Genomic DNA, 114,233 nt, shown 5'->3' on the forward strand with positions numbered 1-114,233 from the left:
GGGGGGGCCCCGGGGGGGGCGGGGGGGGGGGGCCGGGGCGCCGGGGGGGGGGGGGGGGGGGGGGGGCGGGGGGCGGCGCGCCCCCCCCCCCCCCCCCCCCCCCCCCCCCGCGCCCAGCGGGCGCGCCCTTGATCCATAAGAGGTCAACTCGGCAGCACTACGGATGTACTCGATGTCCTCCGTCGACTGATCTGCGACACCCGTCCGCCAGGTGATCTGCGACAGTGCGAGAGCATCGGATCGCGGCATGCATGATCGTTTCGATGACAGGCTGCGGTCGTGTTCGGGTGGCAGGGCTGGACGGCCGTCGTAGCCTCTCCTGGTGCAGAGGACGACGTGGCGGTCCAGGTCGAGGAGGTCTTCGGCACGTGGGCGATTGTGCTTGCTGTCGGGCGGGCTGACCAGACGTCGTGTCCACCGTTTCGCCCGAAACTGAAACGGCCCTACGCCACGCGTTGATATGACGCGTGCGTCACGTCGAGCGTGATGCAGCTCGTGTCTTGATCTGCCGAACTGTCGGCGGCGTCGGCCATCCTTATCGCATGCCGGAGCCTCCCGATCACCTTCGCGTCCCTCGTCTGTTCGCGAGCGCTCGAATCCACTTGAATCGCGCTCTGGAGCAGCGGCGCGAGTGCATCCGACTCTGGGACGAAATCCGGCATCATGGACGGTTTGCTGCCTGGCCTGAGAAGTCGAGCGAGGACACGGTGGAGATCTGGTGCGCGTATCTACCGACTGCGCTGCAGTCGCGCACCATCGATGAGGCGGCCGGCGCACTGCTTGCTGAGGTGAAGAGCGCCATGGACGCAGCCGTCTTAGCCGCGGCCATCGCCAACGTAGGGCTCGGAACTCTCGTGATTGACAAGCACTCAATGCCGCTGTGCTTCGATGCTTCAGAGTTCGATGATCTTCCATATGAGGGCTGGCTGATGGGGCTCCGCCCCGATCAGGTGAATGTGGTTCGCGACGTGCAGCCCTTCGCGAAGGACCGGTATCTCGGCGTCCACATGCGGCAATTCGCTCTAGCGCTGCGCCGCTCGCAATCAGGCGGACGGCTGATCTCGGTCTGGGCTGGCCGAGCCGACCCACGTCCCAACCTGCCGGAGGGCTACACGCTGACTGCGGTCACGCTCGATGAGCCCGGAACGCTGGAAGGTCCCAAGCGACTGGCTACTCTCAAAGTCAGCCCGCGTCTTCCGGAAGTGATGTTCACCGGAAATCCGAACGTCTACTTCGACCCGATCCTGAACGTGGCGCCATGGCCCGTGGACTCTGACGACAACCTGGATCGACGAATGGATGCCCTCCTCACGATCGTCCGGACGTTTATCGAGATCCTCGAGGATTCACTCAACACCGATGAGTCGATCCGAAAGTTGGAGGCACTCGACGCCTTCATGCCCTCGGAGCCGACGGAGGTATGGGTGCCGGTCCGGTTCGATGACCCGGGCCAAGAGCAGGAATCGCGCCAGGCAATCCAAGACTCTGATCGAGGCCAGGCGATCTACAGCACCGACGACGGGCTGCTAACTTACCTGGCGCTCCGGGACGGGCGGATCGTCGGCCGGGAGATCCCGGATGCGGAGGCACTGCCGCCGGGCGAGGAATACGGCACGCAAGTCGAAAGCGCCACCCGCGCCGTAGCAGGTCGGTGGGGGCTGCCGGACTTTGTGCTACGGCCCAAAGTTGTTCCGAAAGGCAGCGGCCGTCGAGAGATCGGCGACGGGACCATCGTCTCCGGATTCCGTGGTATTGCACTCCAGGTCAAAGCGAGATCCTCTGCAACGCCAGACACGCCCGAGCGCGCCCGATCCTGGCTGCTCAAGAATGCGGGTGTCGGGCTAAGGCAAGCACGCGGAACGATCCGGTCGACGTTCAGAGCCGGGGACGTGACGCTGGACAATCTGCGGGGTCGTCCAGTCCGCCTTGATGGCAAGCGGGTGGAATGGGTCCCTGTCGTCGTCCTGGATCATCCGAACCCTCCGAGAGAAGTCGTCCCGCCCAAGGACGCTGACGGTCCGAGCGTCGTCATGCTACGTCGCGACTGGGAGTTCCTCTGGAACCAATTGCGTTCGGCATCCGCAGTCGTGGACTACATCCATCGCGTCTCGGGCGAGGACGACCCCGCTGAGTTGGGCTCAGAAACCAACCGCTACTTCGACCTCGCCAACAAGGATCTCCATGTTCTGCCGAGTCGCTTGCCCGACTGGATGGATGACAGTGGAGCCGATTCGGTAAACGTCCCGCTGTTGCCAACGGATCCGACGTCCGCCAGTGACGAACTCGGTTTCCGTGTCTTCCAGCGGATCCTGGAGGACATCGCAGGAACCGACTTCACTGGCGACGAGACCAATCGAGTGCAGATCCTCACGCACATCGACCGGGTGGCCGTAGCTACCAGAGCTGAGTTGGGACGCCTGCTGCTGCGGCGGCTCATCACCTGTGGCAACGCCCCGCCAGGGACCCTCAGGGTTGAACACCGCCTCCTCTACGTCGACCAAGGCGAACTGCACCTGTCATTCACCTGTATGGGGACGTTGACGGGTTATTACCAAGAGATGTTCCGTTCCTGGCTGCTGCATCGGCGGCAGCGATTCCTTGCGAAGTCGAACGCGCTGGGTCCGATGTGGCCGTGGAGTGTCGGCGTGCTGCTCACCCCGCGACCGAGCACAAACGGGCGACTTTGGGACACCACGATGATCGCTACGAATGGGCCGCCAGAATTCGATGATGCTGAATATCGGCGGCTCGATGCCATCTACGCCTCGGCCGCGCCGGACGGGAACGTCGAGGATTTCCAGGCCGAGTAGCCCTCTCGACGAGCGACCTGTCGCGATCGAGGGTGGCCTGCCGATAGACCGGTCGCAGGCGGACAAATATCCCGCCACCGGCTACTGCCGTTGCCCGACGTCGGTTGGCAGGCTTTTAGACCCGTCGCACATCAGTTGACGGATCACACTCGGGATACGCTCGATTCGTGCAATCGGCATGGGTCGGGACCATCAGCGCGCTCGCCGGTATCGCTCTCGCGGGTGGTATCGCCATGGTCCGAGACGGGATGAGTGAGAAGCGACAGGCGGCCCGCGATGAGGTTCGGCGGCGTCATGAGGTCGAGGAAGCACGTTTCGCTAGTCGCAAAGACGCGTACGTCTCGTTTGCCGCTGCATGTCAGAAGACGATAAATTCCACCGACGAGTATGAAGACGAACACCAGGTCCGCCCTGGTGACATGGGCTACGAAGGCCCTCACCGCAATGTGATCGAAGCAATGAACCTCGTGCTCATCATCGGCCCGAAAGAGGTCTCCGACGCAGCGGTCGAGGCATCGGTACGCCTACATGAGTGGGCTTTCGTCAGCGGCACGCGAGCACAGGCTGTGGCTGCGGTCGACCAGTTTCAAGCGGTCAGTCGGCGCATACTCAAGTTCGATCTGGACTAGCGGTAGTCGTGGTTCAGCGGGACAGGTGTAGATGCAGGGTCAGCACCTGTCCCGCCGGTCAGGGGGTGTTCCGGCGTCCGGCGCTCAGGTTGCGGAACTCCAGCTGGCGGTATCTGCGGGACGACATTCGCGGATCGCCTGAGCCTTGGATGAGGTACGCCTCGACGCACCAGGGAAGGACCAGGCTGACGTGGCGTGGGTCCTCGCCGTCTGGCCCGACGCCGTTGCGTCGATCGACTGCTGTGGTTCGGAATGCCCAGCGGCGCATCTGCCGGCCGCGCATGTTGCGGCGCTTAGTCATCGAGCCACTCGGCACCGAGGCTGTCGCGGTGATAACCCTTGTGGTCGCCGTTGATGCAGGGTCTGCCTGTCATCGGGTTCTCGCCGTCGCATCGCTCGGCGGGGTGCAGTGAAGGCCATCCGGTGCCGTGCGGCTGGTCGCCGTCTGGATGTCCGCCCCACTCCAGTCCGGCGCGTGCCGTGGTCCCTGCTGATGTCATGGCGAAACGCTAGGGAGCTAGACCGTGCGCGGGATAGATAGTTGCAATTAGTTGCTGTCGGCTAATTCGTTTTGCGCCCTGATGACGAGAGCGCGTGCGTCCTTCCCGTACACCGCAGGCTTCCGTAGGTGGTCAAACGTCCGCCCATACATGGCCACCTCCTGTGGTGCGGTGATCTCGATGCTGGCTGTTGGTGTCTCTAGGCTGACCAGCTTGTCGTCGAAGAGCCAGAAGCTCACCTGCCCAACCACGTCTCGCTCGACATTGCGCGGCACGATGCCAAAGGCAACGTTCGGCAGACTCATGACCGACAGCAGCCGGTCGAGCTGGCCGGCGAGCGTGTCAGCGTCGCCGAAACGCGTGTACAGAGCGGCTTCTTCGAGGATTACGGCGAAGGTCTTGCTGCTGTCGTAGAGAACCGATTGGCGGTCGATGCGGGCAGCCACTGCCTCATCGATGTCATTGGCCACGTCCAGGAAGCCGAACCAGAACTTGAGCATCGCCCGCGTGTAGCTGGCCGTTTGGAAAAACCCTGGGATGACGTGATGCTCGTAAATAAGGAAGCGCTCGGTTCGTTCCTCCAACGGCGTCGGCGCCAGCATCATCTGCTTCATGCCCGCGCGGGTCTGCCGCTTGAACTCCAGATACATCGACTCGACCAGTTCCCGAAGACGCAGGCCCAACGCCTCCTGCGCCTTGCGGGTCGCGCTATTGGGGTTTGTATTCACCGTGCGGTATCGCCAACGCCCACACCTGCTCGAACGCTTGCGGCACATCTCAGCCACCGACGCGTCAACTGTTGTCGTGAAGGCCGTGTTCAAGCCGGACCCGGCGTAGTGCAGGAAGACAACCCGCTCGTCGTCGAGCAAGTAGTAGTCATTGCCGGGGATGCGCAACGTTGAACTCCGTCGTCGCGGCAGCCAACGGATATCCTCACCGGCCGCGACGATGGGCGTGAACACGTCGTACACCCAGCGCTGATAGTCGCTGAGCGGTTCCGAGACGATCTTCACCCGGCGTACCGTCCGCCCTGCTGCAACATGCTCGGCTAGCTCCGTACACCACTCCTGCAGCCACTCGAAGTCGTCCGGCTCGCCGCGTTTCCACTTCGCCATGTGAGGCAGTTCAACCTCAGTGCCGTACGCATCGCGCGTCTCCAGATGCACCGAGCTGTGCTTGAACTCCGTCAGCAGCTCGTTGAAAGCATCTTCAGTGATCTCCTCCACGCCGTCGTCCTACGGGTTGGTGAAGAACTGGATCATGCGGTCCGGGATCTCAACGGCCGTTTCACCGTTCGGGAGGTTGAGAGTGGCCAACGCGTCAGGGTCGTCGACGACCCAGCCCTGCACGACCCAGCTTCCACGGTCGGTCTTGTAGAGGGTGGGGCTGTTCTTCGGAGCCGATTCCGGGTCGCCTGCAACGAGTGTCAGTTTCATGATGTTCCCCTGTCTGCATCGGTTGCTCGAGCTTGCGTTGCCAAGTCTGGGGTTCCGCGAAGTTGCGTGTCATCGATGTTGCGGGAAGTTGCGACAACTAGCCTCTCACCTCGCTAGACGTCGGTCAGGTGGTGACGATGTGGAGCACCGGCCAGAGAGCACGTTCGACGGACTCGAACCGGCCTCAGCGGGCGCAGCGGATGTCGAGACCGTGCTGGTAGCCGGCGAGTTCGTCAAGCGCGACGGAGCACTCGTCGGCGCGCACGTGGCAAAGGCCCGGGACCTGATGTATGAAACGCAGGAGCGGCTCCGCAGATCCTGGCACGTCCCAGGTCTTGAGACTTCTGAAGAGAGTAAGTCTAGTGAAATAGTCTTGTTTGTATGAGCCTCGAAACCCTTTGGTACATCCCGAATCAGGTCGAGCCTGGGCATCGGGGTGATGATGCGGTGCGGGATCACAACAGCTTGGATCGGCTGACTGAGCTCGCGTTGCTCACTGAGCGGCATGGGTGGGGTGGGGCCTTGCTGGGGACGGGGTGGGGGCGGCCGGATACGTTGACGGTTGGTACTGCGCTGGCTGCTCGGACGGCTAGGTTTCAGCCGTTGGTGGCGATTCGGCCGGGGTACTGGCAGCCAGCGCATTTCGCGTCGGCGGCGACGACGCTGGATCAGTTGTCGGGTGGGCGGTTGCTGGTCAACATCGTGTCGGGGCAGGACAATCTGGCGGCGTACGGGGACAGCGAGGGCGACCAGGCTCAGCGGTACGGGCGTACCAAGGAGTTTTTGCAGCTCGTCCGGCGGCTGTGGACCGAGGAGGACGTCACCTTCGGCGGCGAGCATTTCTCTGTCACTGGATCGACCGTGGCGACGCGCCCGGTCGTCCGCGAGGGGCGGCCACATCCACGCCTGTACTTCGGTGGCGCCTCCCCCGCCGCCGAGCGCGTCGCGGCGACCGATGCCGACGTACAACTCTTCTGGGGTGAGCCATTGGACGGCATCGCCGAGCGCATCGACCGCTTGAAAGGGCTGACCGCCGAGCTGGGCCGGGAGCACGCGCCGCTCGAATTCGGCCTGCGCATCACCACCCTGGTCCGCGACACCACCGACCAGGCGTGGGCCGACGCCGAGACCAAGGTCGCCAAGATGGCTGAGTCCGCCAACTACCGCGACGAGCGCCGCTTCAAAGCGGTCGGCCAGCAACGCCTACTCGAGCTGGCGGACCGCGGCGACGTGCTCGACGACATCCTCTACACAGCGCCCGGCAAGTACGGCGGCGGAGGCGCCGGTACCACCTGGCTCGTCGGCTCGGCCCAGGACGTCGCCAAGGCTCTGCGGAAGTACCAGGACCTGGGCATCACCCATTTCATCCTCAGCGACACGCCCTACCGCGAGGAGATCATCCGCATCGGCGACCAACTGCTTCCATTGCTGGCGAATTGACCACTCAGCACTTCTCGTCGAGCTCTTTCTCGGACATCGTCGGCGTGGCACTCGCTTCACACGCGTTCTCACCACTCGAGGAGCCGCAGGCCGTCAAGGCAAGCAGTCCGATCACCACGACCGCCAACAGCTGAGCAACACTCGCACGCATCGCGCCGCCTCCTGGTAGTAGACCCCTCGTCGTGATCTGCTGACCGGGTGTCTTTGACAGTACTGCGAACCCTGGGCGGCGGTCCGTACGCCGAAGTCGGCCGGCCGACCGTTTCGGCAAGCAGCGTAGACGGCAAGCGGGTCGCGGTCGCGGGCGAGCTGGGATCGCTGTACTGGCCGGGCGACGCGACCCTCGTCGGCGCTCGCGGCCACCGCTTGGGGGTCTATCGCGACGGCGTCTGCGAGTGGTTGGTACAACCCGACTGGCCGGTCCGATCCCTGGCATTCCATCCCGAACTCCCGCTGCTCGCGATCGGGGCGGGCAGCTACGACGGCGGCTACTTCTTCGAAGGCGACCTGCTGCTGCTCGACCTCGGCACCGGCAAGGTGATCAGCACACTCCGTCGCAACGGCCGCGAGATCCGGCAGGTCGAGTGGGCCGGCGACCACACGCTGCGCGTACTGGTCGCGCCGGTCGACGACGACGAGCTCGACGAGAAGGCGCACACGCACGCCTATCCGATGGAGATCGACGGCGACGACTGGACGGCGTGGCCGGAGATCACTCTGCCACTCACGGCCGACTCGATGGTCGAGTGCCAGGTACCGCCCACCGGCGAGACCCTGCCTGGGTTCGAGTGGAGTGGCCGGACCCGGGTCTGGGCGGTCGAGTGCCTCGACGACGGACGGGTGCTGGCCGCGCTCGACAGCCGCGAGATCGAGTGCTGGGGCGTTGACGGCGAGCTGGCGTGGGAGATCGGCGAGGGGTCCAGCGGACGGCAGATCGCGGTGTCCGCGGACGGGCTGACCGCCTGGGTGAACTCCGAATGGCCCGACGACTTCGGCACCTCAAGGGACCTGGTGCTGCTCGCCACCGGGCAGATCATCGAGGAGGTCGAGTTCGACGGCGCGACGACGATGACGAGTTCGCTCGGCTGGATCGCGCTGCGCGGTACCGGGCCGAAGCCGGGCCGGTTGACTCTGGTCGACGCGTTCGGAGATGTTGCCGAGGGCCCCGAACTGCCGGGTTTCGACTCCGCCAACCATCCGTTCGCGATCCGCCGCGCCACCGAACTCCTTTTCCTGCAAGGCGGTCAGGACAAGTCCTGGCGCGACAAGTGGGTCGTCGCCGTCGACCCGTACGCCTTGACGGTCCGCCGCCTGTTCCCCCTCGACTGGCAGGGATCACGACACCTGTTCGGCGGTCCGGGAGTGATGCTCGACGACGACCTCGTCCACGCGGGCACGGTCTACGACAGCAGCGGACTCCAGCCGGGTGGCGCTTTCGTCGTACGCCGGGCGCTCGCCGACGGTTCGCCGTACTGGGTGTTCACCACCGACTCCCCCGCCACCGCGATCGACGAACTCAACGGCGTCCTCTACGTCGGCTTCACCAACGGCGACCTGATCGCCCTCGACGCGGCCATCGGCACCGTCCGCTGGCGAACCCGCTTCACCCTCGACGGCCAGCCGGCGGTACCACTGAGTCTGGCTACGTCGGCGCCGAACCGGTTGGTCATCGGCACGACCGACGGGCGGATCGCGGACTGCCGGGTCAGGCGCTGACCGATCGGGCAAAGCTGCTCGACTGGGCGGCCGATTGATGGGTAGGTTCCCTGAGGGTTTGAACCCGGAGTACGGTGGATATCACCGAAAGTAGGGGAACCGCCACTCCCTGTCGCCGGAGGGGTGGGACTCGCGCCGCCACATGCTGTAAGGAGTCCCAATGGTCGACTACCTCCCACGCTCCGCGTGGGGTGCCCGAGCGCCCAGACCAGGGCCCGGCAACCTGCTCGCCTCGCGGGTGAAGGGCGTCGCGATCCACTGGCCGGGGACGGGTACCACGACGCCCATCCACAGTCAGGCCGCGGTCGCGTCCGCGTTGCGCGGCTGGCAGGCGTTTCACATGGACGATCGAGGCTGGTCCGACATCGCGTACCAGGTCGCCGTCGATCAGTCCGGCCGCGCGTGGACGTTGCGCGGCCTGCGCGAACAGTCCGGTGCCAACGGCGATGTCGCTGTCAACCAGCAGTACGGGGCGATCCTGCTGGTGCTCGTCACCGGCGAGCAGCCGACGGCCGCGATGAAGGCGACCACCCGTGCCGTCGTCGCCGACTTCCGCCGGCTCTTCCCCCGCGGTACGGCGATCGTGCCGCACTCCGCGATCCGCCCCGACCCGACCGACTGCCCAGGACCGGCCGCACGCGCCGCCATCACCCGCGGGGACTTCAACCCCAGCGGCTCACCGGAGGACGAGATGACTCCCGCCCAGATGCAGGAACTGAAGAACTTCATCGAGGCCCGCACCCAGGCCTACGCGCTCTGGGTCCAGCGGCAACTGTCCCGCCAGGTCGAGGAGGTCGGCAAGAAGTACGCCCTCGACATCAAGAACTACGAGCGGCAGACCGACGGCCCCGACGCCGCCCGCGCCGCCGCCGCCGTCTGGGCCACCCAGCCCAAACCCACCGACAACCCCACAGAACCGACGGACCCCACGGATCCGACGGACCCCACGGATCCGACTGACCCCGGTGACCCGACCGACCCGACCGATCCCACCGACCCGACGGACCCCGGTGACCCGACGGATCCGGGCGACCCGGGCGACCCCAATGACCCGACCGAGCCGGGCGACCCGAAGGACCCCAACGGCGTCCCGCTCGAGCCTTTCCCGCCACTGCCGCCCGAAGCCCCGGACGCCTCGGGCGCCCCGGCCTCGCCGACCGTCTCCACCCCGGAGAACTGACAGCCGGTACCCCCGAACAGCGCGACGCCCCCGGTTCATCGGCCGGGGGCGTCGCGCTGCGTAGTACCGGAAGCGGTTCCGGATCTCGAGGTTACTTAGGCTAACTCTTGAATTAAGTAGGGAAGTTGGCTTTCCTTAGGGAGCGCAGCGATTGAATGCGCATTCCCGCCCCCAAAAAACTGCATCAGGAGAGTCGATGACTCCAGGAGACGCCCCACTCCGCCTTCCCCCGCGAACCCGCCGGTTCGCCGCGATCGCCGCGGCTCTGGTGGCCGCGGTGGTCGCAACGGGCTTGACCGTTGCCAACTCCTCCGACGCCAGCGCCGCAATCTCGCCGACCGGCTGGAACACGGTGGTCAGCAAGAACAGCAGCAAGTGTGTCGACGCCCGGGCAGCCGCCACCGCCAACGGCACGGCCGTGCAGCAGCAGGCGTGCAACAGCAGCAACGCCCAGCAGTGGCAGTTCCAGCCGACGTCCAACGGGTACGTCCGGGTCAACGCGCTCAACAACGCGGCCCAGGCGCTCGACGTCACCAACGTCTCCACCGCCGACAGCGCACCGATCCAGCTGTGGTCGTACAGCAACGGGCTCAACCAGCAGTGGCTGCCGGTCGAGGAAGGGGACGGCGCGTACCACCTCGTCAACCGCAACAGCGGCAAGTGCCTCGACGTGCCGGGGGCTTCGACCGCTGACGGACTCCAGCTGCAGCAGTACACCTGCAACGGGACCGCTGCCCAATCGTTCAGGATCAACCCAGTGGACGGCACTCCCCCGACCGACCCGCCCGCGGGTCAACCCGACTTCGGCCCGAACGTGTCGGTCTTCGACCCGTCGATGTCGCAGAGCAGCATCCAGAACAAGCTCAACTCGGTCTTCAGCCAGCAGGAGAAGAACCAGTTCGGCGAGCAGCGGATCGCGCTGCTGTTCAAGCCCGGCACGTACAACGTGAGCGCGAACGTCGGCTTCTACACCCAGGTCGCCGGTCTCGGCCTGACGCCGGACAGCGTCAACATCAACGGCGCGGTGCACGTCGAGGCCGACTGGTTCCCGCCGCAGAACGCGACCCAGAACTTCTGGCGCGGCGCCGAGGGCCTGACCATCACCCCGCCCGGTGGGCTCGACCGGTGGGCGGTTTCGCAGGCGGCGTCGTACCGGCGCAACCACCTCAAGGGCAACCTCGCGCTGGACGACGGCGGCTGGGCCAGCGGCGGCTTCATGGCCGACACACTGGTCGACGGACAGGTCCGCTCCGGCAGCCAGCAGCAGTGGATCTCCCGGAACACCAACTGGGGCAGCTGGACCGGCCAGAACTGGAACATGGTCTTCGTCGGCGCGCAGAACGCACCAGCCGGTACCTTCCCGGATCCGCCGTACACCAAGGTCGCGCAGACCCCGATCGTCCGCGAGAAGCCATACCTGTACGTCGATGCCGCAGGCAACTATCAGGTCTTCGTCCCGGCCCTCAAGTCGAACTCGGCCGGCCCCGGCTGGGTCGGCGGCAACCCTGCCGGTCAGTCGCTGCCGATCAGCCAGTTCTACATCGCCAAGCAGGGTGACTCCGCGGCAACCATCAACGCGCAGCTCGCGGCCGGCAAGGATCTGCTGTTCACCCCGGGCGTCTACCGGCTCAGTGACACGCTGCGGATCAACCGCGCCAACACCGTCGTCCTCGGTCTCGGCCTGGCGACGCTGATGCCGACCAGCGGGACGCAGTCCATCACCGTCGCCGACGTGGACGGTGTGAAGATCGCCGGTCTGCTGATCGACGCGGCGCCGACCAACTCGCCGCTGCTGATGGAGATCGGCCCGAGCGGGTCGTCGGCGAACCACTCGGCGAACCCGACCTCGCTGCACGACGTGTACTTCCGGATCGGCGGCGCGGCGGTCGGCAAGGCCACCGAGACGCTGCGGATCAACAGCAACAACGTGATCATCGACCACACCTGGCTGTGGCGGGGTGACCACACCTACGGCGTCGGCTGGAACTCGAACACCGCGGCGACCGGTCTGGTTGTCAACGGCAACGACGTGACGGCGTACGGGCTGTTCGTCGAGCACTACCAGAAGTACCAGACGATCTGGAACGGGAACGGGGGCCGGACGTACTTCTACCAGAACGAGATGCCGTACGACCCGCCGAACCAGGCCGCCTGGATGAACGGCTCGACCCGCGGCTACGCGGCGTACAAGGTGGCCGACTCGGTCACCACCCACGAGGCGTGGGGGCTGGGCAGCTACTGCGTCTTCAACGACGATCCGAGCGTGGTGGCCGACCGGGCCTTCGAAGTACCGAACAAACCCGGCGTGAAGTTCCACAGCATGGTGACGGTCTCCCTCGGCGGCAAGGGCACCATCGCCCACGTCATCAACAACACCGGCGGCCCCTCCAACTCCGCCAACAACAAGGCACAAGTAACCAGCTACCCGTAACACCTATCCGATCTAGGGTCCGGCCGCGATCTGCCCCGCGGCCGGCCCCTACCACTCAACGCCCTGCAGCTGTCAGGGGCGGCAGGGCGTTGAGTGTCGGGCCCACCTGCTTGGCTGGTGCCGTGGAGATCACCGAGTTGTCAGACCGCCTGGAGAAGTTGTCAGCCCGCTACGCCGAGCACGTCGGCTTCGACCGAACCGGCGACTGGTTCCTCCTCAAACTCCAGGAAGAAGTCGGCGAGCTGACCCAGTCCTACCTCCAGGTGACCACCCGAGCCCGCACCAAGGGCAACTCCCCCGACGAGCTCCGCGACGCCTTCCACCTGGAGTTCGCCGACGTCCTCTGCCAGCTACTCCTCCTGGCCCGCCACTGCGACGTCGACGTACCGGCTGCGATCGAGCGCAAGTGGCTCTCGCACGAGTGAGCTGACAGGGTTGCGGGCATGGAGATCACTGCCGGTTTTTTCGCCCTCGGCGGCGTCGCTCTGACCGCTCTGCTCGGCGAGCTCCGCGGGTGGCGCGAGACTCGGGTCAAGCAGACGACCGAGCTGACCACCTTGCGGCGCGAGACGTATATCCGTGCTCTGCATGACGTGGAGGCCGTGTCGGCGAGCATTGGGCTGTGGTCGGGGACTGTGCCGGGCCGGAGGAGGTTGAGACGGTCAGCGCGGCGCCGTTCTTCGCCGCACTGACCAAGGCCTACGAGTCGCTCAACGAGGTCCGGCTGCTTGGCGGGGACCAGCGGCCGGCGCTCGCGATGATGGACGTACTGCGGACCTTCCGCAATCAGGTCGAGTCCGGCAAGCGCGAAGTACCCAGCGCCGGCGCCCAGCGCAACGCCATGCTCGTCGCCTTCCGCAACGACCTCGGCCTCAGCTGAGCGATCAGCCGCGGCGGGGGCGGGCGTTTCGGACCAGCATTGAGGTTGTTGCCGTCTGGGTGACGAAGATGAAGGTCCAGCCGATCCAGGCCAGCCAGGAGGGCATGTCGATGGGGATGTAGGCCTTGAGGAGGAAGCCGGTGAAGGCGTAGCCGAAGGGCCAGATGAGGGTGCCCAGCCACTTCTCGTTGCGGGTCCAGCGGTCGGAGGTCCAGAGGAGGACTACTCCGATGACCCAGCCGAAGAGGAAGACGAAGCCGCCGACTGTGAGCAGGAGCAATGCCGCCACGTCGCGGCTGCGGAAGCGCGGCTGGCGGTCGACGAGGACCAGGCCGTCGGTGGCTGCCAGGACGATTTCTTCTGGGGTGCCTAGCCGGGCGAGCATGTCGCGGATCTCGGCCTCGGTGACGGCGCCCTCGGCTCGGGCCTCGGCGATGTGGGCGGTGACCTCGGCGATCAGGTCGGTACGCCGGGCCTCCGGCAGCGGCTCGGCCTCTTTGGTCAACCGGCGCAGGTAGTCGTCCACCAAGCGGTCCGCGTCGTTCTGCACGTTCATCCCTGTCTCCCTCGCCCCAGTACGGTGTCGACCGAGTTCCGGAACCGCTCCCAGTCGGCGACGAACGCAGCCAGCGCCTGCCGCCCTTCACCAGTGCTCTTGTAGTACCGCCGCGGCGGCCCGGACCCCGACTCACGCCAGGTGGTCTCCACCAACCCCTCCCGCCGCAACCGCGCCAGCAGCGGGTAGATGGTCCCTTCCGTGGTCACCAGCCCGTCGACCTCGCCGAGCTCCTTCACCAGCTCGAACCCGTAGCGCTCCTCCCCCTGCAGCAGCGCGAGCACGCAGAACTCGAGCGTCCCGCGGCGCAGCTGGGTGAAGACCTTCCCCGCTACCATGCGATACAAGGTACCTGTGTACGCCAGTAACCGCAAAGCGCGATCTGCGCTCAGCTTTGTTTCGGGGGGATCGCGAAGAGCAGCATCAGGATGATCGCCGGGACGATGACGATCCAGGTGCTGCTCAGGCCGAGCAGCACGGGAGCCAGGCAGATCAGGAGTAGGTCGAAGCCTCGCATGGGGGTGGAGAAGAGGCCGGGTGGGATGGCGCCCATCGGGGAGGCGACCAGGGGGCCGCTGTACGACGGTGGGCGGGCTGAGGCCTGGCGGACGGCGCCGGTGAGCATGCCTGCGGCGACGGCAAAGGCTACCGAGGGGCTGCCTAGGGCCGGCTCAGCGAGAGTCGCCCACAGGACAGCGAAAGCACCCGGTACCACCGACATGATCACGCGCAATTCGCGGAGCTCTAGGCCCAGTGCCCTGACGAGGCCAGTGGACCGGCAGACCGAGCGCAGACCGTCCATCAGCGGCCGCACTGCCCCAAAGCCGGCCAACCCCGCAGCGATTGGCACCAGTACGTCGTACCCGGTACCTGCCACCGCGTACGGGACGACGAGCAACGCAAAGCCGATCACCAGCCGCCGCGGCCACCGGAGCACTCGCAGGAACTCCCGGTGGATCATGGCGACCGCATTGGCTCCACGCCCACGCCGAGACTTCAGTCGCCCCTTCAACCGCCAGTGGCGACCGGCGACCACATCAGCAAGCAAGCTGACATCCAGCGTGATCGCAGCCCCGGCAAGGCCAGCCAGCAGGTCTCCCCCAGCGATCACCGTCTGACGGCTGAGCCGCCCCAGCGTCCGGCCGGCAAGGATCACCAGTACTACGGCGACAACCAGCGCCAACGCACCGATCACCAGAAGCCGCACGTCGGCTCCAGAGGATGAGACCTCCTCGAAGGGCAGCATCTGGTTTTCGAAGGTACCGGTGGGCTGATGGCGCAGTGCTAGCAGTAGTGCGGGGACAGCCGCGACCACCAGCAGCCCGTCCGCAATCCAGATGGCCCAGCGAGAGCGCCTAGCCGTCTGCTGCGCCCAGACCGTGGCACAGGTCGTAAAGAGCAGCAGCACCGTCGTCAACACGGCCGCCTCACCCACAGTCGACCAGGCAGCGCCGAAGAGCGCCCACCCGATCACCGCCGCCCCTGCGCCGACAACGGCCGCCACCACAACCACGAGCCGGTACGACGGCCGCAGCAGCGCTCCACGGTCGACAGGTGTCGCCAGTAGCCAGAACCCGGTCGCCCGCGAAGCCGACACCGGCCCGATGCTCAACAGCACCCGGAGCATGGTCGACACCAGCAGCGGCACCAAGATGTAGGGCACTGTGTCGAGCAGCCAGGAGCACGAGCCCGAAGTACAGGCTGCTGACTTGTCGTTGAGGTTGACCAGGACGTTGCCGCCGGTCGCGCCGAGCATGGCGACGGCGAAAACGATCACGTAGATGTCCTCGAGCTGCTGCCAGACCGTACGGTCCGCCTTGCCCCGGCGGACTTTCCGCATCCATTTGCGCAGCGACCGCGACGACGGGATCGCCCCGAAGTCAGCCGGGTCGAAGACGACCGGGCCGTCCGCCGTGCTCATGCGAGCGGGGTGAGCGTGACGGTCTCGTCGGCGACGGCGTCCACCAGCGCCGCGTCGTGACTGGCGAACAGGATCGACGTACCGCGCTTCTTCTCCGCGAGCAGCATCGCGCCCAGCCAGGCAACGCCCTCGGAGTCCAGCCGCGCCTCGGGCTCGTCGAGCACCAGCAGCTTGCGCGGCCGGACCAGGGCCGTCGCCAGTGCGAGCCGCCGTCGCTGTCCCGACGACAGCGAGCCAGGCAACTGGTCAGCAGCACCGAGCAGGCCCACGTCGTCGAGCACGGTGTCCACCAGATCCTCCGGCGTCCCGTTGCCGTGGGCCCGGGCCAGCAGGTCCAGGTGCTCGGCGGCAGTCAGGTCGGGGAAGAAGTCGAGGTCGTCGAGCAACGAGGCGACGTCGCGGCGTACCACCTCGGCGCGCTCGTCGATCGGCGAACCGTCCAGCAGGATCTCCCCCGCGGCCGGTTCGGCGGAGCCGACGATGCACTTGAGCACGGTCGTCTTGCCCGCGCCGTTGGGGCCGACCAGGGCGATCGCCCGGCCGGCTCGCAGGGTGAAGGTGAGGTCCTCGATCACCGGGCGTTCGGCGTACAGGTGCCGAAGGCCCTTGACGGCCAACCGGGGCGCGGCCTTCGTCACCGCTTCCGGGCCAGGGTCAGGCCGTCGCCGATGCCGAGGATGGTCACGTCGACCCGCTCGTCCGCGGCGAGATGCGCGTTGAACTCCTTGCGGTCGACCGGGTCGTCGTCGCCCGCGTGCTCGCCGACCACGCGGCCACCGGCCAGCGTGTTGTCGAACAGCAGGATCCCGTTGGTCCGGATCCTCGGCACGAGCTGCTCGAAGTAGTCGAGGTAGCCCGGCTTCTCGGCGTCCACGAAGGCCAGGTCGAACTCGCCCTCGAGCTTGCCGGCCGACTCGTGCGCGTCGCCGATCCGCAGGTCGATCCGGTCCGCGACACCCGCCCGCTCCCAGTACCGCCGCCCGATCGAGGTCCACTCGTCGCTCACGTCGAGGCAGATCAGCTCACCGTCGGCGGGCAGCCCGCGGGCGATCGCCAGCGCCGAGAATCCGGTGAAGGTGCCGATCTCGACCGCCCGGCGAGCGCCGATCAGCCGGGTCAGCGTGGTCAGCAGCCCCGCCTGGTCGGGGGTGGTGAGCATCTCCGAGATGCCGCCCAGCGCGTTGGTCTCGGCGACCAGATCGCTCGCCACCTCGTCCAGCGGCATCCCGTGCGCGACCATGTACTCGTGCAGTTCGTCGGTGACCAGAACCTGACTACCCATCGAAACCCGCCATCCTGAATGTCGTCGTGATCTCGGCTGTAGTCTCTATCGGGTTGCCCAGCCGCCCGACACCACCCCTCCGAGGAGACCTCCGTATGCGTATCGCCGTCGCCGGATCGATCGCGACCGACATCCTGATGACGTTCCCCGGACGCTTCAAGGACCAGTTCCTCGAAGAGCAGATGCACAAGGTGTCGCTGTCGTTCCTGGTCGATGAGCTGGTCGTGCACCGCGGCGGTGTCGCCGCCAACATCTGCTACGGGATGGCCCAGCTCGGCCGGCCCTCGCTGCTGGTCGGCTCGGTCGGCGCGGACTTCACCGAGTACGGCGAAGCGCTGGCCCAGGCCGGCGTGGACATCTCGCACGTCCGGATCTGCCAGAACGTGCACACCGCCCGCTTCACCTGTACTACGGACCTGGACGCCAACCAGATCGCGTCCTTCTACACGGGCGCGATGGCCGAGTCCCGGGAGATCGACCTGAGCGCGATCCACGCCGCCACGGGTGGCATCGACCTGGTCCTGGTCGGCGCCGACGACCCCGACGGGATGCTGCGGCACACCAAGCTGGCCAAGGCGAACGGGATCGACGTCGCCGCCGACCCGTCACAGCAGCTGGCCCGGATGGAGGGCGAGCAGATCCGCGAGCTGATCGACGGCGCGACGTACCTGTTCAGCAACGAGTACGAGTCGGGCCTGATGGTCCAGAAGACCGGCTGGAGCCACGACGAGATCCTGTCCCGGGTGGGGGTCCGGGTGACCACGCACGGCGGTGACGGCGTCGTCATCGAGAACTCCGGCGGCATCCTGGCCAAGGTCCCGGCCGTCCCCGCGCCCGGCCTGGTCGACCCGACCGGTGGCGGCGACGCCTTCCGGGCCGGCTACCTGACCGGTCGCACGGCCGGCCTCGACCACGAAGCCGCCGCCCAGATCGGCTGCACGCTGGCCACCACGGTCCTCGAAACGGTCGGCACCCAGGAGTACACCCTGGACCGCCCCGCCTTCCTCGAACGCCTCGCCTCGGCGTACGGAGCAGAAGCCTCCGCCAAAGCGGCCAGCACCCTCAAGCTGAACTAGCCGGTCACCGCGCTGAGCTACTCCCCCGAGTCGGCTCAGCTCGCGAGCCTGGCCAGCCCACCGGTCTGGGCCAGCAGGGCGAACCGATCGGGGCAGCCCCAGTGCTCGACGATGAGGCCGTCCTCGATCCGGGCCACCTCGAAGAGCGGGATGTCGATCGGGGCGTTGCTGGGCGGGCCGAAGAAACCACCGGTGGCGGTGCCGCGCGCCCGCCCGCGCAGCCACACCTTGTCGCCGGCGGTGATCGAGTCCTCGATCGTGTAGACGATGTCCGGCATCAACGCATGCACGTCGCGGATCGCCGCCTTCACGTGCTCCCGCGCCTCCTGCCCCCGGCCCGCCAGGCCGAACTGGTGCTCGATCAGGTCCGGTGAACACACCTCGTCGACGATCTCCGGGTTCCCCGCCGCGAACCCCTCGTGCAGGATCCGCTCCAGCGCCTCAAAACCTGTCATGACTCCCCCTCATTGGTTGCACTCATCATGCACTGGCTGCAGTACTACTGCATTGAACACACTGATAGTGTGCTCACATGGCCGGATCCGTCAAGACCTATCGCCAGGAGCAGGCGGAGCTGACGCGCATCCGGATCGCCGAGGCGGCTCGCAAACTGTTCGCCGGCAACGGGTACGGCGCGACGAGCATCGACGCCATCGCGAAGGAGGCCGGTGTCGCCACCCGGACCGTCTACTCGGCCTTCGGCACCAAGCGGGAGATCCTCTCGCTGATCTGCGATCTGTGGCTGCAACGAGCCGGCGCCCAGGAGCTGGCCGGCGAAGTACTGCAGGAGCCCGACCCCGCCTCCAAACTCGGCAAAGCCGCGCACTGGTTGACGAATCTGTACTCCGCCGGCTTCGACGTCGTGCTGATCTTCGAGGCCGCGACCGACGAGAGCGCCGAGACCCGCGCTCTCCTGCGCTCCAAGCTGGCCGGCCGCAACCAGGTGATGGACGCGATCATCGCGTCCATGGAGAAGGACCTGGCGATCCCACTGAAGCAGGCCCAGGCGATCTATCGCGCACTGGCCGCGCCGGGGGTCTATCAGGAGCTCGTCGACGAGTCCGGCTGGACCGAAGCCGACTTCCAGCAGTGGGTCACCGAGTCTCTCCGGCGCCAGCTTCTTGCGTGAGCCACGCGACGCGCTAATGTGAACTGTACGTTCAGTTCACTTAGGAGATGGATCATGACCGAAGCAGTCGCAGCGAAGTCCGGTGAGTTCACGATCGGTGGCGATCTGACCGTTCGCCGCCTCGGGTACGGCACCATGCAGCTCCCCGGGCCCGGCGTCTGGGGCGAGTCGCGCGATCCCGACGAGGCCGTCCGGGTGCTGCGCCGCGCGGTCGAGCTCGGCGTCAACTTCATCGACACCGCCGACGCGTACGGCCCGTTCACCGCGGACCTGCTGCTCAAGAAGGCCCTCCACCCGTACGCCGATGACCTGGTGATCGCCACCAAGGCCGGCTTCACCCGCCAGGGCCCCGGCGCCTGGTCGCCCGTCGGCCGGCCGGCGTACCTGCGTCAGGCCGTCGAGCTGAGCCTGCGCCATCTCGGGCTCGAGCGGATCGATCTGCTCCAGCTGCACCGGATCGACCCCGAGGTCCCGGTCGCGGACCAGGTCGGCGAGCTGGCGGCTCTGCAGTCCGAGGGCAAGATCCGGCACATCGGCCTGTCGCAGGTCAGTGTCGACGAGCTGGAGGAAGCGGCCAAGACGGCGACCATCGTCTCCGTACAGAACCTGTACAACCTCAGCCAGCGCGACGACGAGCCGGTGCTGGAGTACGCCGAGAAGAACAACCTCGCGTTCATCCCGTGGTTCCCGCTCGCCACCGGTGAGCTCGCCAAGTCGGGCGGCCCGCTCGACGCGATCGCCAAGCAGCACCAGGCCAGCCCGTCACAGCTCGCGCTGGCCTGGCTGCTCAAGCGCTCCCCCGTCGTGTTGCCGATTCCGGGCACTTCTTCGGTCGCACACCTCGAGGACAACGTGGCCGCGGCCAAGCTCGAGCTGACCGACGAGGAGTTCGCCAAGCTGACGGCCGCGGTCTGATGAGCATCTGGTTCATCACCGGCGCGTCGCGCGGATTCGGGGCCGAACTGGTTCGGGAGGCGGTTGCGCGGGGCAATCAAGTGGTTGCCACCGCGCGACGGCCTGACGACATCCCTGACCAGCAAGGGGTTCTGCGGCTCGCGCTCGACGTGACCGACGAGGCACAGGCCCGGGCTGCGGTCGAGGCCGCGGTACAGGAGTTCGGCCGGATCGACGTCGTCGTCAACAACGCCGGCCGTGGGTTGCTGGGTGCGGTCGAGGAGGCGAGTGACGAGGCCGCGCGAGCGGTCTTCGACACCAATGTCTTCGGCGTGCTCAACGTGCAGCGCGCGGTACTGCCGGTACTACGCCGCCAGCGGTCCGGGCACCTGATTCAGCTCAGCTCGGTCGGCGGCTTCACCACCGGGCCGGGCTGGGGCATCTACGGCGCGACCAAGTTCGCCCTCGAAGGCCTGTCCGAAGCCTTGTACGCCGAAGTGAAGCCGCTCGGCATCAAGGTCACGATCGTCGAGCCGGGCCTGTTCCGGACGGACTTCCTGGACGGGTCGAGCCTGCGCCGCGTGGACGACGAGATCGCGGACTATGCCGAGACGGCCGGCGCCATGCGCCGGATCTCGACCGAGGGGAACCACGCCCAGCCGGGCGACCCCGCCAAGGCGGCGGCCGCGATCGCCGACCTGACCGGGGCGGCCGACCCGCCGCTGCGGATCCAGCTCGGCGCCGACTCGGTCGGGCGGGTCGAGGCCAAGCTCGACCAGGTCCGGTCGGAGCTGGAGCAGTGGCGCACGCTCTCGGTCAGTACGGATCACGACGATGCCTGAGCAGTCGTCGCACCCGCGGAGTCTGCGGGCGATGGACTCGGTGCTCGGGGCAACGACCGCGCTGCTCGCCGAGGGCGGCCTGCCGGCCGCGACGGTCGACGCGATCAGCGCCCGCTCCGGGGTGAGCAAGGCGACGATCTACAAGCACTGGCCGTGCCGGACGGCGATTGCGGCCGAGGCCTTCGGCAAGCAGATGGCGGCGGCGATTCCCCTTCCGGACAAGGGAAACACCGCGGCTGATCTGTCCGAGCAGGTACGTCGGGTGAGTGCGTTCTACGCCGGCCCGCAGGGGACGATCTTCGCCCAGTTGCTCGCGGCGTCGGTCGCCGATCCGGCGGCCTCGCCGTACTTCCGGGAGTACTTCCTGGACAAGCGGCGGGAGGCCGTTGCCGAGCTGTGGCAGCGGGCGCTCGACCGGGGCGAGGTCAAGCCCGAGATCAGCGCGGAGACGGCGACCGACGTACTGTTCGGCCCGCTGATCTTCCGGCTGATGGCCGGCCACGCGCCGCTCACCGCCGAGGAAGCCGACAAGATCTCGTCGGCCGCCCTCGGCGGGTTACTCGTCTAGCGCTCTCGGCTCAGCGCTCAGGTGAGGCTAGAGCCGAGGGTCGACCGGCTCCGATTCGAGGGCGAGGACGGCGAAGACACATTCGTGGATGCGCCAGAGCGGCTCGCCCCGGGCGGCTCGTTCGAGCGCTTCCAGGCCGACGGCGTACTCGCGGAGGGCGAGCGATCGCTTGTGCCCGAGCTTGCGGTCGCGCAGCCGGCTGAAGTTCTCGAGCTCGGTGTAGTCCGGGCCGTAGATGATCCGCAGGTACTCCTGCCCGCGGACCTTCAGTCCCGGCTGCGCCAAACCCTTGGCCGTCCGGACGAGGTTGGCCGCGGGCTTCACCACCATCCCCTCCCCACCGGCGCCGGTCAGCTCCTCCCACCACGAGATCCCCGCATCCCACGACTCGAGGTCGACGAACAGCCGCCGAGTCGGCGTGACGAGAGAGGGGCCTGCGGCAACCATCCGGTCGGCCAGCGCGAGATGCCACGCGTGCGGCTTCTCCTGGTACGTCGCTCCTTCGGACGCCAGCAGCTGGAAGGGAGCCAACCGGACGCCATCCAGCCCCTCCGTCGGCCAGCAATAGCGTCGATAGGCCTCGGTGAAGCGGTCCGCGTTCGCAGTACGACGCTTGGTCCGTTCGAGCATCTCCCGCACGTCAAGCCCTGCTGCAGCAGCCGATTCGAGTGCTGCCGTTGCGGCTGGCAACGAAGCCCGAGCAGCCGCGCCGACAGCGGCGTACTGGTTGCGCAGGAGGTCGCCGGCCTTCGCGCTCCACGGCAGCAGCTCGGCGTCGAGCAGCAGCCAGGAGGTGTCCAGCTCGTCGAACAGGCCGGCTGCCTCGGCGACCTCACGCAGCCGGACCAGCAAGTCGTCCGTGAGGGCTGGGTCGAAGAACGAGCGGCCGGTTCGGGTGTGCACGGCGCCGCGTCCGGCGAGGCCGAAGCGCTTCTCGGCGACGTCATCGTCGCGGGTCAGCAGTACCACGGCACGCGAGCCCATGTGCTTCTCCTCGCACACCAGCTCGGTGACGCCCTGGCCCTTGTATGCCTCGAAGGCCTGCGTCGGGTGCTCCAGCAAACCGGGCACCGGTGAGGTCGCGACCGGGCTCATCGTCGGCGGCAGGTAGAGCAGCAAGCGCGGGTCGATCGCGAACCGGCTCATCACCTCGAGCGCGGCACCGGCCTGCTCCGCGCGGACGCTGATCCGGCCATGCGTGGCGGTCTCGATCACTCGGCGGCCGACTACGTCGGTGATGTCGAGGACGTCGGGCTCACGATCGGGCGCGGACGGTAAGTGGAGTGGTTTGGCGGGTTTGTAGTACTGCTCGGCCGCTTCGACCTGGACGAGTTCGCGCTCGGGGTAGCGCAGCGCGGTCAGCGAGCCGCCGAACACGCATCCGGTGTCGAGGCAGATCGTGTTGTTGATCCACTCCGGCTCCGGGGTCGGCGTGTGGCCGTAGACGACCATCGCGCGGCCGCGGTACTCGTTGGCCCACGGGTAGCGGATCGGCAGGCCGAACTCGTCGGTCTCACCGGTGGTTTCGCCGTACAGGCAGAAGGAGCGGACCCGACCAGAGGTTCTGCCGTGCATCCGCTCGACCAGGCCGGCGTGCGAGACGACCAGGTTGCCGCCGTCGAAGACGTAGTGCGAGATGAGGCCGTCCATGAAGGTGGCGACCTCGGCCCGGAACTCCTCGGGCTCCTCGGCGAGCTGCTCCAGCGATTCGGCGAGGCCGTGGTTGATACGGACCTTCTTGCCCTGCATCGAGCGGAGCAGCTTGGCCTCGTGGTTGCCCGTCACGCAGTACGCGTGGCCGGCCTGCACCATGCCCATGACGAGTCGCAGTACGCCGGGGGTGTCCGGGCCGCGGTCGACGAGGTCGCCGACGAAGATCGCGCGCCTTTGCGGGTGGTGCGCGTCGGATGGCCGGCCTTGGGCGTCGAGCGTGATCGCGTAGCCGAGGGTGGTGAGCAGTTGCTCGAGCTCGGCGCGGCAGCCGTGGATGTCGCCGACGATGTCGAACGGGCCGGTCTGGTCGGTGAGATCGTTGAAGAGCCTGGTGCGTTCGATGCTGACGGCATCGATCTCCTCGACGCTCGACAGCGTGTGAACGGTCCGGAAACCCTCGCGTTTGAGGCTTTTCAGCCCACGCCGGAGCTGCGAGCGCTGCCGTACCACGACCTGCTTGCCGAACTGCCGATCGGGTCTTTGCTCGTTGCGCGCGACACAGACCTGCTCAGGCGGATCGAGAACGATCGCCACCGGCAACACGTCATGCTCTTTCGCGAGTGCGATCAGCTCCTTGCGCGCGTCGGGCTGGACGTTGGTCGCGTCGATCACGGTCAGCCGCCCTGCGGCGAGCCGCTTCCCCGCAATGAAATGCAGCACCTCGAAGGCGTCCTTCGTCGCCGCCTGGTCGTTCTCGTCGTCCGACACCAGCCCACGACAGACATCACTGGAGATCACTTCGGTCCCGAGGAAGTGCTTGCGGGCAAACGTCGACTTCCCCGACCCACTGGCCCCGACCAACACCACCAGACTCAACGCCGGCACACCGATGGTCACCATCACACCTCCTCCTGCTTTCTGAAGACCGCCAGCTGAGTAGGCGCCCCGACCTCATCGTCGACCGGCCCCACGGGCCGAAACTCAACGCCGTACCCGTACGCCGCACACACGCCCGCGGCCCACTCGCCGAACTCCCCGCGAGTCCACTCGAACCGATGATCCGGATGCCGGAACGCCCCCGCACTCAACTTCTCGAACCGCACGTTGTACTCCGCGTTGGGCGTGGTGACCACCACCGCCCCCGGCTTCGCAACCCCGAACACAGCCCGCCCCAACGCCGGCAACCGCTCCGGATCCACATGCTCGATCACTTCCATCAGCACCACAGCATCCAGCCCGGCCAGCCGCGCATCGGCGTACGTCACCGACGACTGAAACAACCGCAAACGCTCGCGCTGCCGATCCGACATCTCGGCAACCCGCAACCGCTTCTCCGCCTGAGCGAGCGCCCGAGAAGACACATCAGTAGCCACCACCTGGTCATACCGCCCGTCCTTCAACAGCTCGGCAACCAGAACACCCTCACCGCAGCCGAGATCGCCCACGCGGTGCCCGCCAATCTCGCGCAGCACCTCGAGCACCGTCGCCCGCCGCTGCGCGGCGAGCGACGGCGGAGTGGAGGCAGAGCCGCCACCAGATGGCACGGGGTGGGCGGCGGAGCCGGGGAGGTCGTCGCCGACTTCGGTGGTTGGCTCCTCTTCGAGGAGCTCACCTTCGGATTCCGTCAGGCGGTCCAGGGCGGTGTCCGTCAGATTGCGGCGGTGGGCTAGGTAGCGGCGGGTGATCAGTTCCTTGTCGGGGTGGGTGGCCAGCCAGCCTTCGCCGGCTCGGATTAGCTTGTCGATTTCGTCGGTGTCCACCCAGTAGTGCTTGGCGTCGTCCAGGACCGGCATCAGGACGTACAGGTGGTTGAGGGCGTCGGCCAGGCGCAGCTCGCCGGTCAGGTGGAGGTCTACGTAGCGGGAGTCGCCCCAGGTGGGGATCTCCGGGTCCAGTGGGATGGGGCGTGCGTCGACCGTCCAGCCGAGCGGGGCGAAGAAGCGCTCAGCTAGAGGGGCGCCGCCTCGGCACGGGAGGGCGGGGATGTGGATTTCGAGGGGGATGGCGGCGGCAGCCAACAGCGGGCGCGCGTCGCAGCGGCCGTTCATCGCGGTGCGGAAGAGTTTGCCGAGCGCGACCGCGAGCAGGCTGGACGCGGCGTACGGGCGGTCGTTGACGTACTGGCCGAGGGTGAAACCTTCCGAGGACCGACCGCGACCCGAGCGGACGAGCGCGATCGGGTCGACCTCCAGCAGTACCGCCGCGGTGCAGCGTTCCGCCGTCGCCTCCGGGTAGAGCACATGCGCCGTCCCACCCGCGACCTCCAAGGACTGAGGTCGCGCCGGATTCTTGTGCAACAGGAATCCGAGATCCGTCGCGGGAACTTCAGGCACCGATGAACGCGTGGCGATGGTCAGGAACACTTCCGTATTCGATCACGCCGGACGGCCATCAATCGCCTGATTTGTTGAGGAGTCAGGATCGAAGAATGAGACACGCCCGTTGACCACTGGCGTGTCCGGGCGGTTGGTTCTACCTTGAATTCCAGTAGATGAGTCGCTACAGACCGTTCTTCCCCGCTGACAGTCCGTACCGGTCCCCGGTTTGTGGCGAACTGCCCTGAACCACGCCGACCACCCGGGGAAAGGACCATGGCAACTCCCTCAAGCCGTCCCAGTTTCAGATCCAGTACCAGTCAGCGGGCAGCAGACACCGAAGAGGTCCGCCGGTGAAACCGCAGACCTTCGAACTCGTCAGGTACGCCGACGTCAGCGGTGTCTCCGGCACCGGAACGGTCGCCGAAGGATGCGTCTTCACCGACGGATCGGTGGCGCTGCGCTGGCACGGCCAGAACCCGTCGACCGCGGTCTGGCCGGACCTCGACTCCATCCTCGCCGTCCACGGCCACTGCGGCGCGACCGTCGTCCGCTTCCTCGACGTCTCCGAGATGGAACCGGTCCCCGGCACCGACCTGCTGCCCGGGGAGGTCGCGCACATCCTGGCGACCGGCCGCCACACCCATCACCACCAGGCGGTGGCCTCAGCCTGACCCGTACGCCGGAACGCCGCGCCCCCCGAAACCCGTCAACCGGCCGACGAGATCCCGGTGAGCGCGAAGAACTCCTGACGTGAACTGGCACTGTCACGGAGCATGCCGTGCAGCGCCGAGGTGACCGTCTTGGAGCCGATCGCGCGCACGCCACGCAACGACATGCACTGGTGCTCGGCCTCGATCACCACGCCCACCCCCTTGGGCGCGAGCTGGTCCTGCAGCCAGTCGGCGACCTGCTTGGTCAGCCGCTCCTGCACCTGCAGATCACGCGCGAACAACTCCACCACCCGCGCCAACTTGGACAGCCCGAGGATCCGCTCCCCCGGCAGGTACCCGACGTGCGCCACTCCCTGGAACGGCAGCATGTGGTGCTCGCACAGCGACTGCACCGGGATGTTCCGGGCCAGCACCAGCTCGTCGTACCCCTCGTCGTTCGGGAACGTCGTCAGCTCGAACTCGCGCGGCGTCAGCATCTCGGCATACGCGTTCGCCACCCGCCGCGGCGTCTCCGCCAGATGCGCGCTGCGCGGATCCCGCCCGAGTGCCACCAGCAGGTCCGCGACCGCACGCTCGGCCGCCACCAGATCGATCTCCGGCCGGCCGCCGACGACGTGCAGCGGCACGGATCGCAGGACATCCTCCGGCTCGTCGAGCCCGGCGGGATCGAGCTCTGTACGAATCGTGGTCACTTGATGCCTCCTGCAGTGAGATCGATCGACCTTAAAAGCCACCCTACTATTTCGTCAACGGGAGTTGGCGATAGAATCATTCCGTGGACCAGCCCACGGACGCGAGCATCCAGGCGGTCGCCGCGCTCGACGAACCGACCCGACGACGGCTCTACGAACACGTCGTCGGCGAGCCCGCTCCGGTCAGTCGCGAGCAGGCGGCCGCAGCGCTCGGAGTACCACGGACAACGGCTGCCTTCCATCTCGACAAGCTCGCCGAGGAAGGCCTGCTCACCGTCGTCTTCGAGCGGCGTACGGGCCGTACCGGACCTGGCGCCGGCCGGCCGGCGAAGCTCTATCGCCGCTCGGATCGCGAGATCGGCGTCTCCTTCCCGGAGCGTCAGTACGACGTCGCCGGGCGACTGCTGGCGGCCGCGATGGAGGACGCCGAGACCTCGGGCGGCTCCCCTCGGCGGGCGCTGGAGCGGCGAGCCCGCGAGTACGGCGAATCGGCCGGCCGCGCTGCCCGCACACATCCCGGTACGCCGCTCGCCGAAGTACTGCAAGCGCACGGGTTCGAGCCACGACGCAACGGCGCGGCCTTCGACCTCGCCAACTGCCCGTTCAAGGCGCTGGCGGCGGAGCACACCGACCTTGTCTGCAACATGACGCTGCATCTGCTCGGCGGCTTGCTGGACGGCCTCGGTGGTACCGGGCTGCAGGCCGTCCTCGAGCCCCAACCCGCCCACTGCTGCGTACGCCTGACCCCGGCTCAGAAGTCGTAGGCTGCCTCCGTGGCAAAAAGCAAGAGCAGTCAGGGCACGCCCGCGACGGTCGCGCTGACGAAGGCCGGGATGACGTTCACGACGCATGCGTACGAGCACGATCCGGCGGCCAAGTCGTACGGGCTGGAGGCCGCCGAGGCGCTCGGGCTGCAACCGGAGCAGGTGTTCAAGACACTGCTCGTCGAGGTCGACGGCAAGCTGTCGGTCGGCGTCGTACCGGTCGACAAGCAGCTCGATCTGAAGGCGGTCGCCGCCGCCCTCAACGGCAAGAAGGCGGCGATGGCCGACCCCGCGGCGGCCGAGCGGATCACCGGGTACGTCGTCGGCGGGATCAGCCCGATCGGCCAGAAGCGCCCGCTGCCGACGGTCATCGACGCGAGCGCGACCGACCACGAGACCGTCTACGTTTCCGGCGGGCGAAGAGGCCTCGACCTGGGCCTCTCCCCCACCGACCTGATCAAACTCACGTCAGCCCGCACCGCGCCCATCGCGCGCTAGTGGGCGTCACCGGAGGTTGTGGAAGAACGCCGTGAGGTCGTCGGCCAGCAGCTCCGGCTCCTCCCAGGCAGCGAAATGACCGCCCCGCGGCATCGCCGTGTACCTGGTGACGTTGTACGTCCGAGCCGCCCAGCTGCGCGGCGGCCGGACGAGATCCTCGGGGAAGACGGCGATCGCGGTCGGCACGGTCACCGACGTGACCCGCTCGCGCACGCCGCGGTGGTACTCGTAGTACGGGCGGAACGAGGTCGAGATCGAGTTCGTGAACCAGTACAGGGACGCCTGCGTCAGCACGAAGTCGTCGCTGAACCGGGTGCTGAGCTCGTCGTCGCAGTCGCTCCAGGCCCGGTACTTCTCCAGCAGCCACGCGAGTAGTCCGGCCGGCGAGTCGGACAGCCCGGCGCTGAGCGTGAGCGGACGCGTCATCTGCTCATGCTCGTAGCCGCCCTCTTCGGCGTACCACTCCGCCTCGGAAGCGAGGTACGCCTGCTCCTCCGGCGTGACCTCCTCCGGGTCGTAGTCGACCGGATTCGCGACGGCGAGCACATGGATGCCGACGACAACTTCCGGATACGTCTGACCGAGCAGCGCGCTGATGCCGGCGCCGAGATCGCCACCGTGCGCGGCGTACCGGTCGAAGCCCAGCACGTCGTGCATCAATCGATGCCACAGCTCGTGCGTTGAAGTTGCCGGTGGCAACGACGGTCGTTGCGGCGAGAACCCGAACCCGGGCAGCGACGGCACGATCACGGTGAACGAGTCCACCGCCGCACCCCCGTACTGCGAGGGCGTGGCGAGCCGATGCGCCAGCTCGGTCAGCTCGAGCACGGAGCTCGGCCAGCCGTGCGTCAACACGATCGGCAGCGCACCCGGGTGCTCTCCGTCGTACCGCAGATAGTGCACCGGCACGCCATCCAGGTCGGCGAAGTACGACGGCAGCGCGTTGATCGCCGCCTCCTGCTTGCGCCAGTCGAAACCCGTTGCCCAGTAGTCCACCAGTCTGCGCAGTTCACTGCTGTCGGTCCCGGCCTCCCACCCGGTCCCCGGCCAACTCGTCCCCCACCGCGTCCGCCGCAGCCGCGTCCGCAGATCGTTCAGTTCATCGTCAGGAACAGCAAGTACATCCACGCGAACGATCCCTCCCCAAAAACCGCCCCGAGCTAGCGCCCACCTTTGCCTAAAGTTTGATCAAATTCCAGTCCCAACCTCAGCGATGCACCAACACGATCTTCCCGCGAGCATGCCGCGTCTCGCTCAGCTCGTGCGCCGCGGCTACTTCTTCGAGTGGGAACGCCGCAGCGACAGGCACCCGCAGGGCCCCTTCAGCAGCGAGCTTCGCCGCCGCCTCCAGCCCGTGCACGGCCAGCGAGTCCGCGGCAGCTCCCAACGACGAGCCCGTCTCGTCAGCCGGCGCACCGTGGGACATGTGGACGCCGTGCGCGGCCGCCTCGAAGTCCGCGATCGTCACCACCTTCGCCGGGTCGCCGGCTACCGCGATGAGGTCGGGCAGCGCACCGCCCGCGCAGTCGAACACCGCATCCACTCCACCAGGCGCCAACTCGGCGACCCGCTCGACCAGCCCGTCCCCGTACGTCGTCGGCTCGGCACCCAACGACCGCAGGAGTTCGTGGTTGCGCTCACTCGCCGTCCCGACCACGCGCGCGCCCCGAGCGACTGCGAGTTGCACCGCGACCGTCCCGACTGCTCCAGCCGCGCCTTGCACAAGTACCGTCTGCCCGGCCTCGACCCCCAGCAGATCGAGCACTCGGGTGCCTGTCTCGACACTTCCGGCAGCTCCCCCGGCTTCCTCCCAACTCCACCCCGCCGGCTTCGGCGCCCACTCGGCCAGTACGACGAAATCGGCGTTCGCGCCGCGATCGGTCATCGTCACCATCCCGAAGACCTCGTCGCCGACCCTGACCCCGGTGACGCCGGCACCGACCTCGTCCACCACACCGGCGGCGTCGAACCCGGTCCGGTACGGAAAGGTCACCGGCACCAGGTCGCGCAGTCTCCCGGAGCGGATGTAGGTCTCGCCGGGCGAGATGCCGGAGGCGCGGACGGCGATCCGGATCGCCCCTGGTCCCGCATGTGGTTCCTCGACCTCGGCGACGTGCAGGACGCTGGGCGGACCGTATTCGGTGAACTCGATTGCTCTCATGCGGCCGAACGTAACGGAGCACCCCGTCCGGTTGGCTAAAGTGAGAGTGGTGACGGCACAAGTGGGAACGAAGCTCCGCTCGGATGCCCGCGACAACCGCGACCGCATCCTGGTGGTGGCCCGGGTGGCCTTCGCCGCCGACGGTCTCGACGTACCGATCCGGGAGATCGCCAGGCGCGCGGAGGTCGGGGTCGCGACCGTGTACCGGCACTTCAGGACCAAGGAGGAGTTGCTGACCGCTGCCTTCGCCCAGCAGGTGCAGATGTGCTCGGCAATCGCTGAGGAAGGACTGGCGGCCGCGGATCCCTGGCAGGGCTTCAGCCAGGTGATCGAGAAGGTCTTCGAGATGCATGCGCTCGATCGTGGATTCGCCCGGGCGTTCACGTCGCAACTGCCGCACACGGAAGGCTTCGCCGCCGAACGCGACCGCTCGTTGAAGCTGCTGCTCGAGCTGATCCGGCGGGCGAAGAAGGCCGGCAGTCTGCGCAAGGATCTCGTGCTGGAGGACGTCGCGCTCGCGTTGATGGCGAACGAGGGGATCCGCGCGGAGTCTCCGCAGTTGAGGGTGGCGGCGTCGCGACGGTTCGCCGCGCTGATCCTGCAGTCGTTCCGGGCAAGCCCGGCCGCGACGCCACTCCCTCCTCCAGTACGGCTGCCGCTCAGCCGGTGATGCTTGAGGCGCTGGTTTCCACGTGGCCGGTGAGGCGGCGGCGGTAGGTGGTGTCCTCGGCGGTGGTGATTTCGACGTCGTACCAGCCGTGGTCGGTCGGCCAGGTCAGCGATCGGGTCTGCTTGCCGCGGACGTCCTGGTTGATCGTCCGGCTGCCGTAGCCGCGCGCCTTGAGCTTCACGGTGAGCGGCTTCGTCCCCGTGTTCTCCAGCTCGACCTGCAGCTCACCGCGGTACACGCTGATCCGTACGTCGAGACCGGCCGCGACCCCGTCGGAACTACCCGCCAGCTCGGCCCAGAACCGGTTCGGACCCTGCACCGCAAGCTCGTACGGACCACTGACCGCGAGCTCCTGCTCGAACTCACCGACGACGTCGACATGCGCCGGCGCGGGCAGCTCACCGCCGTACGGGTAGATCGCGAAGTGAGCGGACTCGTCACCCTCGTTGCCCAGGGCCAACTTCAGCTTGCCCTCGGCAACGAATCCGGAAGCCGTCGGCTGGTAAGGCAACGCGCGAGCCGGACGACGACCCGGCTCCTGCAGCGGAAGCGCCTGGTTGACCGGCGGCGTCGGCTTCCAGCGGGAGATCGGCGCCGGTACCGGCCCAGGCGGGTCCGTCGTCGGCTGCTTGTGCGACCGCTTGAAGTCGAACGCCGAGGTGAGGTCGCCACACGCGGTCCGTCGCCACGAGCTGATGTTCGGCTCCTGGACGCCGGTCCACCGCTCGAGGAACCGGATCACCGACGTGTGGTCGGACACCTGCGAGTTCACGTGCCCGCCGACCGACCAGGGCGAGATGACCGTCATCGGAACCCGCGGTCCGAGGCCGATCGGGCGGCCGGCGTACCAGTCGTCGCCCTCGCCCGAAGCGGGCCGCGGTGCGACCGGCGGCGGTACGTGGTCGAAGTACCCGTCGTTCTCGTCGAAGTTGATCAGCAGCACGGTCTTGGACCAGGTCTCCGGGTCCGAGGCGATCGCGTCGAGCAGGTCGTACACGAGGTTCGCGCTGCCGACCGGCGTCGACGATCCGGGGTGCTCGGAGTCGACCGCCGACGGGACCAGCCAGCTGACAGCGGGCAGCTTGCCGGCCAAGATGTCGGCGCGCACGCGCGGTACCAGCGACTCGGGCTCGCTGCGGTACATCGCCTTGTAGAACAGCTTCTGGTCCGCCGCGGGCTGCTTCGCCACCGCGTCCTTGAGCAGTTGAAGTGCAGCGGTCTGCTCGGCCGGGTTTTTCTCGAAGAGCTTGTCGTAGAACTCCTCGGTCGTCCGGTAGCCCGGCACGTCGGCCAGGATCCGGTGGCCGAGTTCCTTGAACGTCTTGAAGTACTCGACCGCGTTGTCGGTGAAGTTGTCCCACTCCTGGTAGATCTGCCAGGAAACACCGGCCGCTTCCAGCCGCTCCGGATACGCCGTCCAGTCGTAGCCCTTGTGGTCGTAGGAGTACGCCGCGTTGGTGACCGCTCGTTGCGTAGTACCGGGCTCGTATCCCGTCGTACCGGACCAGAGGTAGTTGCGGTTCGGGTTGGTCGAGCCGTTCACCGAGCAGTGGTAGGCGTCGAGGATGGTGAAGGTCTCGGCCAGCTCGTACTGCAGCGGGATGTCGCGGCGGTCGTAGTGCGTCATCGTCGCGGCGGTCTTGGCCTGCACCCAGTCGTCGTTCCAGCCGTTGCCCCAGGCCTGGGTCGCGTCGGTGTAGCCGTGCGCGAGCGCGCCGAGGTACTGGATGTCGTCCGGGTTCCGGCCGGCGTCAGCGGCCGCCTGGCGGATCGAGAACGGCAGCACCTCGCCGCCACCGGTCACCGGCTGGTGAAACACCGACTTGCCGTTGCGCAACCGCAGGGGCAGGCGGTCGCCGTACCCGCGGACTCCGCGCAGCATGCCGAAGTAGTGGTCGAAGGAACGGTTCTCCTGCATCAGCACGATCACGTGCTCGATGGCGTCGAGACCACCGGGGCGGATGGGCTGCGCCATCGCCGCGTGCAGCGACGGTGGGAGCAGCGAGAGCGCTGCCCCACCGACCGCGGAACCAAGGACTGTGCGGCGGGAAATCTCAGTCATGCCCCGGACAGTAGGTCAGGACCTGGCTGTCCGGGGATGCCCCGGAGTGTTCCTTCTTCAGAAGTTCACGCGCCCGTACGACGCTTGATCGCGGCGTCGCGCAGCCCCGCCAGCACCGTCTCGGTGGTCTCCCAGCTCATGCACGCGTCGGTGATCGACTGGCCGTACACGAGCGGCTTGGTCGGGTCGAGATCCTGGCGGCCCTCGACCAGGAACGACTCCAGCATCACGCCGACGATCGCCTTGTTACCAGCGGCGACCTGCTGTCCGATCTCGGCCGCGACGACCGGCTGCCGATGGTGGTCCTTGCGGCTGTTGCCGTGGCTCGCGTCGACGACGACGCGCTCGGCCAGACCGGCCTTTCGCAGCAACTCGGTGGCACCGGCGACGGAGTCGGCGTCGTAGTTGGGGCCGGCGTCGGAGCCGCGGAGTACGAGGTGGCAGTCGGGGTTGCCGCGGGTGTGCAGGATCGCGGGCGCGCCGTCGTGGTCGATACCGGTGAACACATGCGGGACGGCCGCTGCCTTGATCGCGTCGACGGCGGTCGCGATGCTGCCGTCGGGCCGGTTCTTCATCCCGATCGGCATCGACAGGCCGGACGAGAGCTGCCGGTGCACCTGGCTCTCGACGGTCCGCGCGCCGATCGCGCCCCAGCCGACGGTGTCCGCGATGTACTGCGGGGTGATCGGGTCGAGGAACTCGCAACCGACCGGCAGGCCCTTGGCCAGTACTTCGAGCAGCAGCGCGCGGGCGGTGCGCAGGCCGGTGTTCACGTCGCCGGAGCCGTCGAGGCCGGGGTCGTTGATCAGGCCCTTCCAGCCGAGCGTGGAGCGGGGCTTCTCGAAGTACACGCGCATCACCACCAGCAGGCCGTCGGAGAGCCGCTCGGCGATCGGGGCGAGGCGTTCGGCGTACTCGAGGGCGGCCTTCGCGTCGTGCACCGAACAGGGGCCGACGACAACGAGCAGGCGGTCGTCCGTGCCGTTGAGGACATCGGTGACGGCCTGGCGCCCGGCTACGACTGTCTCGGCCAGGTGCTGCGTCAGCGGCAACTCTTCGTGCAGGGCGAGCGGGGTGATCAACGGGACGGTCTTCTCGATCCGCCGGTCGACGACGGCGCCCTCGGAGATCGGTCTGGCCTGTGGCTTGGTGTTCATGGGGGGAACCTTTCCGCCGGTACTCCGCGGGTGTCCCGAGGTCAGCGCCGGCTGGGAATGAGAAAAGGCAAGGACGAGTGTCCTTGCCTCGCAGCCGGCTGGTGGAACTTGTCGGGCGTCAGCGATCGGCTGAGCTGCCCGGCACCACAGCCGGCCACTCAAAAAATCGCCAATAGCAACGCTTCACGTCGGCGACGATATCACCCAGCGCAATCGGGTGGCACCGGGTGTCCGCATCATGGTTGCCTCTGGCCATGACCACCTCCCCCACGATCCGCCTCTCCCGGGTGGACGAACTGCCGCTGCTCCAGTCGATCGAGAAGGCGGCCGGCGTGCTGTTCCGCGAGATCGGGATGACGGACGTCGCCGAGCATCCGCCGCCGTCGCTCGAGGCTTTCGCGGCGTATCAACGAGCGGGGCTCGCCTGGACGGCTGCGGATGCCTCGGACCGTGCCGTCGGCTTCGTGCTGGTGAAGCTGGTCGACGGCTGTGCGCACATCGAGCAGGTGAGTGTTCAGCCGGATCACGGGCGGCAGGGCATCGGGCGGTTGCTGATCTCCGCGGTGGACCGCTGGGCGGCGGGCCAAGGCCTGCCTGCGCTGACCCTCAGCACCTTCCGCAACGTCGCCTTCAACGGCCCGTACTACGCGCGGCTCGGTTTTCGTGAGCTTCCGGAGATCACGCCGGGGCTGGCGGAGATCCGGCGGGAGGAGACCGCTCTGGGGCTGGACCCGGCGGAGCGGGTGTTGATGCGGCGGGAGATCGAGACGGAAGGTTTCACTGGGTGAGATCGGAGATTTCCGTGGTGTAACCGCGAGCGGCTGTGGGTCGTTGAGGGTCGCAACAGGTTGAGGCTTCACTGAGGACTGATCTCAAAGGGGTGCAAGCACGGTGGTGAGGCCGCGGACTTTCGAGTTGGTGCGGTACCGGGACCTCAGCGGGGTGTCCGGTACGGGCGTGGTCGCCGAGGGGTGCGTGTTCACCGACGGATCGGTCGCGCTGCGCTGGCGCGGTACGAACCCGGCGACGGCCGTCTGGCCCGACCTGGAGTCGGTGCTCGCCGTCCACGGCCACCAGGGTGCGACGGAGGTCCGCTGGCTGGAGAATGAAGACTCCACGGCGGACAGTGAGGTCGAGCTGGAGCACTTGTTCGGGGGGCAGCACAACGTGCGGCCGCCGAGTTCGTTGTCCGATCCTTCCGCGCTTCCGCCGAGCCGCGCCAGAGGCTGGGCGGGGGCCCGACATCTGAGGTAGAAGGTTCCCGTGACCCAGATCTACCTGGTCCGGCACGGTCAGCCGGACTATGCGCCGGTGGATAGCCGTGGCTGGCCCGGAATGGCCGCTGACGCCGCTCCGCTGACCCCGGAGGGCTCCAAGCAGGCCGAGGCCGTTGCTGACCTCCTGAGTGGCATCGGTGCCACATACCTGGTCAGCTCCCCGTTCACCCGCGCGTTGCACAGCGCCGCGATCATCGGGCACCGGCTGGCTCTCGGAGTACGGGTCGACTACGACCTACGCGACTGGCTGCCGGACAGTACCGGCTCTTGGCGCGGAGTGGCGGACGTACGGGCGGCTGAGGCCGAGCTGGACGAGTACGACGGCGAGTGGCACCAAGGGATCCGCCGGTCGTGGGAGCCTCTGTCGGTGGTGCGGGCCCGGGCTCGGGAGGCGCTGGCCCGGCATACGGCGAGCACGGACGGTCCGGTGCTCGCCATCACGCACGCCATGGTCATCCGTGCGCTGACCGGTGAGCGCGGGGTTGAGCATGGCGGGCACGTGTACTTCAGCTACGAGGGCTAGGTCCGCACCGCTGCCACCAGGGAGCTGACTGCCTCGGCCAGGGAGTTCACCCAGCCGTCAGGCTTCCCCAGCGCCTGCCAGCCGGGTCCACCGATCACTAGCTGGTACGCCGGCCTGGTGCGGGCCAGGGTCCGCAGGGCATCGCGGTCGGCCGTCTCGGGTGCACTCGACCAGATGAAGACGGCCGCCGGGCGGATCCGGCGTACGGCGTCCGATAGCGAGCTGACCGGGGTTGCTGCGCCCAGAGTCCGCACCTTGATGCCCCGCTCGGCCAGTGCCGCCGCCAGCGCGAGCAGCGGGAGCGCATGGTCCTCCCGCTCGAGACAGGCGAGTACTACGGCCCGCTCGCTCTCCTCCGGCTTGCGGCGCTCCACTGCGCGCCGGGTGTGGTACCGGAGCCCGCCGGCGACCGCGTCCGAGGCCAGGTGCTCGACCTCGACGCAGGCTCCCGTGCGCTTCCACTGCTCGCCGACCTCGACCAGTAGCGGCATCAGCCGGCTGGTCCAGGCCTCGACCGCGCCGGACTTGTCCAGACTCCGCGCGACCTCGTGGGTGAGCCGGTCGCTGTCCATCGCGTTCGCCAGCTCGAACAGGTCGGCCAGTTTGCCCGGGCCGTCGGTGCGAGACCGGGCTGATCGGCGTACCGGCAGTGGTTTCGGCACTGCGTGTGACCGCCCGCGGGGGCCTTCGGCAACAGAAGTGGCGGATGTCACAGTCGGTGATTGGCCGGGGTAGATCCGGTCACGAACGACGGCTGCCGCCTCGGCCGTCGGAACCCCTTGGTCGATCAGCCGGAGCATCGCCCGCAGCCGGGCCAGATCCTCCGGGCTGTACCGCCGGTGACCGCCCGCTGACCTGGTACTTGGGCTCAATCCGTACCTGCGTTCCCAGCTCCGCAGCGTCGGCGCGGCGATCCCTAGCCGACGCGCGGCGGCCCCGACGGTGAGGGTTTCGGAGCTGCTCGGCACGGCTTTCATGATGCCCGCTCGACGCCCCGAATCTGAGGAATTCGGCGCTCGCGGATAACAACTCGACGGACTTTCGCGACAACAAGGGTTGAACTGCGCATGAGTTGAGCATAGTTTTCACCGAGCGCCCGTCCGCGCTCACGGTGAGTCATAGGAGGTTGCCATGTCGAGAGGGATGCCTCGCCTACCCCGCCCGCTCATGGATCTGTGGGACTGGCAGTCGCAGTCTGCATGCCGCGACGTCAACCCGGAGCTGTTCTTCTCCCCCGAATCGGAGCGTGGCGTTCGCAAACGCGCTCGCGAGATGGTGGCGAAGTCGCTCTGCGGAACCTGCCCGGTCCAGCCCGAGTGCCGTCAGCACGCCCTCTCCGTCGGAGAGCCGTACGGCGTCTGGGGTGGCACCACGGAATCCGAACGGGACAACGTAGTACTCGCCGAACACAGGAAGTCCGCCTGACGGCCGCCGGGTGATCCACCCCGACCCACCCGGGTCCGGCCGCCCTGCCACCGGACCCGGCCCCCGACCTCCAGCGGCCTCATCCGCCTGAAGCTCGGGCACACCACACCGCAGACCCCACGGCTGGCAACGATTGCAGCCACCGGCCCCGCGAAGCCATTCCCTGCTCTCCAGCACTCAGCCCACCGTGGCTGCGCGCTGTGAGCCGCGAGCACGAGGTCGGGTTAGTTGGGTTTAGGGCCGACCCGGATGTGGGCTCGTTCGCCCTGTTTGCCGATCAGGCTCAGGTACTCGACCGGGCCGGCGCTGGTGGCGCCGAACCAGTGCGGGGTGCGGGTGTCGAACTCGGCTGCCTCGCCGGCTTGCAGAAGCATGTCGTGTTCGCCCAGTACCACGCGCAGGGTGCCGTTGAGGACGTACAGCCAGTCGAAGCCCTCGTGCGTCCGCAGCTCCGGCTGAGCGTTGTCGTCGCCGGCCGGGCGGATGAACTTGTACGCCTGAATGCCGCCCGCCCGTCGTGTGAGCGGCAGGATCGTTGCTCCGTCACCGCTCGCGATCGGGCGCATGTGGATGCGCGGGTCGCCGGTCGGTGGCGCGTCAACCAGCTCGTCGAGCGTGGCGCCGTACGCGCGCGCCAGCGGCAGTAACTGCTCGAGCGTCGGCCGCCGCAGACCCGCCTCGAGCCGGGACAGAGTGCTGACGGAGATACCGGTGAGCTCGGAGAGTTCGGCGAGGGTGACGTCGCGCCGAAGCCGGAGCTGCTTCAGCCGGGGGCCCACTGCGTTGAGAGTGCGGTCGATCGGGTCGTCGCTCATCCTTCGAGTTTGCCATTCGGCAACAAGGTTTGCCATCACGAAGTCGTCGCACCAATCTCGGGGTGTGGACAACGTGAACGAGATACAGATGACCTTCGGCAAGGACTACTGGAACCAGCACTGGCAACCCACCACCATCGCCATGGAGCGCAACCCACCCAACCCGTACCTGGTCAACGCAACCACCAGCCTCACCCCCGGCACAGCGCTGGACGCCGGCTGCGGTGCAGGCGCCGAGGCGATCTGGCTCGCGTCCCACGGCTGGCAGGTCACCGCGGCCGACATCTCACGCGCCGCCCTGGACAAAGCAATCGACCGCGCGGCCGACCTCTCCCAGCAGATCAACTGGCTGGAAGCAGACCTGACCGTATGGACCCCGACCACCCAGTACGACCTGGTGACAACTAACTACGCCCACCCGACAATCCCCCAACTCGCCTTCTACAACCGCCTCTCCACCTGGGTGGCCCCCGGCGGCACCCTCCTCCTGGTCGGCCACCAGCACGGGCACGGACCTGGGCACTCTCCCGCCGAGGCGTCGGTCAGCCTGGCGGACATCACGGCCGGCCTCGACGAAGCCCAGTGGGAGATCGTCGCCGCCGGCGAACACACCCGCACGATCCCAGGCCGCTCGGCCGACCTGCGCGACGTCGTAGTACAGGCAACTCTCAAACCAAGGACGTCATGAACGCCAACCAGGCGCTACCGAGCCATACCCCCGACACGACGATCCACGACCCGAGCAAGCGCCGCGCGATTCTCATCGCCGTCTGTATCGCGCTGATGGCGGTCATCGCCTCCGTCTCCGGACTCAACGTCGCTCAACCTCAACTGGCCCTGGCCTTCGACGCGTCGCAGAGCGCCGTGCTCTGGATGATCAACCTCTACACGATCAGCCTCGCCGCGCTGCTGCTTCCGCTCGGTGCGCTCGGCGATCGCTGGGGGCGCAAGCCGATGCTGCTCGCCGGGCTGACCGTGTTCGGTGTCGCGAGCGTCGCGGCCGGCCTCGCTCAGTCGACCGAGGTCATGCTCGCCGCGCGCCTTCTCAGCGGCGTCGGCGCGGCGATGATCATGCCCGTCACCCTCGCCGTCATCACCTCGACGTTCCCGGACGAGGAACGCTCCAAGGCGATCGGCGTCTGGACCGGAGTAGCCGGCGGCGGAGGCCTCCTCGGCATGTACCTGTCCGCGCTGCTGGTAGACGTCGCAACCTGGCGCTGGCTCTTCGTACTCCCAGCAGCCCTGGTCGCAGTGGCCATCGCCATGACGCTGCGCTCCATCCCGAACTCGATCGAGCGAGCCGAGCACCGGTACGACACCGTCGGCTCCCTCACGTCGGTCGTCGCCGTGATCGGCCTGATCTTCGTACTCCACGAAGGCCCCGAACGAGGCTGGACCGCCCCCATCACCATCACCAGCCTGGCTATCGGCCTCATCGCCGCAATCGCCTTCGTCGCCTGGGAACTCCGGCAGCGATCCCCACTCCTCGACCTCCGCCTCTTCCGCCAACGCGGCCTGGCGAGCGGCTCCATCTCCCTACTCACCGTCTTCGGCGTACAGGCGGGAATCTTCGTCGTTCTCTTCCCGTACTTCCAGGCAGTACTCGGCTGGTCCGGCCTCCGCTCGACCCTGGCCATGATGCCGATGGCGCTGCTGATGATGTTCGCCTCGAGCGTGGCTCCACGCCTGGCCGCGCGCATCGGCGGCCGCCTCACGATGGCAGCCGGTATCGCCGTGGCCGGCGCGGGTCTTGCCCTGATGGCCGCCCTCGTCTCCGTCGACGGCGGCTACTTCTCCGTACTACCGGGCATGCTCGCGATGGGCCTCGGCATGGGCCTGACCATGACTCCCTCCACCGAAGCCATCACCAGCGCCCTCCCCCGCGAACGCCAAGGTGTCGCCTCCGCCCTCAACGACGTCACCAGAGAGTTCGGTACCGCGCTCGGCGTCGCCCTGCTAGGCGCAGTCCTGTCAGCCGGCTACCGCACCGCCATCAACTCCCACCTCGACGGGATCCCAGTGAATGTCGCCGACGCTGCACGCGACGGCATAGCCAACGCGATCGCCGCAGCCACCGCCGGCGGTGCGGCCAACGTGGGCGGTGCGGCGAATGCCGCCGACATCCGATCGCAGGCTTTGGTCCGGGCTGCCCAGGACTCCTTCGTCACCGGCTGGCAACAGGCGATGTGGGTCGGCGCAGCCATCATGGCGGCGCTTTTCGTCTACGTCATCGCCCGCGGCTCCCAACGCTCCGCGTCCGCAGCGGAGCAGCCCGGCGACCGCTAGGCCTTGCCGGGCTCGGGGTCCTCGTCTTCTGGGGTTTTGTCCTGCGGCTCCGGCTCCGGCGGTTTGATGGTCGTTCGCGGGTCGCGGTAGCGGTCGAGGGTTGCCAGGAAGTCCGGGTCGTCGTCGGGGGCTACCGGGCGGGTGGTGGGTTTTGCCTTGGGGACCGCGGCTCGTTCGCGGCGGACGGCTTCGGTGCGGGACATCAGGAGCCAGACGATCGGGCCGACGAACGGCACGAAGACGATCAGGACTATCCAGACCAGTTTGGGCAGGTACGGAACGTCTTCATCGCGTGTCTGGATGCAGGAGAAGAGCGCATAGACGCTCAGCACCAGGCTGATCAGGAACGGCAGAAATCGGACCACGCTCCAACAGTACGGGCACCGGAGGATCGGTGCGGCCAGTTGACGCCGATCCTCCGGTTACGGGATGCGGTCACTTGCCGGCGCCGGTCAGGCCCCGGGCCCGGAGGACGGAATTCTCCAAGGGGCGGAAGACGAGGAGTTCGATGCCTACGCCGACGATGAAGATGAGCAGGATGCCGGCGAAGACCATGGAGATGTCGGACAGGGACATGCCGTTGTGGAGGTACTGGCCCAGGCCCTCGCCCAGGTCTGGTGAGGTGGCGATCAGTTCGGCCGCCATCAGCGAGCGCCAGGAGAAGGCCCAGCCCTGCTTCAGGCCGCCGAGGAAGCCAGGCAGAGCGGCCGGGAGCAGGATGTAGCGGATGCCGCCCCAGCGGCCGGCACCGAGTGCCTTGCCGACGCGCGGCAGGATCGGCGGTACCTGGTCAAGGCCGGACACCAGGCCGTTGGCGATGGACGGGACCGCGCCGAGCAGCACGACCCAGTAGATCGCCCGGTCGTTCAGCCCGAACCACAGGACCGCCGCCGGCACCCAAGCCACCGACGGGAGGCTCTGCAGCCCGGACACCAGCGGCCCGATCCCCCGCCGTACGACGCTGAAGTTCGCGATCGCCAGCCCAAGCGGGACCGCGATCAGCAGCGAGAACGCGAACCCGATCACCGCCCGGTGCACCGACACCCAGAACAGCTCGACGATGTCGCCCGACGTCACCAGTTGCCAGACCTGCGACCACACGTCCGCCGGTGCGGGCAGCTTGTACTCCGGCCAGAAGGCGGCTGCCCACAACACCTGCCAGATGACCACGAACAGCACGATCGCCGCGATCGGCGGCCATACCTTCGACAGCACCCGCCGCAGCAGACTCCCGTCCGGCGCGTTGACCGGTGTGTCGAGCGCGTCGAGCCCGGCCTCGACCGAGCCGGGTTCCAACCGGTCCTGGACGTCAGGCTGCGGCATGACTGCTGATCACCTTTCGCAGAGCACCGTTGATCTCGTCGACGGCCCCGGCCTCTCCCGCACCCGACAGCCCGTCGACATCCCACTCGCGGACGACCCGGCCGGGCCTCGACGACAGCAGTACCACGCGCTGACCGAGCCGCACCGCCTCGCGCACGTCATGGGTGACGAACAAGATCGCAGTACCGGTCGCCCGCCAGATCCGCAGCAGCTCACCCTGCAGTACGTCGCGCGTGATCGCGTCCAGTGCCGAGAACGGCTCGTCCATCAGCAGCAACGACGGCTTGCCGGCGCCCGACGCGCCAACGCCGGTGTTGTCGGTAGTGGAAGCCAGCGCTCGAGCCAGCGCGACCCGCTGCCGCATACCGCCCGACAGCTCGTGCGGCCGCTTGTCGCCCAGCCCACCGAGCCGTACCAGCTCCAGCAGCTCAGCAGCCTTCGCACGACGCGCGGACTTCGACACACCAGCCATCCGCAGCGGCAGCTCCACATTGCCGGCCGCCGTCAGCCACGGCATCAGAGCAGCCTCCTGGAACACCACGGCCGGCCGCGACGAGCTCAGCTCGATCCGGCCGGTCGTCGGCTTGTCGAGCCCCGCAACGAGGTTGAGCAGCGTCGTCTTGCCGCAGCCGGACGCGCCGAGCAGGCAGACGAACTCACCGGCCTGTACCTCCAGGTTGACGCCGTCGAGCGCGACCACCGACTTGTGGCCCTGCCCGAACGCCTTCCCGACCTGGTGAAACCGCACCGGCCGGACGCCGCTGGTCCTGGTGATCGTCTCGCTGGCTTCGACTGTCGCAGTCATCGTCTGCCTCCTCGTTGCGGAACCGTCGTACCTGTGGGCACTTCGGGGCGAGCTATTTCTTGTCGAGTCCGGCTGCGTCCACAGTCGGCTTTCCGGCCTTGGTCAGTACGTCGTTCAGCGGGCCGAGGTCGGCGAAGCCGGAGACGTTCGGCGCCGTCTTGGCGATGCCGGCCGTGACCTGGTCCTTGGCGAGCTGCGGGAACTGCGCGGCGATCGGGTCGGCGGTGGCGGTGATGTTGCCGAAGGCCCGGTCGATCACGGCCGGCTTGAGCGCCTTGCCGGTCAGGTCGAGCAGTTGCTTGTTGACCTCGGTCTTGGCCGCGGCCTTGTCCGCGTTGATGAAGTCGATGGAGGCGACCAGCCCGCCGAGCAGTTGCCGGACCGTCTCCGGGTGCTCCTGCAGGAACTGGGTACGGACGATCAGCACCGTGGTCGGGAACTTGCCGTCCGGCCACAGCGACGCCTCGTCGAGCAGCACCTTCGCGCCGGCGTCGAGGACGAGACGCGACGACCAGGGCTCCGGCAGCCAGGCGGCGTCCACGTCGCCCTTCTTGAAGGCGTCCAGGGTGGCCGCGTTCTCCAGGTTGGTGACCTTCACCTTGTCGGTCAGGCCCTTCTCGGACAGCCACTTCTTCAGCGACACGTCCTGGGTGTTGCCCAGCTGCGGAGTGACGACGGTCTTGCCGACCAGGTCCTCCGGCTTGGTGATCGACGGCTTGACGACGAGTTGCGCGCCGCCGGACGTCGCGCCGGCGATCAGCCGGACGGCTTCGCCGTTGGACTTCGCGTAGGCGTTGATGGCCGGGCCGGAACCGATGAACGACGCGTCCAGCGAGCCGCCGAGCAGCGCGCCGACCGCTTCGGGGCCGGCGTTGAACTTGGTCGGGACCAGCTTGGTGCTGCCCAGTTCCTTGGTGAACAGCCCCTTGCCGAGGCCGACCAGGGCGGCCGCGTGGGTGACGTTCGGGAAGTAGCCGAGCCGCAGCTCGCTCGCCGGGCCCTTGTCGGACGCGGCAGCCGGGGCCGCGTTGCCCTCGTCGGCGCGCGAGCAGCCGGCGACAGCGGCGAGCAGGGACAGGACAGCGGCCGAGGCGGCCAGAACACGGGCAGGACGGAAGCTCGTGATGTTCACAGGAGAGAGACCTTCGGAGTGCGGGCGGCCAACGTGGTCGCGGGCGGGAAGTTCAGAGCGTGCTGGACAGCAAGCAGCTGGCGTGACCGGATGCGGTCAGGCGTGCCCAGATGGAGCACTGAGGAAAGCGCCGAAGGTCAACAGGTTGCGGAGGCAACGCGGAGCAGGTCGACATGCCGACGGCGGGTGAGCGCGTCGGCTGGCCTGTTGGCGGTGACCTGCATGCACACCATGAAACCGGACAAAGTCCATCAACGGGCTGTGATTTCGCGATGTGAGACGACAAATCACTCACTGAGACAGTTCAAACGACCGATCACCACGGCCGACCGCTCCGAAGACCTCCCGACCATGACCTGAACTTGTTCAGAACTTATGCATCGGGAAAGGCTTTCATATGACCGGCGACCGTCCGACCGTCGCGGTGCTGGGCTCGGGAGTCTCCGGCCTGACCGCGGCCCACCTGCTGAGCAGGACTCATGACGTGACCGTCTTCGAGGCCGACGACCGGCCCGGCGGGCACGCGCACACACATGACGTCACCGATTCCGCCGGTCACGGCTTGCGCGTCGACACCGGCTTCATCGTGCACAACGAGCGCACCTACCCGAACCTGCTCCGCCTGTTCGCCGAGCTCGCCATCCGGACCCAGCCGACCGAGATGAGCATGAGCGTGCACTGCGACGGCTGCGGTCTCGAGTACGCCGGCGGGCGAGGCGCTCGCGCGCTGTTCAGCCAGCCTCGCCGCGCTGCCGATCCTCGCTTCCTGCGGATGCTCACCGAGGTACCGCGCTTCCATCGCGAGGCGAGGGCGGTCATCAAGGCCGGCGACGACGGGCTGACCTGGGGTGAGTTCCTCCACACGCATCGCTTCACGCCCTATTTCAGGAAGCACTTCGCCGTACCGCTGGTGTCCTGCGTCTGGTCGTCCGGCTCGGCCGACGCTGAGCGGTACCCCGCGCACTACCTGTTCCGCTTCCTCGACCACCACGGCATGCTCACAGTCAGCGGCTCACCCAAGTGGCGCACGGTCACCGGCGGCTCCCGGACCTACGTCGACGCTGTCGTCAGCAGGCTCCAAGCAGTCCGTACGTCGACCCCGGTCCGCGCCGTACTACGCCACGACGATGCCGTCGAGGTGATCACCGACCGGTCCGAGGAGTTCGACCAGGTCGTCGTCGCGACGCATGCCGACACAGCACTCGAGCTGCTCGGCGACGCGACGCCGGAGGAGAAGGCGCTGCTCGGTGCCTTCGACTACTCGGTCAACCCGACCTGGCTGCACACCGACACCGCAGTACTGCCGCAGGCGAGCAGTGCACGGTCCTCCTGGAACTACCGCATGCGCAGCTGCCACACGGCCGAGCCGCAGGTACTAGTCAGCTACTGGATGAATCGCCTGCAACACCTGCAGAGTCCCGACGAGCACCTGGTCACCCTGAACCCACAGGGCTGGGTAGACCCCACCAAGGTGATCGCCCAGATGACCTACTCCCACCCGATCTTCACCCCGGAGTCAGTAGCCGCCGCACCCGTACTACGGGCCGCCGGCGGCCCACGACTCGCCTTCGCCGGAGCACACCTCGGCTGGGGCTTCCACGAAGACGGCTGCCGCTCAGGAGCCGAAGCAGCCCAACGCCTAGGCGCCAAGTGGTGAGTACTCCGCAGTTGCCAGCCATTGTCTTCGGGCATGTGAGTCACTCGCGTCGGGTGCCGCTGCGGCACCGGTTCCGCTACCGGACGTACCAGTGGCTGGTTGATGTTGATCACCTCCCCCGCCGCCGCTTCTCCGCCAAGGACCATCTCGGCCTGGGCCCCTCCCTGCGCGACAACGTCGCCACCTTCACCGCAGCCCAGGGCATCCAGCTCCGCCCGGACGACCGCGTAGTGATGCTGGCCAACGCCCGCAGCCCGTTCGGCTTCGTGTTCGACCCACTGAGTGTCTTCTGGTGCCTGACCCCTACTGGCGAGCTGCGCTGCGTAGTGCTGGAGATCCACAACACCTACGGCGAGCGCCATGCCCAACTGGCACGCCCGGACGCCGCAGGCCGCTTCACCCTCCCGAAGCAGTTCTACGTCTCCCCCTTCTTCACAGTCGACGGCCGGTACGACGTAACGCTCCGCCTGGACGACCAGCACATCTCAGTAGCCATCGACCTCATCCAGCACAACCACCGCGTCTTCTCGGCCTCCTTCACCGGCCGGCCCCGCCCCGCCACCCGTCGAGCCGTGCTGAGAGCGGCATTGCTCACACCCCTCGTCACCTATCAGGTATGGGCGCTGATCCGAATGCATGGTGTCGCGCTCTGGCTCCGCCGCCTGCCGGTGATCCACCGCGACCCCCACATCCCACCGGAGGGAGTCCGATGAGTCCCCTGCCCCTCGTCGACGCCGAACGCTGGCCGGCCGTCGCCCGCACCCCGCACAGCCCCGTCCGGGCCGCCGCTGCCCGACTCATCCTGCGCAGAGCAGTCCGAGACCTCCCCATCGTCGTCCTACTCCCCGACAGCAGCCGGCCCGCAGCCGGCGCGACAGGTGGGGCGGGCGTGCGGGAGCGGCTCGGAGCCGGGGGCGCCGGCGCTCCGGTGATGGAGATCGTGTCCGACGCTTTCTTCCACCGGATCGGCGTGGATCTCAAGATCGGTTTCGGCGAGGCGTACATGGCCGGCGACTGGCGGCCCGCCGACGGTACCGACCTGGCCGACCTGCTGACGGTCTTCGCCAAACGGCTCACCAACCTCGTTCCTCCGGCTCTGCAGCGCTTTCGCAAGCTGATCGAGCCGCGGATGCCGTCGTCGGAGCTCAACGACCGGTCCGGCGCGCGAAAGAACATTGCCCGCCATTACGACCTGTCCAACGACCTCTTTGCGACGTTCCTCGACGAGACGATGAGCTATTCCTCGGCGTGGTTCGAGTCCGCGGACGAAGACCTTGAGACAGCGCAGCGCCGCAAGATCGACGGCATCCTCGACTACGCCGGGGTTCGCGAAGGAAGCCGGGTACTGGAGATCGGTACCGGCTGGGGGCAACTCGCCATCCAGGCAGCCGAACGCGGGGCGACCGTCATGTCGGTGACGCTCTCCGCCGAGCAACGCGACCTCGCCCGCAAGCGAATCGCCGAAGCCGGCGTCAGCGCGGAGGTCGAGCTGCGCGACTACCGGGACGTGCGCGGCCAGTACGACGCGATCGTCAGCGTCGAGATGATCGAGGCGGTCGGAGCGCAGTACTGGCCGACCTACTTCGCGACGATCGACCGGCTCCTCGCCCCTGGTGGACGGTTCGCGCTGCAGTCGATCACGATGCCGCACGACCGGCTGCTCGCCACCAGGCACGCCCAGGGCTGGATTCATCAGTACATCTTCCCTGGCGGCTTGATCCCCTCGCTGACCGCGATCGAACAGATCGCGAGTACGGCCGGCGGGCTCGAGATCGCACATCGCCGCGACCTCGGGCCCGCCTACGCGCAGACGCTGCGGCTGTGGCGGGAGCGCTTCACCGCACACGCCGCCGAGGTCGCGAACCTGGGCTTCGACGCCGTCTTCCGGCGGATGTGGGAGTTCTACCTGGCGTACTCCGAGGCGGGTTTCCGCGCCGGGTACCTGGGAGTCTCCCAACTCGCACTGGTGAGGAAGAACAACTCATGAATCTCACCGGCCGCAGGATCTGGGTCGTCGGCGCCTCGTCGGGCATCGGCGCTGCGCTGGCCCGCGAGCTGTGCCTCAGGGGTGCACAGGTCGCGGTGTCCGCGCGCCGGGCCGACGCCTTGAAGGAGGTCGCCGGCGAGTGGATGACCGCGGTGCCGTGCGACATCACCGACGCCGACGAGGTCCGGCAGGCGGCCGGTGTGGTCGCGGCGGGGCTCGGTGGGATAGACATCGCGGTACTGAGCGCCGGCTACTGGAAGCAGATGGGCGACGACTTCGACGTCGACTCCTTCAACAAGCACCTCTCGGTGAACCTGAGTGGGATGGCGAACTGCCTCGGCGAACTGATCCCCCGGATGAAGAAGCAGCGTGCCGGGATGATCGTCGGTATCTCCTCAGTCGCCGGGTACCGCGGACTGCCCGGCTCGGAGGCGTACGGCGCGACGAAGGCCGCGCAGATCAATCTTCTCGAGGCCCTCCGGCTCCGCCTCCGCCCGGACGGCATCGACGTGCTGACCGTCTGTCCCGGCTTCGTCGAGACCGAGATGACCTCAGGCAACACCTTCCCGATGCCGTTCATCGTCTCCGCGGAACAGGCCGGACGGGCGATCGCGGACGGGATCGAGCGACAGTCCGCCCGGATCGTCTTCCCGTGGCAGATGTCACTGCTGATGCGTATTTCACGCTTCGTGCCCGACCGCCTCTGGGCGCTGGCTCTCACGCCTCGGTCCTGAACTGTCCAGATCAGGACATGGCGGTTGCTCAGCCGTCTGACGGGTGCATACGGTCCTCCGGGACCAACACGGCCGTGTGAGGAGCTTGCCTGATGGACAGCTGGACTCCTGGTGGACCGTTGACCGCGGACAAGCTCACCACCGAGTACGCCGACCGCCCACTCGGTACGGACGTCAGCCGGCCCCGGTTGGGGTGGATCGCGACCGCGCCGGGGTACGGCGCGACGCAATCGGCGTACCAGGTGCTGGTCGCGTCGGCGCCTGAGCTGCTGACGCCGGAGTCGGCCGATGTCTGGGACTCCGGCCGTGTCAGCTCCGCAAAGACCTTCGGCATCGAGTACGACGGTCCGGCGCTGGAACCGCGGACGCGTTATCACTGGGCTGTCCGGTTGTGGGACGGGCTCGAGCGGGTCGGGCGTTGGAGCGTGGCGAGCTGGTTCGAGACGGGGCTGCTCGGTGAGGGGTTCGGCGGGGCGCGATGGATCGGCGCGCGCGATTCCGAAGTACGGGATGAGGATGTGCCGGCGCCGCTGTTGCGGCGGAGCTTCACGCTTGAGCCCGCCGTCGAAAACGCTCGGCTGTATGCGAGTGGGCTCGCCTACCAGGAGCTGCGGATCAACGGGCAGCGCGTGGGCGACTCGGTGCTCGATCCTGGGTTCACCGACTACGACGAGACCGTGCTGTCGGTCGCCTACGACGTGACCGGGCTGCTGCGGGCCGGCGACAACGTGCTCGGCGCTGAGCTCGGACGTGGCTTCTTCGGGTTGTCGACGCCGAACGTCTGGCGCTGGCATCAGACGCCGTGGACCGCCGAGCCGCGACTGCTCGCGCGGCTGGTGATCGAGCACACCGACGGCAGCGTGACCGAGATCGTCACGGACGACGCGTGGCGGGTGACCGACGGGCCGACTCGCTCGGACTCGTTGTTCTCCGGCGAGACGTATGACGCGCGACTGCATCCAGCGGGTTGGGACGACGCTGGGTTTGACGACTCGGGCTGGGGCACCGCTCTCGTCGTACCAGCGCCGCGTGGTGAGGTACGGGCTCAGGAGCATGAGCCGATCCGGGTGATCGAGGACGTCGCGCCGGTCTCATTTTCGCAGCCCAAGCCGGGGGTGTGGATCGCCGACTTCGGGCGGACGACGGCCGGGTGGACCAAGCTGCGGGTGACCGCTCCGGCCGGTACTACGATCAGCCTCACGCACGGTGAGCGGTTGCTTGCCGACGGCACCGTTTTTGCCGAGAACCCGCATGTGCGCAAGGACCGGTTCCAGCGCGACGAGTACATTGCCTCGGGCAACGGTCTTGAGGAGTGGGAGCCGCGCTTCTCGTACAAGGGTTTCCGGTACGTGCAGCTCGAAGGGTTCCCGGGCGTGCCGACGCGCGACTCGGTGACGATGCGGGTGGTGCATTCCGACGTACCAGCGGTCAGCCGTTTCAGCTCGAGCCAGCGGCTGTATGAGCAGCTCGAGCAGGCGATGCGGCGGACCGTGCTCAACAACCTGCACGGCATCCCGACCGACACCCCGAAGATGGAGAAGAACGGCTGGACCGGTGACGCCCAGGTCGGCGCGCCGACGATGGCCGGCACGCTCGGGATGGCGCGTTTCTTCACCAAGTGGCTCGGCGATCTGCGCGACAGTCAGTCCGAGGACGGTCGCTTGCCGGTGATCGTGCCGACCGGCGACTGGGGTTACACCGAGCTCGCGCCGGCGACCGAGTGGTCGACCGTCTATCCGTTCATCCTGCGCGAGATGCATCGCTGGTACGGCGACGAGCGGTTGCTCGCCGACCACTGGGACGCCGTACTCCGCTACGTCGACTACGAACTCGATCGAGTGTCGGACGGCTTGTCGCTGAGCGTCCTCGGCGACTGGCTCCCGCCCGGCTACCAGGACGGCCCACCACCCGAAGACCGCCGGCTCACCGGTACTGCGTACTTGTATCGCGCTGTCATCGCCGTCGCCGAGATCGCCGAGTTGCTGGGCAAATCGGCCGAGGTCGACCGCTTGCGCAAGGCGGCCTCGGAGCTCGCTGATGGACTGAACGGGGCCTTTCTGGACCGAGCCGCCGGGATCTACCGGACGGCGTCAGACCCTGACTATCGGCAGACGTCCAACGCGGTGCCGCTCGCTTTCGGGATGGTGCCTGCTGAGGTGGTTCCGGCGGTGGTGGCCAACCTGGTGGCGGACATCGAGGCACGGGGATTCCATCTCAATACGGGATGTCTCGGGGTCGGCGTACTGCTGCCGGTACTGACCGCTCATGGTCATGCCGACGTGGCGGCGAAGCTCGCGTTGCAGCGGTCGTATCCCAGTTGGGGGTACTGGATCGACAACGGCGCCGACACCATGTGGGAGATGTGGGAGACGGACACCCGGTCGCGCAACCACTACTTCCAGGGCACGGTTGTGCAGTGGTTGCTCGAGAACGTGGCCGGGCTCCGGAACCTGGGTGGTGGGTGGGAGCGGATTCTCGTTCGGCCTGATGGGCGGGCCGAGGTTGATTCGGCGTCGTTGCGGACGGATACCGTTCGGGGAAGGGTGGCTGTCAGTTGGCGTCGGGTTGGGAGGGTGTTCCAACTCGAAGTACAGGTTCCTGTGGGTGCTACGGCCGAGGTGCATGTGCCGGCTGAGGCGGTGGGTGATGTGACGGTGGTGCCTGCGCCTTATGCGCCGGAGCCGGTCGCTGTCGACGGGTACTGCGTGTTCACGGTGCCGTCAGGTCACTGGAACTTCACGTCGCGGACTTCGTGAACATCAGGTCGTGACAGCTCCGGCCCTCGGCGTGCGCGCGTGACTCGAACTTGGTGATCGGGCGCCACTCGGGCCGTGGCGCCCAACCGTCGTACTCGTTGGTGAGCTGCGGCTCCGCCTCGCAGATCGCCAGCATGTCGTCGGCGTAGTCCTGCCAGTCCGTTGCCAGATGCAACCTTCCTCCCGGCTGCAGCCGGGAGGCGAGCAACTTCACGAACGGCGGCGTGATGAGTCGGCGCTTGTGATGCCGCTTCTTCGGCCACGGATCCGGGAAGAACACCCGTACCCCCGCCAGCGACTCGGCCGGCAGGTGATCGGTCAGGAACTCGAGCGCGTCCCCGTGCAGCAGCCGGACGTTGTCGAGCTCGTACTTCTCCACCCACAACATCAGCTGCCCGAGCCCGGCCGGATAGACCTCAGCAGCGATGTGGTTGACGTCGGGAGCCTGCCGGGCCAGCTGCGAGGTCCCCTCGCCCATCCCCGACCCGATCTCCAGAACGGTAGGCGCTTCCCGCCCGAACCAGTCCGCCAGATCCACCAGCCCGGCCGGAATGTCCTCGAGCTTGCGGCCCAGCCGCGGCCAGTTGGTCTCCCAGACCCGCTGCTGGCCCACCGTCATCCGCACACTCCGCCGGACGGTGCTGAACACCCCCGCCTGCCGCACCTGCTCCACCGTCTCCACCCCCAAAGCCTAGGTGATGGTCAGAGCTTGATCTGCAGCGTACGGCCGGTCTCCAGGTAGGTCTTGAGGTTGGCGAGGATGGGGCCCCAGCCGTTGCGCCAGCCTTCCACGGTGTCCTCGGCGATCTGGTCGTGGACCACCTGGAGCTTGACGACCGAGTCACCGGCCGGGCTGATGGTGAAGGTGACGCGACCGGGGACCTCGCCTTCGACGGTCTCGTTCTTGAACGTGTAGGCGAGGGTTTTCGGCTCGTCGTAGACGAGCACTTCGCCCGAGTCGGTCAGGCTGTCGTCGGCGCTGTCGTAGAAGTTCACCGGCGAGCCGACCGTCCAGTCGGACTCGATCCGGCGGCCGAACCAGTACAGCTCGGTGAAGGCGCCGGACGTGAGCGCCTGCCAGAGTTTCTCCGGCGTGGTCTCGATGTAGGTGACGTGGATCATCGCGGGACTGCTCATGATTTCTCCTCCAACGCTGCCTTCAGCGCACTGAGCGCGCGCAGCTTGTCGCGTTCGTAGTTGCCGATCCATCGCTCGGCGATCTCGTTGATCGGCACCGGATTCAGGTAGTGGTACTTGTTCCGCCCCCGTTTGACGCTGATCACCAGGTCCGCGTCCTCGAGGATCCGCAGGTGCTTGGTCACCCCCTGCCGGCTCAGCTCGGGCAGCAGCTCGCACAACTCCAGCAGCGTCTGCCCGTTGCGTTCCCGCAAGGCATCCAGCAGCGCTCGCCGCTGCCCGTCCGCCAAGGCCTTGAACACCAGCTCCACCCCTCCAAAATAGGCAACCAAAAGGTTGCCTGTCAAGCGGAGCAAACAGCTAGGTGGTGGCGGAGCGGTGGTCAGTCCCCCCAGAAGAGGCGGTCGACCACGTTGCGGGCCTGGCGGGTCCGGCGGAGGTAGTCGTCGGAGAAGCGGCTGGTCTCCCCGGCGTTGTAGCCGCAGATCTGGGCGACGGCCGCGAGGTCGCGCGGGTCTCTGGGCAGGGAGTCGCTGGGGCGGGCGCGGACGAGCATGATCGCGTTGCGGATCCGGGTGGCCAGCTCCCAGGCGCGGCTCAGGACGTCGGCGTCCGGGGCCTCGACCAGGCCAACGTCTACTGCTGCTCGCAGCGCTCCCAGGGTGCGGGTGGTCCGGAGACCTTCGACCTGGTGGGCATAGCGCATCTGCAGGAGTTGCACCGTCCACTCGATGTCGGCCAGTCCGCCGCGACCGAGCTTGGTGTGCGTTGCCGGGTCGGCGCCACGCGGCAGTCGTTCGGCATCCACGCGCGCCTTGATGCGGCGGATCTCCATCACGTCGCGCTCGGAGATTCCACCGTCGGGGTAGCGCAGCGGGTCGATGAGGTCGCGGAAGGCCTTGCACAGAGTGGGGTCTCCACACAACGGGTCGGCCCGCAACAACGCCTGCGCTTCCCAGACGGCCGACCAGCGTGCGTAGTACGACGCATAGGAGGCGAGCGTCCGTACCAATGGCCCTTGCCGTCCCTCCGGTCGCAGGTCAGCGTCGATCGCCACCGCGGGATCAGCACCTGGCAGCGCCAGCAGCCGTCGGAGCTCGGTCGCCGCCTGCGTCGCGAAATCCGTCGCCGCCTTCTCCGAAGCGCCCGGCAGCGGATCGTGCACGAACATCACATCGGCATCGGAGCCATAGCTCAGCTCATGCCCGCCGAACCGTCCCATCGCGACGATCGACATCCGCGTCGGCTCCGGCTCTCCCTTGGCCACCGTCCGCCGAGCGACCTCCAGCGCGGCCGTCAGCGTCGCCATCGACACCGTCGTCAGCGCCTCCCCGACCGCCTCGACCTCAAGCAGTCCGGAGAGATCCGACGCCGCGACCCGGAACAACTCCCGCCGCCGCGCTCCACGAATCGCCGCCACCGCAGCCTCGGGCTCATCCTGCCGCCGCCCGGCCGCCGTCATCTCCGTCAACAGTGACTCCGACGAACGCGGCGACAACTCCCGCTCATCCGCGAGCATCGCCGTCGCCTCGGGCGCGCGTTGCAGCAGATCGACCGCGTACCGCCCACTGGCGAGCAAGTGCGCCAGCCGCTCGGCCGACGCGCCCTCGTCCCGCAGCTGACGCAGGTACCAAGGCGTCGACCCCAGCGCGTCCGAGATCGTCCGGAAGGCCAGCAATCCGGCGTCGGGATCAGGCGACTCGGCGAACCACCCGAGCATCGCCGGCAGCAGCGCGCGCTGGATCGACGACCGCCGCGACACCCCCTCCGACAACGCCTCGATGTGCCGCAGCGCCGACCCCGGATCGGCGTACCCGAGCGCGGTCAGCCGCTGTTTGGCGGCCTCCGGAGTCAGCCGAACCTCGCCGCCGGGGATCCGCGCGACGGCGGCCAGCAACGGACGGTAGAAGAGCTTCTCGTGCAATCGGCGTACTTCGAGCCCGTGCTTCTTCCACGCGGCCGTCAGATCGTCGATCGGGTTCTTGGTGAACCCCAGCGATCGTCCCAACCGGCGCAGGTCGTCGTCATCGTCCGGCACCTGATGCGTGCGCCGGAGCCGGTACAGCTGGATCCGATGCTCCATCGACCGCAGGAACCGGTAGGCATCGGCCAGTACTGCGCCGTCGGTCCGGCCGACATACCCCGAGCCGGTCAACTGCTCGAGTGCGACCAACGTAGTACCGCTCCGAACCGATTCGTCGCTGCGCCCATGCACCAACTGCAGCAGCTGTACTGCGAACTCCACGTCCCGCAATCCACCAGGACCGAGCTTCAACTGGCGATCCGCATCGGCCGCCGGGATGTGGTCGACCACGCGACGCCGCATCGCCTGGACGTCGCCGACGAAGCCTTCGCGGTCAGCCGCCGACCAGACCAGCTCGCGGGTCTTGGCGGCGTACTCCTGCCCGAGCTCGGCATCGCCCGCGACCGGCCGCGCCTTCAGCAACGCCTGGAACTCCCACGTCTTGGCCCAGCGCTGGTAGTACGCGAGGTGGCTGTCGAGCGTCCGCACCAGCGGACCGGCCTTCCCCTCCGGACGCAGCGCGGCGTCGACCGGCCACAACGTGCCCTCGGCGGTATGAGCTGAGCAGATCCGCATGGTCGCCGACGCCAGCGCGGTCGCCGTCTTGAGGGCCGGCGCCTCGGGCTCGCCCTCCAACGGCTCGGCGACGAACAGTACGTCGACGTCGCTCACGTAGTTCAGCTCGCGGCCGCCACACTTGCCCATGGCAACGATCGCGAGCCGGCAGTCGGCCGCCTTCGGGTGCGCGGCGAAGTAGTCGTTGCGCGCGATCCGCAACGCCGTCTCCAACGCGCCACCGGCGAGATCAGCCAGTACTGCCGCTGTCTCGTCGACGAGCAGCCCCTCGGCGAGATCTCTCGACGCCAGCCGGAGCAACAGCCGCCGGTACTCCACTCTGAGCGCGTCCACCGGATTGTCCGCGTCGACGGCTGTCGCGAGGCACGCGGCGACGTCATCCGGTGTCGGACGGGACGCCGCCAGCGCCGGGTCTGCCAGGTCGTACCAGTGCCGTGGATGCACGCTCAGGTGTCGCCCGAGCGCCTCACTCGCGCCGAGAACGAAGACCAGTCGTCGCCGGAAGTCCGGATCCAGGTCGAGGCAGCGCGCGAACGCCGCGAGGTCGAAGCCGCCCGCGTGCAACGACTCGGCAAGCCCGAGCAGCCCGGCCAGCGCGAGATCCGGATCAGCCGACTCCCCCAGCGACGCGATCAGCTGGTCGCTCGCCATCGGACTGTGCTCGTCCGGCCCACTCAGCCCGTCGAGCGCATCCAGCTGATCCAGCATCCGCACAGCCCGCGCCGAATCCGCGAACCCGGCCCGCGCCAACCGCCCCGCCCCCGAAACCCTCCGAACCTCAGCCACACCTGCCAGCCTAGTGCGCCCCCTCCGAACCCACCTCAGCCGCCGCGTTGCGGCATCGGGGGCCGGGGCTGGGGCTGGTTGGGACGGTCTTGCGGTAGATCTCGGGTGGATTGCGGTGGGATTGCGGTCAACACTCGGAGTTGCCTGGCATATTCGGGCTGTAGTCGGCATGATGGCTCGTTATGGTCATGATGACGGGGTCGCTCGCTGTCCGGGGCACGGTGGTCTGGTTGACGCCCCAGCAGGGTGGGCGAGTGTCCGGGCCGCCTGAGCCGGACTACGACTACGACTACACAGCAACGGCGTACCTCCCACCGAGGACGGCCGAGGACGGGCAGGCGGGGCTGTCGCTGCGGCGGTTCGCGCCGGGTGCCTGGCGCACACCCGCGGAAGGAATCCTGGTACCACCGAAAGGCCACCGCGCCCAGCAGGTTGTCCCCGGCAACATCGTGGTGATCACCGAAGGCATCCGCCCGGTAGGCCTCCTCACAGTGGAAGAAGTCCACGCCCTCGCCCCCGACGGCTCAGCCGTCATCGAGCGAGCCCCCGAAGTAGACATCACCGGCCTGACCGCCATCAGAACCCCGGACACCGACGAGCCGTACCGCCACTCCACGGCAACTGCCCGCTGGAGCTCGCACGAACCCGCCCCCACCAGCTGAATCCACCCTCCCGTTACGTCCGAAGAACTGATGCAGACGTTCCTTCGGTTCTTCGGACGTAAGGAGTCAGAGAACAGGCAGCAGTTTGTTCAGCTCGAACGGTGTGACCTGGCGGCGGTAGTCCTGCCATTCGACTCGTTTGTTGCGGAGGAAGAAGTCGAAGACGTGTTCGCCGAGGGTTTCGGCGACCAGTTCGCTGTCTTCCATCACCGAGATCGCCTCGGCGAGGCTGCTCGGGAGGGGCTTGATGCCGAGGGCCTTGCGTTCGCGGCTGGTCAGGGACCAGACGTCTTCCTCGACCTCGCGGGGCAGCTCGTAGCCTTCCTCGATGCCCTTGAGGCCGGCCGCGAGCATCAGCGCGAAGGCCAGGTACGGGTTCGCTGCCGAGTCCAGCGAGCGGAACTCGACCCGCGACGACTGGCCCTTGTGCGGCTTGTACATCGGCACCCGGACCAGCGCGGACCGGTTGTTGTGGCCCCACGAGATGAACGACGGGGCCTCGTCTCCGACGGCGAGCCGCTTGTACGAGTTCACCCACTGGTTCGTCACCGCGGTGATCTCGGCCGCGTGGTGCAGCAGGCCGGCGATGAACGCACGTCCGGTCTTGGACAGCTGGTACTGCGCGCCGCCCTCGAAGAACGCGTTCCGGTCGCCCTCGAACAACGACATGTGGGTGTGCATGCCCGAACCCGGGTGCTCGCTCAGCGGCTTCGGCATGAAGGACGCGTAGATGCCCTGCGACAGCGCGACCTCCTTCACCACCACGCGGAACGTCATGATGTTGTCCGCGGTCGACAGCGCGTCGGCGTACCGCAGGTCGATCTCCTGCTGGCCCGGGCCGCCCTCGTGGTGGCTGAACTCGACCGAGATGCCCATCGACTCCAGCATCGTGATCGCCTCGCGGCGGAAGTCGTTGCCGATCCCCTGCGGGGTGTGGTCGAAGTAGCCCGAGGAGTCGACCGGTTCGGGGTACGTGCCGGGCGCGCCGGTCAGCGACTTGAACAGGTAGAACTCGATCTCGGGGTGCGTGTAGAAGGTGAAGCCCAGATCGGCCGCCTTCGACAGGGTCCGCTTCAGCACGTGCCGCGGGTCGGCGAAGGACGCCGAGCCGTCGGGCATGTTGATGTCGCAGAACATCCGCGCGGTGCCCATCGTCTCGCCCCGCCAGGGCAGGATCTGGAACGTCGACGGGTCCGGCTTGGCCAGCATGTCCGCCTCGGTCACCCGGGCGAAGCCCTCGATCGCGGATCCGTCGAACCCGATCCCCTCGGCGAACGCGCCCTCCAGCTCGGCCGGCGCGACCGCCACCGACTTGAGGAACCCGAGCACATCGGTGAACCAGAGCCGCACGAACCGCACGTCGCGCTCCTCGAGCGCGCGCAGCACGAACTCCTGCTGCTTGTCCATCGGCGAGTCCACCTCTCTCATGTGTCTCAAACGCCTGAATCCCAGGGCCTCACACAGTCTGCCTCGGGCGTGTTAAGCAGACGTTACGTGGAGGAGGAGAGATCGCACGCATCCGCCCCGGCAGTAGATTGGCGGCGTGCCCACCACCCCGATCCTGATCTTCGACGGCGACTGCGCCTTCTGTACTACGAGCGCCCGCTGGCTGCAGCGCAGGCTGGGCGGCGCGGTGCCGGTCGAGCCGTGGCAGTTCACCGACCTGGCGGCGTACGGGACGACGGCCGAGCGGGCGCAGTACGAGGTGCTCTGGGTGGACCAGGCCGGGACGATCCACGGTGGAGCGCAGGCGTTCGCGCGCTGGCTGATCCACAGCGGTGGTCCGTGGCGACCGCTCGGAGTGATGATCACGCTCCCACCCGTGCGCTGGGTGGCGGCCGGGATCTACCGGCTGATCGCGAACAACCGGGAGAAGATGCCCGGCGGCACGCCAGCATGCGCCCTCCCGCCGCACGACCAGCGATAACCCTCTAGTCTCCTCTGGTGCAGACGATCTTCCATGTGGCGCTGGTCATCGCTGCGATCCTCTGCGCCAGCGACCTGCTGCTCAGCACGGGCCGGTTCATCCGGTCGGTCCAGCGGCGGCGCCCGGCCGAGCTCGATGTACTCGGACGGCGCTGGCTGCCGATTCCTGAGCTCGGGTTCGGGATGTTCGCGTTCTGCTGCCCCGGGCTCGTCACGCTCGGCCTGACGCATGCCGACGCCGGTCTGCCGACCAAGCAGATCCTGTTCGCCGCGCTGATCTTCGGGTACGCCGGTGCGGTGCTGTCCCGCATCGTCCGCACTCCCGGTCCCGGTGGCCGCCGCTTCCGGCTACGCGCCGGCCTGCTGCTCGGCCTGCCGGCTCTCTTCGGACTCGTCTTCGGCTTGTCCGGCGTCGCGGTCTGATCTCCGCTCCTGGAACCAGGGCACGATCCGCTCCAGCGGCGCGAACGCCAGCCAGCAGACCACGGTCGGCAGGAAGTGGATCAGCAGGATCGCCGTGTTCGCGACGTGGAAGCCGAGGAAGAACAGCGCGCCCATCAACTGCCACCGGCCCTTGAGCCAGAGGATGACCGGCGAGCAGAACTCCCCGATGATGCCGACCCACTGCATCACGTGCAGCATCCACGGATGGTGCAGCAGCCACTCCCCGACCGGATGCGGGCGACGCACGATCGCCCAGGTCAGGATCGCGCTCCCCGGCCAGGCCAGCGTCCAGCCGGCGCCGCGCAGCTTGGCGATCGCGGAGAGGAAGTACGTCGCGATGACCGCGATCTGAACGCAGCGGATCGCCCAGCCGGCCGCCTCGGAGCGGGTCTGGTCGGCATACACCGAGACGTCGTGCCGCCAGCGCCGGTTCCAACTCGTCACGCGTGGCCGGACGGACGGCAGTACCCAGAGCGCGACGACGAGGGCGAGGTGGTCGTGGTCGACCTTGCCGTCGCTCATCCCGATCAGCACCCACCAGGTGAAGGCCGGCGCGACGATCCAGCCGGCCAGCCTGGGGAGGCGGTTGGCCGCGCCGATCAGGCAGAACACGATCAGTACGACGTACAGGGTGGTGGTGTTCGCGACGGACGGCTTCGGCAGGTCGAGGAGCCGGGCCAGCAGCAGCGGCTGGTAGAGGCCGGGGTGCTCGCCCTTGAGCCGGGTGTCGCGGACGAAGGCGTGCATGTCGAGGATGACGAACAGGTAGAGGATCGTCCGCAACCACGCGATCCGGGCCAGTGCGACCGTGGGGGTGAACCACCCAACAACTTTGGTCATTTACGTACCTGCCAAGTTGCGAGGACCTCGGGGACCGGGTCGCCGACCACTCGGCCCTTGACCAGCGTGGTGGTGTCGCGGATCAGTTCGAGCTTCACGTACTTGGGCTTGTCCGGGTGCTTGCGGGCCCAGCCGTCGGCGACGGCCTGCAGCAGCGACGGGTCCTTCACGATCTCGCCGGTGCGCGCCTCGATCTCGGCCCGGGCCACGCCGGCGCCCTCGATGTTGAGCGGCACGTCGACCGTCGTCCCGGCATCGGTCTGCGCGCTGATCCGGGTGTAGGTGATCGACGCGTCGTCGGCGACCGATCCGGCGTACTGCGACATCGGCCCGAACGGCCAGGCGTCGTCACTCGCGCGCACCGATCCGTTGATCAGCAAGCCGATCCCGGCCAGCGCCACGACGACTCTGACGGCCTTGCCCACCGGGCCCAGCCGGATGTCCCCAGTACGTTCCTTCGTCACCACGCCCGCCATTACACACCAAGCATCCCGCGGGGTCCTCGTTCCTTCGACGGATCAGTCCGCGTCGTCCTGGCGGGGTGGCAGCGCCGGATAATCGCTCACCGGGTACGAACCGACGACGAACCCGTACGTCGTGTCGCCGGACCGCGGCAGCTTGTCGAACTCCTGGACCAACTCGTGCACCCGCCCCCAGAACTCCCCGATCCGCTCGTCGGGAACCCGGGCGTGCCGGATGAAGGAACGCAGTTGGCCGGCCTCGAACGCGGTCACCGACTCCTTCGCCGCGACCTCGAAATCGTTGAAGTCCAGCGCCCCCGTCCGGCCCATCTCATAGAAGAACACCCGGGCGGCGCGGCCGTAGAACCGCTCCTCGATCGCGCGCACCCGGCGAGTCCGGACCACCTTCAGCAGCCCGGCGTCGGCGAGCACGTTGACGTGGTGCGCGACGGTGCTCTTCGGGCGTTTCACCGCGGCGGCCAGCTCGGTCACGGTCGCGGCGCGCTCGTGCAGCAACTGGATGATCGAGGTCCGGAGCGGGTCGCTGATCGCCTTGACCTGCTCGGCCGTCGTGAGCTCGAGGGTGTCGTCGAGCTCGTAGTCCGGTACCTGGGGATTGCCTGTCATGGTCCGATCAGACTAACATCGCAGAACGTTCGACATTCTTGGATCATTCACAGTCGCAGGATCTGTTCAGAGGGGCTGACGATGGCTGAGGTAGTGCTGTTCCACCACGCGCAGGGACTGACCGACGGGGTTCGCGCATTCGCCGACGACCTGCGCGCGGCAGGTCATACCGTCCACCTCCCCGACGTGTACGAAGGCAACACCTTCGGCACCATCGAGGAAGGAATCGGCTATGCGAAGGCGACCGGCTTCGGGGTCGTGAAGGATCGTGCGGTCGCTGCCGCCGAGCAGTTGGGCGAGGGCGAGCTGGGCAACGGCCTGGTCTTCGCCGGCTTCTCGCTCGGCGTGATGCCGGCGCAGCAACTCGCCCAGACCAGCCCGGCCGCCCGCGGCGCCCTGTTGCTGCACGGCTGCCTCCCGGTGTCGGAGTTCGGCGAGAGCTGGCCGGCCGGCGTACCGGTCCAGGTGCACGGCATGGACGAGGACCCGTGGTTCACCGAGGAGGACGGCGATCTCGACGCGGCGAAGGCACTGGTCGCCTCCAGCCCGGACGCCGAGCTCTTCCTCTATCCAGGCAAGCAACACCTCTTCACCGACTCCTCGCTGCCGGACTACGACGAGGCCGCGGCGACCCTGCTGAAGAGCCGGGTGCTGGACTTCCTCGAGAAGTAGCATCGGCGGATGCCGACGATTCAGCAGGTGGCTGAGGCGTTCTCGAGCCATCAGTTCCGGGAGACCTACGACTTCCTGCACCCCCAGGTCGAGTGGACCCTGGTCGGTGCCGCCCGGCTCGAGGGAACCGAGCAGGTCCAGGCCGCCTGCGAGCAGTCGCTCGGTCAGCTGGAGCGGACCACCACCCAGTTCCTCCGCTTCAAGACGGTCGTCGGCCCGGACGCCGTCGCCATCGACACCGTCGCCAAATACGTCGACGCCAGATGGAACACGTCCTTCGTCCGCTCCTGCGACATCTACGAGTTCAGCCAGGGCTACCTGACCACCATCACCACCTACACCGCGGCGATCGAGCCGGAGGATCTGCCCTAGGGAACGTACGACCGCGGACCGGCGTCGCAGTGCCATGCAGATCATCGAGCACAGCATCGTCGGCGTACGGTGCGCCGCGATCCGGTTGCGGCGGCGCGGTACCGCACTGGAGTTCGTCGTGTTCCCGATGCTGCACGTCGCGATGCCGTCGTTCTACCAAGAGGTCACCGAGCGGCTGCGCAGGTGCGACCTGCTCGTCGTCGAGGGCATCGTGCCCGACAGCCATGATGCCGAGGGCGACGAGAGCCACGGCGATGGCCAGCAGGCCGGCGAGGGGTCCGGTGTGGGATCCGGTGTGGGGTCGTGGGCGTTGTCGGCGCTCACGGCGACCTATCGCGCCACCGCGGCGAACCGCGACTCCGGACTGGTCGAGGACGACATCGCGTACGGCGATCTCGGCGTACCGGTGATCACACCGGACCTGACCGAGCGGGAACTCGGCGAGGGCGTGCGGGCACTGCCCCTGAAGACCCGGGTCCTGGTCTGGGGAGCGACTCCGCTCGCCGCGGTGGGGAACTACTTCAACGGCCGGCAACGGCTGCTGAGCCGCGACATCGAGGTCAACGACCTGCCCTCGGCGGCCGAGGAACTCGAGTCCGACGACATCGGCGCGTTCCGCGAACTCTTCCTCGGGCGGCGCGACGAGCGGGTCCTCACCGCGCTCGCCGAGCTGTACGAATCGCGGGCCGGCGAGGCGTTGCGGGTCGGCGTCGTCTACGGCGGCGCGCATGTCCCCGGCATCGTGCACGGGCTGAGCCGGCTCGGCTATCGGGCGGTCGACGCGGAATGGCTGACGGCTGTCGAGGCCTGAGGCTCCGGACCCGATTCTTTGTAAAGGCCAGCCAACTAATTCCGGCAGGTCCGGGGCGGGGACTCCGGTAACCAGTAGGGTGCTCCCGTGCCTCAGCTTCGGGTTGCTCTTGCTCAGCTCAACGTGACGGTCGGTGACGTCGACGGCAATGCCGAGAAAATCGTCACCTGGACCCGGAACGCCGTTGAGCGAGGCGCCCATCTGGTGGCCTTTCCCGAGCTGGCGCTGACCGGTTATCCGGTCGAGGACCTCGCGTTGCGGGCGTCGTTCGTGGATGCCTCGCAGGCCAAGATCAAGAAGCTCGCGCACCGGCTGGCCGAAGAAGGTCTCGGCGAGATCGTGGTCGTCGTCGGGTACCTCGACCGCGCGTCCGGTACCGCGATGGGCGTCGACCGGCTCGGCCGCCCCAAGGGTTCACCGACGAACTCGGCCGCGGTGCTGTATCGCGGTGAGGTGGTCACGTCGGCCGTCAAGCACCACCTGCCGAACTACGGCGTCTTCGACGAGTTCCGGCACTTCGTCCCCGGCGACAGCCTGCAGGTGATCCGCATCCACGGCGTCGATGTCGCGCTGGTGATCTGCGAGGACCTGTGGCAGGACGGCGGCCCGGTCGCCGCGACCCGGGCCGCGGGCGCGGGCCTGCTGCTCGTCATCAACAGTTCGCCGTACGAGGCCAACAAGGACGACGTGCGAGGTGAGCTCGTCACTCGGCGAGCCCGCGAGGCGGGTTGCTCGCTCGCTTACGTGAACCTCGTCGGCGGGCAGGACGAGCTGGTCTTCGACGGCGACTCGCTGATCGCCGATGCCGAGGGCAAGGTGTTCGCCCGGGCCCCGCAGTTCGAGCAGGGCAGCATGGTCGTCGACCTCGACCTGCCGGCACCGACCAGTACGCCGGGTGGCGAGCATGAAGGCATCCGGATCGAGCACACGGTGCTGCACGAGGAGCCGCTGGCGCCGTACGAGCCGATCGCTTCGGCACTGGCCCCGAAGCTGTCCGACGAGGCCGAGATGTACGGCGCCGTCGTGCTCGGCCTGCGCGACTACGTGCAGAAGAACGGCTTCAAGTCCGTACTGCTCGGCCTGTCCGGCGGCATCGACTCCTCGCTGGTCGCCGCGATCGCCTGCGACGCGATCGGCGCCCAGCACGTCTTCGGCATCTCCAACCCGAGCGTCTACTCCAGCGACCACTCCAAGGACGACGCCGCGGAGCTCGCCGCGCGGACCGGGCTGAACTACCGGGTGGTGCCGATCCAGCCGATGGTGCAGCCGTTCCTGGACACCCTCGGGCTGACCGGGCTGGCCGAGGAGAACCTGCAGGCGCGCGTTCGCGCCGTCATCTGGATGGGTCTGTCGAACGCCGACGGCCACCTGGTACTTGCCTGTGGCAACAAATCCGAGCTGGCCGTCGGCTACTCGACCATCTACGGCGACGCGGTCGGCGGCTACGCGCCGCTGAAGGACGTGCCGAAGACGGTCGTCTGGCGGCTGGCGAAGTGGCGCAACGCGGACGCCAAGGAGCGCGGTCAGCAGCCGCCGATCCCGGAGAACGCGATCGCCAAACCGCCGTCGGCCGAGCTCCGGCCGGGACAGCGCGACACCGACTCGCTGCCGCCGTACGACCTGCTGGACGACATGCTCGACGACTACGTCGAACAGGACCGCGGTACGGCGGAACTGGTGGCGGCAGGCTTCGACACCGAGCTGGTCAGCAAGGTGATCCAGCTGGTCGACAAAGCGGAGTACAAGCGGCGGCAGTATCCTCCGGGTCCGAAGATCACCCACAAGGCCTTCGGCCGGGACCGGCGACTGCCGATCACGAACGCATGGCGTGAGGACGCGACCCGTGTGGTCAGTAGGAAGGCTGCAGAAAGCTGAGTGGATCCTGGCGTAACCGCCCCTTCAACGACAGCCCGTTCTTTCCGCCCGAGGATCCGGAGCAGGCTGATTCCTTCAGCGTGCCCGAACGCCGGAAACCTGACCCGTCGGGTGTGAGCGATCCCTCAGCGTCGGCCGGTAGCGCTCACCCTCCGCAACGGTGGGACGATGAGCCCATGGTTGACAACTTCATGTCGGCCGGTACCAACGGCGACGCCGACGACGAACTGCCGGCGCCGTACGGGACCGGACCGAAGAACCGGACAACCGAGGAGCAGCACCGCTCGGACTACGGCTACGCCGGACGCCCTGGCGACGGCGGACGCTCCGGCGATGGCGGCTGGCGTGAGCGCTCGACCGCGTTGGACGGGCTCGACCCGGCGCCGTCGCTGCCGAACGCCCCGAGGTCGTACGAGCGGGGGCCGGTGCCGCAGCAGCCGTATGTGCCGAAGCCGCCGTTCCTGCCGGAGCGCGACTACCCGGCCGGTGGCTATCCGCAGGAGGCCGAGTCGCCGTCGTACGGTGGCGCGCCGGGCTGGGGTGAGCGGGAGACGTACCAGGAGCCTGGCGGGTTCGAGCCGGGGTCGCCCTTCGCGCCCCGACCCCCGTACCAGGATGGGCCGACGCAGGACCGCGCCGGCCAGGACAGGACGGCCCAAGAACGCGCTGCGGCTGAACGAGCAGCCCAGGAGCGTGCTGCGGCCGAGCGGGCCGCGCAGGAGCGGGCCACTGCTGAACGCGTGGCGCGGGAACGAGCTGCGGCTGAGCGCGCTGCACAGGAGCGGGCGGCGGCGGAGCGAGTGACTCAGGAGCGGGCAGTACAAGAGCGTGCGGCGCAGGATCGGGCAGCCGCGCAGGAACGGGCCGGCCAAGAGCGGGCAGCGCAGGAGCGGCAGGCGTTGGAGCGGCAGCAGCAGGAGCGGTATCCGGATCGTGGATACCCCGAGCAGACGCCGTTCCGGCAGCAGCCACCTGGAGCACCCCAGCAACCACCCTTCGGCCCCGGACGCAACGGCACAAGCGGTCCCCCGCCGTCCCGCCCAGGACAAGGAGCCCCCGGTACTCCGCCCGGCCCCGGCCTCGGCAACCCGACCGGCCTGCTTGGTACGTCATCCGGCCCGCTCGGTACGTCGTCCGGTTCGCTTGGTGCGTCGTCCGGCCCGGGCCTCGGTGGGGCTGCTGGACCCGGTCCGTCGCGGCCCGGCGTACCGGGCAACGGCTCGCCGCTTGGGCCGGGTGGCAACGGCCTCACCCCCCACTCTTCCAACGGTTCGGCGGCGAGCAACGGCTGGACGCAGGCTGGTCCCGAGTCGCGGGGTCCTAGTTCCAACGGGCTTCCGGCGAACCCTGCCGGACCGGGGGCGAACGGTCTGCGTTCTCCTGGCAACGCCGGCTCCAACGGGATCGGTACGACCGGAGCGCTGGGTTCTCCTGCGCAGAACGGTCCCGTTGCGGGTCGCAATGCGGCCGGCCAAGGTCCGGGCGACCGGGCTGGGCAGGGAGCTACTGGATGGACTGGAGCAGCACCAGCGCCCACCTCGGGACCGCCGGCCAGTGCGTCCAGTTCTGCCAATGGCTATCCATCGGATCCGTCCGCCGAGTACGAAAGCAATGCGCCGTTGAGTTCTGCACCTACCTCCACCGGCGCCCTGCCACTGATCAAGGCGGAGACCCCACCGCGGCCTGCGGGCGCGCGGCGGCGGGCCGACGTGCAACAGGACGCGCCTAGCCAAGTACCGGAGACACCTGTGAGCTCACACCGCGCTCGTCGCGCAGGTGCATCGCCTGCGACGGTTGTGCCGGCTGCGGAGACCAGTACTCCGAAGGACGCGGCCAAGCCGACTGCTGTGAGCAACAGCCTCGGTGGTGACGGCGGTAGCTCTGCACTCGGATCGGCTGGGGGCAGTACGCCGGCAGACGCGAGCAAGCGGCCGCGGCGCTATCGCATCCACCATCTGCGGGACATGAAGAACCGCGGCGAGAAGTGGGCGATGCTGACCGCCTACGACCAGTACACCGCCGAGATCTTCGACCAGGCCGGCATCCCGGTGCTGCTGGTCGGCGACTCCGCCGCGAACAACGTCTTCGGCTACGAGTCGACCCTGCGGGTCACCGTCGACGAGTTGATCCCGCTGTCGCGCGCGGTCGCGGGTGCTGTCGAGCGGGCGCTGGTCGTCGCCGACCTGCCGTTCGGTTCGTACCAGGCATCGCCTGAGCAGGCCTTCCACACCGCCGTCCGGTTCATGAAGGAAGCGGGCGTGCACGCGGTGAAGCTGGAGGGCGGGCGCAACATGGTGCCGGCCGTGGAGAAGCTCACGCAGTCAGGCATCCCCGTGATGGCGCACATCGGCTTCACTCCGCAGAGCGAGCACACGATCGGCGGCTACCGCGTCCAAGGCCGCGGCGACCAAGCAGCCGGGCTGATCGACGACGCGGTCGCTCTGGCCGAGGCCGGCGCCTTCTCGGTGGTGCTCGAGATGGTCCCCGGTGACGTCTCGGCGGAGATCACCAAGCGCATCCCGATCCCGACCATCGGCATCGGCGCGGGCCGCGACACCGACGCCCAGGTACTCGTCTGGCAGGACATGGCCGGCATGCGCTCCGGCCAGATGCCCCGCTTCGTCAAGCAGTACGCCGACCTCCGAGGCATCCTCACCAACGCCGCCACCGACTTCGCCGCCGACGTCACCGCAGGCACCTTCCCCAGCGACGAGCACACCTTCTAGGGTTCTGCCGACAGACAATCGAGGCTGGTCCGCCCACGCGGCGGGCTAGCCTGGTCGGCATGACGATCGCCGATCCGCACCGCTGGCTGGAGACCGACGCGGAGGACTGGGTCCGCGAGCAGGACGACCGGTCGTCGAAGTACCTGACCGAGTTGCCCGAGCATTCGTGGTTCACCCGGACGATGCGGGCGATCCTGGCGTCGCCGCGAACAGGCGTACCGCAGTACCGGGCGGGTTGGTATCTCGTCCTGCGCAACGACGGCAGCCAGCAGCATGACGTCCTGCACGCGGCCCGTTCGTTGCGGGAACTGCTCGACGGCGGGCGGGTCGTCGTCGATCCGAACGCGATGGACGGTTCGCAGTCGGTCGACAACTTCAGCGTCAGCGCGGACGGCCGGTACCTGACCTACGGCACGTTGACCGACGGCAACCCGCGACTCCGCTACCGCACGATCGAGCTGTCCACCGGCGCCGAGCTCGACGATGTGGTCGCCGACGGCAAGTACTCCGCGGTCACCTGGCTGCCGGACAACACGTCGTACCTGTACCTGCACGACACCGACACGATCGGCGGCCGGCTGCGCCTGCATCGACTCGGCACTCCGCAGTCCGCCGATCCGGTGGTACTCGAGACGACGTCCGTGGTCGAGCTGAAGCTGTCCCACGACGGCGGGCAACTGATGGCCCAGCTCAATGAATCGACCGATCAGCGGAAGCGTCTGTGGGTCTACCCGGTCCGCACCGCGAACGGCACGAGCACCCTCGGCGAACCGGTCCGGCTGATCGACCAGGCAGTTGCCAACACCCGCTTCGTCCGGATCTCCGGCGACCGCTTGGTGCTCTGGACCGACCTGGACGCGCCCCGCGGCCGGATCGTCACCTGCACGCTCGACGATCCGGCGTTCACCGACCTCGTTCCGCAGGGGCCTCATCCACTCACCGCGGTCCACGCGGCCGGCGACGGCGTGCTGACGGTGGCTCTGGTCGACGTCCAGCCGCAGCTCCAGATCCATCGCGCCGATGGCACCCGCACCACCCTCCAACTGACCGGCAGTGCCATCACCGCGATCGACTGCGCGTCCGACCGGGAGGAGATCCTCGTCGGGCTGTCGTCCACGACCACGCCCACCGAGCTCGCGCTGATCCACTACTCCAGCGGAGAACTCAGCCGAACAGCCCGCGAGGACCGCGATGGCTTCGTACCACCGGACATCACCGTCCTGCGGCGGAAGACCGTCGACCGAGAGGTCCCGTACTTCCTGATCAGTCGGCAGGACCTGGATCACGACCAGCCGCGGCCGACGCTGCTCTACGGGTACGGCGGATTCAACTCATCCCAGCTGGCTGACTATCGACCCGGCTGGCCCGCCTGGCTTGCGGCGGGCGGAGTACTGGTGATCGCCAACCTGCGCGGTGGCGGCGAGTTCGGCGCCGAGTGGCATGACGCCGGCCGCCTGGACCGCAAGCAGAACACCTTCGACGACTGCATCGCGGTGGCCGAGCATCTCCAGGAGACCGGTGTGACGACGCGGTCCCAGCTCGCGATCCATGGGCACAGCGGTGGTGGGCTGCTCGTCGGCGCGATGCTCACGCAACGGCCGGACCTGTTCGCGGCGGCGCTGCCGAGCGCAGGCGTGATGGACATGCTGCGCTTCCATCTCTTCACGATCGGCCGGGCTTGGATCCCTGAGATCGGTTCGCCTGAGGATCCCGAGCAAGCGCGGTACCTGCTGGCCTACTCGCCACTGCACAACCTGCGCGACGGTACGGCGTACCCGGCGACTCTGGTCCAGACCAGCGATCACGACGAGATCGTCGTACCGCTGCACAGCTACAAGTTCACCGCGACCATGCAGCGGGCGCAGGCGGCCGACGAGCCCGTACTACTCCGAGTGCAGCGCCGAGTCGGCCACGGGCCAGGGCGCGCGTCCGCCGCGATCGCCACCGAATGGGCCGACCGGCTGGCGTTCGCTGCCCATCACACCGGACTAGATCCAAGGCAGAGCTGAGCGCTCCGACCAGTACTCGTAGGGCTCCTGGACGAACTCGTTCAGTGGCCCTTGTACTACGGGCGCGAGGTTGCTCTTGAGTTGTTCGGCGGTTGTCGCGCCGCTGAGGACGATGTCGGCCCAGGGCTGGGCGGCTGCAACACCGATGGCGAGGGCGTCAGGGGCGACGCCGTGCTTCTCGGCGAAGACGTTGAAAGGTGTTTCGCCGGCCTTGGCTGTGAGGCGGCCGTTGGCAACCGCTTCCTTCACCACCACGAACCAGCCGGCCTCATGCGCTTCCGCCAGCGCAGGACCTACCGACGACTCGAGCACGTTCCAAGTGGACTGGACCGCAGTGAAAGGTGTTTCGAGAGAGAGTGCCTTGCGCAACGTCTCGGCTTGGTGCGGGCCACTGGTTGACAGGCCGACCCGTACGCCGGTGTCTGCGAGCTCACGGAGGCGGTCCAGCAGTTTCGGGTCGTCGAGTGCGGGGCTGTCGGACGTCAGGCTGTGCACCAGGTAGAAGTCCGGCGGACCACCCAACGCGTGCAACGTCTCGGGCCACTGGCGTTCGAAAGTGCCGAGCGAGTGGTCCTTCACCTCGTGGGTGTCGGCGTCGTGCCGCCAATCAGCGACGTAGGTGTAGCCCCACTTCGATCCGAGGGTGAGCTGGCTGCGTCGCTCCGGCGTCAGCCACTCCCCCAGGAACGACTCGGCCAAACCATACGAGCGCGCCGCGTCGAAGTACCGGACACCCGCCTGCCAAGCCTGTTCGAGCAGCTCATGCGTCAGGCGGCGAAGGTCGTCGACCGCACGACCTCGCGGAAGGTCCTGGTCGTGGCCGAGATTGATGTACCCCGGCCGCCCGAGGGCAGCGAGTCCGAGGCCGATGGGTGCGGTCATGTCTCGATGCTCTCACCACGAATCAACAGCCGTTGCCGTGTCACCGCAAGTGGGACGACCTGACGAGACGCGCCGCGCGACGCGTCGTAGTACCGGCTGTGTCGTCTAGCGTTTTGAGGTGTGACCGAATCCCGCCTGCCACCGCCCGGCACCGTCGTCCGGCGTACGACGGCCCGCGTCCTGCCTGTCCGCCCGGACGGCAAGGTGCTGCTGCTGCATGGCTGGGATCCGCTGAAACCGCAGACGCCGTACTGGTTCACGATCGGCGGCGGCGTCGAGGCGGGTGAGACGGTCGAGCAGGCCGGCATCCGCGAACTGCGCGAGGAGGTCGGCATCGTCTGGCCGGCCGAGCAGCTCGGTGCGCCGGTGGCGACGAACACGATCGAGTTCGAGTGGGGCGGCTGCCCGATCATCCAGCACCAGACCTTCTTCGCGGTCGGCGTCGACGCGGTCGAGGTGAGCTTCGCGAATCAGGAGCAGCTCGAGCTGGAGACGATCAGCGCGCACGGCTGGTGGCATGCCGACGAGCTCGAGGCGACCGGCCAGGCGGCACACGTCACCATTCCCGACCTGATCCGGCGGGCGGTGGAGGCGATCCGGTACCGCGAGGCGTCGTAGACCTCAGCGGCCGCCTGCGGTTCGCAGACCTCAGCGGGCGCGAGCGGCCTTGAGGACCTTCTTCTTGAGCTTCTTGTCCACGATGTAGTGACGCAGGTCGAGGCGCTCCGCGCAGCCGGCATCAGCCAGCCGCTTGAGGACCACCGGGCACTTCTTGCACCTCGGCTTGTCCTTGCAGCACTTCTTCTTCGCGGTCATCGACGGCACCCGGTAAGCGTAGGTGAGGCTTCCCTAACCGTCTACCTGAGATCTCAGCAATCGTGTCGCAGGTCACGCCAGTTGTTCGGTCAGCAGCGCCCGGGCCTCGACCAGTGACGGTCCGTACCAGGTCAGGTGCCGCCCGCTGACGGTGAACGCCGGCCGCTCGAATGCCTCCGGTCCGTCCTCCGGCGAAAACGCATAAGGCTCATCCGGAAGCACCACCAGGTCGTACTCCGGTACGTCGGCCAGGTCGATCTTCGGATAGCGCTCGGGCGATTGTGCGAGCACATTGTCGACCCCGAGTCTTTGCAGCAGATCACCCGCGAAGGTGTCCCGGCCCAACGCCATCCACGGCCGCCGCCAGATCGGAATGAGAGCTCGCCGGCGCGGTCCGGCGTACGGCGGGCGCCACACTTCACGCGCTTGGGTCAGCCACCGCGGCACTTCTCCGACGACCGCGCCGAGCATTCGCTCGAGCGAGTTCAGTGATTGCTCGACGGTCGTCGGCGCGGTCACCCAGACGGCCAGTCCGGCGCTGCGCAACGCGTCGAGATCGGCCGGCCGATTCTCTTCTTCATTCGCGACGACGACATCCGGCGCGAGCTCGCGAATGAGCTCGAGATCAGGATTCTTGGTGCCGCGAACACGGGTCACGTCGAGCTCCGCGGGATGCGTGCACCAGTCCGTCGCACCGACCAGAAGTGTTGCGTGCGTGGTCGCGATCGCCTCCGTCAACGACGGCACGATGCTCACCACCCGACGCACTCGCGACGGTACGTCGACCACCGTTCCGAGGTCGTCCCGCATCTGTTCACACCCCTGTTCGTAGGTCTCTCGAGTAGACGTTGCCGATGACAACACTGTGCCGAAAGCAGCGCGAATCGGCACTTCGGCGGCAACTTCACGCGCGTGTCGCCAACATTTCTTTGCCGCTGTCCGGCAGCCTACTGCCACGGTGAAAACCCAACTCTGCAAGGGTTTTCAGACATTTCTCTCCCGACCGGCTCCGGGACGCCTTAACGTGCAGACCTTTCGGGTGCTTTACGAATGGCACAAGTGTTGTCATCATCAGGACGACGAGGAATCCACCGTGGTTTTCCTCAGCGCACCAAGGAGGCAGAGTGCCAGCCACAAAGGCAGCCGCAGGGAAGGCGACAGCCAAAAAGGCTTCTCCCGCCAAGAAGACCGTCGCCAAGAAGGCCAGTGCAGCGAAGACGACGACCGCACGCAAGGTCACCGCTGCGAAGAAGACGACGGCGAAGAAGGTGACAGCGGCGAAGAAGGCACCGGCCAAGAAGGTCGCCGCGAAGAAGACGCCGGCGAAGAAGACAGTCGCCAAGAAGACCGTGGCCAAGAAGGCTCCGGCGAAGAAGGTGACCGCCAAGAAGACGGTCGCGAAGAAGGCTCCCGCCAAGAAGGTGACCGCGAAGAAGACGGTCGCCAAGAAGACGGTCGCGAAGAAGACCGTTGCGAAGAAGGCCCCGGCCAAGAAGACCGTGGCCAAGAAGGCGCCGGCGAAGAAGACTGTCGCGAAGAAGGCTCCCGCGAAGAAGGTCGCCGCCAAGAAGGCTCCGGTCCGGAAGGTCGCCGCGAAGAAGGCTCCGGCCCGCAAGGTTGCCGCCAAGAAGGCGCCCGCGCGCACCGCTGTCGCCAAGCGGGCGACGACGGCGCGGAAGGCACCGGCGCGGAAGGCCGCCGCGAAGAAGGCCTGATCGATCCAGCAGTAAGGCCGAGGGGCACCACCGTTCGTGAACGGTGGTGCCCCTCGGTCATCTGTGCAGGCGGTGGTTCAGTCGTCGTTCCAGTTGGGGTCGTTGTCCCAGGCCTCGTTGCGTTCCTGGACCTTCTCCAGCGCCCGGGCGGCTTCCTCCGGAGAGCTGTACGGTCCCAGCCGGTCGCCGGACTTCTCGCCCTGGTACGGCTCGACCTTGCCGGTCTTGGTGTTGTAGTACCACTCGTTGCTGTGATCGTCGCTCATAACGGGCTGACCACCTCCTGAGGTGTTTTAACGGCTCACTAGAATGATCTCACCATGTCGCTTCTCACTCCTGGCACCATCTCGCCTCGCCGTCCGGTACCCGCCTCCATTCCCCGCCCGGAGTACGTCGGCAAGCCCGCGCCGACGCCGTACGACGGTTCTTATGTGACGTCGCCCGAACTGGTCGAGAAGATGCGGGTGGCGAGCAAACTCGCCGCGCAGGCGCTGCAAGCAGTCGGCGCGGCCGCGAAGCCCGGGGTCAGCACCGACGAGCTCGACCGGGTCGGCCACGAGTATCTGGTGGAGCGCGGCGCGTATCCGTCGACGCTCGGCTACCGCAACTACCCGAAGTCGTTGTGCACCTCGGTCAACGAGGTGATCTGCCACGGCATCCCCGACGACCGTCCGCTCGAGGACGGCGACATCGTCAACGTCGACATCACCGCGTTCCTCGACGGCGTGCACGGTGACACCAACGCGACGTTCCTGGTCGGCGACGTCGACGAGGAGAGCCGGCTGCTGGTCGAGCGCACCCGCGAGGCGCTGAACCGCGGCATCAAGGCGGTCAAGCCGGGCCGCCAGGTCAGCATCATCGGCCGGGTGATCGAGTCGTACGCGAAGCGCTTCGGCTACGGCGTCGTCCGCGACTTCACCGGCCACGGCATCGCCACCGCCTTCCACTCCGGCCTGATCATCCCGCACTACGACGACGAGCGGTTCGACGACGTGATCGAGCCCGGCATGACGTTCACCATCGAGCCGATGCTCACCCTGGGCTCCTACGACTACGACCTCTGGGCCGACGGCTGGACCGCCACCACCAAGGACAAGTCCCGCACCGCCCAGTTCGAACACACCCTCCTCGTCACCGAAACCGGCGCCGAAGTCCTAACCCTGCCGTGACCGTCAAGCAGTACGAGCAAGCGCACCTCGCCGGCGTGCTCGCCCTCTGCGAGGCCGAGGGCTGGCCCACCCTCCCTGCCGACCCTGAACGCGCCCACGCGGTCCTCACAGCCCCCGGCGTGACAAGCGTCGTCGCCCTCGACGGCGAACTCGTCATCGGCTTCGCCTACGCACTGAGCGACGGCCACCTGGCGGCGTACCTCTCGATGATGGCTGTGCACGAGCGCTACCGGCGCAAAGGCATCGGCCGCGAGCTCGTCGAATACGCGTTCCCGCTCACCGGTGCCCAGCGGATGGACCTGGTCACCGACGACGCCGGCGATTTCTACAGGTCCTTCGACCACCGCACCTTCGAAGGCTTCCGGATCTATCCGGGTTGAAAGCCCAGTACTTCGTACAGCTTCAGGGCAGCTGTGTTGTCCGGCAGGACGTTCAGTGCGAAGTGCCCAGGGGACTGCGCCATGCACTCGGTGAGGAGGGCGCTGGCGAGGCCTTTGCGGCGCCAGGCGGGTGAGGTGAACGCCTCGATGATGAACGGGCAGTCGGGCGTGCCCGGCCACGGTGCACGGTCGACGACGAGCACAGCGCCGATCATCTCGACATCGGTGAAGGCGAGACGGCTGCCTTCTAGGCTCAGACGGCCGTAGGTGCCTTCGAAGGTCAGGTGGATGTCTTTGATGGCGGCTGCTTCGTTCTCGACGACGGGTGGGTTGTAGGCCTCGTAGTACAGGCGGCCGAGTGCGTCAGCGTCGGTTGGGGACGGCGGTCGGAGTACGACGCCTGGTGGTGGTGGGATGACGGCGATGGGGGCCGGCTCGCGGAGGTAGAGCATCTACAGGGCGAGGGCTGTGGTGATGACCTTGCGGCCGTACGGGACGGCGGATCTGGCGTCGGTGACGGTGAAGGTTTCGGGTTTGCCGGCTCGGTGGTCGAGGCAGCGGTGGAGTAGCGGGGACCATTCGGGGAAGGCGATCAGGGCGTGTTCGCCGGCGCCGGTCTTCGAGATGATGTTGCCGGTGGCAAGGAGTGCGTGGAGGCGGGGGACGCCGAGCATGACCCACGGGAGGATCCAGGCGTCGACGACCTCGTCGTCCGGGTGGTCGGCGAAGGCGGACTCCAGGGCGTCGAAGCGGCCGGCCCAGTACGACGTGAGGTTGGCTCGGGTGAATGCTTCGAGTGCCTCCTGGTCGTCGTGTACCACCAGGTCGGGCACCGAGCGAAGAGCGGTGGACTGACGAGCCAGCTCGGACCACAGGACCGGCGACACCGGACCGCCGGACGGTTCTTGCTTGAACTCGCCGTCGAGGGTGAAGACGACCGGCTTCGTGGCGTCCGGCGCGACGGCGAGGTCGGCGGCGGTCAGGTACGTGACGTCGAAAGCAGGTGACGACGGCAACTGCTTATGTACAGCGCGCACCACCTCCACATCGGTCAACGGCGAGGCGACGACGACCACCGCGTCGATGTCACTGAACCCCCGCCGGTAGTCGCCGAGCGGGATCGAGCCGGTCAGGTACAGGCCGGTGACCTGCTCCGGCAGCGCCTGGTCGATCAGCTCCAGGTACCGCGTTGTCGTAGCGCTGACCTCAACCGGCAGCACCGGACCACCACCATCGGCCGGGAGCGTCAGGTAAGTGGTTTCCGGTGCGGGTTCGGTCATCGGTTGCTGGCTCCCTTGATGAAGGCGGCCAGGTCCTTGGACTGCTGTCGCCGGGTCGGTTCGTGCACGTACATCATGTGACCCGCCGGGTAGTCGCAAAGTTCGATGTTGTCCTGAAGTTCCGCCGGAATCCGCAACCGGCCGAGCGTGTACCGGGTGGCGAAGTACGGCGTCGCGCAGTCGTAGTAGCCCGACGCGACGTGCACCTTGAGGTGCGGGTTCGCCCGCATCGCCTCGGCCAGCTTGTCCGCGACGTTGACGTGGTTGTTCTCGAACTCCTTGTACGACCAGTCCTTCGCCGCCTGGCTGCTGAGGAACTCGTACGGAAGGTCGTTGTGGTACTCGAGCTCCGCGTGCAGGTAGTGGTTCAGGGCCGCCGTGTACGGCCCGATGATCGCCCGGAACGACGGGTCGTCCGTGGACGTCTCGCCGGCCGAGTCCGGGTCCCAGCCGGTGAACCGCGCGTCCAGCCGCCCGACCACCTGCCGCCGCGAGCGCAACAGCTCGGCGAAGAACCGGGTGTGCTCGACCCGCAGATTCACCCGGTCGAGGTAGTCCTCCGACAGCCCGGTCAGCGCAGCCAACCGGCCGACCACCTCGCCGCGGAAGTCCTCCGGAATACGGTTGCCCTGAGCAAGCGCATTCGGATAGCGCCCGGCCGCGAACCGCTCCGCGTCGGCGAGCACCTCTTCCAGCGACTGGTCCGGGATCAGCCCGTGGTAGTGCGCCGCCGCGGCGTACGACGGCAGGAACATCGTGTACGGCAGGTCGTTGCCCGGCCCGAACTCGAGCGTGCCGAACTCCAGTACCGCCGAGATCAGCATGACCCCGTTCAGGTACATCCCGTGCCGGTCCTGCAGATGCGCGGCCAGCCCGGCGGCGCGCGTCGTCCCGTACGACTCCCCCGCCAGGAACTTCGGCGACATCCAGCGCCCGTTGCGCGACGTCCACAGCCGGATCACCTCGCCGACGGACTCCAGGTCGGCCGTGAAGCCGTGGTAGTCGCCCGGCTTCTCCCCCTCGACAGCACGCGAGTAGCCAGTCGAGACCGGGTCGATGAAGACGAGGTCGCTGTCCTTCAGCAGTGTCTCCGCGTTGTCCACCAGCCCGTACGGCGGCGGCGCGAGCTCACCCGCGTCGCCGGACACCACCCGGCGCGGCCCGAGCAGCCCGAGATGCAGCCAGATGCTCGACGACCCCGGCCCGCCGTTGAACGCGAACGTCACCGGCCGGCTCCCCGGATCGGCGTCATCCAGCGTGTACGCCGTCAGGAACACCTCGGCCTTGGGCACGTGTCCATCGGACTTCCCGTCGGTCACCACCTCTTGCCGCAGCACCACCCGCCCGGTGGTCGCCGTGTACTTCAGCTTCCGCCGCCCAGCCGTGAGCGTGTGCTGCGTACTGACCAAGTCGTCAACCGGTCCGGTCTTCACGCCCGCCGTACTCGCCGCGGTCTCCGGAGCCTGTTCAGGGGTAACCATGCGCGAAAACCTATCAGCGCCCGGAGCAAGGCCCCGGGCGCTGACGACGGCTAGCTGAGGGTGAATGTGTCGATGTCGAACAATGCGCCTGAGCCGCCGCTGAAGGTCAGGAACAACGGACCGCTGCCCGACCCGCTGAGCGTCGTCGACACGGTTTGGAAGTTGTCCCATCCACCAGTCACCGGCACCGCCACAGTGCCCAGTACGGTGCCGGTCGCCGAGCCCGAGCGGATCCGGATCGTGCCGCCGGCGCCGCCTGAGGAGATGCGGGCGGAGAAGCTGGTCTTGCCGGCTGTGTTGACCTGGGAATAGCCGGCCCAGTCACCGTTGTCGATGTACCCGAGCGTCTGACCACCACTAGCTCCGCCATGCCCAGCAACCTGTACGCCGGACTGCGAGGTGAACGCCTCCCCCTCGATCGACGTCACCGGTGGCGTAGCGCCGACGCCGGCGGCGTACTGGATGCCGCCGAGCAGGTGCTTGCGGAACGCCTGATCGGAGTACGACTCGATGGTGTGCCCGAAGCCCGTGTAGAACGACCGGCCGGAGCCCTGCGCGTGGTACCAGGCGATCGGGTGATCGCCCATGTTGCCGCCGGTGTAGGTGGACTCGTCGAGGTTGATCAGCACGTGCACATTCGGCCTGGGGTTGGTGCGGTAGTTGTACAGCTCGTCCGTACGGACCCAGGTCGTGCCGAGATGCGAAGTCGACAGATGCGTCCGGTCCTCGACCCTCGCGGTCACCTGCTGGATCGCCGGGTGGCTGTGGAACCAGGCGCCGACCAGCGTCCCGTAGTACGGCCAGTCGTACTCCGTGTCCGCGGCCGCGTGCACCCCGACGTATCCCCCTCCGCCGTTGATGTACGTCTCGAACGCCGTCTGCTGCGTCGCGTTCAGAACGTCGCCGGTCGTACTCAAGAAGACGACCGCCTTGTACGCCGCCAGCTGCGACGTGTTGAAAACAGCACTGTCCTCGGTCGCGGTGACAGTGAATCCGTTCGCGGCCCCCAGATCCCGGATGGCCTGGATGCCGGCCGGGATCGAGTCATGCCGGAAGCCGGCCGTCTTGCTGAACACGAGCACTTGATACGGAGCAGCAGCGGAGGCGGTCAGAGGTTGCCAGCCGATGGCACTGCCGACCAGCAGCAGCGCACCGCCGACCAGGCCTTCACGACGCGTAAAAGTAGTCATTGTTGTGTCCTGTTCACGAGATGGTGAAGGTGTCGACGTCGAAGAGCGACCCGGATCCGCCGGTGAAGCTCAAGAACAACGGCCCACTGACATTGCCCGTCAAAGCAGTGGAGACCGTCTGGAAGTTCTCCCAGCCACCCGTCGCCGGTACTGCGACAGACCCGAGCAACGTCCCCGTCTGCGAACCCGACCGCACCTGCAGCGTGCCGCCGGGACCGCCCGAAGAAATCCGCGCACTGAAGCTTGTCTTGCCCGCCGTGCTCACCTGCGAGTACCCCGCCCAGTCACCGTTGTCGATGTACCCGAGCGTCTGACCGCCATTGGCGCCGTTGTGCGCGGCAACCTGTACTCCGGACTGCGACGTGAACGCCTCGCCCTCAGCCGTGGTGCCAGTGGACCCCGAGGTCGCGAACGTGAAGGCGTCGAGGTCGAACAGGTTGCCCTGCCCCGTCACTCCCTTGAAGACGAAGAACAGCGTCGTCGTCCCGGCCGGCTTGTTGGCAAGGTTGGCCGACACGGTGGCGAACGTCTCCCAGCCACCCGTCGGCGCCACCGTCATGGTGCCCATCAGCGTCCCGGTCGCCGATCCGGCCCGGACCTCGATCGTCCCGCCGACACCACCCGACGACACCCGCGCGCTCACCGACGTCGCGTTGCCCACGACGTACGGCGTGAACGAGATCCAGTCCCCGTTGTCGACGAACCCGACGGTCTTGCCGCCTTCGGCCGGAGCGTGGTCGGCCAGCTGAATGCCCTGCTGCGCCCCGAAGTGCTCGGCCTGCCGGTGGCGCGGCTGCAGCTTCCGCACGCTGTGCGTGGTGAGCCCCCCGTTGTCCGTGTACTCCGCGTCGAAGACGCCGTAAACGTTGGCCGCCGGGTCGTGCTCACCATCGATCGGTACTGCGATCGACCCACTGCACCCGTTCTTGGAGGTGATCTGGTGCTGGTGCACGTCATGACCGAGGAGATACGTGACCTTCACCCGGCTGCAGTCGATCGTGCCGTCCTCCGGATCCGACACGTTCACCTGGAACGGCACGGTGTCGCCGAAGGAGAACAACTGCCCGTCGGCCGGCGTCTGCAGGGTCACCGACGGAGCCGTGTTGCCCACACTGATCGCGACGTTCGCCGACCCCGTCAGCCCGGCCGGATCGGTCACGGTCAACGTCGCCGTGAAGTTGCCGGCCGTGTTGTACGTGTACGACGGGTTGGCCTGCGTCGACGTACCGCCGTCGCCGAAGGTCCACCGATACGTCAGCGCGCCGCCCTCGGGGTCCGAGCTCCCCGCCGACGAGAAGGCGACGGTGAGTGGTCTGCCGCCGGAGGTCGGCGTACCGGCTGCTTTGGCGATCGGATTGCGGTTGGCGCTGCCCTTGTAGTCGATCCGCCACAGCGCCTGGTTGTTGGAGCCCGTGCCGTAGTCGAGCACGTAGAGCGCGCCCTCCGGACCGAAGGCCATGTCCATCACCTGGGTGCCGGTCCAGGGGAACGCGCCGATGTCGCCGACACCTCCACTCGAGGTCACCTCGATGGCCTTGATCCACTGCCGGCCGAGTTCGCCGGCGAAGTACCGGCCGTCGAGCGACTGCGGGAACTTCGTCGCCGAGTTGAGGTTCGGGTCGAAGCGGTAGACCGGGCCGCCCATCGGGGACTCGGAGCCGCCGTTGCCGAACTCGGGCGGGGTGCCGGCGTCACCGCCGTACCGGATCCAGGACGGTTTGGCCGGCAGCAGCTTGGTCTGGCCGGTGTTGCGGAAGGAGTTGTTGGTGACGCCACCGGCACAGTCGAACTTCGCGCCGGACGGGCCGCTCGGGAACTGGAAGTCGTTGTACGTCTCGGCGCTCGTGTTGGTGCCGGTGCAGTACGGCCAGCCGTAGTTGCCCGGTGCGGTGATCCGGTCGAACTCGACCTGGCCGTTCGGGCCGCGGTTCGGGTTCGTGGAGCCCGCGTCCGGTCCGTAGTCGCCGAGGTAGACGATGCCGGTCGGCTTGTCGACACTCATCCGGAACGGGTTGCGGAAGCCCATCGCGTAGATCTCCGGCCGGGTCTGCGCCGTGCCCGGCGCGAACAGGTTGCCGCTCGGGATCGTGTAGCTGCCGTCCGGCTGGGGCTTGATCCGGAGCAGCTTGCCACGCAGGTCGTTCGTGTTGCCCGCGGTGCGTTGCGCGTCGAACTGCGGGTTGCGGGTGGTCCGCTCGTCGATCGGCGTGTAGCTGTCCGACTGGAACGGGTTGCTGTCGTCGCCGGTGGTCAGATAAAGGTTGCCAGCGGCATCGAAGTCGAGATCGCCGCCGACGTGGCAGCACTGGCCACGGTCGTTCTGGACCGCGAGCACCACCTTCTCGCTGGCCAGGTCGAGCGTCTTGTCGGTCTTCAGGATGAACCTCGACAGGTGCAGTTCGCCCTTGAACCGGTCCCAGTCGGCCTGGGTGCCGTCGGTCGGCGCGTCACCGTCGGGGGTGGAGAGTCGCGGTGAGTAGTACAGGTAGATGAAGCGGTTGGTGGCGAAGTTGGGGTCGACCGCGACGCCTTGCAGGCCTTCCTCGTCGTGGGTGTAGACGTTGAGCCGGCCGGCCACGGTCGTCGTACCGGCGGCGTCGGTGATCCGTACTGTTCCGTCCCGGGCCGTGTGGACGACGGATCGGTCGGGCAGGATCGCCAGCGACATCGCCTCGCCGAGCTCACCCGACCCGCTCGCGAGTGATACCTGCTGATAGTCGCCGGGCGGGATGGTGGATCCGGCCTGGGCTGTCGTGACGCTGAGGCCGAGTGCTGCGGTCAGTGCGGCGGTGATCAGCAACGAGAGCCGCCGGACGCCTTTCTTCTTCATATCGGTGGTACTCCTCAGTTGTTGATCAAGTCGAATTGTTCCCACGGGCCGATCGCGTCTCTGTTGGCGATCAGTGGGGCGGCACCGGCGTTGTCGGCGCAGACGAGCTTGTTGTTGACCGTGGCCCGGAAGCTGACCGTGCCGTCCCCGTTGCGGATCAGCTGGAAGGTCTCCCAGGAGCCGACCGCCTGGTTCTTGGCCAGCAACGGCGCGGCGCCCGCGTTGTCCGCTGCCACCAGGAGGTTGTTGGCCTTGGCCCGGAGCGACACATTGCCGCCGCCGAGGTCGGTCATCTCGTACTGCTGCGCCGTGCCGTTCGTCGTACTGTCCGCGATCAGCGGCGTCCCGGTGCCGGCGGTGACGTACTTGCCGTTGGCCCGCGCCTTGAGGCTGATCGTCCCGGTGCCCGAGGTCGCCTTAGGCAAGCCGATGGTCGCCTTGTCCCAACGACGGGCAGCCATGGCCGGCGTACCGGTCAGGGCTTGGAACGGCTGTACGGCGGTCCCGGTCTTCTCGACCAGGTAGGACTTACCGGACTGCGCCGGGATCGTGAAGGTGGCGTTGGCCTGCGGACCGACCACCGTGGCACGCGTCTGACCGTCCAGCACCGTCACGCTCTGGCCGGGCCAGGGACTTCGTACGACGAGTTGCTGGTTCGCGCCCGACGAGATGGCGACCGTGGTGGGGCTGCCGTTCGCGATCTGGACATGGACGCGCGATTTGTGGCCGATAGCAACGGTTCCTTCGCCGGACCAGTCCGCCGGCCAGGACGGGGCGATGCGCAGTACGCCGTCGTAGTCCGTGGCGAGCGCTTCGGGCACGGTTGCCGCGAGTACGCCGGACTGCTCGATGTACGGCTCTTGCGCCGGCTGGGCGGTGAAACTCGCCATCCCGGACGGGTACACCTGGAACTGCCTGATCGCCGCCAGCAACGCCGTCTTCATCTCGGTCGGCAGCCCGAGCCGCGCGGCATGCAGTGAGTCGTAGCTCCACGAGTTGCTGTTGACGTAGCTGCGGGACGCGTAGGTACGCCGCGCCAGCGCCGTCATCGATCCGCTGTCACCGATCAGGTTGAACGGCCAGACCGCTTCCAGGCCGATGTTCTCGCTGTTGCGCCGCTGCGCTGCCGGCTGGGTAGACGGGCCGATCATGGTGTTGCTACCTGCGTCGTTCGCCGGAGTCAGCAACTGGGTCTGCGTCGCCGTGTCGGTCCGCGGCAACGTCTGGATCTTCGGGATCGCCGCGTTGAGCTGACTGACCAGCGCCGCATCGACGTTGAGCGTTTGCGCCGCCTTCACCGCGATCGGGAAGAAGGCCTGCATCGCCGCGATGTCGGTGGTCGGATCGGTGACGTCCCACTGGGTCTCGTGAGCATTCGACCTCGTGTGCAGCTTGCCGTCCGAGCCCGTTGTCGCGTGCGAGAGCAGGAACTGCGCGGCACCCTTGATCAACGGGTAATGCGACTGCAGGAAGGCCTGGTCGTCGGTCATCCGGTAGTGCTCCCAGACCCACAGCCCGACCTCCGCTCCCGTCGTGACGTTGAGGGAGTTCCACTGCGGGGTGATGGTCGAGTCGCAGGACGAGTTGTCCGTACCGCCGTTGTAGGTGCCGTTGCCGTTGAAGCGCATCGTCTCCGGAACGCACAGACCCGTTCGGCCGGGCATGTGCGCGCTGGTCCAGGCCGCGATCGCGTCGACGTTGTCCTGGTACAGGCGGAACATCGGGTCGTTCAGACTCGGCACCCCGGCCGACACGTTGGCTGCGACTTGCATGCGGAGATTCCAGAACCAGTAGCCGGCCGGATACCAGTCGCGCTTGTCCTGCGAGAAGGTGAACAGGTCGGCGACCCCAGCCTGCGATCCCGGCAGCACGCCCCGGCTCTGGGCCGCGCTCGCGTACAGGAAGATCGTCCGCAGGTTCTCGACGTAGTCGCCGGTCCCGTCGGCCGAGCTGATCTTGATCAGGCCGGCCTGGTTCCAGTAGTTGTGCCACCACTGCAGATGCGCGTCCCGTACTTCGTTCGCGGGCCGGGTGGCGGCGCCGTTCAGTACCGCGTTCGTGGTGGCGATCGAGTCGCCACCGGTCCAGGTCGGCGCGGCGACGACGACCCGGAACGAGCCGTCGGTGTTGGGCTGGAAGGCGACCTGAGCGGTGAGGTTGTTCGGGGCCGAGCCGGCGACGTTGCGGCCGCCGACGGTGATACCGGCGAGTGAGCCGAAGGTCCGGCCGGAGGCGCCGGCGCCGTTGTTGTCGACCCAGGTCTCGGCGAGTGCGGCGACAGCGCCTGACGCGCGGGCGGTCGGGTTGCGGCCGGTCCAGAGTTTGACCTGGGCGGTCTGGGTGGCGTTGGGGTCGGCGCCGGTGACGTCGACGACCAGTTGCTGGGTGTCCGCGCGGATGAACGCGGTCATGGTCATGCCGCCACCACTTTGGCGGAGCATCCCGTCGTACAGGTCGAGCCGGCCGGTGAAGTCGGCGGCGCTCGTCATCCGGGACAGACCGGGGATGACGACCTGGCCGAGCGACTTGCGGTCGGGGAAGGTGTCCGTGCGGTTGAGTTGGGCGGTGAACCCGCCGGCGGACCAGACCGCCGCTCCGAGGGCGCCGTTGCCCAGTGGGAGTGATTCGGTCGGCGCCGGGTTGGCGCGGCCGAGGATGATGTCGGAGCGACGGACCAGGTTCGGCCGGTCGACGACGAAGGAGCCGTTCTGCCAGGCCGTCGTACCGGCCGTTGGTAGTGCCGTTGCCGGGCCGCCGGCGACCAGTGATCCGGCGACGACTGCTGTCACCAGCAGCAGTCTGGGCAGGACCCTGGACAGGAGTTTTGGGCGGACCTTCGGCAGGTTTTGTGGCAGGCGGGATCGCAGGAGGTCGTTCATCGGATCTCTCCTGGAGATGGAGCGGACCGGCGACCTGGGGGCGGAGAGGATCACCGGTAGACATCGGATCTTTCTGTGCTCACGCTGCGCTGTCAAGGGGCTACTGGTTCCGGAACAGGCTGACCGCTAACCTCTGCGCATGGCTTTGATCCTGCATTTGGCCTTCGTCGCGGAGTGGGAAGCGGCCCGGCGGGCCGGCAGCTACCGGATCTCCACCCGGGGCAAGTCGCTCGACGACGGCGCGACCTTCATCCACTGCTCCCGGCCGGACCAGGTCGCCGCGGTCGCGAACTCCTTCTACGCCGACGTGACCGAGCCGCTGTGCCTGCTCGTCATCGACACCTCGCTGCTGGTCTCGGCCCTGTGCGACGAGGATCTGGACGCGATCGGCATCTCGTTCCCGCACCTGTACGGTCCGCTGAACCTGGACGCGGTGGTCGACGTGCGCCCGTACGAGCGGGCCGCCGACGGTCGATGGCCGGAAGTGGGCGCGCAGGCCCTATCCTGAGGGTGGAAGGGGCTGATCGGGCGACCGCGTCGTTCACCGGCAACGGTGGGCGCCGAGGAAAGTCCGGACTCCACAGGGCAACGTGGTGGGTAACGCCCACCCGGGGCAACCCGCGGGACAGTGCCACAGAGAACAGACCGCCAGCGGCCTGGATGGACCCCGTGGTTCATTCAGGTGCGGGTGAGGGTGAAACGGTGGTGTAAGAGACCACCAGCTCCGCAGGCGACTGCGGAGGCTAGGTAAACCCCACGTGGAGCAAGGCCAAGAAGGGCGACGGGCAACCGTCGTCCGCGTGAGCGTTCGAGGGCTGCCCGTCCGAGCTCACGGGTAGGCTGCTAGAGGTGCCCGGCAACGGTCACCGTAGATGGATGGTCGCCGATTACAGGATCCGGCTTACAGATCAGCCCCTTCCGCACCACCCGTGCCAAGCTTGGACGCGTGCTCGACGTTCAGCTGCCCTCACCGCTGTCCGAGCTGCACGACGACCGGCTGGATTCCGCCGGCGTCCGGGTGCTGCTGAAGCGCGACGACCTCATCCACCCCGAGGTCCCGGGCAACAAGTGGCGCAAACTCAAGTACAACCTCGGTCCCGCTCTCGAGGCCGGCACGCTGCTCACCTTCGGCGGCGCCTACTCCAACCACCTCCGCGCCGTGGCTGCCGCAGGCCACCACTACGGCTTCGCAACCATCGGCGTGGTCAGAGGCGAAGAACACCTGCCGCTGAACCCGTCCCTCGCCTACGCCGCCGCCCACGGAATGCGCCTCACCTACCTGGACCGAACGACGTACCGCTCCCCTGTACTGGAGCACCTGCACCAAGAATTCGGCGACTTCCACCTCGTCCCGGAAGGCGGCGCCAATCCTGCTGCCGTCCGCGGCTGCACCGAAATCCTCACGGAAATCGATGAGCCGTACGACGCCCTCTTCTGCGCCGTCGGCACCGGCACCACCCTGGCCGGCCTCGCCGCCGACCCGCAAGCCGTCATCGGCGTACCTGTGTTGAAGGCGTCCCTGGAAAGCGACGTCGTCGCTCTCCAGCAAGCGGCCTTCGGCGAACGCGTCGGCAACTGGCGCCTCCTCGACGACTACCACTTCGGCGGCTACGCCAGGCGCACCCCTGCGCTGGACGCCTTCATCGACGACTTCACCGCCCGGCACACCCTGATCCTCGACTGGGTCTACGAAGCCAAGATGATGTACGCCCTCTTCGACCAGGTCCGTCGCAGGGCCTTCCAGCCGGGTACGACGATCGTTGCGCTGATCAACTGAGTCCCCTTAAATGCTTGGCGTCCGGACCGCCCCGCGCCCTACAGTTGTGGACGCAACGACGGCCTGGGTGGGCCGGAGTTGATCGGTTACCACTTCTCATGGGCGGGTTGCGGGTTCGAGTCCCGCCATCGGATCACCCTCCGATGTAGCTCAAGCGGCAGAGCAGCTTCCGGTCGGCACAACACGTCCACCCAGGCCTTCGGCACGTCTTGGGGAGAGAGGAAATGACCGATCCACTGGCTTTGATCAGCACACCGCGAACCTTCGCGCTGACCGACCTGGCGCGGTTGCGCCGCTTCCTCACGTTGGGGACGACGGGCGGCACCTACTACGTCAGTGAGCGCGAGCTCACCGCGGAGAACGCGCGACTGGTGCTTGAGCTGGCTCGGACCCGGACGGCCGAGGTCGTCGCCGAGGTACTAGCCATCTCGACTGCCGGGCGCGCGCCGAGGCAACAGCCCGCGCTGTTCGCGTTGGCGGCTGCGGCGAAGCTCGGTGACGACGACGGGCGGCAGGCGGCGCTTGCCGCAGTACCGCTGGTGGCCCGGACCGGCACGCATCTCTTTCTCTTCGCCGGCTATCTCCAGCAGTTCGGCGGTTGGGGTCGTGGGACGCGACGCGCGATCGGCAACTGGTACGTCGATCCTGCCCGCGAGGTCGAGACCGTCGCCTACCAGGCGCTCAAGTACCGGCAGCGCAATGGCTGGACGCATGCGGACCTGCTGCGGCTGTCGCATCCCGCGACGACCGAGCCGGCCCGGCGCGAGCTGTTCAACTGGATCCACGGCCGCGAGGCCGAGCTCACCGGGCTGCCGTTGCTGGTGGCCTTCGAGCGGATCCAGGCCGCGTCGTCGGTCACCGAGGTCGCGGACATCGTCGCGCTCAACCGGGGCATCTCGTGGGAGATGATCCCGGACCGGTTTCTGAACGAGCCCGCCGTCTGGGAGGCGCTGCTGTCGAACGGTCTGCCGCAGACCGCTCTCCTGCGGCAACTCCCCCGGCTGACCCGGCTCGGGTTGTTCGGTCTGGGTAGTCACTGGACGTCTCGCGTGGCCGAGCAGCTCAGCGATCCCGAGCGGCTGAAGAAGGGCCGTGTCCACCCGATCAGCGTGTTGGTTGCCCAGCGCACCTATGCGTCCGGCCGGGGTACGCGGGGAGCGTCGTCGGAGTGGGCGCCGTCGCGGGCGATCGTCGACGCGTTGGATGCCGCCTTCTACGCGGCCTTCGGTGCGATCGAGCCGACGGGCAAGCGGGTGATGCTCGCGCTGGACGTGTCCGGATCGATGACCCAGCCGGTGTCTGGGTTGCCGGTGAGCTGCCGGGAGGCGTCGGCCGCGCTCGCGCTGGTGACGGCTGCCACCGAGTCGGCGTACCAGGTGGTCGGATTCACCAGCGGGGACCCGCGGAGCCGGGCGAGCCGGTACGACCGGTCGGCGCTGACTCCGTTGGCGATCAGTCCGCGGCAGCGGCTCGAGGATGCGGTGCGGGTGGTGTCGGAGCTGCCGTTCGGAGGTACGGACTGCGCGCTTCCGATGCGGCATGCGCTCGCGGCGGGGCTCGAGGTCGACACGTTCGTCGTCTACACCGACAACGAGACCTGGCACGGGGACATCACTCCGGCGGAGGCGCTGCGGGAGTACCGGGAACGCAGTGGGATCGACGCGCGGCTGATCGTCGTGGCGATGACGGCGACCGGCCAGACGATCGCGGATCCGCACGACGGCGGGATGCTCGACGTGTCCGGGTTCGACACCGCAGTACCGACCCTGATCGCAGACTTCGCCCGCGGCCTGTGACGCGATCGGGCCGACCTCGGTCGGCCCGATCGCGCTCCCGTGCTCAGAGGCCTTGGCGGCCGAGAGCGGTGAGATCGATGGCGTTCGTGGTGAAGCCCATGGAGTCGGTGCCCCGGCCGTACGTCGAGTAGGTGTGGTGCACGTCGTCGCCGACTCGGAGGAAGCAGCTCATCGCGTGGAGGTCGAAGGGCTGGTGGCCCTGGACGTGGGCGTTGTTCGGCAAGGCGTCCCACTCGGCCTTCGTGCGGTAGTTGTAGGAGAGCGGGACGACCGACTCGTCGAGGGTCGCGTGGTAGTCATAGTTGAACCTGCTGCCCGCCGACGAGTACCAGGGGAAGGTCCAGCCCTTCCGCTCCTTGAAGGCCGCGATCTTCGCGTACGGCGCCCGCGACACCGCCGCGAAGGTCGTGCTCTTCTCGTTGAGCGCGTCCAGGCTGCCGATGTCATCGGCGAAACCCGAGCAGTTCGGGCAGCCCGCGTGCCACTCGGGCTGGAACATGAAGTGGTAGACGATCAACTGCTGCCGGCCCTCGAACAGATCGACCAGGCGCACCTCGCCGGCGGGTCCCTCGAAGACGTACTCCTCGGCGACCTCGACCATCGGCAACCGGCGGCGTTTCGCGTTCAGCTCGTCCCGCCGCTTGGTGAACTCCTTCTCCTCAGCCAGCAACCGCTTCCGCGCCACCACCCACGCCTCCCGAGACACGATCTCCGGCAGTTCCATCTCGACACTCCTCCTCGTAGCCGACCCTGACCTCGCTACGTCGGAGCCGCCCCCGCCTGCTCGACATCCCGTCCGTCCCACCTTGAGCACGCACCAGTCGCCGGCAAGGCGTTCGCGTGCCTGCCGCGTGCTCAAAGTCAAGCGGGCTCGGTGAGGTGGTGGGTGAGGCTATTCGGGCTGCTGGCAGCGTTGGTAGTAGCGGTCGTCGCTGGTCGGGTCCTCCGGCTTGAGGTTGTACTGGGTGGCCTTCCAGACGCCGTCGGTCGCGGTCACCGAGACGCTCGCGAGGGTGCCGATGTTGAGCTTGTGCAGAGGCTCCCGGTCGAAGGCTCCACGGGAGTCGAGACACGCCCAGAACACGGCGGTGTCGCCGTTCACCTCAGGCGGCTGGACCGTGATCAGCAGCGGGCCCTTCCCGGCGCGCTGGCTGGTGGCACGCGTCGAACGGGTCGGCTCGAGCACCACCTCGTCGCCGGCCGTCAGCGCGGCGCTGACCTTGCGAATCGCCGCGTCGCTGCGCCACGCCGGCGAGAAGGTCGCCAGGTAGACCAGCGCAAGGGTGCGGCGCCCGACATCGACGACGGGATCGCTGCCGTTGACGCCCTTGTCGAGCGTCCACTGGATCTTGAGGTGGGCGTCACCGGCCAGTGGGACGGCCTGGGCACCGGGATCCTCCGAGGCAGTCGCCCTCGCTTCGGAGGTCGTGATGGTCACGGTGGGGGCCGGCGATCGGTCGGCGCGATCATCGCTGGTGCACGCGGTGGTCGTGAGGGCCAGAGTCAACGCGACCGCGGCGGCGGTCCCCCAGTGCGTGTTCATGCAGGCATCCTGACATGACGCGAGTCCGCCACTAGAGGTCAGCCTCGTAGGTCTGGCTCAGCAGGCCCTCGCCGAACAGGTCGTGCGGCTCCTCGTTCGTCAGCTTGAATCCGCGGGCCAGATAGATGTGGCGCGCGGCAACCAACGGGTCGTTGGTCCACAGCACCATCCGCTTGTGGCCGGTCTCGCGGGCGAACGTCATGCACGTGTCGACCAACCGGCCGCCGAGGCCAAGGCCCCGCGCAGACGGATGCAACAGGAGCAGACGCAGCTTCGCCGTCGACTCATCCGGTCCGCGCACACAGAAGACGCTGCCCATCCGCTCGCCGTCCTGCTCCGCGATCCAGGCCGCCTCGCGGGCCGGGTCGAAGTTCTTGCCGAAGTCGGCGACGATCTGCGCGACCAGCGCCTCGTACTCCATTCCCCAGCCGTACTCCGCGGCGTACAGCTCACCGTGTGCCTGGACCACCCAGCCGAGATCCCCCGGCCGATCCGCGCGTCTGATCTCCATCTGCTCACCTCGATCTACTGACACGACTGTTTCAGTAGGAGATACTAGCCGGGTGACCACCACGAAACCAGCCCCCTCCGCCCGGGAGACCGAACTGCTCGAGCTCGCCTACGCGTACTCGCTGACCCACGGGCTGGCCGATCTCTCGCTCCGCCCGCTCGCCACTGCGATCGGTTCGAGCCCACGGGTGCTGCTGTTTCTGTTCGGCAGCAAGGACGGGCTGATCCGCGCCCTGCTCACCCGCGCACGCAGCGACGAACTGGTACTCCTGCAACAGCTCACCAGCCAGTACTCCGAACCGCCCGGCCTCGATGTGGTTGCCCGCGAGCTGTGGACCTGGCTGGCCGCCGAGGAACGCCGCCCGCTGATGAAACTCTGGGTAGAGGCCTATGGCCGCTCCCTCGTCGCCCCTGACGGCCCCTGGTCCGACTTCGCCCGCTCCACCGTCGACGACTGGCTGGACCTGTTCAAGTCCGTCCAGCCGGGCAAAGACAGCAAGGCCGCGCAGGCCCGGCGTACCGGAGTACTGGCCGTCCTGCGCGGCGGATTGCTGGACCTACTCGCCACCGGAGACACGGCCCGAACAACCGCAGCCGTGCTCCAGGCACTACCTGTGGATAACTAGCCCGCAGAAACGGCCCTCGCGGATAGACTTAGTTAGGAATGACAGGGGGCGCACACAACCAGCGACGCCCGCTCAGGGAATCTCGAATGCGACCGTCCGCTTGGCGATGTCGGCCTCGGTGAGCTTGACGCGGACCGGCTGGCCGAGGGGCAGGGCCGCCGTACCGGTGACGCGGCCTTCGATGGCGAGCGTGGAGAGCGCGACGATGCCGCGGGTCGGTTCGCGGTCGTCGACGTCGGTGATGACGCCGTCGAAGGTCGAGCCGACCTGGTCGGCGACGAGGCCGGCCTCGACCATGCTGACGATCGACCGCTCGTAGGCGTGCGCCTTGCGGTCGCACTCCTCCATGATCTTCGGGATCTCGTCCATCGACTCGCGCACCCAGGCCGGTACTTCGGCATCCGCGCACAACGCCACGCAGATCTCACTCGTCCAACGGTCGACCAGCCGGCGCAGCGGCGCGGTGACGTGCGCGTACTCCGACTTCATCGCGGCGTGCTCCGGTTGCGCCGGAACCCCACCGGAGAAGGACGTGTAGCCGGCGCCTCGGAAAAGTACAGTGCAGGCCGCCAGCATCGCCGCATGCGCGGGCACCTTGGGGTCGAGGCCGTGGATGAACTCGGCGTACGACGTGCCGACGGGCCACGGGATGCTGAGCGCCTTCGCCGTGTTCTCCAGCTTGCGCCGCAGGTCGTCGTGCGACTCGGGCAGCGTGCGGAGGATGCCGATCTCGCCGTACATCATCAGATGCGCGGCGGCCATTCCGGTGAGCAGGGAGATCTGCGCGTTCCAGCCCTCGACCGGCAGCGGCGCGCGGAACTCCAGCGTCCACTGGCCGTCGGAGGTGACGACCTCCTGGTCCGGGATGGGCAGGTTGACGCCGCCGCGCTCGAGTTCGCGCTGCTCGCGGAGCTTGCCGACCTCACGGAGCAACTGGAGGCTCTCCGAGGCGGTGCCCGCGTCGAGGTCCTTCTGCACGCCGGCGTAGTTGAGCTTGGCGCGGGACTTCACCAGCGCGCGCTTGCAGCTCACATCGGTGCCTTCACCGGACGCGTCGACCGTGATCGTCCACAGGATGGCCGGCCGGACCTGGTCGGGGAGCAGCGACGCCGCGCCCTCGGACAGCTCCTGCGGGTGCAGCGGGGTGCGCTTGTCCGGCGCGTAGAGCGTCTCGCCGCGTTTGCGCGCCTCGACGTCGATCGGGTCACCCGGCTGGACGAACGCGGCGACGTCGGCGATCGCGTAGTGCACCGTGTAGCCGTCGCCGGCCCGCTCGATGTGCACGGCCTGGTCGAGGTCCATCGAGTCCGGCGGATCGATGGTGACGAACTCGATCTCGGTCCGGTCCAGCTCCGGCAGCCTCGGGTTGTCCGCGGCATGAAGCGCCGCCTCGACCACCGCGGGCGGGAACTCCGCCGGCACCTCGAGCTCCCGCCGGATCGCCTGCAACGAGGTCCGGAAGACCTCCGGAACCTCTTCGGCGAAATGCACCCTTTGCAACGGCACGCGACCACTCCGTCCATCCCCCGGGCACCCCGTCGTGCCCGGTACTGGGGTCAGACTAGTGCGCTGACCGGCGTTGAGGTGCGTAGCTCCGGTGTCCAGGCTGGTGGATCGCAAGGCGGAGGGCGGGGCACGATGCGGTGTTCATCGTGCCCCGCCCTCCAATGCCGCGAGGCGCCTGCCTGGGCGCCGGAGATGCGTGCCTCGGCGCCGGTCAGCGCACTACTGTGCGGGTTGGACGTTGAAGGACTTCAGGGACGCGAGGCCGTCGGCGTACCAGTGGATCTCGGTCAGGGTGGCCGGGGCGAGCTCCATCCGGAACAGCGAGTTCATCGGGGCCTGGAGGACCGAGCGGACCATCAGTTTGATCGGGGTCACGTGGGTGACCACGAGTACCGTCTTGCCCGGGTACGCCGCGAGCAGCCCGTCGCGCGCGGACCGGGCCCTGCGGGCGCAGGTGTCGAACGACTCGCCACCGGGCGGGGCGACAGTGGTCGATCCCATCCAGTCGTTGAGCGCGTCCGGCCACTTCTGCTGCACCTCGGCGAAGGTGTGGCCGTCCCAGTCACCGAACGAGCACTCCACCCAGCCCTTCTCGACCTTCACGTCGAGCCCGAGCACCTCCGCCACGACAGCGGCCGTCTGCTTCGTCCGTACCATCGGAGAGCTGACGATCGCGTCGATGCCGCTACCCTCACCCGACCGACGCTGCATCAGGTACTGCGCGGCCGCTGCCGCCTGCTGCCGGCCGAGCTCGCTCAGCGCCGGGTCGTCGCCACCGGAGCCGGAGAACCGCTTCTCGACGGTGTGCGGCGTCTGGCCGTGCCGCAGGAAGATCAGCTGGGTCGGCGGCTCCGTCTGCGCACCCCAACCCTGCATGGCCTTCTGCTGGTCCGAAGGCTCGGCCGGTACTGCGGTAGTACCGGCTGGGCCCGCAGTCGGACCCCCAGTGGGCCCCACAGCCGGGCGCAGCGGCACCGGCTTGCCGTCGAGCGCCATGTTGGCGAGCGCATCGGCGGCGGCGTTCTGGGCGCGCGGCACCCAGGTCCACTCGGTCCCGAACGGCGCCAGCGACTGCGCCTTGACCGCCAGCGGCTTCATGTCCGGGTGCTTGATCTTCCAGCGCCCGGCCATCTGCTCGATCACCAGCTTGGAGTCCATCCGGACCTCGATCGAGGCGTCCGGCGCGTACTCCCGGGCCAGCTCCAGCCCGGCGATCAGCCCGCTGTACTCCGCGACGTTGTTGGTCGCGATCCCGATGGTGACGCCGGCCTGGGCGATCACCTCACCGGTGTGCGGGTCACGCACCAGCGCGCCGTACGAGGCCGGGCCCGGGTTGCCCCGGGAGCCGCCGTCGGCCTCGACGATGACGTGCGACGGGCCACTGCTCACAGGGTGCTCTCCGACGTTCGCACCAGAATCCGGCCGCACTCCTCGTGATGCAGGACGAAGTCGGGTGCGGCGGCCTTGATCGCGCTCAGGTCCGACGGCGGCAGCTCCATCCGGCAGCCCATGCAGCGCTTGCCGACCAGCGGCGCGGCGCCGATGCCACCGTTGCGCTCACGCAGCTTCTGGTAGTTCGCGACCAGGGCGTCCGGCAGCTCGGCGACCACCTTGGCGCGCTCTTCGCCGTACTTCGCCCGCTGCTCGTCGAGCTCCTTCAGCGCGGCGTCGCGGGTCGCCTCCAGCTCGGCCTGCCGGCCGGCGAACGCGTCCGCGCGGGCCTGCAGGTCGGCCTGGACCACCTCGGCGGCCTCGAGCTTCTCCATCACCTCGAGCTCGGCGTCCTCCAGGTCGGAGATCCGGCGGTCGAGCGAGCCGATCTCATGCTGCAGGTTCTCCAGGTCGCGCGGCGAGGTGACCTGGCCGGACTCCATCCGCTGCTGGTTGCGCGCCTTGCGCTGGCGGACCTGGTCGACATCGCTGTCGGCCTTCTTCTGCTCGCGGCGCAGGTCGCCGACCTCGGTGTCGGCGGCGACGAGTTCACGGTCGACGCCCGACTTCTCCGTCGCCAGCTCGGCCAGCGCGGCGTGCTCGGGCAAGGACTTGCGCTTGTGCGCGACCTGATCCAGCTGCAGGTCGAGATCCTGCAGATCCAGCAACCGGCGTTGCACGGCGGGCTCGGCGTTCAGGGTCGGCTCCTTAGATCGCGTTCAGTTGTCAGCCAGGCACCGCTCAGAGCCGTAAGGTCCACGCGTCGGTGCAGAGCGTCGAGATGTGAGTCTCCACGGTACTGCCCCGCTCTGCCAAGCCCGCGATCAGGAGCCGTTCCGCGTCTTTCAGCCACGGCCATTCGCTGGCCCAGTGAGCGACGTCGACCAGCGCCGGGCCCTCGTCGTACGCGCGCGCCTCGGTCGCGGGGTGGTGGCGGAGGTCGGCGGTGACGTAGGCGTCGACACCGGCCGCGCGGACCCGGTCGAACTCGGAGTCACCGGCTCCACCGACCACGGCGACCTTCTCGATCAACCGCTCAGGATCGCCTGACACCCGTACGCCGTGCTGCGTCTTCGGCAGCCGCTCAGCGACGAGCTCGGCGAACTGCCTAAGGGGCAGGGGCTCAGCCAGTCCGCCGACCCGCCCGCCGCCCCGCGTGCTGGGCAGGGCTGCCATCTCGTACAGGTCGAAGGCCGGCTCCTCATAGGAATGAGCCGCCCGCAACGCCTCCACGACCGCCCGCCGCCGCCCCCGCGGAAGTACCATCTCGACCCGGTCCTCAGCCACCCGCTCGATCTCCCCAACCTGCCCGATCGTCGGACTAGCCCCTTCCAGCGGCCGAAACGTCCCTTCGCCGGCGGCACTCCACGCCGCCCGCTCATACGCCCCGATCCGCCCGGCCCCCGCCGCCGCCAACGCGTCGATCATCGCCTGCGTCTCCCCCACCGGCACGTAGACCACAATCTTGTCCATCGCCTCACCCGGCATCGCCTTCAGCGGCCTGGTGTCTTCAAGACCAAGCGCCGCCACCAACGCGTCGCTAACGCCCGGATTCGCGTTGTCCGCATTGGTGTGGCAGACATGCAGCGCGGTACCACTCCGGATCAGGTCATGAATCACCCGCCCTTTGGGCGTGGTCGCCGCGACGCTGTTCACCCCTCGCAACAACAACGGATGATGCGTCACCAGCAGATCGAACTCCCCACCGATAGCCTCGTCGACGACGGCGCGCATCGGATCCACCGCAAACAACACCCGCCGTACCGGCTGCTCCGGATCTCCGGTGACCAGCCCGACCGCGTCCCAGCTTTCCGCCCAGGAGGGGTCGTACAACCGATCCAGCACCTCGAGCACGTCCGCAAGCGTCGTATCCACGGCCATATCCTGCCGCACCCTTGGCTGCGCACACTGTGGGGAACCTTTCTGGAGGCCCCGGGGATCTTATGAGGGTGATGACATCGGCCGTGAGCCATGACGCAGACTGACGACGACTTCGCCGCCTACGCCGCGGCGCGGTATCCGACGCTCCTGCGCACCGCCGTGCTGCTCGGTGCGAAGGTCGATGCGGCCGAGGACGCGGTGCAGAGTGCGCTGGTGCGGTGCTACCGGTCCTGGCGCGCGGTCCGGCGGGCCGACAACACCGACGCCTATGTCTACAAGGTGCTCGCGAACACCATCGCGAAGAGCAGCCGGCGGCGGTGGCATGGGGAGATCCCGACGGAGGACGTGACCGAGCAGGTGGGCCACCGCGGTGACTACGCGGGCACGGTCGCGACGGCCGTCACTCTGCGCCGGGCGCTGGCTGGGCTTCCTGCCGACCAACGGGCCGTGCTTGTACTGCGCTTCTACGCCGATCTGTCCGAGCGGCAGACCGCCGAAGTACTCGGTATCGCCGTCGGCACCGTGAAGAGCCGAACCTCGCGCGCTCTCGCCGCACTCGAAGGCAGTACTGCCCTGGAAGGCCTGGAGGACCGCAATGCTTGAGAAGGAAGCCCGCACCCTGCTCGAGGCGGCCGTCGCCGACGTCGCGACTCCGTCGCCTCCCATCGACGCCCTCCTGACCCGAGGCCGAACCTCACGAAACCGCCGACGAGCCCTCACCGCAGTCGGAGCCGTCTTCATCGTCCTCGCTTTCATCGGCGTCGGGACAACCGTCGGGGCCCTCGACGACCGCACCACCGTCAGCTCGCAGCCCCTGCCCGCAAGCGCCACCCCGGAGCAGGTGATCCGGGCCTTCGTAGCCGCCGAGAACGCCCGGGACAAGGCCACTGCCCTGTCCTTCGTGACTCCCCGCCACGCCGAAAGCATGCTCAGATCGCAGGGCGGCCCCTTCGGAGACAGCGGCCCGTTCGGCTTACGAAGAGCCAAACCGATCACCGACCTGCGCCTGGAACCGCCAGACAGCGAATACCCCCGATCCGGCGGCGGTTCAATGGCCGACGGCTGGCAACAGGCCGTCTTCGTCCGAGCCACCTACCAACGCGCCGGCAACCTCACCCGGTGGGGCTACCTACTAGTCCGCAACACCACCACCGACCGCTGGTCCATCGCCGACGAAGGCCCGGCATGAACTTCCCGCCTTGAGCCGTCGCTCAAGCACTCGATCAGCCCACAAGCAGCTTCCCCGGCCCAGTCCCAGCACACCAACGCGCCGCCACACAACCGACGAGCTCACTCACCTCCCCACCCAACCCAACAACCAATCGCCACCCGCGGTACCGACCGAGTCGCCGCAGAAGCCCGAGCGTCTGCTGTGATCAAAGCTCAGGTGGCGCGAACTGGGCTTCACAGCACCACGGAAAGCAGCCGGACGGACCCATCAGAGTGACGCACGCTCAACCGGCAACTCAGGTTGAGACGGCTTACTCGGCAACCACCTGCGTCACGCGCTGTCAGCCCATGGATCGAAATCAGCCGTACCGGTCCTTTCGCACGACCTCTCGTCGACAACGGCGAACCGGTCCACCCCGGCCGAATCAATCCTCCAAGGATCGGACTCCCCCGTCCTCGGCCTTTCGCACATCTGCTCACCGACGGCCTGCGACTGCAGCTGGCTGCTGCCGTCTCCCCAAGGATCCAGGTTCGAGGCTTCCTCGGGACTGACCCACCCGATCTCATCGACAAAGGACCAGCCCAGCGCAGGCCTCCCCGGCCCCCTCTCACCGCCACCAGCACCACCGGCATCTGCAGCGGCAGCGGGGTCCACGGGTACGACGCCAGTCGCAAGCGCCCAAGCCCAGAGGTCAGCACCCGTCGTCGCGGACCGCGGGCCCGAACCGACCGACGAACGCTCACCATCTGCTGCCGCGAAGGCGTTGCCCGTGTCTCCTGTGCCCGTGTCTCCTGTGCGAGTGCCCGCTGGCCAGGGGCGAGTGTCCGTCGTCGCGGGTGCGGTGACGGAGGCGGTACTGGGCGGGTCGAGTCTTCGCCTGGTACTTCGTGGTGGTGGATCAGCCCAGGACGGCCGAGACACCTGCACCTGGTTGTTGATGATGGTGATGATCCAGTGGCCGTCGTGCAGAGACGTGTGGTCGACCCGGCACAACAGCACCAGGTTCGCGAGACTGGTGACGCCTCCGTCGAACCAGCTCACCAGATGGTGGGCATCGCAGTAGATCGGTGGGGCGTGGCAGATCACGCAGCCCTTGTCGCGCTGGTTCAACGCGTTGCGCAGGCCATTCGTGACGTACCGGTACTCCCGCCCCACATCCAACGGCTGGCTGTCGGAGCCCAACACGATCGGGATGATCCCGGCATCACACGCCAACCGGCGGATCGCGGCAGCGGACAGGCCGTCGCCGTAGGTCAGGTCACCGGTCGCCTGCTTCCCGGCATCGATCAAGTCATCGAGGTTGATGGTGACCGCGATGTGCGGCTTGATCCCACCGCGGGTGGGCAGGTCACCAGAAGCCAGCGCGATGTCGAGGGCATCCACGAGCGCATCGGCCTGCCGTTTGCCGCGCGATCGGGGGTCCTGTTCGCCGTCGGGGGTTTTGTGGGGTTTCGCGCCGGCCTGGAGAACGGTCTGGAGTTTTTCGGCGTTCTCACCGGCCAGATAGCCGCCGAACTTCACACCACCCTCGGCCTTGGCCAGCCAGACCTCTTCGCGGGCACGGGCGGCGTCCTCGCGGGGTTCGGGGCCGTCGGTGTCGAGGATGTTGCGGACCTGCTCACCCATCCTGCGAAGTTCACTCGGGTTCATGTGCCGAGCCGCCTCGACCATCTGACCGGCGGCCGCGTCGAGCTCTTCGACGGGGACGTTGGCGCGTTTGGGGAGTTTCTCCAGCGCGGCCACGATCGCGTCGGCCTGCGCCGAGGACAGCACCACCGCGTCGTCGGCGATCACGGTGCCGGGAGCAGGAAGCGCGGCCGTCACGGTCGGGTACTTCGGTAGCGCCAGCGCCAACCGGACTCGGCGGCGGGCTTCGACGGGGTCGAGACGGTACCGCTTCTCGATCAGCCGGACGGTGTCGTGGGCGCCGAGCTCTTTCGCGTATCCGATCTCGTCCATGCGCTGGAGGATCTGGTTGCGGCGGGCCAGCAGTTTCTCGATCGCCTCCTCCACGGCGTCGCTGGCGGACAGCAGTTCGCTGCCGCTCATCATCGCCACCGCCCGATCGTCCATACCCGCAACGCTAGACGAGTCCGCCGACAGTTTCGGGCCGGAAAGCCCTTATCCACAAGGTGAATTCCTCACCACTTCATACGACCCGAAAGCCTGTAGGTTGTCTGGGTGGCGCGCCGAGGGGACCCTCCACTGCTCTTGCAAGACGAACTCCCCGCCGTCACTGGAGCAACCAGCACGGCACCTCCTCCGCATCGAGCACCAACCGGACAGCCACCAACCTCGGCCGCACTCTGACCAAGCCCCACGGGCTGTCACAGGTCTGCCGAGCAAGCCGGGGCTCAATCTCAACACACGTCGGCGGTGACCCGCACGATCTGCCAGTCCCCTCCGGTGCCATCGCCGCCCAACGGCCAACCCTCGCCCCGGCACCGCGTGAGCTACAGCGGCGGCCGGGACTGTCTGTTGCTCTTGCCTGTTGCTCATGGCAACAGACCCTCCGCTTGGGCGGAGGGTCTGTTGGGGTGGGTCAGATCAGCCAGGCGGTGGTGTCGGTGGGGAGTTTGTCGCCGTCTAGGGGGGAGCTGGAGAGGACTACCGCGCCTTCGGGGAGTTCTATGGGGGCGGCGCCGAAGTTGGTTACTGATTGCCAGCCACCGGGGCGGGTGAAGTGGAGGGACCATTCGACGCCGTCGATCCATTCGAGGCCGGCGGAGGTTTGCAGGCCTCGGCGGACGGCGAGGGCTTTGCGGTAGAGGCTGAGGGTTGAGGTTGGGTCGGATTCTTGGGCTTCTACGGAGTACCCGCCGAACCAGGTCGGCTGGAGTAGGTGGGAGCCGCCGGAGCCGAAGCCGAAGGAGAGGCCGCCGATGGTCCAGGGCAGGGGGACCCGGCAGCCGTCTCGGCCCTTCTCGGCGCCTTTGGAGCGGAAGTAGGCCGGGTCTTGGAGGTTGGCGGCAGGTAGTTCGCCGACTTCCTGCAGACCCAGTTCCTCCCCTTGGTACAGGTACGCCGAACCTGGCAGCGCAAGCATCAGCAGTACTGCGGCCCTCGCCCGCCGCAGCCCCTGTTCCACATCGACCGTCGGCTCGGTGCCGTTGCTCAGCAGCCAGGCCTTGCCGTCCTGCCACAGCCCTTCCGGATCACGAGGCAGCCCGTACCGCGTCGCGTGCCGGACCACGTCGTGGTTGGAGAACACCCAGGTCGAGGACGAACCGTTCTCCTCGGCCAGCGCCAGGTTCTCCTCGATCACCTGGCGGAACTTCCCGAAGTCCCAGTCGGCCTGCAGGAGGTCGAAGTTGAACGCCTGCCCGAGCCCGTCGGCACTCGCGTACCGAGCCCTTCGCGCCGCCGGTACGAACGCCTCGGCGACCGCTGACCGGGGCGGGTCGTAGGAGTTCAGCACCTTGCGCCACTCGCGGTAGATCTCGTGCACGCCCTCGCGATCCCACAACGGGTGCGCTCCGAGCGACTCCGACTGCCTCGGCAAAACAGATTTCGACGGTAGCGGCTCGGTCAGGTCCTTGACCAGCGCATGCGCCACGTCCACACGGAACCCGTCCACCCCGCGGTCAGACCAAAACCGCAGCGTGGTGAGGAAGTCGTCGCGGACCTCGGAGTTGGCCCAGTTGAGGTCGGGCTGCTCGGCGGCGAACAGATGCAGGTACCACTGCCCGTCCGGCGTCTGCGCCCAGGCCGAGCCACCGAACACCGAGTCCCAGTCCGACGGCGGCTCCGACCCCTCCACACCAGAGCCGTCGCGGAAGATGTACCGATCGCGCGCCGCCGAACCCGGCTCTGACGCCAGCGCCTCCTGGAACCACGCGTGCAGGTTCGAGGTGTGGTTCGGGACGATGTCGACGATCAGCTTGATCCCGGCCGCGTGCAGCGCCGCGACCAGGTCGTCGAAGTCGCTCAGCGTGCCGAGCCGCGGGTCGACGTCACGGTAGTCGTCCACGTCGTACCCGCCGTCGGCCAGCGCGGACGGGTAGAACGGGCTCAGCCAGACCGCGTCGATGCCGAGCGAGGTCAGGTACGGGACGCGGCTGATGATGCCGCGCAGATCGCCGACGCCGTCGCCGTCGGAGTCGGCGAAACTCCGCGGGTAGATCTGGTACACGACCGCTTGCCGCCACCAGTCGGCATCGGTCGGATCACCTGGTCGGATCACCTGGGTCTCGGTGCTGGTCAAGAGCGCCTCACTCTGGTTTATATAGACTCTAAATTTAGATTCTGCAGTATTGTGCGCGGGTATTCGCGAGGAGGTCAAGGGCAAAGATGGCGAACACCGCGGCGGCCACGCCGCCGCTGCTGCGCAGGGTCAACGCCGGCAAGCTACTCGGCGTACTGTCCACGGCGGGCGTGATGACAGGTACCGGCCTGATCGAGGCGACCGGTCTGACCCGCGCGACCGTGCACGCGGTCTGCAACGACCTGATCGCGATGGGCTGGGTGGTCGAGCTCGACCCGGGTCACGACGCTCCCGGTACGCCGGTGGGCCGGCCCTCCCGCCGCTTCGAGTTCAACAGCCATGCGGGCTACGTGCTCGGGATCGACGTCGGCGCGGCCAAGACGACCGTACTGCTGTCCGACCTGCGCGGTGAGACCGTTGCCAAGACCGGTCGCTCGTTCCAGACCGTGAAGACGCCAACGGAACAGACTCAGGTCGTCGACGAGGCGGTCCTCGAGGTGCTCGCCGAGGCTCAGGTGACCGATGCCGAGGTGCTCGCGGCCGGGGTCGGGGTGGCCGCGCCGGTTGATCGGGAGGGCAACATCCTGGTCGACGACTCGTTCTGGCGGCGCTTCGACGCCGGGTTGCCGGCGCGGCTCACCGAACTGCACGGCTGGCCGGTGCTTCTGGAGAACGACGCGAACCTGGCCGCCCTCGGCGAGCACTGGCGAGGTGAGGCTCGGGACGTCGATGATCTGGTGGTGCTGCTCGCGGGTGAGCGGTTCGGCTCCGGGCTGATGGACTCCGGACGGCTGCTGCACGGCAGTCGCGGCGGGGCCGGCGAGATGGTCTATCTCAAGCTTGTCGAGGGCGTCGGAGACACCGCCGGTATCGCCCGCACGGCTCGCGAACTGGGCGCGAAGGCAGTCGCCGACCCGACGGTGAAGACCAGCCTTCGCAAGCTCGCCGTCGAGGCGGCGGCGCCCGCGGGCGACGCTGGCGTCGCCGTCACCGCGGACGCGGCTGGTGCTGGGGTGACTGCGGAGTTGGTTTTCGAGGCTGCGGCCGGTGGTGATGAAGTTGCTCTGGGCATCCTTCGGCACATTGCCGGTCGCACGGCGAGAGTCGTTGCGACGTTGGGGATCCTGTTCAATCCCGAGCTGGTGGTGATCGGTGGAGCCGTTGCCACGGCGGCGACGGCGTTGCTACCCGAGATCGAGAAGCAGCTGGCAACCTTCACCGCTACTCCCCCGCGGGTGGCGGTCTCCTCGCTGGGCGACACGATCGTGTCGGTCGGCGCCGTCCGGCACGCCCTCAACTACGTCGAGCAACACGCCCTCGACCTCCAACTCAACTGCAGGGGCTAACCGCACGTCAGGCGAGGGTCCAGCGGGGTGGGGCTGCGGGTGGGGTCCATTCGGGGCGGATCATGCTGTGCATCTTGGAGTTTCGCCAGCCGGTGCGGATGAGGACTGTGCGGCGGAGGATGCCCTCGTAGGTCATGCCGATGCGTTTCAGGACGGCGGCCGAGGCGGAGTTTCGGGGGTCGCAGGTGGCTTCTATGCGTTCCAGTCCACGGTCCTGGAAGCCGAAGTGGAGGAGGATGCGGGCGATCTCGCTGGCCACGCCTTGGCCCCAGTGGTCGGGGTGGACGGAGTAGCTGATCTCGCCGCGCTTCCAGGCGGCGTGGCGGATGTTCAGCTCGCCGATGCCGAGTACGCCGGTCACGGGATGGGTGGCGACCCAGGCGTACCGGGTGCGCGGCTCCACCTGGGCGGACGCGATCGCGGCCGCGACGAACGCCTTCGTCTCCGCCTCAGTGTTCGGTCCCCACGGCTGGTACCTGCACGACTCCTCCAGCGAGGCCCACTCGTGGATCCGTGGCCAGTCGCCTTGCTGGAGGGGTCGCAGCGTGATCTTCGACAGGTCGAGAGCGTTCACCCGAGCCACGCTAGACCTGGAAACGATGTCCTAGCGGCATCCCACTAGGGAACGCGGGTCAACAGTTGCGCCGCCGCCTCCAGGACAACGAGGTTGCGGCCGTAGGTGACAGCGGTTGGGACGGCCGCGGGCACGAGTGCCCGGTCCTCGGGGATGCCGGTGCACAGTACGAAGACGTCACCCTCGTGGCTCTCCAGCAACTGCGCCAGGGCCGCGCGCATCCACGGCGTACGGACGGCGTCCTGTACTGCGACCACCAGCGGCCGCCCGATCGCCGCGTTCTGGGCGTCCGACAGCGCAGCGGGGTCCTCGCCGCGCAGTACGACGCCTGCCGAGCCCGGCGCGACCTTGGCGAAGACCTCCGGAAGGCCACTGAAGTACGGGTTCCAGGCCGGGTGCAGCCCCTGCGTCAGATCCACCACGTACGGCGATCCGCCGAGCCCCGGGAAGTCCTGCCGGGTGACCGTGCGGGCAGCCACCTCGCGGGTCGGCGCTCCATCCAACCCGGACAGCCGGGGACGTGCCGCGAGCGTCGCCGCCAGCGCGCGCACCCGGCCGGCGGCCTCCGCGAGCCGACCGGCGTCGAGCGTCCCCTCGTCGACTGCCTGGACCAGGCGGGCGGTCAGCGCCGCAGGGTCCGCCTCGCCGATCGCGATCATCGCCAGGTCCGCGCCGGCCCGGATCGAGGCGACGGTGGCGTCCTCGATCGACTGGGTCGCGGTGATCGCCTGCATCTCGAGCGCGTCGGTGGTGATCACGCCGGTGAACCCGAGCTCCTCGCGCAGGAGTCCGTGCAGGATCCGCCGCGACAGGGTGGCCGGCTGGTCGTCGTACGCCGAGAAGATGATGTGGGCGCTCATGATGACGTCGGCACCGGCCTCGATGGTCGCCCGGAACGGCGCGAGCTCGACGGCGCTCACCTGCTCGATCGAGCGGTCCACCCGGGGCAGCGCGAGGTGGGAGTCGACGGTGACGTCGCCGTGGCCGGGGAAGTGCTTCGGGCAGGCGGCGATACCGGCGTCGTGGACGCCCTGGACGAAGGCCACGCCGTGCCGGGAGACGACGTCGGCCGTCGTACCGAACGAGCGGGTCGAGATGATCGGGTTGGCCGGGTTGCTGTTCACGTCGACCGAGGGCGCGAGCATCAGGTCGATGCCGAGCGAGGCGAGGGTGGCCGCCGCGTCGCGGGCCGAGGCTCGGGTCAGGTCGACGTCGTCCAGCTCGCCGAGTGAGCGGGGCGAGGACAGCGGCCAGGGGTTCGCGGGCGCGAGGTGGCTGAACTCGCCGCCCTCGTGGTCGATCGCGATCAGCACGTCCGGCCGTTCGGCGCGCAGCGAGGCGGTCAGCGCCGCGACCTGCTCCGCGCTCTCGACGTTGCGGGTGAACAGGATGACGGCGCCGAGTCCGGCGGCGACGGAGCGGCGGAGTTCTTCGGGGGCGGTGGTTCCGTTGAAGCCGACGACGAGACTGCCGGCGGCGTCGCGGTCCAGTTGGTCACTCATGCGCCTACCCTCTCGTGCCGGGGCCGCGGACCGCTACCTGAACTGGTCACGGACAGCGAAGGATTGCCCTCGTTGTTGATGATTGAAGCGCCTTGAAGGCCATCGTTGTCAGACTATGTCCTGGCATGAATCAAGCGCTGGCCTGCGGGATCATGGATGATTAGCACCGACAACCCCTCGCCGGATTGGCCGGTTACAGATAACGTTGTCTCCCGATCCAGCCCGCGATCGGCACCGGTACTGACAGGGGGACCATGACCGACCAGCCAGTGACCGTGCTAGGCATCGACATCGGGGGCACGAAGATGGCTGCCGCGATCGTGGCGGCCGACGGGGAGATCCTGACCAAGGACCGGATCCCGACGCCGCCGGGCGACGCCGACGAGGTGTTCGCCGCGCTCGGCGAGCTGATCGCCCGGGTCAAGGGCGACACCGAGCCGGCCGCGGTCGGCATCGGCTCGGCCGGGCCGCTGGACCAGGAGCACGGCCTCGTCTCCCCCGTGAACATCGCCGGCTGGCGGAACTTCCCGCTCGTCGACCGGGTCCGCGCGCTCGTCGGTGACGTGCCGGTGACGCTGGGCGTCGACGGGCACTGCTTCGCGCTCGGCGAGTTCTGGACCGGCGCCGGCCGCGACGTCGGCAGCCTGCTCGGGATCGTCGTCTCCACCGGGGTGGGCGCCGGCATCGTGGTCGACGGGCGGCTGCTGCTCGGCCAGTCCGGCAACGCGGCGCACCTCGGGCACGTCGTGGTCGACCTCGACGGCGAGGCGTGCGCCTGCGGGTCGTACGGTTGCGTCGAGACGTATGCGAGCGGTCCGCGGATGGTTGCCCGGGCCAAGCGTCGCGGCTGGCGGAGTACCGAGGACGTGGACGCGGCGGTACTGTCCGCGGACGCCGCCGCCGGGGACGAGATCGCGCTATCCGTCTTTGACGATGGCGCGCAGGCACTCGCGGCGGGCATCGTTGCCACCGCTGTGACTGTTGACCTCACGACCGTCGTGATCGGCGGCGGGGTGGCCAAGGCGGGGACGGTGTTGTTCGACCCGGTCCAGCGCTGGGTGAAGCGCCTCGCGCAGCTCCCCTTCGTCGCCGACCTGACCGTCCAGCCGGCCCAGCTCGACAACGCCGGCCTGATCGGCGCCGCCCGGCTCGGCTGGGATCTGTTGCCCGCGGCCACACCCTCGGAGATCGCCCTGCGGTAGTTCACCGGCAGTTGGCGCCAACGTCACCGTCGACTGACGGTTGGTGACCCCTCACACACAGATCTGTCGTGCGGAAAGGGGTCTCCCGAGCAAATTTGCGCATTTTTTACGCAATTGCCCAAATCCTTGTAACGGCGACCCCTGCTGTACCGATGCAACGGATGGACGGGGTGGGGGCACGTCGTCCGAGGGCAATCAGGGGGGACCTGCATGCCAGGGATTGACCGTTCGCGTAGGCGGCGAGGAGGAGACTCCTCGCCGCTCTCGCGGGCAACCGAAGTACCGATGTACGCACGTCCACCAGCGTTGTCCGGGGCAACGCTCGACCGTAGGGAATAGGTCCTGATGGACGCCGCCGTTCTGATCGTCTTCGCACTCTTCTTCACCGCGCTCGTGGTCGCCACGACGGCCGGCCTCGGCATGCTGCGTACCTCCGTACGCCGCCCGCGGCTGTTCCAGACCGTCGTCGTCCTCGCCACCGCCGCCACCGTCCCGGTCGACCTGTACGCCGTCATCTACGGCACGGCCGGCCCCGGTGGCGTCGCGATCGACGAGATGGCCGACCGCCTGCTGCTCCTGAACGTCGCCGCCGCGTGCGGCGTCGCGGCCCTGCACGAGTCCCTCCGGGGACGGGCCATCTCCGCCGTGTCGGAACCGGACGAGCTGTCCGGGTCCGAGCAGCCGGTGCGGATGGGCGTGCTGGGCTGGACCGGCCCGCTGATCGCGCTCGTCGCGGTCACCGCCGTCGTCGTACTCGGGTCCCGGGGGAACGGACCTGAGCTCGGCAACGTCGGACCCGTCTGGGCCGTTTATTCCCTGCTCATCTGCGTGATCAGCGCGTACGCGCTGCTGCGCCGGCGGGCAGTAGAGGTAGGTGCGGTCGATCCTCAGGAGGGATGAGGATCGAGCGCGGGTTCTGCACCGCGGACGGTAGGCCGGAGGTTGCGGGAGGGTAGCCGCCGGGCACACAAACCCCCGTACACGGTGCAGAACCGACTTCACCGGAACGAAAGAACCCCCACGCAGAGGAGTGCGTGGGGGTTTGACGTTGCTCAGCAGCCCTTGAGCTCAGCTGTCTTTGAGCCATTCCGGTTCAGGAAGCCTGGAGCGGTCCAGCTTGCCGGTGGAGTCCAGCGGCAGGTCCTCGACCGGGATCAGGTCGGCCGGGACCAGGTAGATCGGCAGCTCCTTGGTGAGCTCCAGCAGGAGGTTCGCCAGTACTGCGGGGTCGCTGTCCTCCAGTACGACGTACCCGATCAAGCACGTGTCGCCGGCCGGGTCGGCGCAAGCGACGACCACTGCGTCGATCACGCCGGGCAAGTCGGCCAGTACGTGCTCGGTCTCCCCCGGCTCGACCCGGTGCCCGCGGATCTTCACCTGGTCGTCAGCGCGGCCCAGGTAGTCCAGCGAACCGTCAGCACGCCAGCGGCCGAGGTCACGGCTCCGGTACAACCGTCCGCCCGGATTCGCCGGGTCACTCACGAACGCCCTCTCGGTCTCGTCCGGCCGCCCCAAGTAGCCCTGGGCAACGGCCACGCCGCCGAGGTGGATCTCACCGATCGCTCCGACCGGTACCGGCCGGAGCGCCTCGTCGAGCAGTCGCACCACCACGCCGTCGATCGGTCGCCCGATGGACGGCCGGTCCTCGTCCGGGTCGACCTGGTGGATCGTGGTCACCACGGACGCCTCGGTCGGGCCGTATTCGTTGTAGAGCGTGCACTCCGGGTGCGCCTCGAGGAAGTCGCGGATCTTGTGCGTCACGACCATCGCCTCGCTGCCCGCGACGATCTCGCGCAGGGCCGGCAACTCGGGCACCTTGCGCATCGTCGCGAGCAGAGCGGTCAGCGGGGTGAACGCCATGAACAGCCGCTCGACCTGGTGATCCTTCAGCGCCGCGATGACGGCGTCCGGGTCGTACCGGTCGTCCTCGCCGATCAGCACCAAGGCGGCACCGGAGGCGAGCGCGGTGAACATCTCCTGCACGTGGACGTCGAAGCCGAATGACGTCCACTGCAAGGTGCGCAGCGATCGCCTGGTACGGAGGTAGTGCCGGATGAGGTTGACCGGGCCGCGATGCGGTACGGCGACGCCCTTCGGGTTGCCGGTCGAGCCCGACGTGTAGATGCAGTAGGCGATGTCGTCGGCAGCGGCCCGTACCGGCGGGGCCTGCTTCGACCGCGCGTCACCGTCGACCGCGGCCACCGGCACCAGCCGCAGCCCGAGCCGGTCTGCCAGCGCCGCGTCGTCGCCGACCAGGGCGACCGCACCGGCGTCCGCGGTCATGAAGGCCCAGCGCGACTCCGGTACGCCGGGATCCAGTGGCAGGTAGGCAGCGCCCGACTTCAGCACGGCCAGAACTGCGACCACCAGCTCCGCTCCCCTGGCGACCCGTACCGCGACGAGCTGGCCGGGCTTCACGCCGAGGTCGACCAGTTGCCAGGCGACCGCATTCGAGCGGCGATCGAGTTCGGCGTACGAGATCTCACGGTCGCCGTGGATCAGCGCGATCGCGTCGGGCGTCCGTGCCACCTGCTGCTCGAAGAGGGTGTGCAGGCCGCTCAGCTCGCCTGCGACGACGGCGTCGCGGCGGACCCGGCCGACCGGGCCGGTCTGCGGCGCCTCGCCCTCGAATTCGGCCAGGATCTTCTTGTCGTCTTCGATCGGCAGCATCAGGTCGGGCAGCGGGAGCCGCGGGTCCTCGATCGCGCGGCGCAGGACGGCTTCGAGGTACGCGAGCAGGCGCTTCACGGTCTGGTGGTCGAACAGGCCGGCGCGGTAGTCCGCAGTACAGGTGATGCCGCCGCCGTGGTACGCGAGGCGGAAGCGGAGGTCGAGGCTGCTTGCGAGCTCCTCCTCGCCGGCCTCGAACTCGACGAGCACCTGGAAGAGCGGGTCCTGCTCGAGGGTCGCGAGGTCGGCGGTCGAGTGGTCGACCGCGGTGGTGGTGATCTCGCGGACACGCTGGGCGAGGTCGCCGAGGTCCGGTTCGCCGGTGAGGTCGAGGCGGAGCGGGAGGGCCGGCTGGCGTGCGGTGTCGCCAGGGCGGCGCAGGGCGGCGGTACCGATGACGAGGTCGTCCTGGTCGGCGAAGCGGCCGAGTACGGTGCCGACGGCGGCGAGCATCGTCATCAGCGGGCTGACCCGGCGGTCGCGGCTGAACGCGAAGACCGCGTCGCCGATCTCCGAGTCGAGCTCGTGGGTGACAGTGCCGATCACGTCGTCGGCGGCCGGGCGCGGGCGATCGGTCGGGAGGACAAGGGGCTGGGCCCCATCGAGCGCGGTCTGCCAGTACTCCAGATCCCTTGCCCGCTTGGCTTTCTCGGCCGCGGCTCTGTCTTCCTGGGGTTTCTTGCTGTCCGGCTTTTCCAGCGTTTCGGTGCGCTGCTGTGCCGCGGCCTTCTGGGTTGCTTCGAGCTTTTGGGCCGTTTCGTTGAGGAGGGCGAGCTGCTCGTGCATCAGCTTGGTGACGCCGTCGACGAGCTGGCCGGCGACGCGGAGTTGCTGCGACATGAGGGCGGCCATGCCCGAGCCCGGCAGTTCGGCTTCGCTGGTCGCGGCGGCCGCGGCGTCGACCTTGGCCGCCAGTTCGGCCAGGCCTGAGCCGAGCACCGCGAGCGCAGTACGGGGGTCTGCGTTCTCCGGTGCTGACGCCTCGGCCGCCGTCGGGCGCAGGAGGTCGAGCGGGTCGACCTCGTCGCCGTCGGGTTGGTTGCGGGAAGCAACGGCCGTGGCGAGCTTGTGCGGCGTGTTCAGGTCGTCGAAGAGTTCGCTGACCGCGATCTCGACGTCGAACCGCTGCCCGACCTCCTCGACCACCCGCAGCATCGACAGCGAATCCGCGCCGAGCTCGGCGAACGTGTGATCCACCGTCAGGTCATACGGCTCCAGCCCGAGCTGTTCCCCGGTCAGATCAAGCACGACCTCCAGCGACTCCCGATACAACTCCGCAGCCGAAGCAACGGGGACCTCCGAGCTCTCCCCGTCCACTGCCGCGGAAGTCGCCCCCTCCGCTGCTGCTCGCCCTGCGGACGCCTCGCCTTGGTTTCCAACAACCTGAGCCCCGGCGACCGCATCCTCAAGAACCCGAGCCCCGGGGACCGCATCCTCCGCGCCTGCCAGCGACGACCCGGGGCCGGCCTCGGCATCCGACGCTCCGCCACCAGGCCCAGCCACCGCCATAGCCGGGACCATCTGCACATACGCAGTGCCAACCAGCTCAGCACCGTCCAACTCAACAACCGGCAACGGCTCAGTGACCTCGATCGGCTGCGTGCTGAGCCGATCCGGATCGTCCTCCGCCGGAATCGCGAACGGCGACAGATCGATCTCCTCGACCGTCGGCACGACCACGCCGTTGGAGGCCGGCGGATCCAGCGGGATGCGCTTCAGCGCCGCCCCACTCCGCTCGATCGAACGCTCCTCCTCGACCACCGCCGGCTGCGCCGACGCCACCGGCCGCGCCGACGCGTCCACCGGGTGATGCACCCGACGGAACGGGTACGTCGGCAGCGGCACCCGGCCGCTCTCCGGGTACACCTTCGCCCAGGCGATCTCGGTGCCCTGCTCGTACAGCTCGGCCAGCCCGTTCATCGTCGCCAGCACCGGGTCCTGCCCGAGCCGCTGCGCCGGGATCCACGTGCTGTTCGGCGCGATCCGTCGTCCGGCCGGGCTCAACACTGCATCCGGCCCGAGTTCCAGGAAGCGCCGGCAACCGGCCGCGGTCAACGCCTCGACGGCATCACCGAACAGCACCGGCTGACGTAGCTGCCCGACCAGGTAGTCGCCGTCGAGCGCAGTACCGCTCTCCAGCAACTCGCCGGACCAGCTCGACACCATCGGCATCCGCAGCGGCTTGAGCTTGATCTCGGCGACGACCTTCGCGAAGTCGGCCAGGATCGGATCGACCAGCGAGCTGTGGAACGCGCGATCGACATCGAGCCGCTGCCACTTGAGCTCCAGCCGGTCGAGCTGCTCGGCCAGCTGCCCGACGATCACCTCGGACCCGGTCAGTACGAAGTTCTGCGGACCGTTGCCCGCGGCAATCTCCACGCCCGGCGTCTGCGCCAGCTCGCGAACCCGGTCGGCGTCGGCCCGGACGGCGACCATCGCACCGGGCACGGTCCCGCGCTGCATCAGTACTCCGCGCTGCGCGGTCAACTTCACGCCATCGGCGAGGGACAGCGCGCCGGCCACGCACAACGCCGCGTACTCGCCGACGCTGTGCCCGACCACCAACGCGGGCTGGACTCCGAAGGACTGCCAGAGCCTTGCAAGCGCTAGCTCGAAGGCGAAGAGCGCAGGCTGCGCGGTCTCGGTCGGCCAGACGCCGTCATCGGTGCCGGCCGGAGTCAGGAGCAGCTCGAGGAGTCTGCCGCCGACCTCCTCCTCGTAGACCTTGTCGCACTCGTCGAGCACGGCGCGGAAGACGGGGAAGCGCACTGCCAGACCGGCCGCCATTCCACGCCGGGCAGCGCCTTGGCCGGTGAACGCGAAGCCGAGTGGGCCGGGGCCGCCGCGCGGTACCTGGGCGGTGGCGGCCGTTGCCAGGGCTTCGGCCAGCTCGGATTCGGAGGAGCCCGCGACAGCGATGCGGTGGCGATGTGCTGGGCGGCCGATCGACGCAGTACCGGCGAGGTCGATGAGTCGTTGCCCGGTGCCCTCTTCCAGCTCGGTACGGAACAGGACGGCCAGATCGGCGAGGGCGGCCGGGTCGGGGGCCGAGATCGGCAGCACGACCGGGCCGTCTTCGCCGCGACGGATCTGGCGTGGCGCCTCTTCGAGGATGACGTGCGCGCTGGTGCCCTTGGCGTCGAGCGCGCTGACGCCTGCGCGCAGCGGCGTACCGGCTTCCCAGTCGCGGACCTCGGTACCGACCACAAAGGGGCTGTCGGCAACCTTCAGGGCCGGGTTCGGCTTGCGGTAGTTGATGGTCGGGACGAGGGTGCGGTGCTGCAGCATCAGCACGGTCTTGATCAGGCCGGCCATGCCCGCGGCGCTGTCGAGGTGGCCGATGTTGGGCTTCACCGAGCCGATCGTGATGAAGCCGACCTGGTCGGTGTGCTTGCGCAGCGCCGTGGTGAGGGCGCGGAACTCGACGGTGTCATCTTCCGGAGTACCGGTGGCGTTGGCCTCGACATAGCTGAGGGATGCGGCCGGTACGCCGGACTTCTCCAGCGCGCGCTCGACGAGCTCGACCTGGCCGGCGGGGCCGCCTTCGTTGGTGACGGCGGAGCCCTTGATCACGGCGTACACGGTGTCGCCGTCGGCAACCGCCTGGTCGAGCCGCTTGAGCAGCACGGCCGCGACGCCGTTGCCACCGACCGTACCGTCGGCTTCCTGATCGAAGGCGCGGAGGTGGCCGGTCGGCGAGAGGATCGAGCGGGCACTGGCGTGGTAGCCCGTTGCCTGCGGCACGTGTACCGCGGCGGCGCCGGCGAGCGCGAGATCCGCGTCCCCGCTGCGCAACGCCTGGCAAGCAAGGTGAACCGCCACCAGCGAGGACGACCACGCGGCCTGTACGCCGATCGCGGGGCCGGTCAGCCCGAGCCGGTAAGCCACTCGGGTCGCGAGGTAGTCGGGCGGCTGATTCTCCTGCGTGTAGAGGTTCATGCCGGAGCCGGCGAAGATCCCGATCCGCCCCGACGCGCCGGCGTACCCGCCATGCTCCAGCGCCTGCTGACATACCTCGAGGAAGAGCCGTTGCGCCGGATCAGTCAGCTCGGCTTCCCGATCACTCAGCCCGAAGAACGCCGCGTCGAACAGCTCGACATCATCCAGCGCCCCGCTGACCGCGACCAGCTCCTCGTCCCCACTCTCCCCGGCCTCCTTCAGCTCCTCGTCGCTGAACCGCCGGACACTCTCCACCCCACCGAGCAAGTTCTCCCAGAACTCATCCACCGACGAGGCCCCCGGGAACCGCCCCGCCAGCCCCACCACAGCCACCGGCTCAACCACACCCGCCTTCGCAGCCGGCTTCCCACCCTTCCGGCCCCGCTCCCCCACCACACTCTTAGCACCCACACCCGCGCCGACAACCCCCACAGAGCCAGCGACAGCCTGCACAGCAACGGACCCATCCGACCCGCCAGACCTCGCGGCGGACCTGTCCAGCTCGGCGTCGACGGGAGCTACTTCTTCGGCTTCGGCATCCGAGTCGTCCTGCCCGCGTTCGGCCCCCGCACCGACGACAGTCAACTCACCGTCAGCCGCAACCGCCCCGTCAACCCCCGCGACCTCGCCGGCTCGCGAGTCCACGCCGTCACCAGACCCAACAACCCGTACGCCACCACGACCCTCGGCCGCGCCAGGCACCATCCGCACGTAAGCGCCGTCCAGCAACTCCTCAGCACTCGCCGCAGCAACCTCCGCGCCGGCACCGTCCCCCTCCACGGCCTTAACCGAGCCAGGCACCATCCCCACATAAGCGCCCGCCAACAACTCCTCAGCAACAACGCCCGCCGAGCCACCCACACGCCCGTCAGCCGCCTCAACACCATCGGCCCGCCACTCAGGCGACCCGGCACCACCGGCCTGCGCCGCGGTCGCCTTGCCGCCATCGGCCTGCGCCTCGGAGACCCCAGCCTCGCCACCATCAACCTTCGACCCGCCGACCTGAGCTACCTCGCCGACCTCACCCCGCGCAAGCTCATCTACCGACGCCTCAGCATCCGCCTCACCATCAGCCCGCACCCCAGCCGACTCAACAAGCTCGCCACCATCAGCCCGTACTCCGGTCGGCTCGCCACCACCAGCCCGTACTCCAGTCGGCTCGCCACCATCAGCCTGTACTGCGGTGGGCTGGGCAAGGTCAGCCAACTGAACCGGCCCACCGCCATCAGCCTGTACCTCAGCGGACCCAGCACCGTTAGCCAGCTGAACCGACTCGCCACCATCGACCCGCACCTCGGACACGTCAGCCGACTCGGCTCCATGGGCCTGCGGCTCAGAGCTCGTGGCGGACTTCCCATCGTCAGCCCGCTCAACCGACTCGCCCCCATCAGCCTCCACCGCGGAGACTGCGGCGGCTGCGGCTAGCTCGGCATCACCGGCTTCCGCCTCGGCTAGCTCGCCATCACCGGCTTCCACCTCGGCCGGCGCGGCATCGTCGGCCCGCGCACCGACCAGCTCAACCGGCTCGCCGCCATCGACCTCTACCCCAGAGACCTCGGTCGACTCGGGCCGCACCTCGGCGGACTCGGCACCGCCAGCCAGCTGAACCGACGCACCACCATCCGCCGCCACCTCAGAGACCCCGGCCGACTCGGTCCCGGCCGCCCCCAGCTCGGAGACCTCCGCGGACTCGCCATCGTCAGCCTGCACACCAGCAAGGTCAACCGGCTCGCCCCCGTCAGCCTCCACCTCGGAGACCTCAGCCCCCGCAGCCGCCTCGGCATCACCGGCTCGCACCTCGGCCGGCTCGGCACCACCGGCTTGTACCTCGGTCGGCTCGGCAACGTCGGCCTTCGCGCCGATGAGATCAACCGGCTTATCGCCATCGACCTCTACTGCAGAGATCTCGGCCGACTCGGGCCGATCAGCTCGCAGCTCGGCCGATCCGGCGTTGGCCAGCTGGACAGCGGCCAACTCAACTGGCTCGTCGGCGTCGGCCTGTACCTCGGAGCCTTCGGCTGGCTCAGCCTCGCCGGGTTGCACCTTGGCGACCTCAGCAGCGTCGGCCTGCGCGCCGATGAGATCGACCGGCTCATCGCCATCAACCTCTACCGCGGAGACCTCGGCCGCCTCGGGCCGATCAGCTCGCGCCTCGGCGGATTCGGTGTCTTCCAGCTGGGCAGCGGCCAGCTCAACTGGCTCGTCGCCATCGGCCTGTACCTCGGAGCCTTCGGCTGGCTTCGCCTCACGGGGTTGTACATCGGTCGACTTGGCAGCGTCATCCTGCGCGCCAGCACGGTCAACCGGCTCGCCCCCGTCAGCCTCCACCTCGGAGACCTCAGCCGCGGCAGCTGGCTCGGCATCACCGGCTTGTACCTCGGCTGCCTCGGCATCACCGGCTTGTACCTCGGCTGGCTCGGCATCACCGGCTTGTCCCTCGGCCGGCTCGGCATCACCGGCTTGTCCCTCGGCCGGCTCGGCATCGTCAGCCTGCGCGCCGGCCAGATCAGCCGGCTTACCGCCATCGGCCTGTACCGCAGAGAGCTCGGCCGACTCGGGCCGATCAGCTTGCAGCTCGGCGGATTCGGTGTCGTCCAGCTGGGCAGCGGCCAACTCAACTGGCTCGTCGCCATCGGCCTGTGCCTCGGAGCCTTCTGCTGGCTTCGCCTCACGGGGTTGCACCTCGGCCGACTCGGGCTGACCGGTTCGCACCTGGGCGGACCTGGCGGCGTCCGGCTGGGCAGGAGCCAGGTCGACTGGTTCGTCGCCGTCGGCCTGTACCTCGGAGCCTTCGGAAGGCTCGGCCTCGCCGGGTTTGGCCTTGGCGGGTTCGGCCGGCGGCTCCTCAGCGGATTGCAGCTCGGCGTACTCGGTCTGGTCGGCGTCAGCGGTCTGCGCTTGGGGGGTCTCGGGCGACTCGGTGTCGTTGGGCAGCGGACCGGTGGGGTCTGCGGGGTTGGTGTTGTTCGTCTGTGGGTCGGTGAGGTCGGCTGCACGTTGGAGGCTGTCGGGGGCAGCAGTCGGTGGCTTGGCCTCGGCGGAGTCGGTGGAGACTCGGATGATCGGAAGCTGAGTGGTTTCCTGATCGAGGTCCGGCGCGGTCGGCAGCGAGGCTGCCTCAGACGGGCCGGTACGTCCTGACAGCGGACCAGACGAGTCGGTGCGTGCTGAGAGGTCGGTGTCGTTGGCGAAAGCATCGGAGCTGTCCGCGAGCGCGTCGGAGGACCCCGCGAGGGGTTCTGCAGCCTTCGTACGTGGGTCAGCCGTTGTCTCTGCCGGAGCGACGCTGGTGCCAGTCAGTGCATCGGCACCTACCGTGCCGTCGGGTGC

105 protein-coding genes and 1 other RNA gene (1 of these 106 cut by a window edge) are annotated in these 114,233 nt (G+C 68.1%); 51 read left to right on the forward strand and 55 right to left on the reverse strand.

Translation table 11 applies throughout. The annotated features are described in order from the left end of the window. Positions 1-467: 467 nt before the first annotated feature. The gene (locus ACIA12_RS11970; protein ID WP_396366925.1) at positions 468-2,810 is read left to right on the forward strand and encodes a hypothetical protein; all 2,343 of its coding nucleotides are present in this window, start codon (positions 468-470) and stop codon (positions 2,808-2,810) included. Positions 2,811-2,977: 167 nt separating this feature from the next. Beyond that, positions 2,978-3,439 carry a hypothetical protein gene (locus tag ACIA12_RS11975; RefSeq protein ID WP_396366926.1) on the forward strand — a complete coding sequence of 154 codons (462 nt, stop codon included), beginning with the start codon at positions 2,978-2,980 and terminating at the stop codon, positions 3,437-3,439. 58 nt (positions 3,440-3,497) lie between these two features. On the opposite strand, the gene ACIA12_RS11980 is transcribed toward ACIA12_RS11975, so the two are convergent. The 4 genes from ACIA12_RS11980 to ACIA12_RS11995 are packed head-to-tail and all read right to left on the reverse strand — an operon-like array spanning position 3,498 to position 5,375. Further along, entirely contained in the window at positions 3,498-3,740 is a 243-nt protein-coding gene (locus tag ACIA12_RS11980; RefSeq protein WP_396366928.1) for a hypothetical protein, read from the reverse strand. Continuing rightward, positions 3,733-3,939 carry a hypothetical protein gene (locus ACIA12_RS11985; protein WP_396366930.1) on the reverse strand — a complete coding sequence of 69 codons (207 nt, stop codon included), beginning with the start codon at positions 3,937-3,939 and terminating at the stop codon, positions 3,733-3,735. The genes ACIA12_RS11980 and ACIA12_RS11985 overlap by 8 nt, the downstream gene beginning before the upstream one ends. A 47-nt stretch (positions 3,940-3,986) precedes the next feature. Beyond that, entirely contained in the window at positions 3,987-5,165 is a 1,179-nt protein-coding gene (locus tag ACIA12_RS11990; RefSeq protein ID WP_396366931.1) for a DUF5753 domain-containing protein, read from the reverse strand. A 9-nt stretch (positions 5,166-5,174) separates the two neighbouring features. After that, entirely contained in the window at positions 5,175-5,375 is a 201-nt protein-coding gene (locus tag ACIA12_RS11995; protein WP_344217865.1) for a hypothetical protein, read from the reverse strand. A gap of 381 nt (positions 5,376-5,756) precedes the next feature. Between ACIA12_RS11995 and ACIA12_RS12000 the strand changes: the two genes are divergently transcribed. Continuing rightward, the gene (locus ACIA12_RS12000) at positions 5,757-6,815 is read left to right on the forward strand and encodes an LLM class flavin-dependent oxidoreductase (RefSeq protein ID WP_396366933.1); all 1,059 of its coding nucleotides are present in this window, start codon (positions 5,757-5,759) and stop codon (positions 6,813-6,815) included. 4 nt (positions 6,816-6,819) lie between these two features. Here ACIA12_RS12000 and ACIA12_RS12005 read toward each other — a convergent pair whose 3' ends face one another. Continuing rightward, the gene (locus ACIA12_RS12005) at positions 6,820-6,966 is read right to left on the reverse strand and encodes a hypothetical protein (RefSeq protein ID WP_396366934.1); all 147 of its coding nucleotides are present in this window, start codon (positions 6,964-6,966) and stop codon (positions 6,820-6,822) included. A 47-nt stretch (positions 6,967-7,013) separates the two neighbouring features. Here ACIA12_RS12005 and ACIA12_RS12010 point away from each other — a divergent pair, with 47 nt between their 5' ends. The 5 genes from ACIA12_RS12010 to ACIA12_RS12030 all read left to right on the forward strand — a co-directional run bounded on the left by ACIA12_RS12010 (position 7,014) and on the right by ACIA12_RS12030 (position 13,022). Further along, positions 7,014-8,531, forward strand: a complete 1,518-nt coding sequence (locus tag ACIA12_RS12010) for a hypothetical protein (RefSeq protein WP_396366935.1) — start codon at positions 7,014-7,016, stop codon at positions 8,529-8,531. A gap of 160 nt (positions 8,532-8,691) precedes the next feature. Next, the gene (locus ACIA12_RS12015; protein WP_396366936.1) at positions 8,692-9,711 is read left to right on the forward strand and encodes a peptidoglycan recognition family protein; all 1,020 of its coding nucleotides are present in this window, start codon (positions 8,692-8,694) and stop codon (positions 9,709-9,711) included. Between the two features lie 196 nt (positions 9,712-9,907). Beyond that, complete coding sequence (locus ACIA12_RS12020) at positions 9,908-12,142, forward strand: RICIN domain-containing protein (RefSeq protein ID WP_396366937.1); 2,235 nt, start codon at positions 9,908-9,910, stop codon at positions 12,140-12,142. Between the two features lie 122 nt (positions 12,143-12,264). Continuing rightward, complete coding sequence (locus tag ACIA12_RS12025) at positions 12,265-12,567, forward strand: pyrophosphatase (RefSeq protein ID WP_396366938.1); 303 nt, start codon at positions 12,265-12,267, stop codon at positions 12,565-12,567. 197 nt (positions 12,568-12,764) lie between these two features. Next, positions 12,765-13,022 carry a hypothetical protein gene (locus ACIA12_RS12030; protein WP_396366940.1) on the forward strand — a complete coding sequence of 86 codons (258 nt, stop codon included), beginning with the start codon at positions 12,765-12,767 and terminating at the stop codon, positions 13,020-13,022. A 4-nt stretch (positions 13,023-13,026) separates the two neighbouring features. Here the strand turns inward: ACIA12_RS12030 and ACIA12_RS12035 are convergent, their stop codons facing one another. Genes ACIA12_RS12035 through ACIA12_RS12055 form a run of 5 tightly spaced genes read right to left on the reverse strand, consistent with a single transcriptional unit; the run spans position 13,027 to position 16,781 of the window. Next, entirely contained in the window at positions 13,027-13,578 is a 552-nt protein-coding gene (locus ACIA12_RS12035; RefSeq protein WP_396366941.1) for an HAAS signaling domain-containing protein, read from the reverse strand. Continuing rightward, a complete protein-coding gene (locus ACIA12_RS12040; protein ID WP_396366943.1) occupies positions 13,575-13,916 on the reverse strand; it encodes a PadR family transcriptional regulator in 342 nt (113 codons plus the stop codon). The genes ACIA12_RS12035 and ACIA12_RS12040 overlap by 4 nt, the downstream gene beginning before the upstream one ends. Positions 13,917-13,966: 50 nt before the next feature. Next, positions 13,967-15,499 carry a DUF6297 family protein gene (locus ACIA12_RS12045; RefSeq protein ID WP_396366944.1) on the reverse strand — a complete coding sequence of 511 codons (1,533 nt, stop codon included), beginning with the start codon at positions 15,497-15,499 and terminating at the stop codon, positions 13,967-13,969. Then, positions 15,496-16,137 carry an ATP-binding cassette domain-containing protein gene (locus ACIA12_RS12050; protein WP_396366945.1) on the reverse strand — a complete coding sequence of 214 codons (642 nt, stop codon included), beginning with the start codon at positions 16,135-16,137 and terminating at the stop codon, positions 15,496-15,498. Before ACIA12_RS12050 ends, ACIA12_RS12045 begins: the two co-directional genes overlap by 4 nt. Next, positions 16,134-16,781: an O-methyltransferase gene (locus ACIA12_RS12055; RefSeq protein WP_396366946.1), complete on the reverse strand. Its 648-nt coding sequence runs from the start codon at positions 16,779-16,781 to the stop codon at positions 16,134-16,136. Before ACIA12_RS12055 ends, ACIA12_RS12050 begins: the two co-directional genes overlap by 4 nt. Positions 16,782-16,876: 95 nt before the next feature. Between ACIA12_RS12055 and ACIA12_RS12060 the strand changes: the two genes are divergently transcribed. Further along, on the forward strand, positions 16,877-17,857 hold the full coding sequence (locus tag ACIA12_RS12060; RefSeq protein ID WP_396366947.1) for a carbohydrate kinase family protein: 981 nt from the start codon (positions 16,877-16,879) through the stop codon (positions 17,855-17,857). A 35-nt stretch (positions 17,858-17,892) separates the two neighbouring features. Here the strand turns inward: ACIA12_RS12060 and ACIA12_RS12065 are convergent, their stop codons facing one another. Beyond that, on the reverse strand, positions 17,893-18,312 hold the full coding sequence (locus tag ACIA12_RS12065) for an ester cyclase (protein WP_396366949.1): 420 nt from the start codon (positions 18,310-18,312) through the stop codon (positions 17,893-17,895). A 77-nt stretch (positions 18,313-18,389) separates the two neighbouring features. Between ACIA12_RS12065 and ACIA12_RS12070 the strand changes: the two genes are divergently transcribed. The 4 genes from ACIA12_RS12070 to ACIA12_RS12085 are packed head-to-tail and all read left to right on the forward strand — an operon-like array spanning position 18,390 to position 21,290. Next, a complete protein-coding gene (locus tag ACIA12_RS12070) occupies positions 18,390-18,986 on the forward strand; it encodes a TetR/AcrR family transcriptional regulator (protein WP_396366950.1) in 597 nt (198 codons plus the stop codon). Between the two features lie 54 nt (positions 18,987-19,040). After that, a complete protein-coding gene (locus tag ACIA12_RS12075) occupies positions 19,041-19,901 on the forward strand; it encodes an aldo/keto reductase (protein WP_396366951.1) in 861 nt (286 codons plus the stop codon). Then, positions 19,901-20,722: an oxidoreductase gene (locus ACIA12_RS12080; protein ID WP_396366952.1), complete on the forward strand. Its 822-nt coding sequence runs from the start codon at positions 19,901-19,903 to the stop codon at positions 20,720-20,722. Before ACIA12_RS12075 ends, ACIA12_RS12080 begins: the two co-directional genes overlap by 1 nt. Then, positions 20,715-21,290, forward strand: coding sequence for a TetR/AcrR family transcriptional regulator (locus ACIA12_RS12085; RefSeq protein ID WP_396366954.1), 576 nt, complete (start codon positions 20,715-20,717; stop codon positions 21,288-21,290). Before ACIA12_RS12080 ends, ACIA12_RS12085 begins: the two co-directional genes overlap by 8 nt. Before the next feature lie 27 nt (positions 21,291-21,317). Here the strand turns inward: ACIA12_RS12085 and ACIA12_RS12090 are convergent, their stop codons facing one another. Beyond that, positions 21,318-23,843: a polynucleotide kinase-phosphatase gene (locus ACIA12_RS12090; protein ID WP_396366955.1), complete on the reverse strand. Its 2,526-nt coding sequence runs from the start codon at positions 23,841-23,843 to the stop codon at positions 21,318-21,320. Continuing rightward, positions 23,843-25,306 (reverse strand): 3' terminal RNA ribose 2'-O-methyltransferase Hen1, encoded by a 1,464-nt coding sequence (locus ACIA12_RS12095; RefSeq protein WP_396366956.1) that lies wholly within the window; start codon positions 25,304-25,306, stop codon positions 23,843-23,845. The genes ACIA12_RS12090 and ACIA12_RS12095 overlap by 1 nt, the downstream gene beginning before the upstream one ends. A gap of 305 nt (positions 25,307-25,611) precedes the next feature. On the opposite strand from ACIA12_RS12095, the gene ACIA12_RS12100 reads away from it, so the two are divergent. Beyond that, a complete protein-coding gene (locus ACIA12_RS12100; RefSeq protein WP_396366958.1) occupies positions 25,612-25,932 on the forward strand; it encodes a hypothetical protein in 321 nt (106 codons plus the stop codon). 35 nt (positions 25,933-25,967) lie between these two features. Here the strand turns inward: ACIA12_RS12100 and folE are convergent, their stop codons facing one another. After that, positions 25,968-26,567 carry a GTP cyclohydrolase I FolE gene (gene folE, locus ACIA12_RS12105; protein WP_396367162.1) on the reverse strand — a complete coding sequence of 200 codons (600 nt, stop codon included), beginning with the start codon at positions 26,565-26,567 and terminating at the stop codon, positions 25,968-25,970. Positions 26,568-26,707: 140 nt separating this feature from the next. Here folE and ACIA12_RS12110 point away from each other — a divergent pair, with 140 nt between their 5' ends. Next, entirely contained in the window at positions 26,708-27,388 is a 681-nt protein-coding gene (locus ACIA12_RS12110) for a helix-turn-helix transcriptional regulator (RefSeq protein WP_396366959.1), read from the forward strand. 9 nt (positions 27,389-27,397) lie between these two features. Further along, the gene (ybaK, locus tag ACIA12_RS12115; protein ID WP_396366960.1) at positions 27,398-27,886 is read left to right on the forward strand and encodes a Cys-tRNA(Pro) deacylase; all 489 of its coding nucleotides are present in this window, start codon (positions 27,398-27,400) and stop codon (positions 27,884-27,886) included. Positions 27,887-27,892: 6 nt separating this feature from the next. Here ybaK and ACIA12_RS12120 read toward each other — a convergent pair whose 3' ends face one another. Beyond that, positions 27,893-29,014, reverse strand: a complete 1,122-nt coding sequence (locus ACIA12_RS12120) for an epoxide hydrolase family protein (protein ID WP_396366961.1) — start codon at positions 29,012-29,014, stop codon at positions 27,893-27,895. A gap of 79 nt (positions 29,015-29,093) precedes the next feature. Then, entirely contained in the window at positions 29,094-30,047 is a 954-nt protein-coding gene (locus ACIA12_RS12125; protein WP_396366962.1) for an NADP-dependent oxidoreductase, read from the reverse strand. Positions 30,048-30,096: 49 nt separating this feature from the next. Here ACIA12_RS12125 and ACIA12_RS12130 point away from each other — a divergent pair, with 49 nt between their 5' ends. After that, the gene (locus ACIA12_RS12130; RefSeq protein ID WP_396366963.1) at positions 30,097-30,717 is read left to right on the forward strand and encodes a TetR/AcrR family transcriptional regulator; all 621 of its coding nucleotides are present in this window, start codon (positions 30,097-30,099) and stop codon (positions 30,715-30,717) included. On the opposite strand, the gene ACIA12_RS12135 is transcribed toward ACIA12_RS12130, so the two are convergent. Together ACIA12_RS12135 and ACIA12_RS12140 are read right to left on the reverse strand one after the other, a co-directional pair. Further along, positions 30,707-32,779 (reverse strand): phosphocholine-specific phospholipase C, encoded by a 2,073-nt coding sequence (locus ACIA12_RS12135; RefSeq protein WP_396366964.1) that lies wholly within the window; start codon positions 32,777-32,779, stop codon positions 30,707-30,709. The genes ACIA12_RS12130 and ACIA12_RS12135 overlap by 11 nt on opposite strands. Positions 32,780-32,844: 65 nt before the next feature. Continuing rightward, positions 32,845-33,936, reverse strand: coding sequence for a 3-deoxy-7-phosphoheptulonate synthase (locus ACIA12_RS12140; RefSeq protein WP_396366965.1), 1,092 nt, complete (start codon positions 33,934-33,936; stop codon positions 32,845-32,847). A gap of 254 nt (positions 33,937-34,190) precedes the next feature. Here ACIA12_RS12140 and ACIA12_RS12145 point away from each other — a divergent pair, with 254 nt between their 5' ends. The 3 genes from ACIA12_RS12145 (at position 34,191) to ACIA12_RS12155 (ending at position 35,736) form a co-directional block, all read left to right on the forward strand. Further along, on the forward strand, positions 34,191-34,724 hold the full coding sequence (locus ACIA12_RS12145) for a GNAT family N-acetyltransferase (RefSeq protein ID WP_396366966.1): 534 nt from the start codon (positions 34,191-34,193) through the stop codon (positions 34,722-34,724). A gap of 106 nt (positions 34,725-34,830) precedes the next feature. Beyond that, positions 34,831-35,190, forward strand: a complete 360-nt coding sequence (locus ACIA12_RS12150) for a hypothetical protein (RefSeq protein WP_396366967.1) — start codon at positions 34,831-34,833, stop codon at positions 35,188-35,190. A gap of 9 nt (positions 35,191-35,199) precedes the next feature. Continuing rightward, positions 35,200-35,736, forward strand: coding sequence for a histidine phosphatase family protein (locus ACIA12_RS12155; RefSeq protein ID WP_396366968.1), 537 nt, complete (start codon positions 35,200-35,202; stop codon positions 35,734-35,736). On the opposite strand, the gene ACIA12_RS12160 is transcribed toward ACIA12_RS12155, so the two are convergent. After that, entirely contained in the window at positions 35,733-36,704 is a 972-nt protein-coding gene (locus tag ACIA12_RS12160) for a MerR family transcriptional regulator (RefSeq protein WP_396366969.1), read from the reverse strand. The two genes, ACIA12_RS12155 and ACIA12_RS12160, sit on opposite strands and share 4 nt — an antisense overlap. A 199-nt stretch (positions 36,705-36,903) precedes the next feature. On the opposite strand from ACIA12_RS12160, the gene ACIA12_RS12165 reads away from it, so the two are divergent. Then, positions 36,904-37,161: a WhiB family transcriptional regulator gene (locus ACIA12_RS12165; RefSeq protein ID WP_020387694.1), complete on the forward strand. Its 258-nt coding sequence runs from the start codon at positions 36,904-36,906 to the stop codon at positions 37,159-37,161. Between the two features lie 224 nt (positions 37,162-37,385). Here the strand turns inward: ACIA12_RS12165 and ACIA12_RS12170 are convergent, their stop codons facing one another. After that, positions 37,386-37,976: a helix-turn-helix domain-containing protein gene (locus ACIA12_RS12170; protein WP_396366971.1), complete on the reverse strand. Its 591-nt coding sequence runs from the start codon at positions 37,974-37,976 to the stop codon at positions 37,386-37,388. 73 nt (positions 37,977-38,049) lie between these two features. Between ACIA12_RS12170 and ACIA12_RS12175 the strand changes: the two genes are divergently transcribed. After that, positions 38,050-38,664 (forward strand): class I SAM-dependent methyltransferase, encoded by a 615-nt coding sequence (locus ACIA12_RS12175; RefSeq protein WP_396366972.1) that lies wholly within the window; start codon positions 38,050-38,052, stop codon positions 38,662-38,664. Next, a complete protein-coding gene (locus ACIA12_RS12180) occupies positions 38,661-40,262 on the forward strand; it encodes an MFS transporter (RefSeq protein ID WP_396366973.1) in 1,602 nt (533 codons plus the stop codon). The genes ACIA12_RS12175 and ACIA12_RS12180 overlap by 4 nt, the downstream gene beginning before the upstream one ends. Here the strand turns inward: ACIA12_RS12180 and ACIA12_RS12185 are convergent. From ACIA12_RS12185 to ACIA12_RS12205, 5 genes are all read right to left on the reverse strand, one after another. Continuing rightward, positions 40,259-40,627: a PLD nuclease N-terminal domain-containing protein gene (locus tag ACIA12_RS12185; protein WP_396366974.1), complete on the reverse strand. Its 369-nt coding sequence runs from the start codon at positions 40,625-40,627 to the stop codon at positions 40,259-40,261. The genes ACIA12_RS12180 and ACIA12_RS12185 overlap by 4 nt on opposite strands. 70 nt (positions 40,628-40,697) lie before the next feature. Then, positions 40,698-41,585 (reverse strand): ABC transporter permease, encoded by an 888-nt coding sequence (locus ACIA12_RS12190; RefSeq protein WP_396366975.1) that lies wholly within the window; start codon positions 41,583-41,585, stop codon positions 40,698-40,700. Then, on the reverse strand, positions 41,572-42,390 hold the full coding sequence (locus tag ACIA12_RS12195; RefSeq protein WP_396366976.1) for an ABC transporter ATP-binding protein: 819 nt from the start codon (positions 42,388-42,390) through the stop codon (positions 41,572-41,574). The genes ACIA12_RS12190 and ACIA12_RS12195 overlap by 14 nt, the downstream gene beginning before the upstream one ends. 52 nt (positions 42,391-42,442) lie before the next feature. Further along, on the reverse strand, positions 42,443-43,522 hold the full coding sequence (locus ACIA12_RS12200) for an ABC transporter substrate-binding protein (protein WP_396366977.1): 1,080 nt from the start codon (positions 43,520-43,522) through the stop codon (positions 42,443-42,445). 137 nt (positions 43,523-43,659) lie between these two features. Next, a complete protein-coding gene (locus ACIA12_RS12205) occupies positions 43,660-43,755 on the reverse strand; it encodes a putative leader peptide (RefSeq protein WP_363704822.1) in 96 nt (31 codons plus the stop codon). Positions 43,756-43,919: 164 nt separating this feature from the next. Here ACIA12_RS12205 and ACIA12_RS12210 point away from each other — a divergent pair, with 164 nt between their 5' ends. The 5 genes from ACIA12_RS12210 (at position 43,920) to ACIA12_RS12230 (ending at position 50,656) form a co-directional block, all read left to right on the forward strand. Further along, entirely contained in the window at positions 43,920-45,179 is a 1,260-nt protein-coding gene (locus tag ACIA12_RS12210; RefSeq protein WP_396366979.1) for an NAD(P)/FAD-dependent oxidoreductase, read from the forward strand. Between the two features lie 35 nt (positions 45,180-45,214). Further along, entirely contained in the window at positions 45,215-45,892 is a 678-nt protein-coding gene (locus tag ACIA12_RS12215; RefSeq protein ID WP_396366980.1) for a DUF1365 domain-containing protein, read from the forward strand. After that, positions 45,889-47,166, forward strand: a complete 1,278-nt coding sequence (locus ACIA12_RS12220; RefSeq protein ID WP_396366982.1) for a class I SAM-dependent methyltransferase — start codon at positions 45,889-45,891, stop codon at positions 47,164-47,166. The genes ACIA12_RS12215 and ACIA12_RS12220 overlap by 4 nt, the downstream gene beginning before the upstream one ends. Beyond that, entirely contained in the window at positions 47,163-47,900 is a 738-nt protein-coding gene (locus ACIA12_RS12225) for an SDR family NAD(P)-dependent oxidoreductase (RefSeq protein WP_396366983.1), read from the forward strand. The genes ACIA12_RS12220 and ACIA12_RS12225 overlap by 4 nt, the downstream gene beginning before the upstream one ends. Positions 47,901-47,992: 92 nt before the next feature. Beyond that, positions 47,993-50,656: a family 78 glycoside hydrolase catalytic domain gene (locus tag ACIA12_RS12230; protein ID WP_396366984.1), complete on the forward strand. Its 2,664-nt coding sequence runs from the start codon at positions 47,993-47,995 to the stop codon at positions 50,654-50,656. On the opposite strand, the gene trmB is transcribed toward ACIA12_RS12230, so the two are convergent. The 4 genes from trmB to ACIA12_RS12250 all read right to left on the reverse strand — a co-directional run bounded on the left by trmB (position 50,637) and on the right by ACIA12_RS12250 (position 55,100). Further along, positions 50,637-51,338, reverse strand: coding sequence for a tRNA (guanosine(46)-N7)-methyltransferase TrmB (trmB, locus tag ACIA12_RS12235; RefSeq protein WP_396366985.1), 702 nt, complete (start codon positions 51,336-51,338; stop codon positions 50,637-50,639). The genes ACIA12_RS12230 and trmB overlap by 20 nt on opposite strands. Positions 51,339-51,358: 20 nt before the next feature. After that, positions 51,359-51,793: an SRPBCC family protein gene (locus ACIA12_RS12240; protein ID WP_396366986.1), complete on the reverse strand. Its 435-nt coding sequence runs from the start codon at positions 51,791-51,793 to the stop codon at positions 51,359-51,361. Continuing rightward, positions 51,790-52,104: an ArsR/SmtB family transcription factor gene (locus ACIA12_RS12245; RefSeq protein ID WP_396366987.1), complete on the reverse strand. Its 315-nt coding sequence runs from the start codon at positions 52,102-52,104 to the stop codon at positions 51,790-51,792. Before ACIA12_RS12245 ends, ACIA12_RS12240 begins: the two co-directional genes overlap by 4 nt. A 71-nt stretch (positions 52,105-52,175) precedes the next feature. Next, positions 52,176-55,100, reverse strand: coding sequence for a bifunctional [glutamine synthetase] adenylyltransferase/[glutamine synthetase]-adenylyl-L-tyrosine phosphorylase (locus ACIA12_RS12250; RefSeq protein ID WP_396367163.1), 2,925 nt, complete (start codon positions 55,098-55,100; stop codon positions 52,176-52,178). A gap of 332 nt (positions 55,101-55,432) precedes the next feature. On the opposite strand from ACIA12_RS12250, the gene ACIA12_RS12255 reads away from it, so the two are divergent. Beyond that, positions 55,433-55,840, forward strand: coding sequence for a hypothetical protein (locus tag ACIA12_RS12255; RefSeq protein ID WP_396366988.1), 408 nt, complete (start codon positions 55,433-55,435; stop codon positions 55,838-55,840). Between the two features lie 66 nt (positions 55,841-55,906). Here the strand turns inward: ACIA12_RS12255 and glnA are convergent, their stop codons facing one another. After that, a complete protein-coding gene (gene glnA, locus ACIA12_RS12260) occupies positions 55,907-57,247 on the reverse strand; it encodes a type I glutamate--ammonia ligase (RefSeq protein WP_343981334.1) in 1,341 nt (446 codons plus the stop codon). A 136-nt stretch (positions 57,248-57,383) separates the two neighbouring features. Here glnA and ACIA12_RS12265 point away from each other — a divergent pair, with 136 nt between their 5' ends. Beyond that, the gene (locus ACIA12_RS12265) at positions 57,384-57,767 is read left to right on the forward strand and encodes a thiol-disulfide oxidoreductase DCC family protein (RefSeq protein WP_396366990.1); all 384 of its coding nucleotides are present in this window, start codon (positions 57,384-57,386) and stop codon (positions 57,765-57,767) included. A 17-nt stretch (positions 57,768-57,784) separates the two neighbouring features. Beyond that, the gene (locus tag ACIA12_RS12270) at positions 57,785-58,189 is read left to right on the forward strand and encodes a hypothetical protein (RefSeq protein ID WP_396366991.1); all 405 of its coding nucleotides are present in this window, start codon (positions 57,785-57,787) and stop codon (positions 58,187-58,189) included. Here ACIA12_RS12270 and ACIA12_RS12275 read toward each other — a convergent pair. From ACIA12_RS12275 to ACIA12_RS12285, 3 genes are read right to left on the reverse strand one after another with little or no spacing between them, the layout of a single operon-like run. After that, a complete protein-coding gene (locus tag ACIA12_RS12275; protein WP_396366992.1) occupies positions 58,115-59,050 on the reverse strand; it encodes an HTTM domain-containing protein in 936 nt (311 codons plus the stop codon). The genes ACIA12_RS12270 and ACIA12_RS12275 overlap by 75 nt on opposite strands. Next, entirely contained in the window at positions 59,047-59,526 is a 480-nt protein-coding gene (locus ACIA12_RS12280; RefSeq protein WP_396366993.1) for a hypothetical protein, read from the reverse strand. Before ACIA12_RS12280 ends, ACIA12_RS12275 begins: the two co-directional genes overlap by 4 nt. Before the next feature lie 42 nt (positions 59,527-59,568). Then, positions 59,569-60,138 (reverse strand): ArsR/SmtB family transcription factor, encoded by a 570-nt coding sequence (locus ACIA12_RS12285; protein ID WP_396366994.1) that lies wholly within the window; start codon positions 60,136-60,138, stop codon positions 59,569-59,571. 81 nt (positions 60,139-60,219) lie between these two features. On the opposite strand from ACIA12_RS12285, the gene ACIA12_RS12290 reads away from it, so the two are divergent. The 6 genes from ACIA12_RS12290 to ACIA12_RS12315 all read left to right on the forward strand — a co-directional run bounded on the left by ACIA12_RS12290 (position 60,220) and on the right by ACIA12_RS12315 (position 68,603). Beyond that, positions 60,220-60,810 carry a dienelactone hydrolase family protein gene (locus ACIA12_RS12290; protein WP_396366995.1) on the forward strand — a complete coding sequence of 197 codons (591 nt, stop codon included), beginning with the start codon at positions 60,220-60,222 and terminating at the stop codon, positions 60,808-60,810. 9 nt (positions 60,811-60,819) lie between these two features. Further along, a complete protein-coding gene (locus ACIA12_RS12295; protein ID WP_396366996.1) occupies positions 60,820-61,182 on the forward strand; it encodes a nuclear transport factor 2 family protein in 363 nt (120 codons plus the stop codon). Between the two features lie 34 nt (positions 61,183-61,216). Continuing rightward, entirely contained in the window at positions 61,217-61,993 is a 777-nt protein-coding gene (locus tag ACIA12_RS12300; RefSeq protein WP_396366997.1) for a hypothetical protein, read from the forward strand. Positions 61,994-62,080: 87 nt separating this feature from the next. After that, positions 62,081-63,868, forward strand: a complete 1,788-nt coding sequence (locus ACIA12_RS12305) for an NAD+ synthase (RefSeq protein ID WP_396366998.1) — start codon at positions 62,081-62,083, stop codon at positions 63,866-63,868. A gap of 176 nt (positions 63,869-64,044) precedes the next feature. Beyond that, positions 64,045-66,594: a 3-methyl-2-oxobutanoate hydroxymethyltransferase gene (panB, locus tag ACIA12_RS12310; protein WP_396366999.1), complete on the forward strand. Its 2,550-nt coding sequence runs from the start codon at positions 64,045-64,047 to the stop codon at positions 66,592-66,594. Positions 66,595-66,611: 17 nt separating this feature from the next. After that, positions 66,612-68,603, forward strand: coding sequence for a prolyl oligopeptidase family protein (locus ACIA12_RS12315; protein WP_396367164.1), 1,992 nt, complete (start codon positions 66,612-66,614; stop codon positions 68,601-68,603). Here the strand turns inward: ACIA12_RS12315 and ACIA12_RS12320 are convergent. After that, on the reverse strand, positions 68,583-69,485 hold the full coding sequence (locus tag ACIA12_RS12320; protein ID WP_396367000.1) for an aldo/keto reductase: 903 nt from the start codon (positions 69,483-69,485) through the stop codon (positions 68,583-68,585). The two genes, ACIA12_RS12315 and ACIA12_RS12320, sit on opposite strands and share 21 nt — an antisense overlap. 120 nt (positions 69,486-69,605) lie before the next feature. On the opposite strand from ACIA12_RS12320, the gene ACIA12_RS12325 reads away from it, so the two are divergent. Next, complete coding sequence (locus ACIA12_RS12325; protein ID WP_396367001.1) at positions 69,606-70,103, forward strand: NUDIX hydrolase; 498 nt, start codon at positions 69,606-69,608, stop codon at positions 70,101-70,103. A 30-nt stretch (positions 70,104-70,133) separates the two neighbouring features. Here ACIA12_RS12325 and ACIA12_RS12330 read toward each other — a convergent pair whose 3' ends face one another. Then, positions 70,134-70,310, reverse strand: coding sequence for a hypothetical protein (locus ACIA12_RS12330; RefSeq protein WP_396367167.1), 177 nt, complete (start codon positions 70,308-70,310; stop codon positions 70,134-70,136). A 63-nt stretch (positions 70,311-70,373) separates the two neighbouring features. Further along, positions 70,374-71,111 (reverse strand): helical backbone metal receptor, encoded by a 738-nt coding sequence (locus ACIA12_RS12335; protein ID WP_396367002.1) that lies wholly within the window; start codon positions 71,109-71,111, stop codon positions 70,374-70,376. Positions 71,112-71,425: 314 nt separating this feature from the next. On the opposite strand from ACIA12_RS12335, the gene ACIA12_RS12340 reads away from it, so the two are divergent. Beyond that, positions 71,426-72,016 (forward strand): histone H1-like repetitive region-containing protein, encoded by a 591-nt coding sequence (locus tag ACIA12_RS12340; protein ID WP_396367003.1) that lies wholly within the window; start codon positions 71,426-71,428, stop codon positions 72,014-72,016. A gap of 77 nt (positions 72,017-72,093) precedes the next feature. On the opposite strand, the gene ACIA12_RS12345 is transcribed toward ACIA12_RS12340, so the two are convergent. Continuing rightward, positions 72,094-72,282 (reverse strand): hypothetical protein, encoded by a 189-nt coding sequence (locus ACIA12_RS12345; protein WP_343981372.1) that lies wholly within the window; start codon positions 72,280-72,282, stop codon positions 72,094-72,096. Positions 72,283-72,336: 54 nt separating this feature from the next. Between ACIA12_RS12345 and map the strand changes: the two genes are divergently transcribed. After that, positions 72,337-73,185, forward strand: a complete 849-nt coding sequence (gene map, locus ACIA12_RS12350) for a type I methionyl aminopeptidase (RefSeq protein WP_396367004.1) — start codon at positions 72,337-72,339, stop codon at positions 73,183-73,185. Then, entirely contained in the window at positions 73,182-73,565 is a 384-nt protein-coding gene (locus ACIA12_RS12355) for a GNAT family N-acetyltransferase (protein WP_396367005.1), read from the forward strand. Before map ends, ACIA12_RS12355 begins: the two co-directional genes overlap by 4 nt. Here the strand turns inward: ACIA12_RS12355 and ACIA12_RS12360 are convergent. Genes ACIA12_RS12360 through ACIA12_RS12385 form a run of 6 tightly spaced genes read right to left on the reverse strand, consistent with a single transcriptional unit; the run spans position 73,553 to position 83,225 of the window. Continuing rightward, the gene (locus tag ACIA12_RS12360) at positions 73,553-74,017 is read right to left on the reverse strand and encodes a GNAT family N-acetyltransferase (RefSeq protein WP_396367006.1); all 465 of its coding nucleotides are present in this window, start codon (positions 74,015-74,017) and stop codon (positions 73,553-73,555) included. The genes ACIA12_RS12355 and ACIA12_RS12360 overlap by 13 nt on opposite strands. Further along, on the reverse strand, positions 74,018-74,845 hold the full coding sequence (locus ACIA12_RS12365; RefSeq protein ID WP_396367007.1) for a nucleotidyltransferase domain-containing protein: 828 nt from the start codon (positions 74,843-74,845) through the stop codon (positions 74,018-74,020). It lies immediately after the preceding gene. Beyond that, positions 74,842-76,326 carry a S10 family peptidase gene (locus tag ACIA12_RS12370; protein WP_396367008.1) on the reverse strand — a complete coding sequence of 495 codons (1,485 nt, stop codon included), beginning with the start codon at positions 76,324-76,326 and terminating at the stop codon, positions 74,842-74,844. Before ACIA12_RS12370 ends, ACIA12_RS12365 begins: the two co-directional genes overlap by 4 nt. A gap of 50 nt (positions 76,327-76,376) precedes the next feature. Next, positions 76,377-77,516 (reverse strand): ThuA domain-containing protein, encoded by a 1,140-nt coding sequence (locus ACIA12_RS12375; protein WP_396367009.1) that lies wholly within the window; start codon positions 77,514-77,516, stop codon positions 76,377-76,379. A 13-nt stretch (positions 77,517-77,529) separates the two neighbouring features. After that, complete coding sequence (locus ACIA12_RS12380; RefSeq protein ID WP_396367010.1) at positions 77,530-80,346, reverse strand: carbohydrate-binding protein; 2,817 nt, start codon at positions 80,344-80,346, stop codon at positions 77,530-77,532. A gap of 14 nt (positions 80,347-80,360) precedes the next feature. Continuing rightward, positions 80,361-83,225 carry a fascin domain-containing protein gene (locus ACIA12_RS12385; protein ID WP_396367011.1) on the reverse strand — a complete coding sequence of 955 codons (2,865 nt, stop codon included), beginning with the start codon at positions 83,223-83,225 and terminating at the stop codon, positions 80,361-80,363. Between the two features lie 139 nt (positions 83,226-83,364). Here ACIA12_RS12385 and ACIA12_RS12390 point away from each other — a divergent pair, with 139 nt between their 5' ends. The 4 genes from ACIA12_RS12390 to ACIA12_RS12405 all read left to right on the forward strand — a co-directional run bounded on the left by ACIA12_RS12390 (position 83,365) and on the right by ACIA12_RS12405 (position 86,798). After that, complete coding sequence (locus tag ACIA12_RS12390; protein WP_396367012.1) at positions 83,365-83,733, forward strand: DUF952 domain-containing protein; 369 nt, start codon at positions 83,365-83,367, stop codon at positions 83,731-83,733. Between the two features lie 8 nt (positions 83,734-83,741). Continuing rightward, an RNA gene (gene rnpB, locus ACIA12_RS12395) (RNase P RNA component class A) lies at positions 83,742-84,145 on the forward strand. 26 nt (positions 84,146-84,171) lie between these two features. Next, complete coding sequence (locus ACIA12_RS12400; protein ID WP_396367013.1) at positions 84,172-85,002, forward strand: 1-aminocyclopropane-1-carboxylate deaminase/D-cysteine desulfhydrase; 831 nt, start codon at positions 84,172-84,174, stop codon at positions 85,000-85,002. Positions 85,003-85,226: 224 nt separating this feature from the next. Beyond that, entirely contained in the window at positions 85,227-86,798 is a 1,572-nt protein-coding gene (locus ACIA12_RS12405; protein ID WP_396367014.1) for a TROVE domain-containing protein, read from the forward strand. A gap of 43 nt (positions 86,799-86,841) precedes the next feature. Here ACIA12_RS12405 and ACIA12_RS12410 read toward each other — a convergent pair whose 3' ends face one another. From ACIA12_RS12410 to ACIA12_RS12420, 3 genes are all read right to left on the reverse strand, one after another. Further along, the gene (locus tag ACIA12_RS12410; protein ID WP_396367015.1) at positions 86,842-87,522 is read right to left on the reverse strand and encodes a DUF899 domain-containing protein; all 681 of its coding nucleotides are present in this window, start codon (positions 87,520-87,522) and stop codon (positions 86,842-86,844) included. 168 nt (positions 87,523-87,690) lie between these two features. Then, on the reverse strand, positions 87,691-88,341 hold the full coding sequence (locus ACIA12_RS12415; RefSeq protein ID WP_396367016.1) for a hypothetical protein: 651 nt from the start codon (positions 88,339-88,341) through the stop codon (positions 87,691-87,693). A 31-nt stretch (positions 88,342-88,372) separates the two neighbouring features. Next, positions 88,373-88,852 (reverse strand): GNAT family N-acetyltransferase, encoded by a 480-nt coding sequence (locus tag ACIA12_RS12420; protein WP_396367017.1) that lies wholly within the window; start codon positions 88,850-88,852, stop codon positions 88,373-88,375. A gap of 52 nt (positions 88,853-88,904) precedes the next feature. On the opposite strand from ACIA12_RS12420, the gene ACIA12_RS12425 reads away from it, so the two are divergent. Next, positions 88,905-89,477 carry a TetR/AcrR family transcriptional regulator gene (locus tag ACIA12_RS12425; RefSeq protein ID WP_396367018.1) on the forward strand — a complete coding sequence of 191 codons (573 nt, stop codon included), beginning with the start codon at positions 88,905-88,907 and terminating at the stop codon, positions 89,475-89,477. A 72-nt stretch (positions 89,478-89,549) separates the two neighbouring features. On the opposite strand, the gene ACIA12_RS12430 is transcribed toward ACIA12_RS12425, so the two are convergent. The 4 genes from ACIA12_RS12430 to ACIA12_RS12445 form a co-directional block, all read right to left on the reverse strand. Then, on the reverse strand, positions 89,550-90,983 hold the full coding sequence (locus ACIA12_RS12430) for an RNB domain-containing ribonuclease (protein ID WP_396367019.1): 1,434 nt from the start codon (positions 90,981-90,983) through the stop codon (positions 89,550-89,552). A gap of 219 nt (positions 90,984-91,202) precedes the next feature. Beyond that, on the reverse strand, positions 91,203-92,372 hold the full coding sequence (locus ACIA12_RS12435; RefSeq protein ID WP_396367020.1) for a bifunctional RNase H/acid phosphatase: 1,170 nt from the start codon (positions 92,370-92,372) through the stop codon (positions 91,203-91,205). After that, positions 92,369-93,094 carry a zinc ribbon domain-containing protein gene (locus tag ACIA12_RS12440; protein ID WP_396367021.1) on the reverse strand — a complete coding sequence of 242 codons (726 nt, stop codon included), beginning with the start codon at positions 93,092-93,094 and terminating at the stop codon, positions 92,369-92,371. The genes ACIA12_RS12435 and ACIA12_RS12440 overlap by 4 nt, the downstream gene beginning before the upstream one ends. Positions 93,095-93,155: 61 nt before the next feature. Next, a complete protein-coding gene (locus tag ACIA12_RS12445; RefSeq protein WP_396367022.1) occupies positions 93,156-94,289 on the reverse strand; it encodes a Nif3-like dinuclear metal center hexameric protein in 1,134 nt (377 codons plus the stop codon). Between the two features lie 96 nt (positions 94,290-94,385). On the opposite strand from ACIA12_RS12445, the gene ACIA12_RS12450 reads away from it, so the two are divergent. Further along, a complete protein-coding gene (locus ACIA12_RS12450; RefSeq protein WP_396367023.1) occupies positions 94,386-94,898 on the forward strand; it encodes a SigE family RNA polymerase sigma factor in 513 nt (170 codons plus the stop codon). After that, positions 94,891-95,484 carry a hypothetical protein gene (locus ACIA12_RS12455; protein ID WP_396367024.1) on the forward strand — a complete coding sequence of 198 codons (594 nt, stop codon included), beginning with the start codon at positions 94,891-94,893 and terminating at the stop codon, positions 95,482-95,484. The genes ACIA12_RS12450 and ACIA12_RS12455 overlap by 8 nt, the downstream gene beginning before the upstream one ends. 312 nt (positions 95,485-95,796) lie before the next feature. On the opposite strand, the gene ACIA12_RS12460 is transcribed toward ACIA12_RS12455, so the two are convergent. Together ACIA12_RS12460 and ACIA12_RS12465 are read right to left on the reverse strand one after the other, a co-directional pair. Then, a complete protein-coding gene (locus ACIA12_RS12460; protein ID WP_396367025.1) occupies positions 95,797-97,539 on the reverse strand; it encodes a DUF222 domain-containing protein in 1,743 nt (580 codons plus the stop codon). Positions 97,540-98,008: 469 nt separating this feature from the next. Continuing rightward, the gene (locus ACIA12_RS12465) at positions 98,009-99,670 is read right to left on the reverse strand and encodes a glycoside hydrolase family 13 protein (RefSeq protein ID WP_396367026.1); all 1,662 of its coding nucleotides are present in this window, start codon (positions 99,668-99,670) and stop codon (positions 98,009-98,011) included. A gap of 86 nt (positions 99,671-99,756) precedes the next feature. Between ACIA12_RS12465 and ACIA12_RS12470 the strand changes: the two genes are divergently transcribed. Next, complete coding sequence (locus tag ACIA12_RS12470; RefSeq protein WP_396367027.1) at positions 99,757-101,016, forward strand: ROK family protein; 1,260 nt, start codon at positions 99,757-99,759, stop codon at positions 101,014-101,016. Positions 101,017-101,023: 7 nt separating this feature from the next. Here the strand turns inward: ACIA12_RS12470 and ACIA12_RS12475 are convergent, their stop codons facing one another. Both ACIA12_RS12475 and nagZ read right to left on the reverse strand, forming a co-directional pair. Then, positions 101,024-101,590, reverse strand: a complete 567-nt coding sequence (locus ACIA12_RS12475) for a GNAT family N-acetyltransferase (RefSeq protein ID WP_396367028.1) — start codon at positions 101,588-101,590, stop codon at positions 101,024-101,026. A 44-nt stretch (positions 101,591-101,634) separates the two neighbouring features. After that, positions 101,635-103,092 (reverse strand): beta-N-acetylhexosaminidase, encoded by a 1,458-nt coding sequence (gene nagZ, locus ACIA12_RS12480; protein WP_396367029.1) that lies wholly within the window; start codon positions 103,090-103,092, stop codon positions 101,635-101,637. A gap of 254 nt (positions 103,093-103,346) precedes the next feature. Here nagZ and ACIA12_RS12485 point away from each other — a divergent pair, with 254 nt between their 5' ends. Together ACIA12_RS12485 and ACIA12_RS12490 are read left to right on the forward strand one after the other, a co-directional pair. Then, positions 103,347-104,294: an ROK family protein gene (locus ACIA12_RS12485; RefSeq protein ID WP_396367030.1), complete on the forward strand. Its 948-nt coding sequence runs from the start codon at positions 103,347-103,349 to the stop codon at positions 104,292-104,294. A 345-nt stretch (positions 104,295-104,639) separates the two neighbouring features. Next, positions 104,640-105,194: a hypothetical protein gene (locus ACIA12_RS12490; RefSeq protein WP_396367031.1), complete on the forward strand. Its 555-nt coding sequence runs from the start codon at positions 104,640-104,642 to the stop codon at positions 105,192-105,194. Positions 105,195-105,362: 168 nt separating this feature from the next. On the opposite strand, the gene ACIA12_RS12495 is transcribed toward ACIA12_RS12490, so the two are convergent. Further along, positions 105,363-114,233 carry the 3' portion of an amino acid adenylation domain-containing protein gene (locus tag ACIA12_RS12495; RefSeq protein WP_396367032.1) on the reverse strand. Its footprint extends 2,301 nt past the window's final position, so the window shows 8,871 of its 11,172 coding nt (coding positions 2,302-11,172); the start codon falls outside the window, past its right edge; its stop codon occupies positions 105,363-105,365.

It is taken from the genome of Kribbella sp. NPDC051620 (assembly GCF_044453825.1).
GTDB lineage: Bacteria > Actinomycetota > Actinomycetes > Propionibacteriales > Kribbellaceae > Kribbella.

Bases quoted from the DNA above. Each gene is read 5' to 3' on its own strand.
- ACIA12_RS11980 (WP_396366928.1), bottom strand. From the start codon at position 3,740: ATGACTAAGCGCCGCAACATGCGCGGCCGGCAGATGCGCCGCTGGGCA.
- ACIA12_RS11985 (WP_396366930.1), bottom strand. From the start codon at position 3,939: ATGACATCAGCAGGGACCACGGCACGCGCCGGACTGGAGTGGGGCGGA.
- ACIA12_RS11995 (WP_344217865.1), bottom strand. From the start codon at position 5,375: ATGAAACTGACACTCGTTGCAGGCGACCCGGAATCGGCTCCGAAGAAC.
- ACIA12_RS12000 (WP_396366933.1), top strand. From the start codon at position 5,757: ATGAGCCTCGAAACCCTTTGGTACATCCCGAATCAGGTCGAGCCTGGG.
- ACIA12_RS12005 (WP_396366934.1), bottom strand. From the start codon at position 6,966: ATGCGTGCGAGTGTTGCTCAGCTGTTGGCGGTCGTGGTGATCGGACTG.
- ACIA12_RS12015 (WP_396366936.1), top strand. From the start codon at position 8,692: ATGGTCGACTACCTCCCACGCTCCGCGTGGGGTGCCCGAGCGCCCAGA.
- ACIA12_RS12020 (WP_396366937.1), top strand. From the start codon at position 9,908: ATGACTCCAGGAGACGCCCCACTCCGCCTTCCCCCGCGAACCCGCCGG.
- ACIA12_RS12035 (WP_396366941.1), bottom strand. From the start codon at position 13,578: ATGAACGTGCAGAACGACGCGGACCGCTTGGTGGACGACTACCTGCGC.
- ACIA12_RS12040 (WP_396366943.1), bottom strand. From the start codon at position 13,916: ATGGTAGCGGGGAAGGTCTTCACCCAGCTGCGCCGCGGGACGCTCGAG.
- ACIA12_RS12045 (WP_396366944.1), bottom strand. From the start codon at position 15,499: ATGAGCACGGCGGACGGCCCGGTCGTCTTCGACCCGGCTGACTTCGGG.
- ACIA12_RS12055 (WP_396366946.1), bottom strand. From the start codon at position 16,781: ATGGGTAGTCAGGTTCTGGTCACCGACGAACTGCACGAGTACATGGTC.
- ACIA12_RS12060 (WP_396366947.1), top strand. From the start codon at position 16,877: ATGCGTATCGCCGTCGCCGGATCGATCGCGACCGACATCCTGATGACG.
- ACIA12_RS12065 (WP_396366949.1), bottom strand. From the start codon at position 18,312: ATGACAGGTTTTGAGGCGCTGGAGCGGATCCTGCACGAGGGGTTCGCG.
- ACIA12_RS12070 (WP_396366950.1), top strand. From the start codon at position 18,390: ATGGCCGGATCCGTCAAGACCTATCGCCAGGAGCAGGCGGAGCTGACG.
- ACIA12_RS12075 (WP_396366951.1), top strand. From the start codon at position 19,041: ATGACCGAAGCAGTCGCAGCGAAGTCCGGTGAGTTCACGATCGGTGGC.
- ACIA12_RS12080 (WP_396366952.1), top strand. From the start codon at position 19,901: ATGAGCATCTGGTTCATCACCGGCGCGTCGCGCGGATTCGGGGCCGAA.
- ACIA12_RS12085 (WP_396366954.1), top strand. From the start codon at position 20,715: ATGCCTGAGCAGTCGTCGCACCCGCGGAGTCTGCGGGCGATGGACTCG.
- ACIA12_RS12090 (WP_396366955.1), bottom strand. From the start codon at position 23,843: ATGGTGACCATCGGTGTGCCGGCGTTGAGTCTGGTGGTGTTGGTCGGG.
- ACIA12_RS12125 (WP_396366962.1), bottom strand. From the start codon at position 30,047: ATGAGAGCAATCGAGTTCACCGAATACGGTCCGCCCAGCGTCCTGCAC.
- ACIA12_RS12135 (WP_396366964.1), bottom strand. From the start codon at position 32,779: ATGACTGAGATTTCCCGCCGCACAGTCCTTGGTTCCGCGGTCGGTGGG.
- ACIA12_RS12140 (WP_396366965.1), bottom strand. From the start codon at position 33,936: ATGAACACCAAGCCACAGGCCAGACCGATCTCCGAGGGCGCCGTCGTC.
- ACIA12_RS12145 (WP_396366966.1), top strand. From the start codon at position 34,191: ATGACCACCTCCCCCACGATCCGCCTCTCCCGGGTGGACGAACTGCCG.
- ACIA12_RS12165 (WP_020387694.1), top strand. From the start codon at position 36,904: ATGGATCTGTGGGACTGGCAGTCGCAGTCTGCATGCCGCGACGTCAAC.
- ACIA12_RS12170 (WP_396366971.1), bottom strand. From the start codon at position 37,976: ATGAGCGACGACCCGATCGACCGCACTCTCAACGCAGTGGGCCCCCGG.
- ACIA12_RS12180 (WP_396366973.1), top strand. From the start codon at position 38,661: ATGAACGCCAACCAGGCGCTACCGAGCCATACCCCCGACACGACGATC.
- ACIA12_RS12190 (WP_396366975.1), bottom strand. From the start codon at position 41,585: ATGCCGCAGCCTGACGTCCAGGACCGGTTGGAACCCGGCTCGGTCGAG.
- ACIA12_RS12195 (WP_396366976.1), bottom strand. From the start codon at position 42,390: ATGACTGCGACAGTCGAAGCCAGCGAGACGATCACCAGGACCAGCGGC.
- ACIA12_RS12205 (WP_363704822.1), bottom strand. From the start codon at position 43,755: ATGGTGTGCATGCAGGTCACCGCCAACAGGCCAGCCGACGCGCTCACC.
- ACIA12_RS12210 (WP_396366979.1), top strand. From the start codon at position 43,920: ATGACCGGCGACCGTCCGACCGTCGCGGTGCTGGGCTCGGGAGTCTCC.
- ACIA12_RS12220 (WP_396366982.1), top strand. From the start codon at position 45,889: ATGAGTCCCCTGCCCCTCGTCGACGCCGAACGCTGGCCGGCCGTCGCC.
- ACIA12_RS12225 (WP_396366983.1), top strand. From the start codon at position 47,163: ATGAATCTCACCGGCCGCAGGATCTGGGTCGTCGGCGCCTCGTCGGGC.
- ACIA12_RS12230 (WP_396366984.1), top strand. From the start codon at position 47,993: ATGGACAGCTGGACTCCTGGTGGACCGTTGACCGCGGACAAGCTCACC.
- ACIA12_RS12240 (WP_396366986.1), bottom strand. From the start codon at position 51,793: ATGAGCAGTCCCGCGATGATCCACGTCACCTACATCGAGACCACGCCG.
- ACIA12_RS12250 (WP_396367163.1), bottom strand. From the start codon at position 55,100: ATGCTGGATCAGCTGGATGCGCTCGACGGGCTGAGTGGGCCGGACGAG.
- glnA (WP_343981334.1), bottom strand. From the start codon at position 57,247: ATGGACAAGCAGCAGGAGTTCGTGCTGCGCGCGCTCGAGGAGCGCGAC.
- ACIA12_RS12275 (WP_396366992.1), bottom strand. From the start codon at position 59,050: ATGACCAAAGTTGTTGGGTGGTTCACCCCCACGGTCGCACTGGCCCGG.
- ACIA12_RS12280 (WP_396366993.1), bottom strand. From the start codon at position 59,526: ATGGCGGGCGTGGTGACGAAGGAACGTACTGGGGACATCCGGCTGGGC.
- ACIA12_RS12285 (WP_396366994.1), bottom strand. From the start codon at position 60,138: ATGACAGGCAATCCCCAGGTACCGGACTACGAGCTCGACGACACCCTC.
- ACIA12_RS12290 (WP_396366995.1), top strand. From the start codon at position 60,220: ATGGCTGAGGTAGTGCTGTTCCACCACGCGCAGGGACTGACCGACGGG.
- ACIA12_RS12295 (WP_396366996.1), top strand. From the start codon at position 60,820: ATGCCGACGATTCAGCAGGTGGCTGAGGCGTTCTCGAGCCATCAGTTC.
- ACIA12_RS12300 (WP_396366997.1), top strand. From the start codon at position 61,217: ATGCAGATCATCGAGCACAGCATCGTCGGCGTACGGTGCGCCGCGATC.
- panB (WP_396366999.1), top strand. From the start codon at position 64,045: ATGGTTGACAACTTCATGTCGGCCGGTACCAACGGCGACGCCGACGAC.
- ACIA12_RS12320 (WP_396367000.1), bottom strand. From the start codon at position 69,485: ATGACCGCACCCATCGGCCTCGGACTCGCTGCCCTCGGGCGGCCGGGG.
- ACIA12_RS12335 (WP_396367002.1), bottom strand. From the start codon at position 71,111: ATGCGGGACGACCTCGGAACGGTGGTCGACGTACCGTCGCGAGTGCGT.
- ACIA12_RS12345 (WP_343981372.1), bottom strand. From the start codon at position 72,282: ATGAGCGACGATCACAGCAACGAGTGGTACTACAACACCAAGACCGGC.
- map (WP_396367004.1), top strand. From the start codon at position 72,337: ATGTCGCTTCTCACTCCTGGCACCATCTCGCCTCGCCGTCCGGTACCC.
- ACIA12_RS12360 (WP_396367006.1), bottom strand. From the start codon at position 74,017: ATGCTCTACCTCCGCGAGCCGGCCCCCATCGCCGTCATCCCACCACCA.
- ACIA12_RS12365 (WP_396367007.1), bottom strand. From the start codon at position 74,845: ATGACCGAACCCGCACCGGAAACCACTTACCTGACGCTCCCGGCCGAT.
- ACIA12_RS12370 (WP_396367008.1), bottom strand. From the start codon at position 76,326: ATGGTTACCCCTGAACAGGCTCCGGAGACCGCGGCGAGTACGGCGGGC.
- ACIA12_RS12375 (WP_396367009.1), bottom strand. From the start codon at position 77,516: ATGACTACTTTTACGCGTCGTGAAGGCCTGGTCGGCGGTGCGCTGCTG.
- ACIA12_RS12380 (WP_396367010.1), bottom strand. From the start codon at position 80,346: ATGAAGAAGAAAGGCGTCCGGCGGCTCTCGTTGCTGATCACCGCCGCA.
- ACIA12_RS12385 (WP_396367011.1), bottom strand. From the start codon at position 83,225: ATGAACGACCTCCTGCGATCCCGCCTGCCACAAAACCTGCCGAAGGTC.
- ACIA12_RS12390 (WP_396367012.1), top strand. From the start codon at position 83,365: ATGGCTTTGATCCTGCATTTGGCCTTCGTCGCGGAGTGGGAAGCGGCC.
- ACIA12_RS12405 (WP_396367014.1), top strand. From the start codon at position 85,227: ATGACCGATCCACTGGCTTTGATCAGCACACCGCGAACCTTCGCGCTG.
- ACIA12_RS12410 (WP_396367015.1), bottom strand. From the start codon at position 87,522: ATGGAACTGCCGGAGATCGTGTCTCGGGAGGCGTGGGTGGTGGCGCGG.
- ACIA12_RS12415 (WP_396367016.1), bottom strand. From the start codon at position 88,341: ATGAACACGCACTGGGGGACCGCCGCCGCGGTCGCGTTGACTCTGGCC.
- ACIA12_RS12420 (WP_396367017.1), bottom strand. From the start codon at position 88,852: ATGGAGATCAGACGCGCGGATCGGCCGGGGGATCTCGGCTGGGTGGTC.
- ACIA12_RS12450 (WP_396367023.1), top strand. From the start codon at position 94,386: ATGACGCAGACTGACGACGACTTCGCCGCCTACGCCGCGGCGCGGTAT.
- ACIA12_RS12455 (WP_396367024.1), top strand. From the start codon at position 94,891: ATGCTTGAGAAGGAAGCCCGCACCCTGCTCGAGGCGGCCGTCGCCGAC.
- ACIA12_RS12460 (WP_396367025.1), bottom strand. From the start codon at position 97,539: ATGGACGATCGGGCGGTGGCGATGATGAGCGGCAGCGAACTGCTGTCC.
- ACIA12_RS12470 (WP_396367027.1), top strand. From the start codon at position 99,757: ATGGCGAACACCGCGGCGGCCACGCCGCCGCTGCTGCGCAGGGTCAAC.
- nagZ (WP_396367029.1), bottom strand. From the start codon at position 103,092: ATGAGTGACCAACTGGACCGCGACGCCGCCGGCAGTCTCGTCGTCGGC.
- ACIA12_RS12485 (WP_396367030.1), top strand. From the start codon at position 103,347: ATGACCGACCAGCCAGTGACCGTGCTAGGCATCGACATCGGGGGCACG.
- ACIA12_RS12490 (WP_396367031.1), top strand. From the start codon at position 104,640: ATGGACGCCGCCGTTCTGATCGTCTTCGCACTCTTCTTCACCGCGCTC.